This window comes from Rothia nasimurium (genome assembly GCF_004569295.1).
Taxonomy (GTDB): Bacteria; Actinomycetota; Actinomycetes; order Actinomycetales; family Micrococcaceae; genus Rothia; species Rothia nasimurium_B.
Genome location: NZ_SPQC01000002.1, coordinates 1 through 115,034, shown reverse-complemented (window position 1 = coordinate 115,034; position 115,034 = coordinate 1). Strand labels below are relative to the sequence as shown.

106 protein-coding genes, 6 tRNA genes, 1 other RNA gene and 1 pseudogene are annotated in these 115,034 nt (G+C 60.0%); 29 read left to right on the top strand and 85 right to left on the bottom strand.

Annotated features, from left to right (window positions below):
* Positions 1-116: IS3 family transposase (locus E4U03_RS01150; protein ID WP_135011154.1), on the top strand; the 116-nt coding region annotated here is incomplete at its 5' end.
* Between the two features lie 100 nt (positions 117-216).
* Here E4U03_RS01150 and ndk read toward each other — a convergent pair.
* The 5 genes from ndk to E4U03_RS01125 form a co-directional block, all read right to left on the bottom strand.
* The gene (gene ndk, locus E4U03_RS01145) at positions 217-633 is read right to left on the bottom strand and encodes a nucleoside-diphosphate kinase (protein ID WP_135011153.1); all 417 of its coding nucleotides are present in this window, start codon (positions 631-633) and stop codon (positions 217-219) included.
* Positions 634-691: 58 nt separating this feature from the next.
* Complete coding sequence (locus tag E4U03_RS01140; RefSeq protein WP_135011164.1) at positions 692-1,129, bottom strand: DUF4233 domain-containing protein; 438 nt, start codon at positions 1,127-1,129, stop codon at positions 692-694.
* A 10-nt stretch (positions 1,130-1,139) separates the two neighbouring features.
* Entirely contained in the window at positions 1,140-2,564 is a 1,425-nt protein-coding gene (locus tag E4U03_RS01135) for a bifunctional folylpolyglutamate synthase/dihydrofolate synthase (RefSeq protein ID WP_416220602.1), read from the bottom strand.
* The gene (gene ileS / locus E4U03_RS01130; RefSeq protein WP_135011152.1) at positions 2,565-5,867 is read right to left on the bottom strand and encodes an isoleucine--tRNA ligase; all 3,303 of its coding nucleotides are present in this window, start codon (positions 5,865-5,867) and stop codon (positions 2,565-2,567) included.
* Positions 5,868-6,587: 720 nt separating this feature from the next.
* Positions 6,588-6,848 (bottom strand): DUF559 domain-containing protein, encoded by a 261-nt coding sequence (locus tag E4U03_RS01125; protein WP_135011151.1) that lies wholly within the window; start codon positions 6,846-6,848, stop codon positions 6,588-6,590.
* A gap of 900 nt (positions 6,849-7,748) precedes the next feature.
* On the opposite strand from E4U03_RS01125, the gene E4U03_RS01120 reads away from it, so the two are divergent.
* Positions 7,749-8,450, top strand: a complete 702-nt coding sequence (locus E4U03_RS01120; protein ID WP_209304098.1) for a GNAT family N-acetyltransferase — start codon at positions 7,749-7,751, stop codon at positions 8,448-8,450.
* Positions 8,451-8,515: 65 nt separating this feature from the next.
* Here the strand turns inward: E4U03_RS01120 and E4U03_RS01115 are convergent, their stop codons facing one another.
* Both E4U03_RS01115 and E4U03_RS01110 read right to left on the bottom strand, forming a co-directional pair.
* A complete protein-coding gene (locus E4U03_RS01115; RefSeq protein ID WP_228065667.1) occupies positions 8,516-9,865 on the bottom strand; it encodes a YjiH family protein in 1,350 nt (449 codons plus the stop codon).
* An 83-nt stretch (positions 9,866-9,948) separates the two neighbouring features.
* Positions 9,949-10,485, bottom strand: a complete 537-nt coding sequence (locus tag E4U03_RS01110) for a precorrin-2 dehydrogenase/sirohydrochlorin ferrochelatase family protein (RefSeq protein ID WP_135011150.1) — start codon at positions 10,483-10,485, stop codon at positions 9,949-9,951.
* Positions 10,486-10,695: 210 nt separating this feature from the next.
* On the opposite strand from E4U03_RS01110, the gene E4U03_RS01105 reads away from it, so the two are divergent.
* Positions 10,696-11,673 carry a uroporphyrinogen-III C-methyltransferase gene (locus E4U03_RS01105; RefSeq protein WP_135011149.1) on the top strand — a complete coding sequence of 326 codons (978 nt, stop codon included), beginning with the start codon at positions 10,696-10,698 and terminating at the stop codon, positions 11,671-11,673.
* 80 nt (positions 11,674-11,753) lie between these two features.
* Here the strand turns inward: E4U03_RS01105 and E4U03_RS01100 are convergent, their stop codons facing one another.
* The 6 genes and pseudogenes from E4U03_RS01100 to E4U03_RS01080 form a co-directional block, all read right to left on the bottom strand.
* Positions 11,754-13,400, bottom strand: coding sequence for a nitrite/sulfite reductase (locus E4U03_RS01100; protein ID WP_135011148.1), 1,647 nt, complete (start codon positions 13,398-13,400; stop codon positions 11,754-11,756).
* A 4-nt stretch (positions 13,401-13,404) separates the two neighbouring features.
* On the bottom strand, positions 13,405-14,043 hold the full coding sequence (locus E4U03_RS01095; RefSeq protein ID WP_265588542.1) for a TSUP family transporter: 639 nt from the start codon (positions 14,041-14,043) through the stop codon (positions 13,405-13,407).
* 115 nt (positions 14,044-14,158) lie between these two features.
* A pseudogene (locus tag E4U03_RS13665) lies at positions 14,159-14,287 on the bottom strand (sulfite exporter TauE/SafE family protein); the annotation flags it as partial.
* Between the two features lie 91 nt (positions 14,288-14,378).
* On the bottom strand, positions 14,379-15,674 hold the full coding sequence (locus E4U03_RS01090; RefSeq protein ID WP_135011147.1) for a sulfate adenylyltransferase subunit 1: 1,296 nt from the start codon (positions 15,672-15,674) through the stop codon (positions 14,379-14,381).
* Between the two features lies 1 nt (position 15,675).
* Positions 15,676-16,605: a sulfate adenylyltransferase subunit CysD gene (gene cysD / locus E4U03_RS01085; RefSeq protein WP_209304097.1), complete on the bottom strand. Its 930-nt coding sequence runs from the start codon at positions 16,603-16,605 to the stop codon at positions 15,676-15,678.
* On the bottom strand, positions 16,587-17,387 hold the full coding sequence (locus E4U03_RS01080; RefSeq protein ID WP_135011145.1) for a phosphoadenylyl-sulfate reductase: 801 nt from the start codon (positions 17,385-17,387) through the stop codon (positions 16,587-16,589). Before E4U03_RS01080 ends, cysD begins: the two co-directional genes overlap by 19 nt.
* A 260-nt stretch (positions 17,388-17,647) precedes the next feature.
* On the opposite strand from E4U03_RS01080, the gene pdxY reads away from it, so the two are divergent.
* A complete protein-coding gene (gene pdxY / locus E4U03_RS01075) occupies positions 17,648-18,502 on the top strand; it encodes a pyridoxal kinase PdxY (protein WP_135011144.1) in 855 nt (284 codons plus the stop codon).
* Here pdxY and E4U03_RS01070 read toward each other — a convergent pair.
* The 3 genes from E4U03_RS01070 to E4U03_RS01060 form a co-directional block, all read right to left on the bottom strand.
* Positions 18,492-19,214 carry a sirohydrochlorin chelatase gene (locus tag E4U03_RS01070; protein ID WP_135011143.1) on the bottom strand — a complete coding sequence of 241 codons (723 nt, stop codon included), beginning with the start codon at positions 19,212-19,214 and terminating at the stop codon, positions 18,492-18,494. The two genes, pdxY and E4U03_RS01070, sit on opposite strands and share 11 nt — an antisense overlap.
* A gap of 62 nt (positions 19,215-19,276) precedes the next feature.
* A complete protein-coding gene (locus tag E4U03_RS01065) occupies positions 19,277-19,573 on the bottom strand; it encodes a hypothetical protein (RefSeq protein WP_135011142.1) in 297 nt (98 codons plus the stop codon).
* A 124-nt stretch (positions 19,574-19,697) separates the two neighbouring features.
* Positions 19,698-20,504, bottom strand: a complete 807-nt coding sequence (locus E4U03_RS01060) for an SDR family oxidoreductase (protein ID WP_135011141.1) — start codon at positions 20,502-20,504, stop codon at positions 19,698-19,700.
* Between the two features lie 50 nt (positions 20,505-20,554).
* Here E4U03_RS01060 and valS point away from each other — a divergent pair, with 50 nt between their 5' ends.
* Positions 20,555-23,191, top strand: a complete 2,637-nt coding sequence (gene valS / locus E4U03_RS01055) for a valine--tRNA ligase (protein WP_135011140.1) — start codon at positions 20,555-20,557, stop codon at positions 23,189-23,191.
* A 370-nt stretch (positions 23,192-23,561) separates the two neighbouring features.
* Here valS and E4U03_RS01050 read toward each other — a convergent pair whose 3' ends face one another.
* The 11 genes from E4U03_RS01050 to E4U03_RS01005 all read right to left on the bottom strand — a co-directional run bounded on the left by E4U03_RS01050 (position 23,562) and on the right by E4U03_RS01005 (position 32,974).
* Positions 23,562-24,191, bottom strand: a complete 630-nt coding sequence (locus tag E4U03_RS01050; protein WP_135011139.1) for a DsbA family protein — start codon at positions 24,189-24,191, stop codon at positions 23,562-23,564.
* A 77-nt stretch (positions 24,192-24,268) separates the two neighbouring features.
* Positions 24,269-25,552: an ATP-dependent Clp protease ATP-binding subunit ClpX gene (gene clpX, locus E4U03_RS01045; RefSeq protein ID WP_135011138.1), complete on the bottom strand. Its 1,284-nt coding sequence runs from the start codon at positions 25,550-25,552 to the stop codon at positions 24,269-24,271.
* Positions 25,553-25,782: 230 nt separating this feature from the next.
* Positions 25,783-26,460 (bottom strand): ATP-dependent Clp protease proteolytic subunit, encoded by a 678-nt coding sequence (locus E4U03_RS01040; RefSeq protein WP_135011137.1) that lies wholly within the window; start codon positions 26,458-26,460, stop codon positions 25,783-25,785.
* 31 nt (positions 26,461-26,491) lie between these two features.
* Positions 26,492-27,112, bottom strand: a complete 621-nt coding sequence (locus E4U03_RS01035; RefSeq protein ID WP_135011136.1) for an ATP-dependent Clp protease proteolytic subunit — start codon at positions 27,110-27,112, stop codon at positions 26,492-26,494.
* Between the two features lie 168 nt (positions 27,113-27,280).
* Positions 27,281-28,036 (bottom strand): ABC transporter ATP-binding protein, encoded by a 756-nt coding sequence (locus E4U03_RS01030; RefSeq protein WP_135011135.1) that lies wholly within the window; start codon positions 28,034-28,036, stop codon positions 27,281-27,283.
* Positions 28,033-29,136: an iron chelate uptake ABC transporter family permease subunit gene (locus E4U03_RS01025; RefSeq protein WP_245207629.1), complete on the bottom strand. Its 1,104-nt coding sequence runs from the start codon at positions 29,134-29,136 to the stop codon at positions 28,033-28,035. Before E4U03_RS01025 ends, E4U03_RS01030 begins: the two co-directional genes overlap by 4 nt.
* Positions 29,117-30,112 carry an ABC transporter permease gene (locus E4U03_RS01020; RefSeq protein ID WP_135011134.1) on the bottom strand — a complete coding sequence of 332 codons (996 nt, stop codon included), beginning with the start codon at positions 30,110-30,112 and terminating at the stop codon, positions 29,117-29,119. The genes E4U03_RS01025 and E4U03_RS01020 overlap by 20 nt, the downstream gene beginning before the upstream one ends.
* A 78-nt stretch (positions 30,113-30,190) precedes the next feature.
* Positions 30,191-30,952: an ABC transporter substrate-binding protein gene (locus E4U03_RS01015; protein ID WP_322785909.1), complete on the bottom strand. Its 762-nt coding sequence runs from the start codon at positions 30,950-30,952 to the stop codon at positions 30,191-30,193.
* Positions 30,928-31,200 (bottom strand): hypothetical protein, encoded by a 273-nt coding sequence (locus E4U03_RS13615; protein ID WP_322785906.1) that lies wholly within the window; start codon positions 31,198-31,200, stop codon positions 30,928-30,930. The genes E4U03_RS01015 and E4U03_RS13615 overlap by 25 nt, the downstream gene beginning before the upstream one ends.
* A gap of 288 nt (positions 31,201-31,488) precedes the next feature.
* Entirely contained in the window at positions 31,489-32,787 is a 1,299-nt protein-coding gene (gene tig / locus E4U03_RS01010) for a trigger factor (RefSeq protein WP_135011133.1), read from the bottom strand.
* Between the two features lie 112 nt (positions 32,788-32,899).
* Positions 32,900-32,974, bottom strand: a tRNA-Pro gene (locus E4U03_RS01005).
* Between the two features lie 168 nt (positions 32,975-33,142).
* Here E4U03_RS01005 and E4U03_RS01000 point away from each other — a divergent pair.
* Together E4U03_RS01000 and E4U03_RS00995 are read left to right on the top strand one after the other, a co-directional pair.
* A tRNA-Gly gene (locus E4U03_RS01000) sits at positions 33,143-33,213 on the top strand.
* A gap of 5 nt (positions 33,214-33,218) precedes the next feature.
* Positions 33,219-33,289, top strand: a tRNA-Gly gene (locus E4U03_RS00995).
* A gap of 40 nt (positions 33,290-33,329) precedes the next feature.
* Here the strand turns inward: E4U03_RS00995 and E4U03_RS00990 are convergent.
* Entirely contained in the window at positions 33,330-34,079 is a 750-nt protein-coding gene (locus E4U03_RS00990; protein ID WP_135011132.1) for an HAD family hydrolase, read from the bottom strand.
* 460 nt (positions 34,080-34,539) lie between these two features.
* Here E4U03_RS00990 and E4U03_RS00985 point away from each other — a divergent pair, with 460 nt between their 5' ends.
* The gene (locus E4U03_RS00985; protein WP_135011131.1) at positions 34,540-35,244 is read left to right on the top strand and encodes a hypothetical protein; all 705 of its coding nucleotides are present in this window, start codon (positions 34,540-34,542) and stop codon (positions 35,242-35,244) included.
* Positions 35,245-35,323: 79 nt separating this feature from the next.
* On the opposite strand, the gene E4U03_RS00980 is transcribed toward E4U03_RS00985, so the two are convergent.
* Complete coding sequence (locus E4U03_RS00980; protein ID WP_135011130.1) at positions 35,324-36,202, bottom strand: Fpg/Nei family DNA glycosylase; 879 nt, start codon at positions 36,200-36,202, stop codon at positions 35,324-35,326.
* A complete protein-coding gene (locus E4U03_RS00975; RefSeq protein WP_135011129.1) occupies positions 36,202-36,699 on the bottom strand; it encodes a ribose-5-phosphate isomerase in 498 nt (165 codons plus the stop codon). The genes E4U03_RS00980 and E4U03_RS00975 overlap by 1 nt, the downstream gene beginning before the upstream one ends.
* Positions 36,700-36,912: 213 nt before the next feature.
* Between E4U03_RS00975 and pepN the strand changes: the two genes are divergently transcribed.
* Together pepN and E4U03_RS00965 are read left to right on the top strand one after the other, a co-directional pair.
* Positions 36,913-39,450 carry an aminopeptidase N gene (pepN, locus tag E4U03_RS00970; RefSeq protein ID WP_135011128.1) on the top strand — a complete coding sequence of 846 codons (2,538 nt, stop codon included), beginning with the start codon at positions 36,913-36,915 and terminating at the stop codon, positions 39,448-39,450.
* 55 nt (positions 39,451-39,505) lie between these two features.
* Entirely contained in the window at positions 39,506-39,967 is a 462-nt protein-coding gene (locus E4U03_RS00965; RefSeq protein ID WP_135011127.1) for a globin, read from the top strand.
* 7 nt (positions 39,968-39,974) lie between these two features.
* Here the strand turns inward: E4U03_RS00965 and E4U03_RS00960 are convergent, their stop codons facing one another.
* On the bottom strand, positions 39,975-40,667 hold the full coding sequence (locus E4U03_RS00960) for a transcriptional regulator (protein ID WP_228065666.1): 693 nt from the start codon (positions 40,665-40,667) through the stop codon (positions 39,975-39,977).
* 117 nt (positions 40,668-40,784) lie between these two features.
* Between E4U03_RS00960 and E4U03_RS00955 the strand changes: the two genes are divergently transcribed.
* Entirely contained in the window at positions 40,785-41,678 is an 894-nt protein-coding gene (locus E4U03_RS00955) for an acyl-CoA thioesterase (protein WP_135011126.1), read from the top strand.
* 57 nt (positions 41,679-41,735) lie between these two features.
* Here E4U03_RS00955 and ettA read toward each other — a convergent pair whose 3' ends face one another.
* Positions 41,736-43,415 (bottom strand): energy-dependent translational throttle protein EttA, encoded by a 1,680-nt coding sequence (ettA, locus tag E4U03_RS00950; RefSeq protein ID WP_135011125.1) that lies wholly within the window; start codon positions 43,413-43,415, stop codon positions 41,736-41,738.
* 93 nt (positions 43,416-43,508) lie between these two features.
* Complete coding sequence (locus E4U03_RS00945) at positions 43,509-44,078, bottom strand: single-stranded DNA-binding protein (protein ID WP_135011124.1); 570 nt, start codon at positions 44,076-44,078, stop codon at positions 43,509-43,511.
* Positions 44,079-44,356: 278 nt separating this feature from the next.
* Between E4U03_RS00945 and E4U03_RS00940 the strand changes: the two genes are divergently transcribed.
* Positions 44,357-44,929: a DNA-3-methyladenine glycosylase I gene (locus tag E4U03_RS00940; protein ID WP_167752216.1), complete on the top strand. Its 573-nt coding sequence runs from the start codon at positions 44,357-44,359 to the stop codon at positions 44,927-44,929.
* A gap of 134 nt (positions 44,930-45,063) precedes the next feature.
* Here the strand turns inward: E4U03_RS00940 and E4U03_RS12700 are convergent, their stop codons facing one another.
* From E4U03_RS12700 to mptB, 4 genes are all read right to left on the bottom strand, one after another.
* Entirely contained in the window at positions 45,064-45,222 is a 159-nt protein-coding gene (locus tag E4U03_RS12700) for a hypothetical protein (protein WP_167752214.1), read from the bottom strand.
* Positions 45,223-45,372: 150 nt separating this feature from the next.
* Positions 45,373-45,591: a hypothetical protein gene (locus tag E4U03_RS00935; protein ID WP_135011122.1), complete on the bottom strand. Its 219-nt coding sequence runs from the start codon at positions 45,589-45,591 to the stop codon at positions 45,373-45,375.
* Between the two features lie 166 nt (positions 45,592-45,757).
* Positions 45,758-45,830: transfer RNA gene (locus E4U03_RS00930), tRNA-Arg, on the bottom strand.
* A gap of 107 nt (positions 45,831-45,937) precedes the next feature.
* Positions 45,938-47,512 (bottom strand): polyprenol phosphomannose-dependent alpha 1,6 mannosyltransferase MptB, encoded by a 1,575-nt coding sequence (gene mptB, locus E4U03_RS00925; protein ID WP_135011121.1) that lies wholly within the window; start codon positions 47,510-47,512, stop codon positions 45,938-45,940.
* Between the two features lie 129 nt (positions 47,513-47,641).
* On the opposite strand from mptB, the gene orn reads away from it, so the two are divergent.
* The 3 genes from orn (at position 47,642) to def (ending at position 49,178) form a co-directional block, all read left to right on the top strand.
* Positions 47,642-48,268 (top strand): oligoribonuclease, encoded by a 627-nt coding sequence (gene orn, locus E4U03_RS00920; protein ID WP_135011120.1) that lies wholly within the window; start codon positions 47,642-47,644, stop codon positions 48,266-48,268.
* A 186-nt stretch (positions 48,269-48,454) separates the two neighbouring features.
* Positions 48,455-48,527, top strand: a tRNA-His gene (locus E4U03_RS00915).
* Between the two features lie 72 nt (positions 48,528-48,599).
* A complete protein-coding gene (gene def, locus E4U03_RS00910; protein WP_135011119.1) occupies positions 48,600-49,178 on the top strand; it encodes a peptide deformylase in 579 nt (192 codons plus the stop codon).
* 126 nt (positions 49,179-49,304) lie between these two features.
* Here the strand turns inward: def and rnpB are convergent.
* Positions 49,305-49,662: RNase P RNA component class A (rnpB, locus tag E4U03_RS00905), an RNA gene on the bottom strand.
* Between the two features lie 32 nt (positions 49,663-49,694).
* On the opposite strand from rnpB, the gene E4U03_RS00900 reads away from it, so the two are divergent.
* Positions 49,695-50,462, top strand: a complete 768-nt coding sequence (locus E4U03_RS00900; RefSeq protein ID WP_135011118.1) for a YaaA family protein — start codon at positions 49,695-49,697, stop codon at positions 50,460-50,462.
* A gap of 5 nt (positions 50,463-50,467) precedes the next feature.
* Here the strand turns inward: E4U03_RS00900 and E4U03_RS00895 are convergent, their stop codons facing one another.
* Positions 50,468-51,364, bottom strand: a complete 897-nt coding sequence (locus E4U03_RS00895) for a Nif3-like dinuclear metal center hexameric protein (RefSeq protein WP_135011117.1) — start codon at positions 51,362-51,364, stop codon at positions 50,468-50,470.
* A gap of 64 nt (positions 51,365-51,428) precedes the next feature.
* Here E4U03_RS00895 and msrA point away from each other — a divergent pair, with 64 nt between their 5' ends.
* The 3 genes from msrA to epsC all read left to right on the top strand — a co-directional run bounded on the left by msrA (position 51,429) and on the right by epsC (position 53,744).
* The gene (gene msrA / locus E4U03_RS00890) at positions 51,429-51,953 is read left to right on the top strand and encodes a peptide-methionine (S)-S-oxide reductase MsrA (protein ID WP_135011116.1); all 525 of its coding nucleotides are present in this window, start codon (positions 51,429-51,431) and stop codon (positions 51,951-51,953) included.
* Positions 51,954-52,029: 76 nt separating this feature from the next.
* Positions 52,030-52,956 (top strand): cysteine synthase A, encoded by a 927-nt coding sequence (gene cysK, locus E4U03_RS00885; protein ID WP_194210370.1) that lies wholly within the window; start codon positions 52,030-52,032, stop codon positions 52,954-52,956.
* A gap of 203 nt (positions 52,957-53,159) precedes the next feature.
* Positions 53,160-53,744: a serine O-acetyltransferase EpsC gene (epsC, locus tag E4U03_RS00880; RefSeq protein ID WP_135011114.1), complete on the top strand. Its 585-nt coding sequence runs from the start codon at positions 53,160-53,162 to the stop codon at positions 53,742-53,744.
* Positions 53,745-53,776: 32 nt separating this feature from the next.
* Here epsC and E4U03_RS00875 read toward each other — a convergent pair whose 3' ends face one another.
* From E4U03_RS00875 to E4U03_RS00850, 6 genes are all read right to left on the bottom strand, one after another.
* Entirely contained in the window at positions 53,777-54,634 is an 858-nt protein-coding gene (locus E4U03_RS00875; RefSeq protein ID WP_135011113.1) for a glycosyltransferase family 2 protein, read from the bottom strand.
* A gap of 92 nt (positions 54,635-54,726) precedes the next feature.
* Positions 54,727-56,205, bottom strand: a complete 1,479-nt coding sequence (gene gndA, locus E4U03_RS00870; RefSeq protein ID WP_135011112.1) for an NADP-dependent phosphogluconate dehydrogenase — start codon at positions 56,203-56,205, stop codon at positions 54,727-54,729.
* Positions 56,206-56,308: 103 nt separating this feature from the next.
* Positions 56,309-56,494 (bottom strand): hypothetical protein, encoded by a 186-nt coding sequence (locus E4U03_RS00865; protein WP_135011111.1) that lies wholly within the window; start codon positions 56,492-56,494, stop codon positions 56,309-56,311.
* 26 nt (positions 56,495-56,520) lie between these two features.
* The gene (locus E4U03_RS13060) at positions 56,521-56,748 is read right to left on the bottom strand and encodes a hypothetical protein (protein ID WP_194210369.1); all 228 of its coding nucleotides are present in this window, start codon (positions 56,746-56,748) and stop codon (positions 56,521-56,523) included.
* A gap of 192 nt (positions 56,749-56,940) precedes the next feature.
* Positions 56,941-57,013 (bottom strand) — tRNA-Val (locus E4U03_RS00855).
* A 264-nt stretch (positions 57,014-57,277) separates the two neighbouring features.
* Positions 57,278-57,694 carry a DUF3052 domain-containing protein gene (locus tag E4U03_RS00850; protein WP_416220601.1) on the bottom strand — a complete coding sequence of 139 codons (417 nt, stop codon included), beginning with the start codon at positions 57,692-57,694 and terminating at the stop codon, positions 57,278-57,280.
* 380 nt (positions 57,695-58,074) lie between these two features.
* On the opposite strand from E4U03_RS00850, the gene aceE reads away from it, so the two are divergent.
* From aceE to fabF, 5 genes are all read left to right on the top strand, one after another.
* A complete protein-coding gene (aceE, locus tag E4U03_RS00845) occupies positions 58,075-60,816 on the top strand; it encodes a pyruvate dehydrogenase (acetyl-transferring), homodimeric type (protein WP_167752213.1) in 2,742 nt (913 codons plus the stop codon).
* A gap of 297 nt (positions 60,817-61,113) precedes the next feature.
* Positions 61,114-62,025: an ACP S-malonyltransferase gene (locus E4U03_RS00840; RefSeq protein WP_135011110.1), complete on the top strand. Its 912-nt coding sequence runs from the start codon at positions 61,114-61,116 to the stop codon at positions 62,023-62,025.
* Between the two features lie 23 nt (positions 62,026-62,048).
* Entirely contained in the window at positions 62,049-63,074 is a 1,026-nt protein-coding gene (locus E4U03_RS00835) for a beta-ketoacyl-ACP synthase III (RefSeq protein ID WP_135011109.1), read from the top strand.
* A 234-nt stretch (positions 63,075-63,308) separates the two neighbouring features.
* A complete protein-coding gene (locus tag E4U03_RS00830; protein ID WP_135011108.1) occupies positions 63,309-63,548 on the top strand; it encodes an acyl carrier protein in 240 nt (79 codons plus the stop codon).
* 92 nt (positions 63,549-63,640) lie between these two features.
* Positions 63,641-64,912 (top strand): beta-ketoacyl-ACP synthase II, encoded by a 1,272-nt coding sequence (gene fabF / locus E4U03_RS00825; RefSeq protein WP_135011107.1) that lies wholly within the window; start codon positions 63,641-63,643, stop codon positions 64,910-64,912.
* Between the two features lie 97 nt (positions 64,913-65,009).
* Here fabF and E4U03_RS00820 read toward each other — a convergent pair whose 3' ends face one another.
* The 31 genes from E4U03_RS00820 to ftsY all read right to left on the bottom strand — a co-directional run bounded on the left by E4U03_RS00820 (position 65,010) and on the right by ftsY (position 97,804).
* Positions 65,010-65,561 carry a DUF3145 family protein gene (locus E4U03_RS00820; RefSeq protein ID WP_135011106.1) on the bottom strand — a complete coding sequence of 184 codons (552 nt, stop codon included), beginning with the start codon at positions 65,559-65,561 and terminating at the stop codon, positions 65,010-65,012.
* Between the two features lie 32 nt (positions 65,562-65,593).
* Positions 65,594-66,589, bottom strand: a complete 996-nt coding sequence (locus tag E4U03_RS00815; protein WP_194210368.1) for a tyrosine recombinase XerC — start codon at positions 66,587-66,589, stop codon at positions 65,594-65,596.
* A 38-nt stretch (positions 66,590-66,627) separates the two neighbouring features.
* The gene (gene dprA, locus E4U03_RS00810; protein WP_135011105.1) at positions 66,628-67,878 is read right to left on the bottom strand and encodes a DNA-processing protein DprA; all 1,251 of its coding nucleotides are present in this window, start codon (positions 67,876-67,878) and stop codon (positions 66,628-66,630) included.
* Positions 67,875-69,425, bottom strand: a complete 1,551-nt coding sequence (locus E4U03_RS00805; protein WP_135011104.1) for a YifB family Mg chelatase-like AAA ATPase — start codon at positions 69,423-69,425, stop codon at positions 67,875-67,877. Before E4U03_RS00805 ends, dprA begins: the two co-directional genes overlap by 4 nt.
* Before the next feature lie 2 nt (positions 69,426-69,427).
* Positions 69,428-69,844 carry a YraN family protein gene (locus E4U03_RS00800; protein WP_135011103.1) on the bottom strand — a complete coding sequence of 139 codons (417 nt, stop codon included), beginning with the start codon at positions 69,842-69,844 and terminating at the stop codon, positions 69,428-69,430.
* Positions 69,845-70,123: 279 nt separating this feature from the next.
* Positions 70,124-70,459, bottom strand: a complete 336-nt coding sequence (locus E4U03_RS00795; RefSeq protein WP_135011102.1) for a DUF2469 family protein — start codon at positions 70,457-70,459, stop codon at positions 70,124-70,126.
* Positions 70,456-71,238, bottom strand: coding sequence for a ribonuclease HII (locus E4U03_RS00790; RefSeq protein WP_245207628.1), 783 nt, complete (start codon positions 71,236-71,238; stop codon positions 70,456-70,458). The genes E4U03_RS00795 and E4U03_RS00790 overlap by 4 nt, the downstream gene beginning before the upstream one ends.
* 4 nt (positions 71,239-71,242) lie before the next feature.
* On the bottom strand, positions 71,243-71,980 hold the full coding sequence (lepB, locus tag E4U03_RS00785) for a signal peptidase I (protein ID WP_135011100.1): 738 nt from the start codon (positions 71,978-71,980) through the stop codon (positions 71,243-71,245).
* Positions 71,981-72,030: 50 nt separating this feature from the next.
* A complete protein-coding gene (gene lepB, locus E4U03_RS00780; protein WP_135011099.1) occupies positions 72,031-72,687 on the bottom strand; it encodes a signal peptidase I in 657 nt (218 codons plus the stop codon).
* 23 nt (positions 72,688-72,710) lie between these two features.
* On the bottom strand, positions 72,711-73,058 hold the full coding sequence (gene rplS / locus E4U03_RS00775) for a 50S ribosomal protein L19 (RefSeq protein WP_135011098.1): 348 nt from the start codon (positions 73,056-73,058) through the stop codon (positions 72,711-72,713).
* Between the two features lie 293 nt (positions 73,059-73,351).
* The gene (trmD, locus tag E4U03_RS00770) at positions 73,352-74,173 is read right to left on the bottom strand and encodes a tRNA (guanosine(37)-N1)-methyltransferase TrmD (RefSeq protein ID WP_135011097.1); all 822 of its coding nucleotides are present in this window, start codon (positions 74,171-74,173) and stop codon (positions 73,352-73,354) included.
* Between the two features lie 5 nt (positions 74,174-74,178).
* The gene (gene rimM, locus E4U03_RS00765; protein WP_135011096.1) at positions 74,179-74,796 is read right to left on the bottom strand and encodes a ribosome maturation factor RimM; all 618 of its coding nucleotides are present in this window, start codon (positions 74,794-74,796) and stop codon (positions 74,179-74,181) included.
* Positions 74,797-75,004: 208 nt separating this feature from the next.
* A complete protein-coding gene (locus E4U03_RS00760) occupies positions 75,005-75,232 on the bottom strand; it encodes a hypothetical protein (protein ID WP_135011095.1) in 228 nt (75 codons plus the stop codon).
* 478 nt (positions 75,233-75,710) lie between these two features.
* Complete coding sequence (locus tag E4U03_RS00755) at positions 75,711-75,953, bottom strand: RNA-binding protein (RefSeq protein WP_135011094.1); 243 nt, start codon at positions 75,951-75,953, stop codon at positions 75,711-75,713.
* Between the two features lie 2 nt (positions 75,954-75,955).
* Positions 75,956-76,372 carry a 30S ribosomal protein S16 gene (gene rpsP / locus E4U03_RS00750; protein ID WP_135011093.1) on the bottom strand — a complete coding sequence of 139 codons (417 nt, stop codon included), beginning with the start codon at positions 76,370-76,372 and terminating at the stop codon, positions 75,956-75,958.
* Between the two features lie 351 nt (positions 76,373-76,723).
* A complete protein-coding gene (locus tag E4U03_RS00745; protein ID WP_135011092.1) occupies positions 76,724-77,905 on the bottom strand; it encodes an ABC transporter permease in 1,182 nt (393 codons plus the stop codon).
* Positions 77,902-78,819, bottom strand: a complete 918-nt coding sequence (locus tag E4U03_RS00740) for an ABC transporter ATP-binding protein (RefSeq protein WP_135011091.1) — start codon at positions 78,817-78,819, stop codon at positions 77,902-77,904. Before E4U03_RS00740 ends, E4U03_RS00745 begins: the two co-directional genes overlap by 4 nt.
* Positions 78,820-78,943: 124 nt before the next feature.
* Entirely contained in the window at positions 78,944-79,663 is a 720-nt protein-coding gene (locus tag E4U03_RS00735; RefSeq protein WP_135011090.1) for a response regulator transcription factor, read from the bottom strand.
* A gap of 43 nt (positions 79,664-79,706) precedes the next feature.
* Positions 79,707-81,050 carry a sensor histidine kinase gene (locus E4U03_RS00730; RefSeq protein WP_135011089.1) on the bottom strand — a complete coding sequence of 448 codons (1,344 nt, stop codon included), beginning with the start codon at positions 81,048-81,050 and terminating at the stop codon, positions 79,707-79,709.
* 63 nt (positions 81,051-81,113) lie between these two features.
* Positions 81,114-83,045 carry a hypothetical protein gene (locus tag E4U03_RS00725; protein ID WP_135011088.1) on the bottom strand — a complete coding sequence of 644 codons (1,932 nt, stop codon included), beginning with the start codon at positions 83,043-83,045 and terminating at the stop codon, positions 81,114-81,116.
* Between the two features lie 72 nt (positions 83,046-83,117).
* Complete coding sequence (locus E4U03_RS00720) at positions 83,118-83,612, bottom strand: NUDIX domain-containing protein (protein ID WP_135011087.1); 495 nt, start codon at positions 83,610-83,612, stop codon at positions 83,118-83,120.
* 176 nt (positions 83,613-83,788) lie between these two features.
* Positions 83,789-85,363 (bottom strand): signal recognition particle protein, encoded by a 1,575-nt coding sequence (gene ffh / locus E4U03_RS00715; protein WP_135011086.1) that lies wholly within the window; start codon positions 85,361-85,363, stop codon positions 83,789-83,791.
* 215 nt (positions 85,364-85,578) lie between these two features.
* Positions 85,579-87,294, bottom strand: coding sequence for an ABC transporter family substrate-binding protein (locus E4U03_RS00710; protein ID WP_135011085.1), 1,716 nt, complete (start codon positions 87,292-87,294; stop codon positions 85,579-85,581).
* A gap of 339 nt (positions 87,295-87,633) precedes the next feature.
* Positions 87,634-89,349: an ABC transporter family substrate-binding protein gene (locus E4U03_RS00705; protein ID WP_135011084.1), complete on the bottom strand. Its 1,716-nt coding sequence runs from the start codon at positions 89,347-89,349 to the stop codon at positions 87,634-87,636.
* Positions 89,350-89,424: 75 nt separating this feature from the next.
* Entirely contained in the window at positions 89,425-91,500 is a 2,076-nt protein-coding gene (locus E4U03_RS00700) for an ABC transporter ATP-binding protein (RefSeq protein ID WP_135011083.1), read from the bottom strand.
* Complete coding sequence (locus E4U03_RS00695; RefSeq protein WP_135011082.1) at positions 91,501-92,475, bottom strand: ABC transporter permease; 975 nt, start codon at positions 92,473-92,475, stop codon at positions 91,501-91,503.
* On the bottom strand, positions 92,472-93,458 hold the full coding sequence (locus E4U03_RS00690; protein ID WP_135011081.1) for an ABC transporter permease: 987 nt from the start codon (positions 93,456-93,458) through the stop codon (positions 92,472-92,474). Before E4U03_RS00690 ends, E4U03_RS00695 begins: the two co-directional genes overlap by 4 nt.
* 428 nt (positions 93,459-93,886) lie before the next feature.
* The gene (locus E4U03_RS00685) at positions 93,887-94,717 is read right to left on the bottom strand and encodes an exodeoxyribonuclease III (RefSeq protein ID WP_135011080.1); all 831 of its coding nucleotides are present in this window, start codon (positions 94,715-94,717) and stop codon (positions 93,887-93,889) included.
* Between the two features lie 144 nt (positions 94,718-94,861).
* Positions 94,862-95,200 (bottom strand): P-II family nitrogen regulator, encoded by a 339-nt coding sequence (locus E4U03_RS00680; protein WP_135011079.1) that lies wholly within the window; start codon positions 95,198-95,200, stop codon positions 94,862-94,864.
* A 14-nt stretch (positions 95,201-95,214) separates the two neighbouring features.
* Complete coding sequence (locus E4U03_RS00675; RefSeq protein ID WP_135011078.1) at positions 95,215-96,474, bottom strand: ammonium transporter; 1,260 nt, start codon at positions 96,472-96,474, stop codon at positions 95,215-95,217.
* A 286-nt stretch (positions 96,475-96,760) separates the two neighbouring features.
* Positions 96,761-97,804, bottom strand: a complete 1,044-nt coding sequence (ftsY, locus tag E4U03_RS00670) for a signal recognition particle-docking protein FtsY (RefSeq protein ID WP_416220600.1) — start codon at positions 97,802-97,804, stop codon at positions 96,761-96,763.
* A gap of 215 nt (positions 97,805-98,019) precedes the next feature.
* On the opposite strand from ftsY, the gene E4U03_RS00665 reads away from it, so the two are divergent.
* The gene (locus tag E4U03_RS00665) at positions 98,020-99,378 is read left to right on the top strand and encodes an MFS transporter (protein ID WP_135011076.1); all 1,359 of its coding nucleotides are present in this window, start codon (positions 98,020-98,022) and stop codon (positions 99,376-99,378) included.
* Between the two features lie 5 nt (positions 99,379-99,383).
* Here the strand turns inward: E4U03_RS00665 and smc are convergent, their stop codons facing one another.
* Positions 99,384-102,860, bottom strand: coding sequence for a chromosome segregation protein SMC (smc, locus tag E4U03_RS00660; protein ID WP_167752212.1), 3,477 nt, complete (start codon positions 102,858-102,860; stop codon positions 99,384-99,386).
* A gap of 198 nt (positions 102,861-103,058) precedes the next feature.
* Between smc and E4U03_RS00655 the strand changes: the two genes are divergently transcribed.
* From E4U03_RS00655 to E4U03_RS00645, 3 genes are read left to right on the top strand one after another with little or no spacing between them, the layout of a single operon-like run.
* Positions 103,059-104,090, top strand: coding sequence for a 3-oxoacyl-ACP synthase III (locus E4U03_RS00655; protein WP_135011074.1), 1,032 nt, complete (start codon positions 103,059-103,061; stop codon positions 104,088-104,090).
* Between the two features lie 8 nt (positions 104,091-104,098).
* Positions 104,099-106,816 carry an alpha/beta fold hydrolase gene (locus E4U03_RS00650; protein ID WP_135011073.1) on the top strand — a complete coding sequence of 906 codons (2,718 nt, stop codon included), beginning with the start codon at positions 104,099-104,101 and terminating at the stop codon, positions 106,814-106,816.
* The gene (locus E4U03_RS00645; protein ID WP_135011072.1) at positions 106,810-107,871 is read left to right on the top strand and encodes an NAD-dependent epimerase/dehydratase family protein; all 1,062 of its coding nucleotides are present in this window, start codon (positions 106,810-106,812) and stop codon (positions 107,869-107,871) included. Before E4U03_RS00650 ends, E4U03_RS00645 begins: the two co-directional genes overlap by 7 nt.
* On the opposite strand, the gene mutM is transcribed toward E4U03_RS00645, so the two are convergent.
* Entirely contained in the window at positions 107,868-108,821 is a 954-nt protein-coding gene (mutM, locus tag E4U03_RS00640; RefSeq protein ID WP_135011071.1) for a bifunctional DNA-formamidopyrimidine glycosylase/DNA-(apurinic or apyrimidinic site) lyase, read from the bottom strand. The genes E4U03_RS00645 and mutM overlap by 4 nt on opposite strands.
* A 165-nt stretch (positions 108,822-108,986) precedes the next feature.
* Between mutM and E4U03_RS00635 the strand changes: the two genes are divergently transcribed.
* Positions 108,987-110,423 carry an amino acid permease gene (locus E4U03_RS00635; protein WP_416220599.1) on the top strand — a complete coding sequence of 479 codons (1,437 nt, stop codon included), beginning with the start codon at positions 108,987-108,989 and terminating at the stop codon, positions 110,421-110,423.
* 168 nt (positions 110,424-110,591) lie between these two features.
* On the opposite strand, the gene rnc is transcribed toward E4U03_RS00635, so the two are convergent.
* The 7 genes from rnc to E4U03_RS00600 form a co-directional block, all read right to left on the bottom strand.
* Positions 110,592-111,275: a ribonuclease III gene (rnc, locus tag E4U03_RS00630; protein ID WP_135011070.1), complete on the bottom strand. Its 684-nt coding sequence runs from the start codon at positions 111,273-111,275 to the stop codon at positions 110,592-110,594.
* Between the two features lie 10 nt (positions 111,276-111,285).
* Complete coding sequence (gene rpmF, locus E4U03_RS00625) at positions 111,286-111,489, bottom strand: 50S ribosomal protein L32 (RefSeq protein WP_135011069.1); 204 nt, start codon at positions 111,487-111,489, stop codon at positions 111,286-111,288.
* 33 nt (positions 111,490-111,522) lie between these two features.
* Positions 111,523-112,005, bottom strand: coding sequence for a YceD family protein (locus E4U03_RS00620; RefSeq protein WP_194210367.1), 483 nt, complete (start codon positions 112,003-112,005; stop codon positions 111,523-111,525).
* Between the two features lie 169 nt (positions 112,006-112,174).
* The gene (gene coaD / locus E4U03_RS00615) at positions 112,175-112,651 is read right to left on the bottom strand and encodes a pantetheine-phosphate adenylyltransferase (RefSeq protein ID WP_135011067.1); all 477 of its coding nucleotides are present in this window, start codon (positions 112,649-112,651) and stop codon (positions 112,175-112,177) included.
* A 235-nt stretch (positions 112,652-112,886) separates the two neighbouring features.
* A complete protein-coding gene (locus E4U03_RS00610; RefSeq protein WP_135011066.1) occupies positions 112,887-113,504 on the bottom strand; it encodes an LURP-one-related/scramblase family protein in 618 nt (205 codons plus the stop codon).
* A gap of 92 nt (positions 113,505-113,596) precedes the next feature.
* Complete coding sequence (gene rsmD / locus E4U03_RS00605; protein ID WP_135011065.1) at positions 113,597-114,157, bottom strand: 16S rRNA (guanine(966)-N(2))-methyltransferase RsmD; 561 nt, start codon at positions 114,155-114,157, stop codon at positions 113,597-113,599.
* A 206-nt stretch (positions 114,158-114,363) separates the two neighbouring features.
* Positions 114,364-115,034: helicase-related protein (locus E4U03_RS00600; RefSeq protein WP_265588541.1), on the bottom strand; the 671-nt coding region annotated here is incomplete at its 5' end.

Below are 115,034 nucleotides of genomic sequence, written 5' to 3'. Positions count from 1 at the left end.
GTCAGGCGGTTGATGACTATATCTATTGGTATAACAACGGTAGGCTTCAGGAGCGATTAAAGGGCCTGGCTCCGATGGGGTATCGGAGCCAGGCTTTGGCAGCCCTGACGGTCTAGGATTAAACCAGTCCAACTTTCGGGGGCTAGTTCAAGTAAAAGGCCGGGGCTCTCAGTACGAGGGCCCCGGCCTTTTTGTTCTGCTCAGCGGCGGGTCTTTTTAGGCACCGAACCAGAGCGCGATTTCGCGGTCTGCTGACTCTGCTGAATCTGAACCGTGCACCAGGTTCTTCTGTACGCTCTCACCCCAGTCACGACCAAAGTCACCGCGGATGGTTCCAGGGGCAGCGGTGGTGGGGTTAGAAGATCCCATGAGAGTACGGGCGCCCTCAAGCACGCCGTTGCCCTCAAGTACTAGAGCAACCACGGGGCCTGAGCCCATGTAAGAGACCAGGGGCTCGTAGAAGGGCTTGCCCTCGTGTTCCGCATAGTGCTGCTCGAGCAGCTCACGGGAGGGAACCAGCATCTTCAACTCAGCAATGCGGTAGCCCTTACGCTCAAAACGGGCCAGCACCTGGCCGGTGAGGTTACGCTCCACGCCGTCGGGCTTGACCAGAATCAGGGTACGCTCGTTCATGACAATCTCCTTTGATAGGTCAGGGTGAGTTTTCACCCTTACCCTATCAGACACCCCGCTAGACGGGGTTAGCTTTCTCCCATTCCTCCTTCTCTTTGGCGCGGACGGCGTTCTCGGCGTCCAAGCGGGCACCGCGCGTCACCCCGTACCAGTAGGCCACAGCAAAAGCCGCTCCCACAAAGAACATGGAGGGCAGGGCAAAACCTACCAGAATCAGGGCAACCTGCAGACCGTAGCCCAGGTGGTAGCCCCAGGGCTTCTTCAGGAAGGCCGGGGTGACCAGCAGGGCTGCTGCCAGAGCCAGACCCAGTGCCCAAATGACCACCTTGCCCCAGGTGGGGTCGTTGAAGTGGTGGCCAAAGATGGCCAGGGTTGCAAAGAAGGCAACCAGAGCTTCGAGTGAGAGCACCATCGAGGTAAACATGACCTTGATAGAGCGCTGCTTTTTCGGCTGGCCCGGGCGCCATTCGCGCTGGGCGCGCGTCATTCTCGCCATCATCTCTCCTTTACAGTTCGAGCAGGATGCTAGCTTCGCCCACCACGGTGATAGAGCCGGTGACCAGTACCGCGGAGTTCAGGTTGGGCACATCGGCTGCTGCCGTCACCGCCGCGGACAGAGCATCGGGAATGTTCTCGTAGGTCTCGATGGTGTCTTCATCAAAACCAGCGTCGAGGGCCAGCTCAGCTAGCTCTTCCGGGACAATGGCACGCGGGGAGTCTGACTTGGTCAGGTGCAGTACCGTGCGCCATTCTGCCCGATCGACGTACTCGTCAAAGAGCAGGTTCAGCATGGTTGCGGCGTCCTTTTCACCCAGGATACCCACCACCAGGTGCAGTTCTTCAAAGCTGAAGGACTCCTTGAAGGCCGCTGCCGAAGCTGCCACTCCGTGGGGGTTGTGGGCGGCATCGAGCACCACGGGCGGCTCGGTGCGGGCTACCTCTAGGCGGCCCGGCGAGCGCACATCGCCAAAGGCCAGCTTGATGAGGTCGAGGCTCAGCTCCTTCTCTCCACCGCCCAAGAAGGCCTCAACCGCGGCCAGAGCCACGGCGGCGTTCTGGGCCTGGTGGGCACCAAAGAGAGGCAGGGCTATGTCTTCGTAGCGGCCAGCTAGACCCTGGATGGTGAGCAGCTGACCGCCCACACCGGCGGTGCGGTCGACAGCGCCGAACTCTACACCTTCAAAGCGGTAGTCGGCGTTGTGGGCGCGGGCGGCTTCGAGCAGGACCTGGGCGGCGGACGGGTCCTGGGCGGCGGAGATGAGGAAGCCGCCGTCCTTAATAATCCCTGCCTTCTCACCGGCAATCTCGGCGAGGGTCTCCCCCAGCATGTCGGTATGGTCCAGGCCGATGGGGGTAACCACCGATACGGTAGCGTCGGCGACGTTGGTGGCGTCCCAGGAGCCCCCAATACCCACCTCAAGCACCATCACATCCACCGGCTCGTCGGCAAAAATCGCAAAAACCAGGATGGTGAGGGCTTCAAAGTAGGTGATGCGGGGGGAATCGGCTGCCTCAAGTTCAGCGTCCACAATCTGCAGGTAGGACTGAATCTCGCCCCAGATACGCACAAAGGTGGAATCTGCCACGGGCGCCCCGTCAATCGAGATCCGCTCGGTGACCTTGGAAATATGGGGGCTGGTGTAGCGGCCCACACGGATGTCGTGCGCCATGAGCAGGCGCTCGATCATGCGGGCGGTTGAGGTTTTGCCGTTGGTGCCGGTGATGTGGATGACCGGGGCTGCCTTGTTGGGTTCGCCCAGAATTTCCACGGCGCGGGTCATCGCGTCAAGGCGGGGGGCCATCTTGTGCTCGGGGGCACGAGCCAGCAGGTCGGCGTAGACCGAGGCTACGCCGAGGGCGTCGTCAGCACGAGCGCCCTCGGCAGCAATCTCGGCAAACACGGGGTCAAGCTCCATGTTGTCCTTGGTCATTTATGCCTTCTTCACGGTCGCTGAGAATTCAGCGCCCTCGAGGTAGGTCACGGCCACAGCCAGGGTCTCACCGGCCACCAGTTCCTCGTGCTTCTTGATAGCTTCGAGGTCAGCGGCGGGGGCAGTGATGGTCAGCTCGATACGGTCAGCGACGTTGAGGCCGGTGTCCTTACGCTCGGACTGGATGGCGCGGACGGCGTCGCGGGCAGTACCCTCGGCGCGTAGCTCGTCGGTGAGGGTGGTGTCGAGTACCAGGAAGCCGCCGCCGGGCAGAACCGAGACGGCGCGCTCTGCGGCGCCGTCGGTTTCTGCGACCACGGTTTCAAGCTCGTACTCGCCCGGTTCCAGAGTCATGTTGTCGGCACCAACCACAACGGTGCTGTCCTCGGTGACCCTCCAGTCCCCGCTCTTAGAAGCCTTGATGGCAACCTGCACCTGCTTGCCCAGACGGGGGCCTGCGGCACGGGCATTGACCTTGAGCTGCTGGGAGATACCGAAGTCAGCAGGAGCCACCTCGGCAGCGTCCAGAAGCTCAACCGCCTTGATGTTGAGCTCATCAGCGATGATTGATTCGAAGGTACCGGCCAGGTCCTTGCCACCGGCAACCGCCACGGTCAGGGCAGCCAGGGGCTGGCGCACGCGCAGCTTGTGGGCCTTACGCAGGGCAGAACCTGCAGAAGCGACAGCGCGGGTGGTCTCCATCAGGGCCAGCAGCTCAGCCTCGTCCTTGAAATCCGCAGGTGAGGGCAGGTCGGTGAGGTGAACCGAACGCTCCCCGGTCAGGCCGCGGTAGATTTCTTCGGTGGTCAGGGGCAGCAGGGGGGCCGCCATCTTCACGAAAGTCACCAGGGCGGTGTAGAGCACATCGAAGGCCGCAGTGTCTTCGTTGAAGAAGCGCTCGCGGGAGCGGCGCACATACCAGTTGGTCAGGGCGTCGGTGTAGGTGCGCAGGGCCTCGCAGGCGGCAGATACATCGTAGGCGTCCATGGCCTCGGTGACCTCGGCAACCAGCTGACGGGTCTTACCCAGGATGAAGCGGTCCATCACGTGCTCGGCCTCGGTGACCAGCTTGGCCTCGTAGCCTGCACCGCCGTTGGCAGCGTTGGTGTAGAGGGCGAAGAAGTGGTAGACGTTCCACAGGGGCAGCATGACCTGGCGGACACCCTCGCGGATACCCTGCTCGGTCACAATTAGGTTGCCGCCGCGCAGAATCGGGGACGACATCAGGAACCAGCGCATGGCGTCCGAACCGTCTCGATCCAGTACCTCGGAGACGTCCGGGTAGTTGCGCAGGGACTTAGACATCTTCTGACCGTCTGAGCCCAGTACGATACCGTGGGCAATGACGTTCTCAAAGGCGGTGCGGTCGAAGAGGGCGGTGGCCAGAATGTGCATGGTATAGAACCAGCCGCGGGTCTGACCGATGTACTCAACGATGAAGTCTGCCGGGTAGTGGGCCTCGAACCACTCCTTGTTGTCGAAGGGGTAGTGGAACTGGGCGAAGGGCATAGAACCGGAGTCGAACCAAACGTCCAGCACGTCCTCCACACGGCGCATGGTGGACTTGCCGGTGGGGTCATCCGGGTTGGGTCGGGTCAGCTCGTCGATGTAGGGGCGGTGCAGGTCGACTTCGCCGTCCTTGTTCAGTGGTAGGCAGCCGAAGTCGGCTTCCAGCTCAGCCAGGGAGCCGTAGACGTCGGTGCGGGGGTAGTTGGGGTCATCAGAGACCCAGACCGGAATCGGGGAGCCCCAGAAGCGGTTACGCGAGATGGACCAGTCGCGGGCGTTCTCAACCCACTTGCCGAACTGGCCGTGCTTGACGTTCTCGGGGATCCAGTTGATGTCCTCATTCAGCTCGCTCATGCGGCCCTTGAAGTCGGTCACGCGCACATACCAGGAGGTGATGGCGCGGTAGACCAGAGGGGTGCGGCAGCGCCAGCAGTGGGGGTAGGAGTGAACGTAAGACTTCTCGCGAATCAGCACACCGTCTACCTTGAGGGTGTTGATGATGGTGCGGTTAGCCTCGAAAATCTGGACGCCGGCAATCTCAGCCAGGGGGGCACCGTCGGCCAGGGAAGAGTCGGCGAAGAGGTCCAGGAACTTGGCGCCCTCGTCGATGGACAGAATCACGGGGATGCCGTAACCCTCACAGACCTTCTGGTCGTCCTCACCGTAGGCGGGTGCCTGGTGGACCAGGCCGGTACCGTCGGTGGTGGTCACGTAGTCGGCCACCAGAATCTGCCAGGCCTTCTCGGTGCCGAACTTTTCTGCGTCGGTGAAGTAGCCCCATAGGGGTGCGTAGCGCACGCCTTCGAGCTGGGTGCCGGTGTAGGTGGCAAGGACGGCCTCGTGGGCGGCGTCCGCGGGATTTTCAGCCTCCCCGTAGCCCAGGTCCTTGGCGTACTCGCCCAGTAGGTCGGCAGCCAGCAGGAAGCGGCGTCCTTCTAGCTCACCGGCGCCGGGCACAACGACATAGCTGATTTCGGGGCCAGCGGCCAGAGCCTGGTTGGTGGGCAGGGTCCAGGGGGTGGTGGTCCAGGCCAGGGCCTCAACACCGGCCAGGTCGGCAGCAACCTCGGGGTGCTTAGCCAGGCTAGCGTCGTCGGTGATGCGGAAAGCCACGGTGACGGACGGGTCCTGACGCTCCTTGTAGACGTCATCGTCCATACGCAGCTCGTGGTTGGACAGCGGGGTTTCGTCCTTCCAGCAGTAGGGCAGCACGCGGAAGCCCTCGTAGGTCAGGCCCTTATCGTGCAGCTGCTTGAAGGCCCAGATGACGGACTCCATGTACTCCACGTTCAGGGTCTTGTAGTCGTTCTCGAAGTCCACCCAGCGGGCCTGTCGGGTAACGTACTCTTCCCATTCCTTGGTGTACTTGAGCACCGAGGCTCGGGCAGCGTCGTTGAAGTTGTCGATACCCATCTCGATGATCTGCTGCTTATCGGTCATGCCCAGCTGCTTCATGGCTTCAAGCTCTGCGGGCAGGCCGTGGGTATCCCAGCCGAAGCGGCGCTCGACCTTGTGACCGCGCTGGGTCTGGTAGCGGGCAACCAGATCCTTGACGTAGCCGGTCAGCAGGTGGCCGTAGTGGGGCAGACCGTTAGCAAAGGGAGGGCCGTCGTTGAAGACGAACTCGTTGGCGCCATTCTCGCCGGCGTCGCGGTTATCGATGGAGGCCTGGAAGGTGTCGTCCTTCTTCCAGTAGTCCAGCACTGCTTCTTCGAGTGCGGGGAAAGAGGGGGAAGCGGCCACAAAACTGGCTCCGCTTGCGCTTGCCTTGGGGTAAACAGGCTTGTTGGTCATGGTTGCGCCCTTAGGTTCTTGTCTGCCTAGTACTTGGGGTGCAAGGACGCCTGCCCTCCCCCGTCCGCTCGACGGGTAAGGAACCTGCGCGGTACCACCTTGCTTACGTCAACCGGCCCGACCCCACCCCGAGCCGCACCGGAAAAGTGCGGGCGGGTATGGGTCTGCGCCGGGGCAACCTACCGTCTCGTGAGATGAGGTAGATTGCGCCCAGCGCAGGGTCGAACCGTTTATCAGTCGCTTCATGACAGCTGTTTCGGGCTTACCCGTCCGGGTCTACTGGGGCTATATCTATTCCGCGCACTCCCCTCGTCGCAACGAATTACGGGGGTGTGCAGGTACAGCCTGTTCTTCCGGATTGCTCGCCGGTGATAGCCGGGTCATTGCAACTGTTACCTATTTTAGGGGCAGGGGCGGTGGCTGTCTAACGGGTTTTTTGCTTTTCTGGCAGGCGCCTGCCGGGCCGGGGCGTGAATTACAGGCGTGTGAGCACAAGATGTAGTGCAGGTGCGGACGCCCCGCCCCAAGATAGCGGATTACCGCCAGCTGGCAGGGTGAGCAGGGGAACCTAAATTACAATTCTTGCCCCCGCCCCTGTACTCGCCTTCGGGTCGCACCTACCTGCGGGCGGCGTCCGCACACCTCTTCCTTTCACGAGTGCCTACCAGACTCTCAAAGTGCTTATTCCCCTGATGGACGCTCCGAGAGTCTGGTGGACCCTTAGAGGCGGCGGGCACGGCTGAAAGCTCGCTCCATCTTAGTTTTGAGCTCGTGCGGACGCCTGGTGAGCTCGTCCCACGTTACTCGAACCACATCCCACCCCTGCCCCCGTAAGAGAGCCTCACGTTCGTTCTGCCGCCCAAAAACGTCCTCACGCTCACCAAACTGGGTGTATTTGATCTGCCCATCAAACTCAACGATGATTTTGAAATCTGGCCAGGCAAAATTTACCCTGAACTGCTGCCCATATACCCCAATCACGTGCTGCTCAACAGGCCGAGGCAAACCACACCTCATCAAGAAAAGCCGCAGCAGACTCTCCCCCGGTGACTCGCTGAGAGGGCTTACGATGTCTGCAATTATGCGAGCCTGCACAGAACCACGACCAGACAGCCCCCGTAAGGCCTGGGCCAGTTTTTGGTACTCAATCTTCCGCAAAGAACTATCCGCAAGCACAAGTGCCTCTTCGAATTTCATCACCCTCATACAGTGGAGAACCGTATCGAGCGGTGCGGTTACATCTACACCTAAACTTTTCTCGGTTTCGTACCGGCTGTTTCTATGCCGCACAATCCGTGGTGAAGGGGTACCGTGTGCCTGACCCACTGTATGGATAGCAGTCGGTATATGGAGTAGCCACATGCCGTGTAGTGCTGCCGCTGAATGGTGGGATAGCACCGAGGTTTTGAGCCTACTTCTGCCATACCCGATGACACGGGCCAGATACTGCTGACTAGGGTAAAGCTGAGAGTGGAAACCACTTTCCATATAGCTTCCGCAGCCAAGCCGCTGGTACTCGCCGCGAGCGACCGCGCGAGCGAGGGCGTCCTTGTTCATGCCTCGTGCGAATAGCTCCTGTGTGGTCTGCACAGCCATAGCAATTTCTTCTGGAGTTTTCATGGTTAGATTGTGCGCTGAGCCTGGCAAATTTCGCCAGATAGGCACCTCCTGTGGATAGCGCTTTGCGCACCAGTGCACGGTGAGCGCGTTTAAAACGGTGCAGCCGTGACGCAGTATGACGCAGCTGAGCTAAGTGTCCACAAGAATCTTGCACCGCCCATTTGAGACATAAGCACTACGAGAGTCTGGTGGACACTCAAGATGAATATGCCCCCTGATACGCCGCTAGACTTGGGTTCAAGCACTACCCAGGAGAACCCCATGCCCCTCATTAATGTCTCGTACGCATCTACTCGGTCAGATGAGAAGAAGACCGAGCTGATTGCTGAACTCACCCGAACCTATGCCCGGGTGATGGGTGCCAAGGAAAGCTCGGTGTGGGTTGTCCTGAACGAGGTTCCGCACACCGATTGGGGTGTGGGTGGCCAGCCGCTAGCAGAGCTTGACGCGGCAGCAGCTCACCAGCAGGACGCCCGTGTTGAGATTCGCCAGGCACAGCAGGAAGATCTGCCCGCCCTTGCAGCCATTGAGGCCGAGTGCTTCCCGGCAGCTGAAGCAGCGAGCGAGAGCGACCTACGGGCCAGGTTTGAGGTTTTTGGGGAGCATTTCTGGGTACTTGAAGCTGACGACGAAGTTGTTGCCTTTATCGACGGGCTGGTAACCGACTCCCCCGTTATCTTTGATGACCTCTACGAGAGCCCCCAGGCCCATACTCGGCACGGGGCTTACCAGACGGTGTTTGGCATCAACACCCGCCCGGCCTACCGGGGCCGGGGGTACGCGTCCGCCCTGATAGAGAAGCTCATCGACCAGGCACGAAATCAGGGGCGTACAGGGGTGATTCTTACCTGCAAGAAGGAGCTGATTAGCTTCTATGAGAAACTCGGCTTTGAGCTTGACGGGGTTTCAGAATCAACCCACGGCGGCGCTATCTGGCACGACATGACCCTGCACCTGCGCTAAGCACAGACGCCCGCCCCACCTAGCGCAGGTGGGGCGGGCGATTGTGTGTATAGGCTAGCTAAGCATTACAGAAGCAGATGGGCAACCAGTGCGGTGAGCACAATTGACAGCACCACCCGTTCAAACCAAATCACCGTCAGCTGCCAGAAGCTCACAGGAATCTCCGTTGCCAAAATTGATGGAACCATAGCTGAAAGAAAGATAACCGCCGAGACACAGACAACCGCAATGATAAAGCGGGTGGAAAGGTCAGCTTCAGGACCGATTGCAGAGGCAGGAAGGAACATCTCTACATATCCCAGTGCAATTGCTTTACCAGCACCTGCCGGATCAGCCATGCCAGCTACCCAGGTAAAGGGGTAGAGCAACCAGCCCACCCAGTCAAAGAGCGGGGTATGACGGCCCAGCAAAATGCCGATGAGGCCCACCGACATGATTGACGGAAGGATAGAGGAAGCCATCACAAGGCCGTCTTTGAAATTGATCCACATGGTTGCAAATACGCCGGGTGAGGCCTGCAGAGTAGCTCGCGCCTGAGCCCACGCCACCTTGAATTTATCGCGCCCTACCGATTTTTCAGGCTGGGGCGTGACACCTGGGTAGTACTCATCAGGAATTCGAGAGAGCGGCGGAATACGAACCAGCACAGCAGTCACCAGATAGGTAACAACCAGGCTGGTAAAGAAGTAAAGAAGCCAGTAGTCCATCAGGTTGAGGGCGTTCGCAACAACCACCATAAAAGTGACAGATACGGTTGAGAAACCCACGGCGATGATAGCGGCCTCTTTAGCGGTGTACCCTCCAGATTTATAGACACGGTTGGTCAACAGCAGACCCAGCGAGTAGGAGCCAACGAAGCTGGCCACAGCGTCAACCGCTGAACGTCCGGGTGTTTTCCAGACCGGCTTCATGACGGGGCGAACGAAAACGCCGATAAATTCCATGAGGCCAAACCCAATGAGGAACCCAAGGAAGATTGCGCCGATAGGCACAATGAGGCCCACCGACCCTACTAGAGTCCCCCAGAGGAAGGGTCCAACACCGGGCTGGTCTAGCCAGCTGGGCGGGCTGGTCACCATGAGGACGGCGGCGATCAAACCCACGATGTTAAGAAAAGCGAAGATGGTTTTGGTGGTGCTCGCCCTCCACGCACCCTGAAGGAATGGGCGGACGGTGCCGAAAGCAATGAGCCCAAGGAGCAACCAGGGCACCACCGGGCCGAGTAAGGTCCGGACGATGGTAACCAGGTGGTCCAGAGGGATACTGGTTTTGCCCTGGTAAGTAACTGGGATGAAGAACATAAAGATGCCGAGAGCGGAGCAGGCGATGAGTTTAAAGGAGTCTTTACCCGCACCCGGCCTGCTTACGGTATCGATAGCGGCAGTGGGCTCCTGGCTCCACGACTGCATAGACATAGTGACCTCCACACCTAAGTGGTTGTATATACATTGCAGTCAGCCTACCAAGTTGTGTGCCGCGTGTCACTATTTTTATTTGATTATTTCCAGCCTAAAGCCTCAACGACGCGATCCAGCAGGGCAAGCGCTCGCCGCGGGTTACCCCCGCCAGAAACAGCCACCAGTTCATCGCCCCGCCTGCGGTGGGCCAACGACCAGACTGGGGATTCCTGCGACGACCGTCCCACTAGGCACCAGATTCCTCGCTCTTCACAGAGCTCAGCGACCCGTGCGTTGAGGTCCGGCGAGTCCGTGAGCGCGTAGACCAGCCAGGCGCCGGTAAGATCTTGGGGAGTAAAAGGACGCCGGTGGACAACAAGGCTCCCTTCAGCCAGCAGGTTTTCCAGGCGAGAATCAAGAGAAGGAGCCACCGCCTCAATCCGAGCCCCAGCCTCAATGAGGGGGCCCACCTTCCGGGCAGCGACCTGCCCCGCCCCGACAAGGAGGACCCGGCGTCCGCGCAAATCAAGGGCTACCGGCAGCCGCTGCGGCGCCAAACCTATCCCGTCTCGATTACGGAACCTTCTTGCTAGTTGATGCCATTGTGCGCCCACAAAGTCTCCCTGCTCTCGATTCATACCCCGGGCTTTCCTTCCCTACCCTACAGCGCTTCTTCCAAGAACCCCCTGCGATTTCAGTTTGCCGGCACACGCAGGCTAGCTACCGCCGTGTGACCTCGTGTGACGAAGTTTTAATGCTCTGATTCATGCGAGGTCACGCAAGTGGGTGAAGCTGCCCGCCCCGTGTGAGGATGAAGGATAACAAGTTTTCTAGGGAGAGGACACGGCGTGTTCACTGACCATGATGTCACCAGTGCCGCGGTGATGCTCTGCGGAGCATCGGAGCGAGTGGGGCAGGTCGTGCCTAAGTATAAGGCGGCTGCTGAGGTCATGAGTGTCTACTCTGCTGACCTGCTTCCCTCTGTACTAGAAGATATCTCCCCCTCTGTGGTGGTTATCTGTGCCGAGCAGCCTGAAGAGATTGGGAACTGGCGGCAGGCGGTCAAGTCCGCTCTCGGCAGCAGGGGCCTGTACGCACTCCTTCTTGTAGATAGCGAACCGGCGCCCCAGCAGGTCGGCAGGGTCTTTTTGATTGGGGCTGGCCCCGGCGATCCCGGCCTTATGACCCGCCATGCCCTTGAGGCACTGAGTCGGGCGGACGTCGTCCTACTTGACCATCTAGCTCCCCACCAAGACCTGCCCCGCTGGGCACCTAAGGCTGACATCATCGATGTGGGCAAGATTCCTGGCCAGCACCGGGTGCCGCAGCGAAAGATTGACCGGCTCATGGTTGAGCACGCCCTCGCTGGTCGAACCGTGGCCCGTCTGAAGGGCGGTGACCCCTATGTCTTCGGGCGCGGTGCTGAGGAGCTCTATGTCTGTGAGCAGTCCGGTATACCGGTCACGGTGTATTCGGGGGTGACCTCATCGATTGCGTTGCCCGCTCTGGCCGGTGTGCCGATTACCCTGCGCGGTGTGTCCCACATGTTTACCGTGGTGTCTGGGCACGCACCTTTGGGCAGCTCGGAGCTGGACCAGCTAGCGGGTCTACTCAAGGACGAGCGCGGGGTGCCGGCGTCCTTGCCTCTGATTGCGGTGCAGGACGGCTTCCGCCCCAACCAGCGCGAGGTATACGCAACCTTGGGTGACTGCCTCGAAACACTGGCCGACGTGAAGCCACCTGCTGTGATTACCCTGGGCGAGGTGTGTGCGGTGGCCGGTCCCCGCCGCGAAGAGGTCATGGCAAAGGCTTTTGAGACCCACTAGGCAGCAGCTGCCACAGCAACTTTACAAGCCGGAGCCGACATCCTAGTACCAAATTCGACTCCGGGCCCGAGTCCGAGTCCTTAGCGTTCAAGGTAATCTTCTAGCAGGTCAGCCTCTACCTTGAGACCGCGCACGGTGCGGCCGAGGGTACCGGCGGCGTCATTCTGGTAGTCGGCCAGTCCGCCACCAAGGTGAACCTGAAAGCCGGGTACCTGGCGGCCGTCATCGGTGGTAATGAGCTGCCCCTTCAGCCCGATATCTGCGGTCTGAATACGGGCGCAGGAGTTGGGGCAGCCGTTGATATGCAAGGTCAGGCGGGCAGGTAGCTGGTCAGCCACATCGGCCATGCGCTCTTCGAGGTTATCGATGACGCGGGCGGCAGTGAACTTGGTCGCCACGATAGCCAGCTTGCAATACTCGATGCCGGTGCAGGCGATGGTGGAGCGGCGGAAGACGGACGGACGCGCGTAGAAGCCCAGCTTCTCGGCTTCAGTGATGAAGCGTTCAACATCATCTTCTTCGATGTCGAGCACAACCAGCTTCTGGTAAGGGGTGGTGCGCAGATGCGAAGAGCCGTACTTTTCGACCAGGTTGGCTAGGTCAATGAGCTGGCTGCCGCTGATGCGCCCCACGGTGGGGGTCAGGCCGATGTAGAACTTGCCGTCCTTCTGAGCGTGTACTCCCACGTGGTCGCCGGTGACGGCGGGGGTCTCGGGGGCGGGGCCGTCGGGCAGGGCATAGCCCAGGTATTCTTCTTCCAGTACCTGCCGGAATTTCTCTACGCCCCAGTCAGCGACCAGGAACTTGAGGCGGGCCTTGTTGCGCAGGCGGCGGTAGCCGTAGTCGCGGAAGATGGAGATGACGCCCTTCCAGACCTCCACGGCCTGGTCCTGGGTGACGAAGACCCCCAGGCGCTCTGCAAGCTTGGGGTTAGTGGAAAGACCGCCGCCGACCCACAGGTCATAGCCGACGCCCAGTTCCGGGTGGGTAACGCCAACGAATGCTACGTCGTTGATTTCGTGGACGACGTCCTGACTGGGGTGGCCTGTGAAGCAGGTCTTGAACTTACGCGGCAGGTTAGAGAAGGCGGGATCGCCGATGTACTTTTCTTTAATCTCACGAATCACCGGGGTGGGGTCGATGAGTTCGTCAGCGGCAATTCCTGCCAGGGGTGAGCCCAGAATGACGCGGCCTACGTCGCCACAGGCCTCGGTGGTGTCGAGCCCCACCTCTGCCAGGCGGCGCCAGATTTCGGGTACGTCTTCTACCTGTACCCAGTGCAGCTGCACGTTCTGGCGGTCGGTCACGTCGGCGGTATCGCGGGCAAATTCTCGGGAGATTTCACCGATCACGCGGGTCTGCTCGGTGGTGAGCTGGCCGGAGTCGATGCGCACACGTAGCATGAAGTACTTGTCTTCGAGTTCTTCGGGGCTCAGGGTTGCGGTCCGGCCGCCGTCGATACCCTGCTTGCGCTGGGTGTAAAGACCCCACCAGCGGAAACGGCCGTGCAGGTCATCCGAGTCGATGGAATCAAACCCTTCCTTGGAGTAGGTGTCGATGATGCGTTCGAGTACGTGCAGTCCGTCATCTGCCAGCTTGAATTCTTCGTTGGCGTTGAGCGGGGTTTTGCCGTCGATTTTCCACTGGCCGTTGGGCTTCTTAGAGACGGGTTTACGGCGGGCCGGTGCGGCTGCCTGGTCAGGGCGGGCGGTGAGGGTCTTAGCCATAGGTTTAGTCTTTCGTGCGTGTGGTGCTGGTGGCGAGGGGCTGATGCGAAGGTTCGATAGTTTCGCTGTAGCCGGTGGGGCGGCTGAGGGTGAGGTTTCGGCTCCGCAGCACTCCTCGGGTGCTCAGGGCCAGCCCGGTCAGGGCTGCTCCCAGGGTGAGCGGCAGGCTGTAGGGAGCCAGGGCTGGTACGAGGCCGGTGAGGTAGGGCAGATGGGTGACGACAAGGCAGGTGCCCACGAACCCGCCGAGGGCGGTGGGGTTGATGCGGGTGACCAGCCAGGCTGCTACGGGAGCGGCGAGGACGCCACCGGCCAGCAGGGCAAGGACGGCGAGCAGGTGCTCGGTGAGGTCCTGCCACATTCCCAGGATAAAGCCCAGGCTGGCGGCCAGGGTGACCAGGAATTCGGCGGTATTAACCGTGCCCACAATACGGCGGGGTTCGGTTTTGCCGATGGTCATGAGGGTTGAGCTGGTGACCGGGCCCCAGCCTCCCCCACCGGCGGCGTCCACGAATCCACCGAAGAGCCCGAGGAAGCCGAGCGTGCAGGGGTTGGCAGGAGCACCGGTACCGCGAGCGGTACGGCGACCGGTAGAGAAGCGGAGTACCAGGTTGATGCCGATGAGGGTCAAGATAGTTGCCATGACCGGCTTGGCGGTAGCCAGGGAGAGGTTGGAGAGCAGGGTCGCTCCTGCAAAAGGCTCCTACCGCGCCCGGCAGGCCCAGTCGCAGCACGACCTTCCAGTCGATGTTGTTGAACCGCCAGTGGCTGACGCCCGAGGCGAGAGTGGTGCCGAGTTCTGCCACATGAACAACTGCGGACGCGCTGGCTGGGTTCATCGCGGCGAGGGTGAGGAGCAGGGTGGTTGAGGTGACTCCGAAGCCCATGCCGAGGCTGCCGTCAACGAGTTGTGCGAGCAGACCGCCCAGGGCGATGAGTAGTAGTTTGTTCATGGTGGTGTTCGTTCTGTGAGGGCCGCTAGCGGACGAGACCTGCGGCTAAGGTGTTGCCGTCTGCCTGGTTGATGAGTAGCAGGGAGCCCACCAGTCCGCGCCCGGTGTAGGGTTCGATGGGTAGGTCTTCTGCCAGTTGCAGGGTGACGGTGGCGATGTCGTTGAGTTCAACTGCTTCGCCGGGGTGCTCTTGGTTGGTGTCGATATAGAGGATGGAGTCGATGGAGGTGAGGCGGGCCCGCACCAGGGAGGTGCCGTAGCGCAGCTTGACTTTGGAACCCGGGCGCAGCGGGGTATCGGCTAGGCCTACCAGGGTGGCGGTAAGTTCCCGGCTACCTTCGGGGCGGTCGGCACCGGCAATGAGGTCACCGCGGGAGAGGTCGATATCGTCTGCCAGGCGCACCACGATGGAGTCTCCTATGGTGGCAGTGGTTGCCGCCCCGTCTGCGGTATCGATGTGGGTGACGGTGCTGGTTCGGCCCTGCCCCAGGTGCACGGTGTCGCCCACACCCAGGTGACCGGCGGTGATACGCCCGGCATAACCCCGGTAGTCGGTGCCCTGGGGGCGAATCACATACTGGATGGGCAGGCGCAGGCCAAGGCCTGACTCCTGCTCAGCAACGTCGACGGTTTCGAGGTAGCGCAGCACGGTCGGGCCGGTATACCAGGGGGTGTTGGCAGAAGGTTCCACCACGTTATCCCCCTTCAGGGCGCTAATAGGGATCACGGTTACCTCAGCGACCCCCTTAGCCTGCGCCAAAGCCGTGAACTCTTCGCTGATCTGCTCAAAGACGTCCTGAGAATAATCCACCAGGTCAATCTTGTTGACCGCCAGCACCACCTGACGAACACCGAGCAGGGAGGCGACCGTCAGGTGGCGGCGGGTCTGGGTGACCACGCCGTGGCGGGCGTCCACCAGCAGCACTACTACCTGGGAGGTTGAAACACCGGTGACGGTATTGCGGGTGTACTGCACGTGCCCCGGGGTATCAGCCAGAATGAAGGTTCGCTCGGCGGTGGAGAAGTACCGGTAGGCCACATCGATGGTGATGCCCTGTTCGCGTTCGGCACGCAGACCGTCGACTAGCAGGGAGAGGTCAAGGCCCTCGTGTCCGCGCTCGCGGCTGGTGCGTTCTACGGCTAAGAGCTGGTCAGCAAGGACGCTCTTGGTGTCGTGGAGCAGGCGGCCCACGAAGGTTGATTTGCCGTCATCAACGCTGCCTGCGGTGCACAGGCGCAGGGTTTGGCGGGTTGCGAGCTGGGCGGACGCCGGTGAACCGGTTGCCGCCTCGCTGTCGGTGGGATGGGTGAGCAGGGTCATCTTAGAAGTAACCTTCCTTCTTGCGGTCTTCCATGGCGGATTCGCTGAGGCGGTCGTCCGCTCGGGTTGCGCCGCGTTCGGTCAGGGTTGAAGTAGAGATTTCGGTGATGATGTCGTGCACCGTGCTTGCTTCTGAGAGCACAGCGCCGGTACAGCTCATATCGCCGACGGTGCGGTAGCGTACCCGGCGGGTTTCGATGGGTTCGCCCTTGGTGGGGCCGCCCCATTCCCCTGCGGTGAGCCACATGCCGTCGCGGTTGAAGACTTCACGGTCGTGGGCGAAGTAGATGGGGGGCAGTTCGATGTCGCGGGCGCCGATGTATTCCCAGATGTCGGCTTCTGTCCAGTTGGAGATGGGGAAGACGCGAATGTTTTCGCCGGGTAGGTGGCCGCCGTTGTAGAGGTTCCACAGTTCGGGGCGCTGGCGGCGTGGGTCCCAGCCGCCAAAGGAATCGCGGACCGAGAAGATGCGCTCTTTCGCGCGGGCTCGTTCTTCATCACGGCGGGCCCCGCCGAGTACGGCATCGTAGCCCTGCTCTTCGATTGTTTCGACCAGGGGGACGGTCTGGAGCGGGTTACGGGTGCCGTCGGGGCGTTCCTGGAGTTCGCCTCGGTCAATCCAGTCCTGCACCTTCGCTACGCGCAGGCGAGCACCGGTACGCTCAACCAGGCGGTCGCGGAAATCCAGGACTTCGGGGAAGTTATGGCCGGTATCAACGTGAAGCAGCTCGAAAGGAACCGGGGCAGGGGCAAAAGCACGGCGGGCTAGCTCGTAGACAACCACGGAATCCTTGCCGCCTGAGAACAGCAGAGCAACCTTGTCGAACTGGCCGGCGACTTCGCGCAGGATATGAATCGACTCGTTCTCTAGGTCTTTGAGGTGGGGTGAGAGGGTTGCTGATGTAGTGGTGCTCATGTATGTAGTCCGCATTCTGTCTTGGTGAATCCTGCCCAGCGTCCGCTGCGAGGGTCCTGTCCCGCTTCTACTTTGGCGGTACAGGGGGCGCAGCCGATGGAGGGGTAGCCTGCCTTGGTCAGAGGGTGAACAATCAGCTGGTTGTCTTCGATGTGCCGGTCGGTTTCCTCGAGGGTCCAGGTGACCAGGGGCGATATTTTCAGACGGCCGTTGGCGTCAAGGTCAAGGGCCGGGGTGGTAGCGCGCAGCGGTGAATCGGCCCGGCGCAGGCCCGTAATCCAGCCGGTATAGGGAGCCATGGACGCTGCCAGCGGCTCGACCTTACGCATACGGCAGCAGGCGGCGGGGTCGCTGCCGTAAAGGTTGATGCCGTAGCGGGCGTCCTGCTGCCCCACGGTCAGCAGGGGCTCAGCCCTGACCAGGGTCTGCGGGTAGCGGTCCTCAACCTGCTGGGCAACGTCCAGGGTTTCGGGAAAGTGATAGCCGGTATCGAGGAAGAGGAAATCCGAGTCGGGGAGGTAGCGGCTTGCCAGCTCAGCCAGCACGGTGTTTTCCATCGAGAGGGTGACGACCAGCCTGCCACTCACGTGCTCATGGGCCCAGGTCAGGATTTCTTCGGCGCTCGCGTCGTAGAGCTCGGCCGCATACCGGTCAACGAGTTCTCGGTTAGCCTCTTGCTCGGCGGCAGAGAGCTGAGCCGGTTCAGCAGTGCCTTCCGGGCTGATCGCGGGGTCTTGCAGCGGTGCGGCCAGCGAGCCAACACCAAAGTTTTTAAAGCTCACGGGTGAGGGTGCCATGGCGCTCCTTTCACAACAGTTCTTCGGGTGAATTGTTTGAAAGTCTAGGCTTATGGGGGCAGGGTGGTCGAGTTATTTCATGGGTCAGGTCACGGGGAGACATCTTTACGTCACAGGTCTTCACCGGGGGTAATTTTTACGCATTCTAGTTTGCGTGGGTCACAGGTCGCGCACTAGGGTGCGCTATCAGGCCACGCCCCTCTGTCATCTAATGAAACGCGCGTTCCGCGGGGCACCTGGAGCGTGCCACAATGGTATTTATGCGTATTTTGTCTATTCAGTCCGCTGTTGCCTACGGCCACGTAGGTAATTCAGCCGCCGTCTTCCCCCTGCAGCGCCTTGGCCACGAGGTCATGCCCGTCAATACCGTCCTCTTTTCAAACCACACCGGCTACGGTGCCTGGCGCGGCCCGCTGATCTCGGGCGACGACGTCCGCGATATTGTCACCGGAATTGAAGAGCGCGGCGGTCTGACCGACACCGCCCTGGTCATTTCTGGCTACCAGGGTGGCTCTTCCATCGGCGACGCCATCCTCGATGCCGTTGCCAAGGCCCGTGCAGCCAACCCGAATGTCCTCTACTCCTGCGATCCGGTGCTGGGCAATGCCACCAGTGGCTGCTTTGTCTCCCCCGAGGTGCAGGAGCTGATTCGTGACCGCGTCATTCAGCACGCCGACATCATCACCCCTAACCAGTTTGAGCTGGGCTTTGTGACCGGTACCGACCCCAAGACCCTGGATGAGGTTCTCGAGTCTGTGGCTGCAGCCCAGAAAATTGGCCCCCAGACCGTGCTCGTGACCAGCATGAACACCCCAGAAACTCCCGAGGGTTCAATCCAGATGCTGGCTGTTTCGGGCGATGAGGCCTGGCTGATTACTACCCCGCGTCTGCCCATGAAGGCCAACGGCTCAGGCGACGTTACCCAGGCCCTGTTTGCCTCTCACTTCGCATCGGGTAAGAGCCTGAAGGAGGCCCTGGAACTCACCACTGCCAGCGTCTACGAACTGCTGAAGAACACCCTGGCCTCGGGCCAGCGTGAACTACAGCTGATTGAGTCCCAGCAGGCCTACGTTGAACCTGCTGAGACCTTTGAGGCTGTAGCGGTTAAGCGCTAAGAGCGGCTAAGGCTTCGGTGGCCCTCTCTAGGGCAACCGAAGCGACAACCGCAGCAGAGGCGGCGTCACCGGAGAACACCAGCGGCTCGGTGACGGCCGCTTTTTCTGTGCCCTGATAGGCCTTGATGAGCTTGCTGTGGAAATAGCCGCGGGCCAGTAGATAGGTAGAAATATATTCAGCCTGGTTGCTCTCCCAGGTCTCGTCGATGGTGGGCTCAATATCGGCGATAAAGCCGTAGGGCACCTCGCGGCTGAGTAGGGTGCTGAAAACTTCTGCCTGGTAGAGCACGGCTTCGCGGCCGTCAGCCCGGGATGAGCCCGCTGCCGCCAGGGCGATGTCGTCGTGCCCGTCCCAACCCGCTTCTTCAAGGCGCTGGCGCTGGAGCTTAGCCAGGGCTGCTGAGGGTCCTAGGGTTCTAGCGACTGCGGTGGTTAGGTGGCTGGCGTCTGCGGCGGCCTTCCTCATGTCGTGTTCGGTGTGGTAGCCCGGTGAGAGTAGCAGGGGCACCAGGACGGCGGTTGCTCCGGATGGCAGGGCCTGCAGCACCTGCGGAAGGGCGGGTTCTTGCACGTCCACGTAGGCTTCGTGCACGGTATAGGTTCCAAGGGCCTGGGCTTCAACCAGGGCGGTGAGCTGCTCACGGATAAGATTGACGGCTTCGCGGCCCCGGGGGTTATCGGTACCGTGGGAGGTGGCGACCAGGTGAATCATGGGGCTCCAGTCTGCTGCTCATACAGCACAGTGGGTGGGGCTGACCCCACCCACTGTACAACCTAGCGGTCAACAATGAAACCGCAGCGGGGCTCAGTGCTGGCGCAACTGGTGTAAACGGTTGAGCCCTCTTCCTCTAGCGGCCCGGTAATGCTGACCTGCCGTACTTCTCCGCTGTCATCCTTCCCCAGAACAAGGTAGGCTTCCCCGTCCGCATCGAGGTGCAGGCCAGCTGCGGGCTCGCCGGCCTCGTCGAAGAAGGGCTGAATCTCGAATCTGGGTTTCTCTACCGGCGCGGACGGCAGGGTACCCTCCTCTACCGGCCCGAGGGCGGGGCGGGTGCGGGGGTTGCGCTTCACGGTCATCATCTCCTTTGATTGATGACTGGTTACCGTCGTGAGCTCCCTCCTCTCATACTAAGCATGCTGGCAAGCTACTTTCAAGAAGATGACGCGGGCTCACCCCGCCCTCTGCCTGCTCCGGCTAGGAGGCTGCGGGCCGGCGAATCACCTTGTACTGGGCGGCCTGGGCGACCGGGCGCATGGTGATGTGGTCCAGGTTGATGTGCTGGGGAACGTTGACAGCGAAGGTAACAGTCTGGGCGACGTCCTCAGCCAGCAGGGGCTTCTCTACGCCCGCGTAGACCTTAGCGGCAGCCTCGTCCGACCCCAGCCGGTTACGGGAGAACTCTTCAGTGTGCACCATACCGGGGCGCACCTCAATCACACGCACGTTGTGTTCGGCCTCTTCGAGGCGCAGGGTCTCGGTCAGGGCCCGCTCCCCAAACTTGGCGGCGTTGTAGCCCGCTCCCCCTTCATAGCCGGCTTCAGCTGCGGTTGAGGTCAGGTTGAGCACGGTACCCTGGCCGTTCTCGCGCAGGGCTGGCAGGAAGGCCTTGATCATATTAAGGGTGCCAATCACGTTGAGCTCAAACATGGCCGACCAGCCAGCGGGGTCAGCGTTAGCCACAGAGTCAGCCCCAATAGCACCGCCGGAGATATTAACCAGGGCATCGAGGCAGCCGCCGGTTTCCCCCAGAATCTCCTGGGCGCGGGCAGCTACCGCATCGGCGTCCGTAATATCGAGGACGACCGGGCGCACCGAGGTGCGCGAGGCAAGTTCTTCGAGGCGCTCGGCGCGGCGGGCCACGGCGTAGACCGTCCAGCCGGTAGCGGCCATCAGCTCGGCGGTGGCACGGCCGATACCCGAGGAGGCACCGGTCACCACGGCGACCTTACCGGCCTGGGCATCGGGGGCAAAGGGATTAGCGGGAAGTGATGTAGTAGTCATAGCACTAGCCTAACCTGCAACATATTTTTATTCGTGAGAGAATAGGCCACATGGCTGAAATCAACCAGGGCACAGACACGCCCGCAGAAAACACCGTAGAAATTACCGTCCCCACGAAGCCCGGCCTTGAAGGCCTCGAAAAGAAGTTCACCGAGAACTGGGCCGCCAACAAGACCTACGCCTTCGACCCCAACACTACCCGCGAGCAGGTCTACTCCATCGACACCCCGCCGCCCACCGCGTCCGGCTCCCTGCACGTCGGTCACATGTTCTCCTACACCCAGACCGACGTCATCGCCCGCTACCAGCGCATGAAGGGCAAGAACGTCTTCTACCCCCTGGGTTGGGACGACAACGGTCTGCCCACCGAACGCCGCGTGCAGAACTACTACGGCGTACTTTGCGACCCGGCAATCCCCTACGACCCCGATTTCAAGGCTCCCGAAAAGCCCGCTAAGAATCAGCGCGACTGGCCCCGTATCTCCCGCCAGAACTTCATCGAGCTGTGCGAGATCCTGGCAGTAGAAGACGAAAAGGTCTTCGAAGAGCTCTTCACCACCCTGGGTCTGTCCGTCGACTGGTCACATACCTACCGCACCATCGACGCCCACTCCCGCAAGGTCTCCCAGCTTGCCTTCCTGAACGACCTTAAGAGCGGCGATGCCTACATGGCAGAGGCCCCCACCATGTGGGACGTCACCTTCCGCACCGCGGTAGCCCAGGCAGAACTTGAAGACAAGGAACGTCCCGGCGCCTACCACCGGATCTCCTTCCACCGCGAGAACGGCGAGAAGGTCTGGATTGAGACCACCCGCCCCGAACTCCTGCCCTCCTGCGTCGCCCTGGTAGCCCACCCCGATGACGAGCGCTACAAGCCCCTCTTCGGTACCAAGGTCACCTCTCCCCTCTTCGGTGTAGAGGTCGAAATCAAGGCCCACCCTCTGGCCCAGCCCGATAAGGGTGCAGGCATCGCCATGATCTGTACCTTCGGCGACACCACCGACGTCACCTGGTGGCGCGAACTGCAGCTGCCTACCCGCGCCCTCATCGGCCGCGACGGCCGCTTCGCCACCGACACCCCCGAGTGGATTACCTCCACCGAGGGCCGCGAACGCTACGAGCGCATGGCAGGTGCTACCGTCTTCACCGCCCAGAAGACCGTCGTTGAGATGCTGGTCGAAGCCGGCGAAATGGACGGCGATCCCAAGCCCATCACCCACCCGGTCAAGTTCTACGAGAAGGGAGACAAGCCCCTCGAAATCGTGGCCTCCCGCCAGTGGTACATCCGCAACGGTGGCCGTGACGCCGACCGCCGTGACGCCCTGGTTGAGCGCGGACGCGAAATCACCTGGCACCCCGCCTTCATGCGCTCCCGCTACGAAAACTGGGTTGAAGGCCTCAACGGTGACTGGCTCATTTCCCGCCAGCGCTTCTTCGGCGTGCCCTTCCCCATCTGGTACAAGCTCGACGCAGACGGCGAACCCAACTACGACGAGCCCATCATCCCCAGTGAGGGTATGCTCCCGGTCGACCCCGCTTCGGACGCCGCCCCCGGCTACACCGAAGACCAGCGCGGCGTGCCCGGCGGCTTCATCGCCGACCCCGACGTCCTCGACACCTGGGCCACCTCGTCCCTGACCCCGCAGATTGCCACCGGCTGGGCCGTGGACGAGAACCTGCACAAGGTCACCTTCCCCATGGACCTGCGCCCCCAGGGCCACGACATCATCCGCACCTGGCTCTTTTCCACCGTGGTACGCTCCAATTCCCTGGAGAACTCCGTGCCCTGGACCGACACCGCCCTTTCCGGCTGGATCCTGGACCCGGACCGCAAGAAGATGTCCAAGTCCAAGGGCAACGTGGTGGTACCCAACGAGGTCCTCGAAAAGTACGGTTCGGACGCCGTGCGCTACTGGGCAGCCAGCGCCAAGCTGGGTGCCGATACCGCCTACGACGAAGCCCAGATGAAGATTGGTCGCCGCCTGGCCATCAAGCTGCTGAACGCCTCCAAGTTCGTGCTCGGCCTGGGTGCCACCGCCAACTCGGTCATCACCGACCAGGCCGCGGCAGGCGTCCTCACCAACGAGCTTGACCGCTCCCTGCTAGCCCGCCTAGCCGCCCTGGTTGAAGAAGCCACCGCCGCCTTTGAGAACTATGAGTACGCCCGTGCCCTGCAGATCTCAGAGACCTTCTTCTGGCACTTCACCGACGACTTCGTCGAACTCATCAAGGACCGCGCCTACGGCAACGTCGGTGAAGCCGAACAGGCCTCCGTCCTGGCAGCCCTGGCCACCACCCTCGACGCCATGCTACGCCTCTTCGCCCCCTTCCTGCCCTTCGTCACCGACGAAATCTGGTCCTGGTGGCGAGCAAGCTCCGTGCACCGCGCCCCCTGGCCCACCACCGACGGCTTTGCCGCCGCCGTGGCGGACGCCGACCCCGCAGTCCTGCCTACCGTAGCAGCTGCCCTGGGCGGCCTGCGCAAGGCCAAGTCAGAGGCCCAGGTCAAGCAGCGCACCGAGGTAGAAACCGCAACTATCACCGGTTCAGCCGAAGACATCACCCGCATTCGCGGCGGTCTCGGCGACCTCAAGGCAGCAGGTAACGCCCGTGACCTCGCCCTCACCGAAGCAGAGGGCGAGCTGGCCGTCACTGACGTTGTGCTGATTACCGAAGAAGAGAACTAAAAACTAAGGCCCGGTTCCAGAGCTTCTGGAACCGGGCCTTAGCTTTTGGGGCGGTTAGCAACCGCCGCTAGGTGCTGGCGTCAAGCGGTGCCTGCCAGGCCTGTTCAACCAGCTGGCGAAGTACCGCCCGTCGACCTTATCGAGGTTAGTAATGTAGAGGCAGGAGGCTCCCAGTTTGTGGGGCCCGAGTTGAGAGCAGAGCTCCTCGAACTCGAAAGCTCCAGCAGCTCAAGCCCCTGAGTAACCCTACGGGGCCAGGGTAAGCCCTCGATAAAGGTGCGGGGCTGTACCTTGGTGGGGCGGGTTTTCACGTCCTTGGCGGTCTCTTGCCGGTGTGGCCTTCGGTGACGGTGACTGTGCCAGCCATAGGCTACTTCTGCTCGATGTTGAAAATCGGGCCGACGTTGCGGGGGCGCTTAATCTCAAAGAAACCGGGGTAAGAGGCCAGAGCCACAGCGCCGTCGAAGACCTTGGCGGCTTCTTCACCGGTGGGGGCAGGTGACATCACGGGGCCGAAGAAGGTCACACCGTTAATGCTCATCAGGGGCACACCGATGTCATCGCCACCAGCAGAGTCTAGACCTGCACGGGTTGAGGCCCGCATCTGCTCGTCGTATTCCTCGGTAAAGGCAACCTGGGCTAGTTCGGCGGGAAGACCCACCTCAGCCAGGGCAGCTTCGATAGCCTTCTCGAAGTAGGTGCCCTCTTTGTTCTTCTGGTGGTGAATCTGCTCGCCGAGGGCGGTGTAGAACTCATCGAGTTTCTCCTGGCCGTACTGTTCTGCCACGGCGGTAGCCACACGGGCAGGACCCCAGGTGTTGTCGATGTGCTTGCGGTAGCCCGGGTCAAGGTCGCGGCCCTCGTTCAGGACGGCGAGTGAGAAGGGGTGCCAGGTGACGGCAACATCGCGCTGGGTCTCAACCTCTTTAATCCAGCGGGAGGTCATCCAGCACCAGGGGCAGGTAGGGTCAAACCAAAAATCAACGGTATTTTCAGCCACGGGTTGTCCTTTCAATCAGGGGTGGGATACAAGAGCCCGCTGCCAGCGCGCAGAGGCACCGACAGCGGGAAAGACTTTTAGGCAGATTTTTTCTCGGGGGCTTCGAGCACCAGAATGGGGTCCTTCTCCCCCGCCACAACAGCCTCGTCGATAATGACCGAGGTGACGTCTGAGCGGCTGGGTACATCGAACATGACCGGCTGCAGAATCGACTCCATGATGGAGCGCAAACCGCGGGCCCCTGTATCTCGCTCAACAGCCTGGCGGGCAATAGCTGCCACAGCGGCGTCCTCAAAAATCAGCTCGACCCCGTCGAGGGCAAACATGCGCTTGTACTGCTTGACCAGGGCGTTCTTGGGCTCGGTTAGAATCCGTTTGAGGTCAGACTCGGTGAGCTTCCCCAGGGTTGCCAGCACGGGCAGGCGGCCAATAAATTCAGGAATCAGACCGAACTTGAGCAGGTCCTCGGGCATGAGCTTGGTGAGAATATCGCTCTCTTTAGCAGCCTGGTCAATAGATGCGCCAAAGCCGATGCCCTTGCGGCCCACTCGCCCGCCCACAATCTCTTCGATACCGGCAAAAGCACCGGCGACGATGAAGAGGATATTGGCGGTATTAATCTTGAGGAAATCCTGCTGGGGGTGCTTCCGCCCACCCTGCGGGGGAACCGCTGCCTCGGTGCCCTCAAGAATCTTGAGCAGGGCCTGCTGCACGCCCTCACCCGATACGTCCCGGGTGATGGAGGGGTTATCGGCCTTGCGGGAAATCTTATCGATTTCATCGATATAGATAATGCCGCGCTGGGCCTTTTCAATATCACCGTCAGCAGCCTGGATGAGCTTGAGCAGGATATTTTCGACGTCCTCGCCCACGTAGCCGGCCTCGGTCAGGCTGGTGGCGTCGGCAACGGCAAAAGGTACGTTGAGTTTCTTGGCCAGGGTCTGCGCCAGGTAGGTCTTACCCGAGCCGGTGGGGCCAACCAAGAGAATATTAGACTTGGCAATCTCTACGTCTTCGCCCTCGGTAGCCAAAAGCTCCTTGGCCTCAAAGGCAGGGCTCTGCTGGGCCCGAATACGCTTGTAGTGGTTGTAAACAGCAACAGAGAGGGCACGCTTGGCGGCCTCCTGGCCAATCACATACTCCTGCATATGGTCAAAGATTTCACGCGGGGTGGGGAGCTCTTCAACGGCACCCAAATCTTTCACATCGGCGAGCTCTTCTTCGAGAATCTCGTTGCACAGTTCAATGCATTCATCGCAGATGTAAATGTTGGGGCCGGCAATCAGTTTACGAACCTGTCGCTGGTTCTTCCCACAAAATGAGCATTTGGGAAGAGTGGTGCTATCGCCTAGGCGAGCCATAGACCCTACCTTTCCTTGGGTTCCTCTACCTAATCTACCGTGAAAACCTGCCTAGCCCAACATGTGACGGTTCAAGCAAGGTTACGTCTTTATGACTTAACACTTGAACCGGGCGGGCTATTCCCTCTCTACCGTCTGGCAGACAGAAGGATGCCGCCCCTGCCCTTCCCTGCCTTTGGGCAGGTGGGGCGGGAGGCGGCGTCCGCACCGAGTCTGAACGTAAGCAGTGCTTAGTCGTGCTTCTCGGCGGTGTTGAAGGAGGGCTTGACGGCCTTGCGAGATTCAAGCACCTGGTCAACGATGCCGTACTCGAGGGCGCCCTTGGCGGTGAGGATGTTATCGCGCTCGATGGACTTATCGACCTCTTCAAAGGTCTTGCCGGAGTGCAGAGCCAGGGTCTGGGCGGTCCACTCGCGCATGCGCATCACCTCGTTGGCGTGAATCTCGATATCAGAAGCCTGGCCGCCCTGCTGGCCCGAGAGGGCGGGCTGGTGAATCAGCACGCGGGCGTTGGGCAGGGCAAGGCGCTTACCGGGGGTACCTGCTGCCAGAAGGACGGCGGCAGCTGAGGCAGCCTGGCCCAGGCAGACGGTCTGAATTTCGGGGCGGATGTACTGCATGGTGTCGTAGATAGCAGTCATCGCGGTGAAGGAGCCACCGGGTGAGTTGATGTAGAGGGTGATGTCGCGGTCGGGGTCCTGGGATTCAAGCACCAGCAGCTGGGCCATGATGTCGTCGGCTGAGGCGTCGTCGACCTGCACGCCCAGGAAGATGATGCGGTCTTCAAAGAGCTTGGCGTAGGGGTCCTGGCGCTTGTAGCCGTAGGGGGTGCGCTCTTCGAAGTTGGGGAGCACGTAGCGGTCGGTGGGCATACCGGCAGGTGCGGTTGATAAAGGAAGGTGAATCATTCGTTTCTCCTGTAAAAAGTTCTGTGCCGGTTTACTTGTCGGTGGCGCTGGTGGCCGGGCCAATCTTGTCGAGAATCTTGTCGAAGAAGCCGTAGGCCAGGCCTTCTTCGGCGGTGAACCAGTTGTCGCGGTCGTTATCGCGCAGGATGGTTTCAACGGTCTGGCCGGTGCGCTCTGCGGTGATTTCGCTCAGGCGCTTCTTCATGTCGAGAATCAGCTGGGCCTGGGTGCGGATGTCGGAGGCGGTGCCGCCGATGCCACCGGAGGGCTGGTGCATGAGGATGCGGGCGTTGGGGGTGGCGTAGCGCTTACCGGGGGTACCTGCGGTGAGCAGGAACTGGCCCATCGAGGCTGCCATACCGGTTACAACGGTAACAACGTCGTTGGGAATCAGCTGCATGGTGTCGTAGATTGCCATGCCCGCGGTGACGGAGCCGCCGGGTGAGTTGATGTAGAGGTAGATATCTGCCTCGGGGTCTTCAGCTGAGAGCAGCAGGAGCTGGGAGCAGATACGGTTGGCGTTGGAATCGCGCACCTCGGAGCCCAGCCAGATGATGCGTTCCTTGAGCAGGCGGTTGTAGACGTAGTCGTCCTGGCCGCCCATGGGGGTTTCCATGGCGGGGGCCTGGTGTGCTTCAGGGGTGAAGGACATGTGTTCCGCTCCTTGTGTCGGTTGCAGCACCCGCGCGGACGCCGGTGCCAAAGATTTGCTTGACACTTAGGTTATCGCTTTTGAGGCTCCAAAAATTGCCTTTTGCCCCTCAGTTCGCTGTTGGCATGTGCCCGCTACGCTGTGAGCAAGAGCGAGCGGGCACGGGGCCTAGTGGTAGCAGGCGATGGGGCCGTTGGGGCCCTGGATTACCTGGATGGGGGTGTTGAAGATGTCGGTGAGCAGGTCATCTTGCATAATCTCTGCAACGGTTCCGAAGCGGGCTAGTTTGCCGTCCTTGATAGCGCAGATGTAGTCGGCGTAGCGGGCGGCGAAATTAATGTCGTGCAGCACCACGATGATGGTGCGGCCCAGGGTGCGGGCGGCGTTATGCAGGTGCTGCATCATCTGTACGGAGTGGGAGATGTCGAGGTTATTGAGGGGCTCATCAAGAAGTACGTAGTTGGTTTCTTGGCAGAGCACCATGGCTACGTAGGCCCGCTGCCGCTGGCCGCCTGATAGTTCATCGAGGTAGCGGTTTTCGAGGGTGGTGAGGTTAAGAAAGTCGATATAGCGGGAAATGATCTCTTCGTCTTCAGCGGTGAGTCGGCCCCCGGTGTAGGGGAAGCGCCCAAAACCCACCAATTGGCGCACGGTGAGTTTGGTGACGAAGTGGTTTTCCTGCCGCAGAATCGAGACTACTTTGGCCAGGTCTTTGGACTTGGTGGTAGCCACGTTCAGGCCACCGATTTCGATGGTGCCCGAGTCAATATCGAGTAGACGGCCTACCATGGTGAGTAGGGTGGATTTACCGGCGCCGTTAGGGCCGACCAGGGCGGTGATTCCACCTGCGGGCAGCTGAACGTCAACCGGGCCGATGTTGGTTTCACCGGAGTAGCTTTTAGCAACCTGGTGGAGGGTGATCATAATTTGCCCTTTCGAAGAATCACGATCAGGAAGGTGAGGCCACCGATGAGCTCGATAATAATGCCTACCACACCCTGGGCTGAGAAGATGTGGTTCATGATGAAGTAGGAGACCGCCAGAATGGCAAAGGAGAGCACGGTTGCCATGGGGAAGAGGTAGCGGTGGTCGTAGGTGTCGGCGAACTGGTAGGTGAGGGTCGCTACCAAGAAGCCGAGGAAGGTCAGCGGGCCGACCAGGGCGGTGGAGACCGCCATCATGATGGCGACGATGACCAGCACGATAATGGATTCGCGGCGGTGGTTGATTCCCAGGTTGGTAGCCGCGGGTGCGCCCAGGGAGAGGGCGTTGAGGGTACGAGATTTTGCGTAGAGCACCGCAACGCTCAGGACAATCAGGGGCAGGGCTACCGGGTAGTAGGCGGGGTCGGCGTTGTTGACCGAGGCGAAGAGGCGGGCGGTCAGGATATCGAACTCGCTGGGGGTCAGCATGCGCTGCATGAAGGTTGAGACAGACCCCAGTCCCCCACCCAGCACCACACCGACTAGGAGCATGACGTGCATGTTGGCCCGTTTGCCGGTCAGCAGCCAGGAGTAGAGCAAGAGGCTCAGGGCCACCATCATGATCAGCTGGAAAATAAAGGTGTCGAGGGTGCGGGCGGCAATCAGCCCGGCGGCCCCGGCGAAATAGATGGTTGCCGTGTGAATCGCGGCGTAGAGGGCCTGAAAGCCCAGAATACCGGGGGTGATGATGCGGTTGTTGGTCACCGTCTGAAAAGCCACCGTTGCCACAGCCTGGCAGACAGCGGCCACAGCCATCGCAATCAGGGCGTTGGAGCGGCGTTCAGCAATGAGCCACCACTTGGGGGTGCCGTTCTCAAAGGGGTTGGCGTAGGCCAAGAGCCCAAAGGCTGCCAGCGCAGCGGCAACGGTAAGCACTGCCAGGAGCACCCAGTAGGTGCGAGCAGCAACCGGGGTCTTGAAAGCCCCAGCGCTACGGGAGGTGCCTGCCCTGCGGGAGGCAGGGCGGGCGTCCGCACCGGCGCTCATCTCGGGCAGCGCGGACGCACCCACCCGGCTTTCTTTACTTGCCTGCTGATACACGGGGCCGCCCCTTCACAATCAGACCAATAAAAACAAGAGCACCCACGATACCCAGAATCACCGACACCGGGATTTCGAAGGGGGCGATAATAGTGCGCCCAATCAGGTCGCAGACAGTCACGACCCCGATACCGGTCAGGGCAACCCAGGGTAGATTAGAGCGCAGATCATCGCCGCGGAACATACTGACGATGTTAGGAACGATCAACCCCAGGAAGGGCAGGGACCCGACCACCACGGTCACCACACCGGTGGCGATAGCAATCAGGGCGGTGCCTACCAGCATAATCTGGGCGTAGTTGAGCCCTACGTTCGTGGCAAATTCCTGGCCCAGACCGGCAACGGTCAGGCGGTCGGCGTACCAGAAAATCACCGCAACAACCAAGAGTACTAGCCAGAGCACCTCGTACTGCCCCTTAATCACAGACGTAAAACTGCCCGCGAACCACACACCCAGGTTCTGCAGCAGATTGGTCTGGAGGGCAAAAAAGGTGGTGAAGGCCGAAACAACGGCACCCAGCATCATGCCCACAATGGGAACAATCAGGGACGACCTGAGTGAAACCCTGCGTAGGAAGAGAAAGAAGACCATCGACCCGATAAAAGCGAAGACGATTGCCGCCGTCATCTGCTGCAAGAGGTTTGCTGCCGGGAAGAAATAGAGCATAAAGAGCAGGCCCAGACTTGCCCACTCGGTGGTACCGGTGGTGGGTTCCACGAACTTGTTCTGGGTCAGCATCTGCATCACCAGCCCGCACATGGCCATGGCTGCCCCGGCAAGCACCAGAGCAACGGTTCGGGGTATGCGGGTGATGGCGAACATGGCAGCGCCGTCAGCCTTGTTGAAGATGTCGTACTCCCCCGTGAACAAGGAGAGCACGAGCAGGGCAACAATTCCTAGGCTGGCTAGCAGGAATTTGCCGCTGACCAGGGAGTTCCTGGTGTGGCTAACTCGGGTGGTTTCGGTGGTCGTCATAAAAGCCCTCAAGGAGTCACCCCGCCGCGAGGGCAGGATGACTCCTTTTTCATCGGTTATAGGGTCTCAGCCGGTGCCTTACTTGGCGACTTCGAACTTATCGGCAAGATCGTTGAGAATCTCGGTGTAGGTGATGATGGATTCGTTGGTGTAGGTGTCAGCCGGAGCGTAGGCAATCTGGTTCTTGGTGATTGCGGTGACGTTGGCCAGAGCTGAGCTACCGGCGATGACGTCTGCGGCAGCGGGTGAACCTTCATCAGTGCTGGTGCCAGCATCGCGGTCAAGAACCAGCAGCCAGTCGGGGTTGGCTTCTGCGATAGCCTCAACCGAGATATCGTCGCCCTGGTGGTTGTCAGATGAGCCTTCAACTTCGAGGGCGGGCTTGAGGCCCAGCATGTCGAAGACGGGGCCGTAGGTGCGGCCGATGGAGGGGGCAATGTAGCCAATTTCGCCGCCGGAGACGTTGACGGCCATAACGGTGGATTCGCCGTCGTAGGCGGCCTTAGCGCGGGCTAGAGCGGCGTCGAAGTCTGCAATAAGCTGATCAGCTTCAGCCTGCTTGCCGAAGACCTCACCCAGTACGGTGACCTGGCGCTTGAGCTCTTCGTCAAGGGGCTGGCCCTTACGGGGTTCAAGTTCGAGAATGGCGGCCTGGGGGTTCAGTTCCTTGATGGCATCATAGTGCTGGGAGAAGCGCTGGCCGTTGACGATCAGGTCGGGCTCTTCAGCAGCGAGCAGTTCAAGGTTGGGCTCGCGGTGGGTTCCGATGTCGGTGATGGACGAGTCGTTCTTGTAGGTCTCGACGGTTGCAGGAATCAGGGGGATGGGGGCTGCAACCAGGTCGATATCCCAGGACTCGAGAACCTCAAAGGTGCGGTTATCGGTTGCGGCGACCTTCTGAGGGGAACGGTCACGGTAACCTCACCGTAGTTATCGGTGACGGTAACGGTGCCAGCTGACTGACTGGCAGAAGCTGAGGTGGACGCGCTGGATTCAGAGGACGCGTCTGTGGTGCCCGCGCCACAGGCGGTGAGCGCCAGTGCTACAACGGAGGTGGCTACGAGCAGGGAGATACGGTTGGCCTTCACGGATTTTCCTATATCTGTTAGTGGTGTGTACTTGGTAAGCCTCAACATCTTATAAGGCTTAACTTACCTAAGATTAGTTAGCCCCACCTTACTTTTTCAACCTCAAAACCCCTATTACGAAATATTTTTTTAACTTATTTGCCGTATTTGACTTCTAATCACCCAGGTCATCCTCTTTTAGGCAGCGGACGCCGGCACCTGCGGCAGCACAAAGCCCCCGCAAGAACCCAATCAGGGTCTTGCGGGGGCTTGAGCTAGAAAAGTTTTAGAGCCTCAAGAGGCAAAAACTTATTCGGCGTCTGCGGTCTCACCCAGGAAGGATGAGAGGTCAACGGCCTTGCCGTCCGCGTCCTTAACCTCAGCCTGAGCCAGAACAGCTGCCAGAGCCTTTGAACGGCGAACCTCGCCAACAATCATGCCGGACTGGCCTGAGCCGTCGAGCATCTGAGCGAACTGGTTGGGGTCCATGCCGTACTGCTGGCTCATGGTGATGATGTAATCAATGAGCTCAGCCTGCTCGACAGAAACTTCTTCCTTCTCAGCAATAGCGTCGAGGATGATTTCGTTCTTGAAAGCACGCCCGGTGTTCTCGCGAATCTCTGCGCGGTGCTCTTCGGTGTCGTGGTCATCGTCCTGGCCGGGGGTGTTGAAGTGCTGAGCCAGCTGGTCTTCAATAACCTTCTCGGGAACGGGGATTTCAACCAGTTCAACCAGAGCGTCAAGAACCTTGTCGCGTGCTTCTGCACCCTGCTCGGCAACCTTGGAATCAGCAGCCTGCTTCTTCAGGTCTTCCTTCAGTTCAGCGATGGTGTCGAACTCTGAAGCCAGCTGAGCGAAGTCGTCGTCAGCCTCGGGCAGCTCGCGCTCCTTCACAGCGGTGACCTCAACCTTAACGGTTGCTTCTTCACCTGCGTGCTCGCCACCGGCAAGCTTGGTGACGAAGGTGGCATCCTCACCAGCGGAGAGGCCAAGAACAGCCTCATCCAGACCGTCCAGCATGGTGCCGGAGCCAACCTGGTAGGACAGGTCGTTAGCGGCATCAACCTCTTCGCCATCAATCTCAGCGGCGATGTTAATGGTCAGGAAGTCCTCGTCAGCTGCGGGGCGGTCAACAGCCTTTAGGGTGCCGAAGCGGCCGCGCAGGGCATCGAGAGCCTTCTGCTCGTCTTCTTCGGTAACCTCTACGCTTGCAACCTCAACCTTGATACCTGAGTAGTCAGGTAGTTCAATCTCGGGGCGGACGGTGACCTCGATGGTCAGCTTCACGTCAGCTTCGCGGTTGCCCTCTTCAGGCTTAGAAACGATGTCGAGCTCGGGCTGAGCCAGGGGGGTCAGCTCATTCTCAACCAGGGCCTGCTGGTAGAAGTTGTTCAGAGCATCGTTCAGAGCGTTCTCAACAACAAAGTCAAAGCCTGCACGCTGATCGATGAGAGCCTTAGGGGTCTTACCCTTACGGAAACCGGGAACCGAAATCTGGTTAGCCAGTGACTTGTAGGTACGGTCAAGGTAGGTCTTGAACTCAGCGAAGGGAACCTCGACCTCAATCTTTGCGAGGGTCGGGTTGATCTTCTCGACGGCAGTCTTCACGTCCGTTGATCTCCTGATAACTTGATTGGAACCGCCACCCGGAAAAGAGTGGGGCTAGATATAACGTTCTATAGAAAAACCCGCCGTTTCCGGCGGGTCGTTCTATTTCACGTCGGGGTGACAGGATTCGAACCTGCGATCTCCTGCTCCCAAAGCAGGCGCGTTAGCCAAGCTACGCCACACCCCGATTTGCACGGAAGGCACCACCCAGTTTAGCGGTTCAACCGCCCAAAACCTAACTCGCGCCCCGATTACGCCCAGGGCGTGTTGAGAAACGCCAGCGCCACCCTGATTTGACAAGGCCTCGTTCGACCAGGTTTACTGGAAAACGTCCACAACGCTGGGCACCCCATTCGGGGATGTAGCTTAATGGTAAAGCCTCAGTCTTCCAAACTGATTACGCGGGTTCGATTCCCGTCATCCCCTCTCACGCGGCTGTAGCTCAATGGTAGAGCGCACGCTTCCCAAGCCTGATACACGGGTTCGATTCCCGTCAGCCGCTCGCTTCACGGACACTCTTCGGAGTGGCCGTTTTTGCTTCCCTAGAAAAACCGGCGAGCAACAGGGGCAGGTGCATCCAACAGCTCCACCAGGTCGCGCACCTTCACGCTCCCCCTCGCCACCTTCTGACCGCGGCGGTGCCGGTTAACCCAGGCAGCCTGCAGACCCGCCCGAGCCGGGGCGGCAACGTCCGCAATATAGTTATCGCCCACATGCACAGCAAAAGCCGGGTCCACCTCTAACTGGGCACAAACAAACCGGAAAATATAGGGATTGGGCTTGCTCATGCCTACCCTCTCCGAAGAAAACAGGGGCATATCGTGCAAGCCGATAGCATCGAGCTTCTTCTGCTCAGTCAGCTGGGACCCGTTAGAAAGCACCGCCACCTGCAGATGCCCAAACCGGTGGCCGAGCTCCTCAAAAAACCGATCAACCTCAGCAAAAGGAGCCCAAGCCTTACGGGTTTCCTCCTGTAGGGTCGCCAAAAACTTCTGAGCCCGGTCAGCGCTCTGCTGCTCCCCCGTCATCAGGTGCAAGAGACTCGACGTGCGAAACAAGCGATTTTCGTCAAAGACCTGCTCACCGGCCAAATAGCGCTGAAAATCCTCACGCTGAATATCGGCCCAGGCCTGGAAGTAGCTCTGGCTGTCGTCGATTTCTCCCTCAAAACCAAACTCCCGAACAGCCCGGTTAAAACCCACTGCGGTTGCTGTATCGCTATCGAGCAGGGTGCCGTCTAGGTCGAAGAGCACCAGGTTGGCCTGCCCCAGCAAGTATCCGGTATCGCGCATAGCAGCCCTTCGATGTCATAATGGCGTTTAACTCTTCACCAGCATATACGTTGGCCCCTTTCATTAAAGGAACACCCCACCGTCAAAGCGGCCCCAGTACCTTCAAGCTCGCCCGAATCAGTCGCCCGAACCACCGCGGTACCGGTACCTTCAGCCGCTGAGGCACCTACTTCCCAGCCAGTGGCCCCTGCTCCCACCGAAACCCCGGTACAGGCCATCAACCCGCCGGTTAACAGCGGAGCAACCACCCTCATCACAGACCTCGCCCCCTACCAGACTGGCGGCGCATCGGCTTTGGTTTGTGCTGAGCAACTCTATCAAGGACCTCAGTGGCTAAGGCCCCATCTCAGCTCAGTCAGATTTCACCCAGGGTATGCTTACCGGGGTGGGCCAGCGGGTGTCTTTCCCCTAGGATGGGGAGTAGACACCCACACCTTTCAACCACGAGATTGACTCCCCCATGGCTTTAGCACCCACCCCCGCTCGTTTCGCCCCGGCCTACGCCCTGCTTGCTACCGGCATCCTGATACTGACAGGCTGCGGGAGCAGCCAGACCGCCACCTCAACCACCAGTATGCCCGCAGAAACAGAGGTAAGCGTCTCAAGCAGTGCGCCCCCGAGCCCATCGGCCAGCGCTAGCCCCAGCCCCACCGCGGAGCCCACAACAGAAACAGCCAGCGCAGCACCCTCTGCGGTTGAGATCGCGGTACCGTCCCCTAGCGCCACGGCCCTGACTCCCCCGGTCAACGATGGCTTTACCATCGACCCGGTTTCTCTGGTAACCACCGATCTTGTAACGGGCACCCCGGTGGCTGACCTTGCAGCCTACAACTTTGCGGCGGCAGACCAGCCCTCTGTCGTCTTCCAGACTCCTGACCCCCAGGTAGCCTGCCTGATGCAGACCTACGGGGTATTTTGCATGACCGATGACTCAAAGAACTGGGTCCTACAGTCGGTGTCGATGGGCCCTGGCGATACCCAGCCCCGCACGGTTCAGGCCCGCGGCCGAGCTGCCACCCACGACTGGTTCAAGACCAACACGGTGCTGCCCGAGGGGCAGTCCATCAGCTGGATGGGCATGACCTGCACAACCACCGGCCCGGTGAGCGTACAGTGCAACGACGGCACCACAGGCTTTAACCTCTCTGACCTGGCAGACCGCTAAAACCTAGACACAAGTAGGGCCCCGGTGATACAACCGGGGCCCTACTTTTCTCGTCTGAGCCTACAGCTAGGCTAGTTACCTAGTGCTGGCAGCCCGGGCACCAGTAGAGCTTACGGCCGGTCACTTCTTCCAGCGCAATAGTTGCCCCACAGCGGGGGCAGGTCTGGCCCTGGCGGTGGTACACGTAGTTAGCGTGATCAGGCCAGGCCTCGGTTTCCGGGACACCGGGCCTGTCGGCGGGATCAGTGGTGATGATGCGACCTACACGCACGCCAATTTCCAGCAGGTGCTTATTATCGTTCCAGAGGGCTTCAAGCTGCTGGCGGCTGCATTCTTTAGCCGGAGTAAAGGGATCGATGCCGGTGCGGTAAAGGGATTCTGCCCGGAAGATGTTTCCTACCCCCGAGATGGCCTTCTGGTCCATAAGAACTACACCGATAGGCCGACTGGTCTTGGCTGCCGCAGCGTAGAAGGCGGCCGGGTCGGCGTCCTGGTTCAGGGGGTCGGGGCCCAGCTTGGCACGCACTTCCCCCACTTCCTCGGGGGTGAGGGTTCGGCAGATGGTGGGGCCCACCAAGTCTGCCCAGCCGTGCTCTGAGACCAGGCGGACGCGGGTGGTCGGCCGGGGTGCAGGAGGTTCGGCGGAGAGTTCGGCCCGGTGGTCCTCTTGCTCACCAATTTTGCGGGGAGCACCAATCGAGGAGGCCCCTGTAAAGTGCTCGTCACCGCCGAAGGTGAAGGCCCCGTAGATTCCCAGGTGGACGTTGAGGTAGAGCTCGTTGGAGAAGCGGGCGAAGAGGTGCTTGCCGTGGGCGAAAGCCGAGCCGAAGGTATGACCGTCGAGCAGGGCGGCGCCGTCCGCAAATCTTCCCTGGGGGCTGGTGACCGCCAGCTGGGCACCGGCAAAAACGTCGGTGAGCTGGCGGGCCAGGCGGTGGATTGAGTGCCCTTCTGGCATTAGTTCTCGTAGCTGTCGATCTGCTTGCCGGCGATGGCGCCGGCCTGCTCGTATTCGGCCATCTGACCGATGCGGCGGGCGTGGCGCTCTTCATTGGTCCACTCGGTGGTGAGGAAGACCTTGATGATCTCGAGGGCTTCTTCCTTGGTATGCTGGCGTCCGCCCACTGCAACGACCTGGGCGTTGTTGTGTTCGCGGGCCAGGGCTGCGGTGTCGTGGTTCCATGCCAAAGCAGCACGGATGCCTTCAACCTTATTAGCAGCCATCTGCTCGCCGTTGCCGGAGCCACCCAGCACAATACCCAGGGAGTCAAGTCCCGCTGCGCGGTCTGCGCGGACGGCGAGCGCCGCGTTGATGCAGAAGCTGGGGTAGTCGTCGAGGGCATCGTATTCAGCGGGTCCGTGGTCGACCATCTCGTAGCCGGCCTCGGTGAGTGCTTCGATGAGGTAGTGGCTAAGTTCTAGGCCTGCGTGGTCGGTTGCGATGTGTACACGCACGGTGTCTCCTTTGGTCGTGGTGGGTGGGGGCCGGTTGACCGCACTGAAATTTAGTTATGTGAATCACTGGCAAGCACATAGAATTGGGAAGGTATGTGCTGTGTATTGCCCTATATACGATTGTAGGTCACGTGCAGCTCCCCCGTGGCTTGTTTTCTGTGGTTTGCAGATGGGCAGGCCTCTAACTTCAGATTTGATTGACAAGGATTCCTCATGCCTGGAATGAATTTGACCCGTGCCGAAGCTGAGAAGAGAGCATCTGTGGTTCAGCGTGTGCATTCGTACACGGTTGAGCTTGATTTAACGCGCGGTGAGCGGGTCTTTGGTTCTCGTACGGTGGTGCGTTTTGATGCGGTTGCCGGAAGTGAAACCTTTATCGATGCGATTACCGATACGGTGCACAGTATTGAACTCAATGGTGAGTCGGTGCCGGTGACCGCTGCTGACGGTGTGCGTATTGCCCTGCCGGCGTTGGCTGAGAGCAATGAGCTGGTGATTGATGCCGATATGCTCTACACCAATACCGGTGAGGGTTTGCACCGCTTTGTGGACCCGGTGGACGGCGAGGTTTACCTCTACTCGCAGTTTGAGGTTCCTGATTCCCGCCGTGTTTACCCGGTTTTTGAGCAGCCTGATTTGAAGGCTGAATTTGAGTTTATTGTGACTGCCCCTGCCCACTGGGTAGTGGTGTCTAATCAGCCTGAGACTTCTGTTGAAGAGGTGGCGGACGGCAAGAAGAGGACTTTTGCGCCTACCCCGCGTATCTCGTCCTACATCACCGCAATTATTGCCGGCCCCTACGCTAGCGTGCACTCCTCACTCACCAATAGCGAGGGCCGCGAGGTGAAGCTGGGTTGCTACGCTCGTCAGTCCTTGATGGAGTACCTGGATGCCGATGAGGTCTTCCATATCACCCGCCAGGGTTTTGAGTTCTTTGAAGAGCAGTTCTCAACCCCCTACCCCTTTGAGAAGTACGACCAGCTCTTTGTGCCCGAGTTTAACGCCGGTGCTATGGAGAATGCCGGTGCTGTGACCTTCTTGGAGAACTACATTTTCCGGTCTAAGGTGACCGAAGCGATTGTTGAGCGGCGCGCTATCACCATTTTGCACGAGCTGGCCCACATGTGGTTTGGTGACCTGGTGACTATGAAGTGGTGGAACGACCTGTGGCTCAATGAGTCTTTCGCTGAGTTTATGTCGACTCTGGCAGCTGCTGAGAACACCCGCTTTGCGCCTGAGGCCTGGGCTACTTTCTCGGCCTCGGAGAAGACCTGGGCCTACAACCAGGATCAGCTCTCCTCTACCCACCCCATTGTTGCCCCGATCCGTGACCTGCAAGATGTTCAGGTCAACTTCGACGGCATCACCTACGCTAAGGGCGCCTCTGTGCTGCGTCAGCTGGTGGCTTGGGTAGGGCAGGATAACTTTATGGCCGCCCTCAAGGTCTACTTCGAGAAGCATGCCTACGGCAACACCGTGCTCGATGACCTGCTCGATGAGCTGGAGGCGACCAGCGGACGCGACGTGCGCGCCTGGTCAAAGCTCTGGCTGGAGACCGCCGGGGTCAACACCCTGACCACCGAGGTCGAAGAGGCAGAGGACGGCACCATTACCCGCCTGGCCCTGCGCCAGACCTACGCTGAGGGCTTTGAGACCTTGCGCCCCCACCGTCTGGTCATTGGTTTCTACAATCTCGACGGGGAGGTGCTCACCCGCACCGACCGCCTAGAAATCGATGTGGATGGCGAAGTTACCGAGGTTCCCCTGGCCGTTGGTGCCAAGCGCCCCGATTTGATTCTGGTGAACGACGAAGATTTGGCCTACGCCAAGATTCGCCTGGATGAGCGGTCTCGTGCTACCGCCGTTGCCCACCTGGGTGCCATTGACTCGTCCGTTGCCCGCGGCGTGGTCTGGGGTTCACTCTGGGATACCGTGCGCGATGCCGAAATGCCCGCCCGCCAGTTTGTTGAGCTGGTTCTGGGTAATATCGGGGCAGAGACTAATTCCACCGCCGTCCGCACCCAGCTTCTCAACCTCGAGAACACCCTGCGTGCCTACCTGAACCCCGCCCATGCTGAGGCTGTTCGGGCTGAGGCCGCTGACCGTATCTGGCAGCTGGCTCAGGCAGCTGAGGCCGGTTCTGATAACCAGTTCCAGTTGGTCGGTACCTTCGCCCGTCTGGCACACACGTCAGACCAGCTCGATGCTGTAGCTGCTCTGCTCGATGGTACTACCGTTCTAGAAGGTCTGGAGATTGATACCGACCTGCGCTGGAACCTGCTGGGATCTCTGGCTGCGGGCGGACGCGTTACCGCAGCAGAGATTGACGCTGCCCTGGCTGAGGACAACACCTCAAACGGCCAGCAGGCAGCTGCTACCGCCAAGGCTGCTATCCCCACCGCTGAGGCCAAGGCTGAGACCTGGCGGGCTGTGGTGGAGACCGGCGAGCTCTCTAACATCGTGCAGCGCTCCGCTATTCTCGGCTTCTACCGCGGTGCCCCCGAGTTCTCAGAGCCCTACATCGACCGCTACTTCGAGGCTATTGAGGGGGTCTGGCGCGAGCGCTCCCACGAGATTTCAAGCCAGATTATCGGCGGGCTCTTCCCCCGATTCTACACTCAGGAAGTCCTGGACAAGGCCGAGGCCTACCTGGCTGGCCTGACCGAGGACGCCGCGGCCCTCAAGCGTCAGGTAGCAGAAGGACGCGACTCCCTGGCTCGTGCGCTGAAGGTTCAGGCCGCAGACCGCTAGGTCCTGAGCCATAAGGTAACTGCTGACGATAAGGGGCGGGAGTAGACTGGTGGGTATGAATTTACCCAACCCAGCCTTCCGCCCCTTATCTGCACCCGGCGAGGCCAGCGTCCAGACCTCACCCGCGACCGAAACGGTCGATGAGCGCTCTTTCTACTACCAGGTGGGTGGGCGACCGGTTTTTGAGAAGCTCTGCCGCGAGTTCTACTCCCGTGTGGCAGCTAACCCTGAATTTCGCGCCATGTACCCCGAGGAAGACCTGGGGCCAGCTGAGCGTCGGCTCTTTATGTTCTTGGAGCAGTACTGGGGCGGGCCCAAGACCTACCAGGCAGAGCGCGGCCACCCGCGTCTGCGCATGCGCCACAGCCCTTTCTATATCGGCCCCAAAGAACGCGATACCTGGCTCAAGTACATGCGGGAGGCCATGGACACCCTAGAGCTAGCTCCCCTGCACGACGCCGAAATGTGGGTCTACTTTGACCGGGCAGCCCATGCCATGCAGAACCGGGCCCAGTAGCTAAGTTTTAGGCTGAGGCAGCCGAGTAGACCAGTACGTGCCCTGCCCGGGCCGAGATGCGGGCCCAGCGTCCGCTGGTGAAAACGGGCATGGGTTCGGTAGCCCGCGGTGGTAGGAACCCGAGCACCTCAAGGGCAAAAGCAGCGCCGGTGGGTAGGCTCACCGTCGTATCGGGGGCTTGTAGAGGTGAAGACCAGATACGGGAGCGGACGGTTGCCACCACCGCATGCCCCGGGTTAGCGGGCAGGGCCCCGTCTACCGCGGCAATACCTTCCTGGGCCGCTGCCCGGGCATGGTCAGAGAGGTAAAACCCTTTCTTTTCCCAGCCGCTACGCGGAGCGGTACGCCCGGCCCAGGGGGTGGTCACGGTAACCGGCGGGAGGGCCAGGGCCAGCCCGGCCTCTTCAATACGGGCGAGCCGGTCAAGAAGAGCCGATGCTTCAACCGTGAGATCAACCTCGGCAGGCTGGGCCAGTTTGATAGCGCGCAGACCAATCACCGTGGGCGTCGAATCGAGCAGGGTTTCAGGTGCAAGCACGCACACCGACACCCCCAGCACCTCACCGTTAGCCTGTAGGCGGACGGCAGCCTGGGGGTCCACAGAACGGGCCCGGGTCAGGTGGGTCGCCAGATCACGGGCAGTTGTAACATCGGGTAGGTAAATATAGTCGGTGTAGTCAGAGAGTTTTAGCTCGGTCATATCACTAGCTTTCAAACGAGTTTATGCGGTCTGTTCTCCCACCACCCTATCGCAGAAACTCATTTGCGCTTCCAGTGGGATGAGAAAAATGGGGCTACCTGTGAGTAGAGTGTAACTATGAGTCACGAAACCCTAGAAAGTCTCTCCCCTACCCAAAAATTACTGGCCATGCTCAAGCTCACCCCCGGTGGAGCGTCCGCCCACGAGCATGTCTTTAGCGCCCTGACCCTCACCAAGGAATCCCCGCGTATTTTCGGCGGGCAGGTGCTCGCCCAGGCTGTTATGGCTGCTGCCCATACGGTCGACGATAAAACTCTGCACTCCCTTCATGGCTACTTTCTACGCCCCGGTGACGTAGAAGGCGATCTCTCCTACGGGGCCGAGCCCCTCAACGACGCCAGATCATTTTCCACCCGCAGGGTACAGGCCTACCAGGGCGGGCAACCAATCTTTTCCTGTATTGCTTCCTTCCAGGTGCCTGCCCCTGGGCCAGACCACGGCGCCAGCATGCCGCAGAATATCCCCGCGCCCGAGGGTCTGCCCACCGCAGCTGACCTGCTGGAGCATCTACAGGTCCCCATTGCCCAGAAGGTTGCCTTCTCCCGCCCCTTCGACGTCCGGCATGTGACTTCCCCGCTGTACACCACTCCCGGCCAAGAGAAGCAGCCGGTGAATATGGTCTGGTTCAAAACCTTCGAGCCCCTGCCCGATGACCCTGCCCTGCATCAGGCTGCCCTGGCCTACGCATCGGACTATACCCAGCTTGAACCGGTTCTACGGCAGCACGGCAAGACCTGGCTTGAACCCGGCATGAAGGTGGCCTCGCTAGATCACGCCATATGGTTCCACCGCCCGGCCCGCGCCGATGAGTGGTTGCTACTGGTTCAGGAGTCCCCCAGTGCCCAGGACTCCCGAGGTCTCTCTGTGGGTAAGGTCTTCACCCGCGACGGCCAGCACGTAGCCACCGTAACCCAGGAAGCCATGATTAGGTTGCCAGAGTACCGCGATTAGTAAACAGGTAAAGAAAATCCCTCCCACCGGTGAAGGTGGGAGGGATTTTTAGCTCAATTATCTTGTGAGCTTGCGGTGAACGACGCGGTGCGGCTTCGCAGCCTCGGGGCCAAGACGCTCAATCTTGTTCTTCTCGTAGGACTCGAAGTTACCCTCGAACCAGTACCAGCTGTCGGGCTGTTCGTCGGTGCCTTCCCATGCCAGGATGTGGGTGGCTACTCTGTCGAGGAACCAGCGGTCGTGGGAGACCACGACGGCACAGCCGGGGAATTCCAGCAGGGCATTTTCGAGGGAGGTGAGGGTTTCGACGTCCAGGTCGTTGGTGGGTTCGTCGAGCAGCAGCAGGTTGCCGCCCTGCTTGAGGGTCAGGGCCAGGTTGAGGCGGTTGCGCTCACCACCGGAGAGCACACCTGCCTTCTTCTGCTGGTCGGGGCCCTTGAAGCCGAAGGCTGAGACGTAGGCGCGTGAGGGCATTTCTATCTGGCCTACCTGGATGTAATCCAGGCCATCTGAGACAACCTCCCACAGCGACTTTTCGGGGTCGATGTTGGCGCGGTTCTGGTCAACGTACGAAATCTTGACGGTTTCACCGATCTTCAGGTTGCCACCGTCGAGGGGTTCAAGGCCAACGATGGTCTTGAAGAGGGTTGACTTACCTACACCGTTGGGGCCGATAACGCCGACGATGCCGTTACGGGGCAGGGAGAAGGAAAGACCGTTGATGAGGGAGCGGCCGTCGAAGCCCTTCTGCAGGTTTTCTGCTTCGATGACGACGTTACCCAGGCGGGGTCCCGGAGGAATCTGGATTTCTTCGAAGTCTAGCTTGCGGGTCTTCTCAGCCTCTGCTGCCATCTCTTCGTAGCGGGCCAGACGAGCCTTGGACTTAGCCTGACGGCCCTTGGTGTTGGAGCGAACCCACTCGAGTTCTTCTTCCAGGCGCTTAGCGAGCTTGGCGTCTTTCTTACCCTGAACTTCAAGGCGAGCGCGCTTCTTGTCCAGGTAGGTGGAGTAGTTACCCTCGTAGGGGTAGAGGTTACCACGGTCTACTTCTGCGATCCATTCTGCAACGTGATCGAGGAAGTAACGGTCGTGGGTAATGGCGATAACTGCGCCCTCGTAGGACTGCAGGTGCTGTTCCAGCCAGAGGACGGATTCTGCGTCCAGGTGGTTGGTGGGCTCATCGAGCAGGAGCAGGTCGGGCTTCTGGAGCAGGAGCTTGCAGAGCGCTACGCGGCGGCGTTCACCACCGGAGAGGTGGGTAACGGGTGAGTCGCCGGGAGGGCAGCGCAGGGCGTCCATGGCTTGTTCCAGCTGGGAGTCGATGTCCCAGGCGTTGGCAGCGTCGATGGCTTCCTGCAGCTTGCCCATTTCTTCCATGAGCGCGTCGAAGTCGGCATCGGGGTTGGCCATCTCTTCTGAGATTTCGTTGTAGCGAACAATCTTTTCGTAGATTTCGCCGACGCCTTCCTGGACGTTACCCAGGACGGTCTTTTCTTCGTTCAGCGGGGGCTCCTGCATGAGGATGCCCACGGTGTAGCCTTCTGAAAGTCGTGCTTCGCCGTTGGAGGGGGTATCGAGACCCGCCATGATTTTCAGGATGGTTGACTTACCGGCACCGTTGGGGCCGACCATACCGATTTTTGCACCGGGGAAGAACGACATTGATACGTCGTTAAGGATGACTTTGTCGCCTACAGTTTTGCGGGCTTTGGTCATGGTGTAGATAAATTCTGCCATGCGTTTAAGCCTACCGGTTGATGTCAAGCTGTTGGGGGTTTAGGGCAGGGCATCTGCCAAGAATCTTGGTGTGAGTTTGCCCTGCCCCGCCCTTTAGCTGGTCAGACCCTCAACAGCCTCGTCGTCTGTTGCCTTATCGGTGAGTCCCTGGTCAGAAACCTGATGGCCGTTTTCGGGAGAATGGCTACCTTGGGGGTCTTCTTCAACAGCTGGTAGAGAGCTATAGCCGTGGTTGAGTTTCTGTTCCCCGGCTACCTGCTCGTTGAACTTGCGGTCGGTCTCATCGACATCCGGTTTCCTGTCGGTGATACGGGCAAAATTGGCTAGTCCGTAGTTGAGGTCGTGCCCGATACTGGTGGCGTCTACTTCGATGCTGGTGCCGGGTGAGCCGTCCGCCCGTTCAAACTGTTTGACGCGCAGGCGTCCGGTAACCAGCACCGGGTGCCCTACCTGCAGGCTCCGGGCGCTGTTATACGCCAGAGCTCTAAAGGAGTTGACGGTGTACCAGTTGGTTGTGCCTTCTTTCCAGGTGCCGCTGGTGGCATCAAACCAGCGGGGTGTGGAGGCAATACGGAAGTTCGTTACCGGGATATTGCCATTGGGCAGAAATTTTTGGGTGGGTGCCGTTGCGATAAAGCCTCGGATAGTGACGGTGTCGGTCATGACTCCTCCTTGAGTTGTGGGTGGACCGGGTGTCTCAAGGGTTACACCAGCAAAGGTCTAAGAGCCAGAAAAATGTTGCCTGTGGATAACGTATGTGCTGCTACCGCACGGTAAAGGGCAGAAAATTGGTGAAGCTGTGACGCGGGCAAGAGCTTTCATGACAGATTTTGTTCACACCCCTGTTGCACGGCTGCCCTACCCCTCTAGGCTCATACCACCTGCCCCGCTAAGGTACCGGGGCAGGCGTCCGCATCTACCAGCACAAAGGAGACAGCACAGTGACCAATACACGTGTTCCCGATGAGCCTGCCTGGGTACGGGATGACCGCACCCGCACCTACTTTGGACAGGAGTGGCAGAACGTGCCGCGCACAAACGAGGCCCTTTTCGAGCACCTCTGCCTACTGGTGTTTCAAAGCGGCCTGTGGTGGTCTACGGTTCTGGCAAAACGGGAGGAGTTGAACCGGGCCTTACACGATTTTCAACCCGACCGTTTGGCTGCCATGACTGTAGACGATATCAGTGCCTACCTTGAGGGCGATATCGGGATTAGGAACGAATCTAAGCTTCGGGCCTGCATCGCTAACGCGAGAGTGTTGAAAGAGTCTCGGGTAAATCTAGCAGATCTCTTTGCTGAGGCATTTCCAGAGGAATTACTGTGCCCGTGTACCGAAGCACTCCCCCGCACCACCGCTGAAACCGATACCCTGGCTCGCGAGTTACGGGCACTCGGGTTTCAACGCTTAGGGCCGGTGGTGGTATGCGCGGTGGCTCAGGCCGCTGGCTATATCAGGTTAGAAACCCACACGCTTAACCGGCGTGGTCAAAGTAGGCTTGCACTGCCTGGCTAGCCACCTCGTACCCTACCTGCTGGTCCTCGAACCCCTTACTCAACAGGGCAATGGAGTAGGTAGTACTTTCGGTTCTAACAAGACCGACGGAGTTGATATGCCATTCGCCAGTATCTTCCTGGATCCAGCCATTTTTAACCGATACGTCGGTGACAGGTTCCCCCCAGCACGGTCTGCCCGTATTGGGAACCCACACCCCAGGTTTGTGACCAGTCGAGCGGAACCATTTTTTCGAGAAGAAATTGAGCGTCGGTAGCATTGACCCACTCAACAGTATCGACGATGGCACGCATGATGCGTACCTGGTCCTCAGCCCAGGTTTGGTTATCGCCCCAGGTTCCGGCAGATCGGGTCTCTGTGACCCCCAGCAGCTCATAGGTCTTGTTGAGGATTGGGCGCTGGCTGTAGATTCCCCGTCGTCAAACCCAAATCTGCGGTAGATCTCATAGGAAGAGACTGTCTGTGGCGTGGTTATAGACAGCCAGGCTGAGGGTGATGCCGTAGTCTACTTCGATCTGGTCAAGTGCCTGGTTGATGTCTACGTCGTGGGCCTCGTTGGTGTGTTCATCACCGGTGGCGGTGGGCTGGATTTGCTCTTCAGCAGGGCCACAGGCAACAAGTAGGGTGCTCAGAGCTAGGGTGAGCCTGGTCCCTGCCAGCATTGTTCGGCGGGGCAGGACGGGGGTGCGCCGCTGAGCGTTTCAGGCAGGTTGGCTGTAGACATGCCCTCTAGTGTATTCCGAAAGTATTTGATTTTCCTGTGTGTAAGCCATATTTGATAATAAAAAATATCCCCCACTTGTTTTACCAAGTGAGGGATATGTTGAGCGCCCCAGGAGGGAGTCGAACCCCCGACCAAGAGATTAGAAGGCTCCTGCTCTATCCACTGAGCTACTGAGGCTAGCCGCTGTTTATACTATCGACTCCTCGGCTAAAAGTCATCTCAGCATCCAAAAGGGCATCGCCCCCGACCAAGAGATGAGTAAGGCTCCGGCTCTCATCTGGAGGCTAGATACTGACTTCGTAGAGGGAGGATCGTTGGCCACGGCGGAGCACTCGGCGGGTTGCCGGGTCGAAGAAGACCAACCAGAAGGCGTAGGCAAGGCTGAGTACAGCTGCGATAAGGCGGCCCATGTTCTGGTCGAAGTTATCGAGGTAGGGTGAGACAGCAAGCTGGTCTGAGACCCCGTAGATCACAAAGAACATAGTGGTCAGGAAGTAGAAGTCCAGCTGCCAGTCGGTGCGCACACCGGCCACCACAAACAGCGGGATGAACCAGAGCAGATACCAGGACTGCAGCATGGGTGAAAAAACCACAACCATAGCTAGAGCCAGGCCTGTGCGGCGGATGAGGTTTTCGTCCTTGCCAACGAACATGACAACCACGGCCAGCAGCATGCCCGCGAGCTTTCCCAGAGAGAAGAAGGTGCCGCGCACCGAGTTCGCCAGGGCGTTATCGCCGGTGATAGATACCAGAATTTGGTTGATTTGCAGCCCCAGGAAGCCAATGGGAGTGAACCAAATGTACTGGCCACCGGTGGTAGCTAGGGCCCCAATCCAGCCAAAGCCCAGGTCGGTCACGGACCCAAGCACCCAGAGCTCCGCCATGGAGATAGCCAGGGTCATGGCCCAGAAAATAAAGCGGCGGGGCCAGCTGGCTCCCCTACCGGCCCAGAAAAGCCCGATGAAGGGTAGGGCGACCAGGGCAATAGGCTTGACGGCTACAGCTGCGGTCACCAGGGTAATTCCCAGTAGGCCGCCCACGGTATCGCGGCGGGCCGCCGCATGGTAGACACCTGCCAGTACCAGGCCGGTCATCAGGGCGTCGTTATGGGAAGAGGTGATGAAGGCGGCGATAAAGAGGGGGTTGGCCAGCACCAGCCAGTTAGCTCGTATGCCATTGATACCGTGGAGGCTCGCCAGTTTAGGCACGTAGTAGGCGATAAGCCCCACTCCGATGAGGGCAACCAGTCTAAAGAGATAGAGGGCGGTATCTACGGAATCACCGGCGATTTGGGCTACCCATTTTTCGATGAGCAGGAAGACGGGGCCGTAGGGCGGAGCCGATTCGGACCACATCTGGTCGGCACCGTACTGGAAGAAGTTATTGACGGACGAAACCCCGTACTCGTAGGGGTTAAGCCCTGACGCCATGACGCGTCCCTGGGCAAAGTAGGAGAAGACATCACGGCTATAGAGGGGGAAGGCAAACAGCTGGGGTAGCATCCAGCAGATAATGGCTGCGGTTGCCCAGCGTTTTGCACGCTGGTCCCAGACGAGCAGTTTCTGCACCATGCGCAACCATTCGCGGCAGAGCATCATCGATCCCACAACGAGTAGGGCGATGCAGGTCACCAGCCCGGGTGCCGTGTAGCGTAGCGGGATAATCCAGTCCACCCGGCGGAAGGGGGAGGCATCTGCGAGCCAGCCCACACCGAAGGATGCGAACATCACCAGTAGAGAACCAATGGTTCCGAAGATGAGGGTTCGCAGGGGGCTACCCGAGACATAGTGGGCTGTCTTGGGGTTATACCGGTGCACCGGGATGCTGGCGGTATGGGTTTGCGCTGTTCTGGGGCTCATGGTCCTCCTGGCCGAGCGGAAGAGTACACCTGATTTTACCCGGATGCCCCTAGCCCACTGGGCGTGTGCGGCGCTCTGCTCTCTGAAAATCTGCTGTGGGTTAGGGCTCAAAAGGGGTAGATTGGTTCTGTGTCTATTTCAAATGAACGTATCGTATGGATTGATTGTGAGATGACCGGCCTCTCTCTTAAGAAGGACGCCCTAATCGAGGTCGCCGCACTGGTGACTGACGGGGATCTCAACATTTTGGGTGACGGTGTGGATGTCGTCATTAAGCCCGAGCCCGAGGCCCTTGAGCAGATGGATGACTTTGTGCGCAACATGCACACGGTCTCTGGCCTGCTGGACGACCTGGGCCAGGGCATCACCATGTCCGAGGCCCAGCAGCTGGTACTGGATTATGTGAAGCAGTGGGTTCCTGAGCCGCGCAAGGCTGTGCTGGGTGGTAATTCTGTGGGCACCGATAAGACTTTTTTGGTGCGCGATATGCCTGAGCTCGTGGACTACCTGCACTACCGCGTGATTGACGTGTCTACCATCAAGGAGCTTTCCCGCCGCTGGTTTGAGAAGGCCACCTATAACGCCCCGGCAAAGACCGGCAACCACCGGGCACTGGGCGATATCCAGGATTCCATCGACGAGCTGCGTTACTACCGCGGCACGGTTTTTGTACCCTCCCCTGGGCCCGATAGCGCAGCTGCCCAGAAGGTTGCCCAGGAGGTCGCGGCAACCCGCCAGCAGATTAATCCTGCCTAGGGGTTCAGGAGGCGCGGACGCCGCCCGCAGCCTGGCAGCGTCCGCCCGACCCCAGCCCCGAAAGTTCGTGAGCACAGTCACTCTGTATAACCTCATTTTCGATTTGCGGGGAATCAAAACTGTGTGTAAGCTAGTATCCGTTGCCAAAACAAGCCGGTGAAAGAAACGGTAGTTTTTGTAGACATGGTGGTCGTAGCTCAGTTGGCAGAGCGCCTGGTTGTGGTCCAGGAGGTCGCGGGTTCAACCCCCGTCGATCACCCCGAGTAGAAGGGTCGCTACGGTTTTTATCGTAGCGGCCCTTTTTTGTTTACCCTGCGTGAGAGGTTATGTCATGACTGTTTTGCCCATTGTTATTCACGGTAACCCGGCTCTGCACCGCCCGGCTGCTCCGGTAACGTCCTTTGATGATGAGCTGCGCAAGCTTATCGACGATATGTACGAGACTCAGGAGGTCTCGAACGGTGTGGGCCTGGCAGCCCCCCAGGTGGGTGTGGGCCTGCGTCTTTTTACCTATAAGTTTGAGAATGAGGACGGTGTGCCCCCGCTGGGCGTAGTGGTTAACCCCGTGCTGACTCTGGGCAAGATTTCAACAGCTGACCCCGACCCCTACGATGAGGTTGAGGGCTGCCTGTCCTTCCCCGGCTATTCTTTCCCGCTCAAACGCGCTGACTGGGTCACGGTCAACGGGTTCGACGGTGAGGGTAATCCGCTGAAGTTTGAGGCGACCGGCTGGTTTGCCCGCGTCATGCAGCACGAAACTGACCACTTGGACGGCAAGCTCTACGTGAATCGGCTGAACGCCAAGTACAGCAAGAAGTACAAGAAGGTTGTGAAGGCTGAGAGCTGGACTGCCGAAGGTAACACCTGGATGCCGGGTGTCGACCCCGACCCCTTTGGTCACGGGGAGTAAAGAACGGGACGCCCGATAAGCCTGGGATGAAGCGCATTTTTCCGAGCAAGCGAGGAATCAAAAAATGCGCTGAATCGGTAAGCGCCAGCGAACCGCAGAACCCGGCGTGCGCCGCATAAAACTAAAAGAACGGGACGCCCGATAAGCCGGGTTCTGTACCTACCCGAGGGCAGGCGGCAATCATCCATCTAGACCCGTCGTTGCCGGCGGGCTCAAGCAGCCTACCCGGGCGCTTCACCGCACTGGTTACTAGCGCGCCCTGTTTGGCCTTGCTCCGGGTGGGGTTTACCGAGCTACCGCAGTCGCCTGCGGTACTGGTGAGCTTTTACCTCACCTTTTCACCCTTACCCCGTGGTGGGGCGGTTTGTTTTCTGTGGCACTGGCCTGCAGGTTACCCTGAGTCGACGTTATCGACCACCCTGTGCTGTGGAGCCCGGACTTTCCTCGAAGCGTTTGTGCGCTGCGCGATTGCCTGGGCGTCCCGTTCTGGGGTTCTACTTTACTACACTGGTGGGTATGTTGATTTTGTTTCCGCCGTCTGAGGGTAAGACTCCTGCCACATCTGGCTCCGGGGTTGAGTTGGGTGACTTGTTGGCTCCTGAGTTGACGGGGGCTCGTGAGGCTGTGGTGGATGAGTTGGTGCGGGTGAGCGGTTTGCCCGATGCGGGGCAGCTGTTGAAGGTGGGCCCGTCCTTGCTGGCTGAGGTTGAGCGGAATACTCGGTTGTGGTCGGAGCCTGCGGCGCCTGCGGCCGAGGTGTATTCGGGGGTTTTGTTTGAGGCTTTTGGGTACGGCTCTTTGAGGGCGGACGCGCGAAAGCGGGCTGATAGGGCTGTTGTGGTGATATCTGCGGCCTGGGGCGCGGTGGGTCTTACCGATATGATTCCGGCCTACCGGCTGTCGATGGGCACGAAGCTGGGTGAGATTGGGGATCTGGCTAAGTTTTGGAAGGGCGAGCTCAAACGCCCCTTGAATGAGTTGGCCGGGGATCAGCTGGTGGTGGATGGCCGCTCTGCTGCTTACGCGAAGGCGTGGACGCCCGCTCCGCAGCACCATCTGCTGGTTCGGGTGGAGAGAGTGGCAGCTGATGGTAGCCGCAAGGTGATCTCGCATATGGCCAAGCACTACCGGGGCCTTCTGGGCCGCTACCTGGTGCAGGAAAACCTGACCGAGATTGAGGACGCCGGTGAGCTGGCCGAGGCGCTTGCCCCCGGTTTTGAGGTGGAGCTGCTCTCCCCCACCGAGAAGAAGCCGGGTACCCTGACTCTTCTGGTGAGGGAGTAGGGCACCTAGCGGGTAGAGGCTGAGCCCGTTACCTGCCCGGTGGAGACGGTGAAGTCCCAGGGATCGGTGTTGAGAGTCGAGACGTAGGTGTCGATAGTAAAGCCCCGCTCCTCCAGTTTTTTGGTGATAAGGCGGGCGGCTCCGTCCATCCAGAGCCATTCGCTGGCGTAGTGGGAGCAGTCAATGAGGGCCGGAGTTTCGCCGCTGATGAGGGCCTGCTCACGAGCTTCTGAGGCCGGGTGGTGGCGCAGGTCGGCGGTGATGTAGACGTCCGCCCCCGATCCGCGGGCGTCGCCAAAGAGGGAATCGCCTGCCCCGGTGCAGAGGGCAATTTTTTGAACCTTCTGATCGGGCCGGCCTGCGATACGCAGACCGCCGGCGGTTGCCGGCAGGAAGTCAGCAATTTTTTCCGCCAGTTCCTTGAGGCTGACGGGAGCAGGTAGACTGCCAACGCGCCCGATGCCGACGCGAACGTCCGCACCCTCAATCTGTACGGTCTCTTCCGCGGCCAGAATCTCGGTGTCTGTGATGCCCAGCTTGCTCATGAAGACCTCGTTGGTGCCGTGCGGGGCCGAGTCCACGTTGGTGTGGGCACCTAGCAGGCCGCAACCAGCCTCAATGAGGGTGTGCACGATTTCGCCCTTATAGTCGGTATCGGGCAGGAAGGACGCCCCGCGCAGCAGCAGGGGGTGGTGGGTAATGAGCAGGCCCGCACCTTTTTCTGCGGCCTCGCGGGCGGTTGCCACGGTGGCGTCCACAGCAAAACCGACGGTGGTGACGGGGGCATCGGCTCGCCCGATCACCAGACCAGCGGCGTCCCATTTCTCGGCAAGAGAGGGCGGGAAAATGTCGTGGAAGGCCCGGGTTACATCGTTCAGGGTGGGGGTTGAAAGTTCAGTCATGCCCCTATTGTGTCACGAGCCCCGGGCCGGGAATAAGACCGGGGAACCTACGGTTACCCGAAGTATGCAAAGTTTTGTTGTAGGCGGCGGGTGCTTCTGGTGCATCGACGCCGTATATCGTCAGTTTGAAGGAATTACCGCCAGTATCAGCGGCTACACCGGTGGGCACCTTGAGAACCCCACCTACCGCGAGGTGTGTTCGGGTACCACCGGTCATGTCGAGGTAGTCAAAGTGGAGTTTGACGAGACCGTCATTCCCGCCGAAACCGTGCTCGATATCTTCTTCACCTCGCACGACCCCACCAGCTGGGACAGGCAGGGGGCGGACGCCGGCCCCCAGTACCGCTCTGCCCTCTACTATGAGAACGAGGAGCAAAAAGCCCTCTTCGAGGCAGCCATTCAGCGGGCCTCTCAGCTGTGGGACCAGCCCATCGTGACGGTGCTAGAACCCCTGGGCACCTTCTATGAGGCGGAGGAGTACCACCAGAACTACTACGCCCTTAACCCCTACCAGGGGTACTGCATGGCCGTCATCAACCCCAAGCTGGCTAAGGCTAGGCAACATTACGCCAGGTTTCTTAGAAGTTAAGCCCTCCCCCTTTGTTTCGTAAACTAGAGGGCGAACCATTCATCGCTTCCACCTGAAAGGTGCACTCGTGTCAAAGATGTACAACAATATCACCGAAGTTGTCGGCCGCACTCCCATTGTCCGCCTCAACCGTCTGGATGCTGACCTGCCCGGCAACGTCGCAGTCAAGCTGGAATTCTACAACCCCGCCAACTCCGTCAAGGACCGCATCGGTGTGGCTATCATCGCCGCCGCTGAGAAGTCCGGCGCCCTTAAGCCCGGCGGCACCATCGTTGAAGGCACCTCAGGCAACACCGGTATTGCCCTGGCTATGGTGGGTGCTGCCCGCGGCTACAAGGTCATTCTGACCATGCCTGAAACCATGAGCAACGAGCGTCGCGTCATGCTGCGCGCCTACGGTGCTGAGATTGTGCTGACCCCTGGTTCTGAGGGTATGCGCGGTGCCGTTGAGAAGGCCAAGGAAATCGTTGCCTCCACCGAGAACGCTATCCTGGCCTCCCAGTTCTCCAACGAAGCTAACCCCGAGATTCACTACAACACCACCGGCCCCGAGGTCTGGGAAGCAACCGAAGGCAAGATTGATATCTTCGTTGCTGGTGTTGGCACCGGCGGTACCGTCTCTGGTACCGGCAAGTACCTCAAGGAGCAGAACTCTAACATCAAGGTTGTTGCGGTCGAGCCCAAGGACTCCCCCCTGCTGACCGAGGGTAAGGCTGGCCCCCACAAGATTCAGGGCCTGGGCGCTAACTTCGTGCCCGATACCCTCAACCGCGACATCTACGATGCCGTCACCGACGTTGCTATTGACGACGCTGTTGCTACCGCCCGTAAGCTGGGCACCGAAGAGGGCATCCTGGGCGGTATCTCCTCCGGCGCTGCCGTCTGGGCCGCCCTGGAAGAGGCGAAGAAGAGCGAGAACGCCGGCAAGCTGATTGTCGCTGTTGTTCCCGACTTCGGTGAGCGCTACATCTCCACCCTGCTTTACGAAGATATCCGCGGCTAAATATTCAGCCCTGTGATAATCTCTGGCACCCCGCTGGTTGGCAGCGGGGTGCCTGCGCGTCTACGTAATGTAGCCCGCGCGGACGCCTGCCCCGGCTTGACGTAAATATTTTGGGTGAGACGGAATATCGTTCTAGCCGTGACTGTTGTAGAGTTCAGCAAGAGCGCCCGCCGCGCTCCCCTGCCTAGATTTTGAGGAGAAGCATGAGTTTCCGAGCGCGTCTGCGTGAAGACTTAGACACCGTCAAAGCACACGACCCCGCAGCCCGCGGCGATGTGGAAATCATGATCAATTACTCCGGTATGCACGCCATCTGGGCTCATAGGCTAGCCCATAAACTATGGCAGAAGGACTCTACTCGCACGTTGGCCCGTACCCTCAGCCAGTTTGCCCGCTTCATGACGGGGGTTGAGATTCACCCCGGTGCCACCATTGGCCGCCGCTTCTTCATTGACCACGGCATGGGCGTGGTGATCGGTGAAACCACCGAAATCGGTAACGATGTCATGATTTACCACGGGGTGACTCTGGGCGGACGCTCCCTTGAGAAGGGTAAGCGCCACCCCACCATCGGTGACCGCGTGACCATCGGTGCCGGTGCCAAGGTCCTAGGCCCGGTGCTTATCGGTGCTGACTCAGCTATCGGCGGTAACTCGGTGGTCGTACACGATCACCCCGAGGACTCCATCATTACCGGCATTCCCGCCCGCTCGCGTCCGCGCACCCCCGAAAACAAAAAACCCCTGGTCGACGCCGTCGAGTACGTGGATCCGACCATGTGGATCTAATAAAAAATCCCAGCCATGCAGGCTGGGATTTTTTATTCTCCCCATTTTTGGGTGATTAAACTTCGAGATACAACGTTATCGTGACGATACTTCTGGTATTTCTTATTCCAGGGGGTACGCGCGTGGAAAGCAAAGACTTCGGGGTCCTGAACGAATACGAGCTTTCCACTGGCACGAGAGAAAAAATCTCTGTGTTCGTTAAGCCTAAGATTGTCGTCCCAGCCCCCAATAGAACGAATTGACTCAGTGCGCGCTAAGAAGTCATTGGAGGTCATTAGCCGGAAAGGAAGCCCGTGAACCAGCTGCCCGGGTTCGTATACGGGGTCAGCTGATTTAGCGTACAGGGTATCCGCTTTTGAACCGTAGATATGGGTGCGGAAGGTGGGAACCTCAATCAGGGTACAGGCGACTGCATCCACATCAGGGTGGGCTTCTAAATACTCATAGGCTTTCTGCCAATTGCTCGCACGAGTATGGACAGTATCGTCATCGGTAAATAGAACATATTTGGTGTTTACCTGCTCTAGAGCCGCATTTCGGCCTCGTGAAATGCCCACGTTAAAGGGCAGCTTTACGACCTGAACCGCGGAGTCCCTAGTTGACCAGTGCTTTTCAGAATCATCAGCTACAACTACGCGCCCGGTAAACGTTGTCTGTCGAATGCCGGAAAGGCAACGGTTCATGGTTTTAGGGCGTAAGAAAGTCTTTACCGCAAAGGTCACGTTCTCGTTAAAATCCGAGCTGATGGGAGTCTCTTTACGAAGAGCGTAGCGGGCAGTGAGGCTGTAATACTTTACGATAGTGCCTACAACCAGGCCATAACCGAATGTAGTAAGTTTATTCCCCTGATCTCCGATGAGTACTTTCTTCATCTTTGAACGTAACGACATCTCATTCCTTCATCTCTTTGATGCGATATAAATCTGTGCCCTGAGCGACGAAGCGTCAGGGCACAGATTTATATCGATGCTAGGCGTAGGGCCTAGTGGGTGTGGGAGTGTTCAGCGTTGATTTCGCTGCGGTCGCCGCTCCACTCGGTGTGCCACATGCCCTCAGAATCGATTCGGCCGTAGGTGTGAGCGCCGAAGAAGTCACGCTGCCCCTGAATCAGGGCAGCGGGTAGGCGCTTGCGGCGCAGACCGTCGTAGTAGCTCAGGGAGGACGCGAAGACAGGGACGGGCACGCCCTCGGCGGTTGCCTTAGCAACCACGCGACGCCAGGAGGGAACGAGTTCTTCCATGAGCTTCTTGAAGCCGGGGGCCAGCAGCATGTTGGCGGGGGTCTCGTCCTTGTAGGCGTTCATGATTTCACCCAGTAGTTCTGCACGGATGATGCAGCCTGCACGCCAGAGACCGGCAATGACGTCGAGCTTGAGGTCCCAGCCGTACTCATCGCCGGCTTTAGCCAGCATGTCGAGACCCTGGGCGTAGGAAACCAGCTTGGAGGCAAACAGGGCCTTGCGGACATCCTCAATAAACTCTTCGTCGCCGTTAGCAACGGCGGTGGTCGCAATCAGGCCTGCGGGTAGCTCTTCCTGGGCCTGCTTGCGGGCATCAGAGTTGCTAGAAGACAGGGCACGGGCAAATACTGACTCTGCAATACCGGAGACGGGGGCGCCCAGGTCAAGAGCGGCCTGGACGGTCCAGCGGCCGGTGCCCTTCTGGCCGGCCTCATCGACGATAACGTCGACCAGGGGCTTGCCGGTCTTAGCATCGACCTGGGCCAGAATCTCAGCGGTGATTTCGATGAGGTAGGAGTTGAGGTCGGTGGTGTTCCACTGCTTGAAGATTTCTGCCTGGGCAGCGGGTTCTAGACCTGCAACGGTGCGGAGCAGGTCGTAGGCTTCGCCGATAACCTGCATGTCAGCGTACTCGATGCCGTTGTGGACCATCTTGACGAAGTGGCCAGCACCGTCGGTTGAGATCCAGGCACAGCAGGGGTCGCCGTTGGGGGCCTTAGCGGAGATTTTTTCGAGCAGAGGGCCGAGGGATTCGTAGGACTTAGCGGAGCCACCGGGCATGATGGAGGGACCGTTGAGGGCGCCTTCTTCACCACCGGAGACACCGATACCGACGAAGTGCAGGCCCTTTTCGGCCAGGGCACGCTCGCGGCGGATGGTGTCAGGGAAGTGGGAGTTACCGCCGTCGATGATGACGTCACCTTCATCGAGCAGGGGTTCGAGCTGCTCAATGACGGCATCGACGGGGCCACCGGCCTTCACCATAATCAGGATGCGGCGGGGAGCTTCAAGAGAGTCAACCAGTTCCTGCAGGGTCTCGGTGCGGATGAAGTCGCCTTCATCGCCGTGGGCTTCGAGCAGGGCATCGGTTTTTTCAACGGAGCGGTTGTGCAGGGCTACGGTGTAGCCGTTGCGGGCCAGGTTGCGGGCCAGGTTTGCACCCATGACAGCCAGGCCGGTTACACCAATTTGTGCCTTACGAGCAGTATTGTTTTCAGTCATGTCTTAAGACTACGCTGGTCTGCTCTATTTATGCTTCAGGGCTGGGTGAGACGAAGCAAACTCTCACATTCTGGGAGGCTAACTACAGAGGCGCAGGGTTTTGTTAGGAGTCGTAGGTGTCGGTGAAGAGCACCCACAGGGCAGCAACCCCGATGACCAGAGCCACGCATGCGAAAATCGACCAGAGGGTCACCATAGCCCCCTGAGTGATAAAGAAAATCGATATCAGGAGCCAGACAACTGAGAGGAAGACTGCTGTGAAATTGCGGGGCTTAAAATTTCGGTTCATCGGGGTTGCTGTGAGTGTTTTTGTGGTTAGCGGACGCTGATAGCAGCGGGGCTGACGGTGGATGCTGTTGCTGCAGAGCCGCTGACGCTACCGCTTGCACCGGAGACGGTGTTTTCCAGGGTGACTTCGGTGGTGGAGCCGTGGGCTACCACGGAGGGAATTGATACTGCATAAGCAGGGATAGCAGCAGTGGCTAGGACGGCAGGTGCAGCCCCTGCGGTGCTCTGCAGCAGGGTGCGGCGTGAGGTAGTCAAGATAGGTTTCTCCTCTAGAGTTTATGTGTGTGCGTGGTAAAACTGAAGTTTCTAGTTTACCTATCGACACCTTCTGCTGGGGTTCTATTTACCTTGGCAAGACGCCCACACATACACCCACAGCTCTCCCCAACCTGACTACAAGAGTAGTAGAATTCAAAAAGCCCCACACCTTGGTGTGGGGCTTACTTGTGGGTCCTACCGGGATCGAACCGATGACATCCACGGTGTAAACGTGGCGCTCTACCAGCTGAGCTAAAGACCCTTGCGTCTTCCGCGTTATCTCTCGCGGCGACATGTAATACTCTACGCAGGTCAAAACAGTCGCGCAAATCGAAAACCCCCTTCGGAGCGCAAAAGCGGCCTATTTTCTGACTGTTTCAAGCAGACAAGAATCAGAAAATACCTTTTTGACATGGTGTTATATTTTTCTCAAAAAAATTATTAACTTTTTTCCACACCACCTTCTTTCAGGGCCAGAATCTACCAAAAAGGGCCTCCTGTCTAACCAGACAGAAGACCCTCATGCCTATTTCCCCTGCTTCATCACCAGGCGGAAAGCAGCCCAGTCTTGAGCGAGAGACTCAGTTGTAGTCACGTGTAGGCCCGCCAGCGGGGCAGCTTCTTGAATCTCCACCGGTGGAATGTGCCCTTCACGACCATTTTTTGGAGCCAGAAGCCATACAACTCCCCCATCATCGAGAGTTGCTAGTACATCCATGAGCCCGTCGACCAAATCGCCGTCCTCAGCGCGCCACCACAGCAAGATACCATCAACAACTTCCTGGTCGTCTTCATCCAGCAGCTCCGTACCCAGAAAATCCTCTAGGGCATCGCGCAAGTCGAAGTCGACGTCCTCATCGTAGCCAAACTCCTGCATCAGGCTGCCAGCGGGCAGGCCCAGCTTCTGACCAACAGTCTCTTTAGTAGCACCGGTGGCGCTCACGTATGTCCTCCAAAGAATCATAAGAAAGTGACGGGCTGCCATACCACAGACCCCGCATACCTGCCTTCCACCCCTTTGCTGAGCGAACTCAGGCATGCTCATAGTTCCTACTGAACACGCTTCAAGGCCCCAAATCAACAGAACACGACCAAAACAGGTCAGCTAATTTCACCCTCAGAAAAAGAAGGGGCAAGTGACGGCTAATTCACACCCCCAAACCCTTGAAACCACAACCTTAAAACCTGCAATTTGTGACAACATAGAAGAGAAGTTGTCTTAGCGCCTGCCCACCGGCCGCGCGAGGCATACATCCAAGGCTCACCGGGCACACACGTTGCTGCAGGTGAACATGTACCCCTACAACAAAGAGAGGTTGACTAGTGGGACCCTCAGAAACGAACGATCACGTTTTGAGTGCACTGACCAACAGCTTCACCGACATTGATCCCGAAGAGACCAGCGAGTGGATTGAGTCCTTCGACGACCTGGTCGAAGCTCACGGCACCGAACGTGCACAGTTCATCGTGCGCTCACTCATGCAGCGCGCAGGCCAGAAGTCGATCACCGTACCCATGGTGACCACCACTGACTACGTCAACACCATTCCTGTCGACCAGGAACCCGAATACCCCGGCGACGAGCAGATTGAACGTCGCTACCGCGCTATGCTGCGTTGGAACGCTGCCATGATGGTTCAGCGTGCCCAGAAAGCTACCATTGGCGTAGGCGGCCACATCTCCTCCTACGCGGGCGTAGCTACCCTCTACGAAGTAGGTTTCAACCACTTCTTCCGCGGCCGCAACCACCCCGGTGGCGGCGACCAGATTTTCTTCCAGGGCCACTCATCTCCCGGTAACTACGCACGCGCCTTCCTCGAAGGCCGCATTACCGAAGAGCAGCTCGACGGCTTCCGTCAGGAAAAGACCAAGCAGGGCACCCACCTGCCCTCCTACCCCCACCCCCGTAACCTGCCTGACTTCTGGCAGTTCCCCACGGTTTCCATGGGCCTTGGTCCCCTGAACGCCATCCACCAGGCACAGTTCAACAAGTACCTGCACAACCGCGGCATCAAGGACACCTCAGACCAGCACGTCTGGGCCTTCCTGGGTGACGGCGAAATGGACGAACCCGAGTCACGCGGCGCCCTGCAGCTGGCTGCCAACGACAAGCTCGATAACCTGACCTTCGTGGTCAACTGCAACCTGCAGCGCCTGGACGGCCCCGTTCGCGGTAACGGCAAGATCGTTCAGGAACTTGAAGCTTTCTTCCGTGGTGCAGGCTGGAACGTCATCAAGGTCCTCTGGGGCCGTGAATGGGACTCCCTGCTCGAGAAGGACAAGTCCGGCAAGCTCGTCCGCATCATGAACGAGACCCGCGACGGTGACTACCAGACCTACAAGGCTGAGTCCGGCGGCTTCATCCGCGAGCACTTCTTCGGCCAGACCCCTGAGACCAAGGAACTCGTTGCGGACATGACCGACGACGAAATCTGGGCCATGAAGCGCGGTGCTCACGACTACCACAAGGTCTACTCAGCCTTCAAGGCAGCTGTTGAGCACAAGGGTCAGCCCACCGTGGTTCTTGCTCAGTCTGTTAAGGGTTACGGCCTGGGTGCCTCCTTCGAGGCCCGCAACGCCACCCACCAGATGAAGAAGCTGTCAATGGAAGACCTGAAGCAGTTCCGCGATCACCTGCGAATCCCCATTTCTGACGAAGAGCTGGAGAAGGACCTCTACAACCCACCCTACTACCACCCCGGTAAGGACTCCGAAGAGTACAAGTACCTCATGGCCCGCCGTGAGGAACTGGGCGGCTTCGTCCCCTCCCGCAAGAACATCCAGCCCAAGATTACCCTGCCCTCAGATAAGGCCTACAAGGGTGCACTCAAGGGCACCGGTAAGCAGATGGCTGCTACCACCATGACTTTCGTGCGTCTGCTCAAGGACCTCATGCGTGAGAAGGACTTCGGCCACCGCATCGTGCCCATCATCCCCGATGAGGCTCGAACCTTCGGCATGGACTCCTACTTCCCCACCGCCAAGATTTACAACCCCAATGGCCAGAACTACTTGGCTGTTGACCGTGAACTCATGCTGGCCTATAAGGAATCACCCGAGGGCAAGATTATTCACGTAGGCATCAACGAGGCTGGCGGTACCGCTGCCTTCACCGCCGTAGGCTCCTCCTACGACACCCACGGCGAACCCATGATTCCCGTCTACATCTTCTACTCGATGTTCGGTTTCCAGCGCACCGGCGATGCCTTCTGGGCAGCAGCTGACCAGCTGACCCGCGGCTTCATCATGGGCGCAACTGCCGGCCGCACCACCCTTACCGGTGAAGGCCTGCAGCACGCAGACGGCCACTCACCGATTCTGGCTGGCACCCACCCGGCAGTGATCCACTACGACCCTGCCTACGGTTACGAAATCGGCCACATCGTCAAGCGCGGTATCGAGCACATGTACGGTGACAAGAACGAAGACCACAACGTCATGTACTACATCACCGTCTACAACGAGCCCATTCAGCACCCCGCTGAACCCGAGAACCTCGATATTGACGGCCTGCTCGGCGGTATCTACCGTCTGCACGAGGCAAAGGATGACGGCCCCCGCGCCCAGCTTCTGGCCTCAGGCGTTGCAGTTCCCTGGGCTGAAAAGGCACAGCAGATTCTGGCCGAGGACTGGGGCGTCTCAGCAGACGTCTGGTCAGTTACCTCATGGACCAACCTGCGCCGCGACGGCCTCGCTGCCGAGCGCGAGCTGCTGACCAACCCGTCCGCCGCCCCTCGCACCCCCTTCGTTGCCCAGCAGCTTGAGGGTGCAACCGGTCCCATCGTTGCCGTGTCTGACTACCAGACCGACCTGATGGACGGCATCCGCCAGTTCGTTCCCAACGAATTCGCAACCCTGGGTGCAGACGGCTTCGGCTTCTCAGACACCCGCGCCGGTGCCCGCCGCTTCTTCAAGATTGACGCCGAGTCCATCGTCGTCCGTACCCTGCAGATGCTGGCTAAGCGAGGCGAAGTCCCCGCCGACGCACCTGCTAAGGCCTTCGAGAAGTACGACCTGAACAACATCAATGCAGGCACCTCAGGTACCGCCGGTGGCGACGCCTAAGCCCCTGTGCTGACAAGTTCCTAGCTCACAGCGAGTCCTAGATTCGCGCTGAGTGTAAGGGCGGCCCCCACGATTATCGTGGGGGCCGCTTTTGTTCTGGGCAGTCCTTGGCCTAGTCGGTCTTACCCTCTAGCTTTCTTGGGCCGAAGCCCTTAGCTGTGAGTTTTCTTGGGTTTTGAGATTGAACAGCTGTGCCGTCCCAGCTGGCCTGCTAACAGGAGTAGGATAGTTATTTGAACAAAGCGCTAGAAACTTTCAAGTTCTAGGTCTCAAACTCTATTTTCAAGGCGGTTACGCGTGATAGCACTGGTGTGCCCCGGCCAGGGGTCGCAGAAGCCCGGGTTCCTCTCAAACTGGTTAGACGTCGACGAGGTACGCCCCCACCTCGAGCGGCTCTCTGAGGCTGTAGAACTTGACCTGGTTCATTACGGCACCGAGGCCGATGAGGAAACCATCAAGGACACCGCTGTTGCCCAGCCCCTGATTGTGGCAGCTGGTCTTGTCACCGGTCGCCTAGCCCAGAAGACCCTAGAGGGCCAGAAGCTTGTCTTTGCCGGTCACTCGGTAGGTGAAATTACCGCTTCAGCCCTAGCAGGTGTGCTCACAGAAGAGGACGCCATGCGGTTTATCAAGGTGCGTGCCGATAGCATGGCTCAGGCAGCTGCCGCTATCCCCACCGGCATGGCCGCCGTGCTCGGCGGAGTTGAGGACGACGTCCGCGCCGCTATCGCCGAAGCCAACCTCACCGCCGCTAACTCGAACGGCGGCGGACAGATTGTAGCCGCGGGTTCCCTCGACGCTCTTGCAGCTTTCGCCGAGAACCCGCCCGCCAAGACCCGCGTGATTCCGCTGAAGGTAGCCGGTGCCTTCCATACCGACTACATGGCAGCAGCCCAGGGGCCCTTAGCAGACTTTGCGGCAGGCCTCTCCCCCGCAGAACCGACTGCGCAGCTGCTCTCAAACTTCGATGGCCAGCCCGTTGCCACGGGGGCAGCGGCCCTTGAATCGCTGGTTACCCAGGTGACCCGCCCCGTCCGCTGGGACCTGTGCATGGCAACCCTCGCGGAGCGGGAAGTTACCCGCCTGGTTGAGGTTGCTCCCGCCGGTACCCTCGTGGGCCTGGCCAAGCGCGGTATGCGCGGCACACCGGCGTCCGCCATCAACACCCCTAATGACCTTGTAGCCCTAGCCCGGGCTCTCCAGGCCTAAAGTTTTCCCGAAAGGACTTCACGATGCCTACTCTCAAGCAGGTTGAGCCCAACCGCTACTCCCGCATTCTGGGCTACGGAGCTGCCCGCCCCGACCTAATCGTCACCAACGACGATATTGCCGGCCCGATTGACTCCTCAGATGAATGGATCGTTCAGCGCACCGGCATTAAGACCCGCCACCGTGCCTCAGAAAAGATCTCTGTAACAGACCTTGCAGTAGGAGCTGCACAGGACGCTCTGGCCACCTCAGGCGTGCAAGGTGAAGAGCTGGATGCCGTCATCGTCGCCACTATCTCCCACCCCTACGCAACCCCCGCCCTCGCGACCCTGGTAGCTGAAGCTGTGGGTTCCAAGGCGCCCGCTTACGATATTTCGGCAGCCTGTGCAGGCTTCTGCTACGGCATTGCCCAGGCGGACGCCCTGGTGCGCTCCGGCACCGCCCAGAAGGTTCTGGTCATCGGCGTTGAAAAGCTCTCAGACTTCATCGACAACACCGAACGCACCATTTCCTTCCTGCTCGGTGACGGTGCTGGTGCGGCGGTCGTAGGTGCTTCCGATGATCCCGGCATTGGCCCCACTATCTGGGGTTCGGACGGCGAGCGCTGGGGCGCTGTGGGCATGACCCATTCCATGCTTGATATCCGCAACCGTGATTTTGTGGCTAACCCGGTACAGGAGGGCGAGAAGCTTTGGCCGACCCTGCGCCAGGACGGTCAGACGGTCTTCCGTTGGGCTGTCTGGGAGATGGCTAAGGTCGCTCAGAAGGCTCTTGATGCTGCCGGAATTACCGCAGATGACCTGGGAGCGCTGGTGACCCACCAAGCCAACATGCGCATTATCGACCAGATGGTGAAAACCCTGAAGCTACCCGAGAGCGTTGTGGTGGCCCGCGATATCGAGTGTTCAGGTAACACCTCTGCTGCCTCTGTTCCGCTAGCTGCCCACCAGCTGCTCCAGGACAACCCCGACCTCTCTGGCAAGTTTGCCCTGCAGATTGGTTTCGGCGCGGGTCTGGCCTACGCGGCCCAGGTTGTTATGCTCCCCTAACCTGCCCTGTACCGGGTCGGTGGAGCGGGCGTCCGCACCGTATTTTGACAAAATGTTAGATTTATTTCAAAAATTAGGTGGCGTCACAGCTTAGCTTTGTGCGGGCTAGGGGCTACACTCAATTTTGGAAGCTAAAGTGGGCTCTGCCCACTTATCCCTCACCCGCTGTGCACCCCTGCGCGGTGAGTTACATCAGTGGCCCCACGCCACTCATACTAAGACGAAGGAGCCATCATGGCAAATCAGAACGAAATCCTCGCAGGTCTTGCAGAAATCGTGAACGAAGAGACCGGTGTAGAGGTTGAGGACGTCCAGCTCGAGAAGTCCTTCACCGAAGACCTGGACATCGACTCCATCTCAATGATGACCATCGTTGTGAACGCTGAGGAAAAGTTCGGCGTTACCATTCCCGACGAAGAGGTCAAGAATCTGAAGACCGTCGGCGACGCTGTTAACTTCATCGCTAACGCCTAAGTCGCGTTGACCAGGTTGGGCACGGTCTTATCGTGCCCAACCTGCTTTTTATTCTTTACCCCAACCCAAGACTGTATTCGAAGGAATGAAGCATGACTCGTAAAGTTGTGGTCACCGGCCTCGGCGCCACCACCCCCATCGGTGGGGATGTTCCGACGACCTGGGAAAATGCGCTTGCAGGTGTCTCAGGCATCACCACTATTGAAGAGCCCTGGGTTGAGGAATTCGACCTGCCGGTTTCGATTGCTGGCCGTGTGGCTGTAGACGCTGTTGAGTCGGGCCGCCTGACCAAGGTTGAGGCGAAGCGCCTGGACCCCTCGGGTCAGCTGGCTTTGGTTGCTGCGCGCGAGGCCTGGGAGAACGCCGGTTTCAGCGGCCCTGACGCTGAGGCTGCCGAAGAGTGTGATCCACTGCGAACCGCGGTTGCTTTTGGTACCGGTATCGGTGGTGTGTGGACTCTGCTTGATGCCTGGGATACTCTGCGCGAGAAGGGCCCGCGCCGTATGCTGCCTATGACGGTTCCCATGCTGATGCCCAACTCAAATGCAGCTGCCGTCTCGATGAACTTGAAGGCCCGTGGCTCTGCCCAGACAGTGGTGTCCGCTTGCGCTTCATCGACCGAGGCTCTCGAACTAGGCCTGATGCTGATTCGCTCGGGTAAGGCCGATGTGGTGATTGCCGGTGGTTCTGAGGCCGCGATCCACCCCATGACGATTGGCGCTTTTGCGAAGATGCAGGCCCTGTCGACCCGTAACGATGACCCTGCTGGAGCTTCCCGCCCCTACGATACCGGCCGCGACGGTTTTGTGATGGGTGAGGGTGGTGCTGCACTGATTCTCGAATCTGAGGAGCACGCGCTGGCCCGCGGTGCCCGTATCTACGCGGAGCTGGCTGGCACCGGCGTCTCAGCGGACGCCCACCACATCACCGCTCCCGACCCGGCTGCTCTGGGTGCTACCCGTGCCCTGCAGGAGGCACTGGCCGATGGCGGTATTTCTCCCGAACAGGTAGTACACGTCAATGCGCACGCAACTTCTACTCCCGTGGGTGATATTCCCGAGTCCCTGGCTCTGCGTGAGGTCTTCGGTGAGCACACCGGCAAGGTAGCTGTATCTGCAACCAAGTCAATGACAGGTCACCTGCTCGGCGGTGCCGGTGCTCTTGAAGCTGTGCTGACTGTTCTTGCGGTTTACCACCGTAAGGCTCCCTGCACCATTAACCTGGAGAACAAGGACCCCGAGATTGACCTTGATGTTGTTACCGAGGCTCGGGACCTTCCTGCCGGTGAGATTATTGCTGTCTCGAACTCCTTTGGCTTTGGTGGCCACAACGCTGTAGCGGCTTTCCGTAGCGTCAGCAACTAGCACCGTGCTGGTCTAGCGTGTGAAAAGGGCCCTTCTGCGCGAACCCTGGTTCGGGCAGAAGGGCCCTTTTCTGTGCTCTGGGGCGGGTGCTCTTGCCTTAGGCCCGGAGCCTGACGGTAGCGCTGGTCGATGAGGCGTTAGGGCGCAGGGGCTCAAGTTCGTCGTCCCAGAGCTGGCCAACGGCTGCAGAGAACTGCCGGTAGAGTTCATCGAAATTACCGGCTGCCTTTTCGAAGGCATAGCGGATGCGGTCTTCGGTCACGGTGAAGTTGCCCTGTAGGTCTACCGGTAGGGTACAGATGCCAAGTTCGGGGGTGTGCATGATGCGTAATGCGTCAGAGGTTGCGGTGCGGCGCTCGGTGACTTCAAAATAGCTGCCCTTGAAGTGACGGAGGGTGGAGGCGATGAGGGCTGCTCCCCCGCTGTTGCCCTGCCAGCTGATATCTGCACGGTGGTAGCCCGGTTTCTGGGGTTGGGCTTGCCAGGTGGGGGTCAGCCGGTGGGCAGTGAGATTTTCAAGAGCCCAGGTAACGTGGCTTGTGAGGGCTGAGGGGACAGCCAGCAGAAAGATAAAACCACCGGTAGGGTTGCCGGTAGTCTCTGGCGGTAGGGGGACGGGCTGGCCGGTCTTTTCTGCTGGTGAAAACATGGTCTTCCCATCCTATACCTTCTGCCTTATCTTTAGGCCCGGGGGTGAGCCCTGCTATAGGCCTGGGCAAGACGGTCTACCGAGACGTGGGTGTAGACCTGGGTGGTTGCTAAAGAACTGTGCCCAAGAAACTCTTGGACGGCTCTGATGTCGGCTCCCCCATCGACCATGTGGGTTGCTGCTGTATGGCGGAAGACGTGGGCGCCTGTGGCTTCGGTGTCTTCCAAGGTACCCAGGAGGGTGGTGAGGTCTTGGCGAATCTGCCGGGGGTTGGCGCGTTTACCCTGGGGGCCGATGAAGAGGGCGTGTTGAGCTGGGGCGCTTTTAGCTGCCTCTGTCTCGGGAAGCCACTGCGGGCGTCCTGCCACAACCCACCGGTTGAGGGCCTGCATAGCCTGGGCCCCGAAGGGCACAACCCGCTCTTTATTGCCCTTACCCAGCACGCGCAGGGTTCGCTGGTTACGGTCAATGCTTGCTAGGTCGAGACCGGTAAGTTCTGAGATGCGCAACCCGCTGGCGTAGAGTAGCTCCACCACCGCTTGAAGACGCAGGAGTCGGGCGTCCCGCGGGGCCTGCTCCAGAGCTGCTGTCAGGGTTGTGGTGAGCGCCTGCATCTGGGCTTCGCTGAGTACCGAGGGCAGGTGGTTGCTCTTCTTGGGGGTAGTGAGTTTGAGTGCCGGGTTGGCTTGGAGGAGTTCTTCTTCCTCCGCCCAGGTAAAGAAGGTCCGCAAGGACGAGGACCGCCTGGCCATAGAGCTCCGGGCAGCTTGTTTGCGGTGATGGTAGGCTAGCCAGTCTCGAATGACTTCAAGGGTGATGTGGGATAGGTGGGTGGTGCCGTGCCTGCGGGCGTGGGCAAAGAAATCGGTGAGATCGGAAACGTAGGCCCGAATTGTTTGGGGTGAGCGGTGGAGCTCGTAGGTGAGGTAGCGTTCAAAGGCTTCAAGGGCTCGTACGAACTCTCGGTCCTCGTCAACCGTGGAGGCCCCGATTTTGAGGGTGGTGGGTAGCTGGTCAGCAGGGTGCACCGTACCGCTCCTTTCTACCGGTGGCTGAGATCAGGTCTTCATTCTATCCCCCCGGAGCTTTCCGCCGATGGTTTGGTTTTTCGCCAGCCCATGCCTTCCTGCTCTGCGAGGTTGAGTCGGTTGAGCTGGGCTAGGGCAATCATGACGGTTCGGGCAGGTAGCGCAAGGTCAGCACTGAGCTGTTCAACGGTAGCCGGAGTGCGGAGGGGCAGTACATCCCACACCCGTCTTTGAGTTTCGGTGAGCGAATCCAGGAGCTGCTGGTGGGCAGAAGGAGCTGCAAATAGGCTGGTTTGTTCTGCAGCTATCTCCGAGGTTCTGTCGTCAAGAATCTGCCGGGCATCGGTCACAAGCTGGGCTAGACCGTCTCGAATCAGACGGTGGCAGCCTTCTGAGGTCGGTGAAAAGATAGGGCCGGGTACAGCATAGACGGGGCGCCCCAGTTCTAGGGCATGATGAGCGGTGTTGAGCGCGCCACTGCGCCAGCGGGCTTCAACAACTATGCTGGCCCCGGTGAGAGCGGCGATGAGCCGATTACGTTGGAGGAACCTGTAACGGGTGGGGTTCTGCCCCAGGGGAACCTCGCTCAGCAACAGGCCCCGTTCAATAATCTCGTGTAGCAGGCGTTCATTGGGCTTGGGGTAGAGACGGTCAAGGCCTCCCGCCATCAACGCTACGGTGGGCAGGGAAGACGTCGCCGTAGCGAGAGCTGCTCGATGGGCGGTGGCATCTACACCAAAGGCTCCGCCTGAGACCACCGTATAGCCCCGGTTTGCTAGTTCACCGGCCAGGTGGCTGGTTGCTGAGTTACCGTAGGAGCTGACATCGCGGGACCCCACTACCGCATAACTCTTTTCGGTGGTGAGCTGGGCCAGTAGCTGGCGGTCTCCTCTGCCCCAGAGGCCGACCGGAGTTTTTTCTGCGAGGTCATTCAAGGCCTGTGGCCAGTCTGGGTCTTCGGGTATACACAGCCAGCTGCTGCTGGCCCGGGCTAAAGCCATATCCTGTTGAACGCTGATACCTGCCCGCCTGCTCTTCCACCGCTGTGTCCGTTCGCCGATGGCACTAGCGAGGGCAGGTGCCGCAGAGAGATCGTGTGCTCCAGCTTCCTCAAGGTGGCGGGCTAGAAGACGTGGAGTGAGCTCCTGACGGCCGGTGAGGTAGTCGGCGGCACGGACCGGGCCCACTAACCGAAGCAGGGTGTAGGTGGCGACGTCCTCGGGGTCGGTAATGCGCAGGATCTCGGTGCGGGCTCTACGAATATCGTGGTGGGGGTCGTGATGTGTCATGTCTGGTAGCTTTCAGTGGCGTGGTTGCGGAAGTAGAGGGCAAGGTCAAGGTGGTCTCGGCTGGGGCTGGTTGATCCATCTAAATCGGCTAAAGTCCAGGCGGTTCGTAGCACTCGGTCATAGCCGCGGGCTGTGAGGGTGCCGTGGTCCAGGGCAGTGGAGAGGGACGAGGTAAGTTGAGCTGAAAGCTTGAGAGGGCCGCGCAGAATCTTGCCGTTCGTCTCAGCGTTTGTAGTCACGCCCAGCGGGGTCAGTCTTTCCGCCTGGGCTTTGCGGGCTTGGCTGACCCGATAACGGATTTCCTCTGAGCTTTCGTTGGTGCCGCTGGTAGCGAGGCCGGCGGCCGTTACTTTAGGAACACTGATATGAAGATCAATACGGTCGAGCAGGGGCCCCGATAGCCGACTGAAATAGGATCTTCGCTCTCGACTGGTACAGGTGCAGTCTAGGCCGCGCCCCACGTTATAACCGCAGGGGCAGGGGTTGGCAGCTAAAACGAGTTGGAACCTAGCCGGGTACCGGGCTGAAGCAGCTGAGCGACTAATAATGACTTCGCCGCTTTCGAGGGGCTGGCGCAGAGAATCTAGAACGCTGCGCTTAAACTCCGGGGCTTCATCAAGAAAAAGGACGCCCCGGTGCGCCTTTGAGATGCACCCCGGCTTAGGCAGCCCGGCACCGCCTCCCATAATCGCTGGTGCGCTGGCAGTATGGTGGGGCGCTTCGAAGGGCGGTCTGGTCATCAGTTCGGTGAGCGGTTCACCCGAGCGGCAGAGCGAGTGCACCGCGGTGACATCCAGGGCTTCTTGTGGTGTGAGCGGAGGAAGAATACCGGGGAGGCGTTCTGCCAGCATGGTCTTGCCAGAACCGGGTGGGCCGGTCAGCAACAGGTGGTGACCACCTGCAGCTGCTATTTCAAGGGCTAGGCGCCCCTCGGCCTGCCCGGCAACATCTGCCATATCAGCGCTCTGCTGCGGGCTGTTGGGCTCCGCAACGGTCTTCTGGATCCCCACCTGAGCTGGTCTTTTGAGTTTTTCTGGTTCGGGGCAGCCCAGGAGTTCAAACACTTCAGCGAGACAGCTGACCCCGGTCACTTCAACCCCCTCTATGAGGGCTGCTTCTTGGGCATTACCCTCGGGTACAACTACCCGCTCATGCCCGGCATCGCGGGCCGCTTTGACGGCAGGTAGTACTCCGGGAACCTGTCGCACGCTCCCATCGAGACCGACTTCGCCCAGGAAGACCATGCGACCTGATGAACCTAGCTGCCCCGCCGCCTGCTGGGCTGCAACCAACATGGCCACATCAAATGCCGAGCCGCGTTTGGGAAGGGTAGGCGGGGTGAGGTTGATGGTGAGTTTCTGGGGTGGTAGGGGCAGCCCGGAGTTCTTCGAGGCAGACCGTACCCGATCTTTGGCTTCGTTCAAAGAACTATCGGGCAAGCCGAGCAGGACGAAGCCGGGTAGGGCAGATGAGATATCGGCTTCTACTTCGACGAGATAACCGGTGACGCCCACCAGGGCAACCGAATAGGTTCGTGCGAAGGCCACGGCTACACCACCGCCTGCCGATGCTCGAAAGTGAAATCCGTGGGGCTCCCGCACAGGGCAATAGCGTCTACTCTCATGGTGGAATAGGGAGCCCGGTTTTCTGCTAACCAGGCGTAGGCCAGTTGTCGTAGCATCTGGCATTTCCGGGCAGTAATGGATTCAAGCGGGTGCCCGTAGCCCGCACCAGAACGGGTTTTAACCTCGATAAAGACCAGGGTTTGGTCGCTATCGCGCATAATCAAATCAAGTTCACCACTCCACCGCGGCCGCTCTTCAGTTCGTGCAGGCCGCCAGTTACGAGCTAAGAGGGTATAGCCTTGCCGTTCTAAGACCGCCAGGGCGATATCTTCACCCCAGCGCCCCACCTCTTTGGGCCGCAAGGACGCATGGGGCGAGGATGGCTGTAATGCGGGGTTCATGGGGGCCTCCTTCAAGTATCAGGGTTAGCCCCATCATGACCTGCCAGGTCTGATTCTACCTACCTCTGTACTGGCTGTGGATATCCACTCCTCCCTATACCAACAGGTCAGCACCAGATAGACCCCATCTGCACGCTCGTAAACGGTACAGCCATGACGCAACCATGACGCCCCGCACGTCCTTATCCCCAGCCAGCTGCACCGGGCGTCCTCGCATCTCTGTATACGAAAAACCCGCCCCTTCCCTCACAGGAAGGAGGCGGGCTCACACGCTAGCTTTTAGGCCGAACCGGGGTCGAAATCACTCATGGTCGGCACGATCAGGTCTTCGGCGGCAGCGCGTTCTTCAACGTTCACATCGCGCACCGAATACACCTTCACGTTCTTAACAAACCGAGACTGGCGGAAAATATCCCACACCCACACGTCCTGCATCTCAACCTCAAAGTACAGAGACCTGTCAGCAGTTCGCGGGGTCACCTGCACCTGGTTGGCCAGGTAAAAACGGCGATCGGTCTCAACGATATAGGTAAAGAGCTCAGCTACATTCTTGTACTCTTCATACAGAGCTAGCTGGGCACCTGACTCGTAGCTCTCAAGATCCTCTTGGCTCATACTTCTTCCTTCTCTCGTTCCACCATAGCCTGCTGGATTTGTGCCTCGGTAGCCGGCAACGACCAGCTCAGCCGATGCAAGGGGGTTGGCCCCATCGTTTCTATCGCGGTGCGGTGGGCACCCGACCCGTAGCCCTTATTTTTCACCCAGCCGTAATCGGGGTAGCACACGTCCAGCTCGTCCATAAGGGTATCGCGCTCCACCTTAGCCACCACCGAGGCTGCCGCGATAGAGGCGCAACGGTAGTCCCCCTTAGTCTCCATCTGCACCGGCCCGAACCAGCCACCGGACTCCCCCGCCAGACCTGCCCAGGCTTCAGCCACCAGCCCACGGTAGAGGGCAGTTGCCGGATCAAGGTCTGCAAAAAGGTCAGCCTCGGGAGCAGAAAGCCAGTTATGCTTGCCGTCCAAGAGGACGGCGTCAGGGTAGGCCCCAGCCCGGGCCACCTGGGCAAGAGCCCGCTGCCCCGCTAAACGCAGGGACGTGGTGATACCCAGAGCATCGATTTCAGCAGGGCTGGCGTGCCCCACCGCAGTCACGGCCCACTGCTTCACCTGCGGAGCCATGGCCACCCGCTTTTTCTCGGTCAGGGCCTTGGAATCGATGAGCCCCTCGATGCTGAGCTGGGCGCTCGCATCAATCACGGCGACCCCCACGGTGACCGGCCCGGCCAGTGGACCGCGCCCCACCTCGTCCATACCCGCCACCAGGGTCTTGCCCGCTGCAAAGAGCTGGGTTTCGACGCTCAGATCAGCGGACGCGGGTTCTTTAGCTGGCACGGTCTTACTCGGTATCGGGTACATCGGCAAAGACATCGCTGGCCTCACCAATGAAAGTGAAGCTAGACAGGGGCCAGGCAACCACGAAGACTTCGCCCACGACGTCGGCGTCGTTGATGAACTCGGTGCCGGTCTGAATATGGTAGCGGGAGTCAGCAGAATTAGAGCGGTTATCGCCCATGACGAAGTAGGAGTTCTGGGGGACAATCACGTCGAAGGGAAGCTCCGTGGGGCTTACACCGGGCTTGAGGTAGGTCTCGTCAATTTCTACGCCGTTGACGGTGATGCGGCCATCGGCAGTACCCACGATGTGGTCACCGCCCACGCCAATCACACGCTTGACCAGGTAGTTTGATGAGCTATCGGGCATCACTCCCACAAAGGCTAGGGCATCGCGCACGGGGTTAGAGCTGGTAGAGACCGGCATCCAGCCCTGGGTGTCCTTGAAGACCACGATGTCACCGCGCTCGGCTTCGGTGAACAGTCCACCTGCCACGTTCACAAAAACGCGGTCGTTGATCTGCAGGGTATCTTCCATAGAACTAGAAGGAATGTAGAACCCGCGAACCACAAAGGTTTTCAGCAGGAAGGCGATGAGCACCGCGTAGAGGATAATCAGGGCGTACTCTTTGACCGCGCTGTTTTCGCGGCGGCGCTTGCCGCCGCGGGGTTTATCGGTCGAGGCTGTGGTGGCGTCCTGTGCCGCTGCCTCGATGCTGTCTGAGTTTTTCTGCTGCTCCATGAGCCCGCACCCTTCTGCTGTGAACGTGTTTAGAGGATAGTTTAGTGGTTTTAGCTGGGAGCTTGACCAAAGCGGTGGGCCGGCCAGGTGATGAAGACCGGGGTGCCGATGATTTTCTCGGTGCGAATCATACCGCCACCGGGCGCCCCTAGCAGGGCCCGGGAGTCAGCGGACGCCGAGCGGTGGTCGCCCATCACCCACATGCGTCCTTCGGGCACCTGCACGCTAAAGCTCACCTCACTGGCGCTGTCGCCGGGGTAAAGATAGGACTCTTCGGAAGGCTGCTCGTTGATTAGAAGATAGCCCTGGGCGTCGCAGCATTCGACGGTATCGCCAGCTACCCCGATGACGCGCTTGATGTAGACCGTATCTGAGCCCACTAACCCGAGCCACTGCCCCGCGGTTCTGAGCGGGTCACGCACCCAGGGGCTGCCGGGCACATAGGGGGCAAAGGAGCCGGTACCGTCAAAGACGACCACATCGCCGCGCTGGGGCTCGGTAGCTAGTTTTGAGACTAGAATACGGTCACCCGGTTCGTAGGTGGGTTCCATGGAGCTTGAGGGTATGTAGAACACATCAATGAAAAAGGAACGAGCCACCAGGAACACGGTGAAGGCGAGGGCTGCGGCGACAGCAACAAGGCGCCAGCCCTGTAGAAAGGGTTGGCGCCTTGCCTCAGAAGAGTCGGCGTTTACGCCAGTCTCCATAAATCTGGTGAAACCTAAATGGCTTAGGCTTCGCGCTTCTCGCGGATACGAGCAGCCTTACCGTGGCGGTCGCGCATGTAGTAGAGCTTTGCACGGCGGACGTCACCGCGGGTGACAACCTCGATCTTTTCGATGACGGGAGAGTGTACGGGGAAGGTACGCTCTACGCCAACACCGAAGGAAACCTTGCGGACGGTGAAGGTTTCGCGGACGCCAGCACCCTGACGGCCAACAACGAAGCCCTTGAAGACCTGGACACGGCTACGGTTACCTTCAACAATGTTGACGTGTACGTTCAGGGTGTCGCCGGGGCCGAACTCGGGGATGTCGGTGCGAAGTGACTTGTTATCAATGAAGTCAAGAGTCTGCATTGAGTTTCTCCGTGAATATCTCTGCCGCAGGTCAAACATATTCGGTGTATGTCGCAGGCAGTGTCTAGGGGTCACCGGGTGGTGCCAGACTGATGCTGTCTGCGATGAATTCTTTACTCACCGTGCTCTGAACGGTCAGAGCCGGTGGTTCACGCTGTTATAGGTCGCTCTTCCCCCTGCGGCAGGGGCGTGCCCAGCATGAACACAAAGAAAAATTATCCCACAGAAAACCCACCCGCGCCAGGGGTGCCGGGGCAGGCGTCCGCGTGTTGCTTGTGAGCTTACCTACTTTACTAGCCTTCGTTCGCGAGCCCGGCCTCGCGCTCAGCTTTTTTGGCAGCTTTCTGCTCGGTGTGCAGCTCCTGCAGGAGCTTGCGGTCTTTCCTGGCCCAGTTCTCTGCGGGGTAGGCCTTGACCATGTCGGGGCGGCGGGCGAAGGTGCGCTTGATTTGCTCGTCGCGGCGCCAGCGGGCAATGGCACCATGGTTACCAGAGAGCAGGACGGGCGGCACCTGCTGGTTTCGCCAGGTAGCGGGCTTGGTGTAGACCGGGTGCTCCAGCAGCCCGCCGGTATGGGACTCTTCAGCCAGAGACTCGGGATTGCCCATAGCACCGGGAATCAGGCGGGTAATGGCCTCAATCATCACCATCACGGCCACTTCACCCCCGTAGAGCACGTAGTCGCCGATTGATACGGGCAGCACCCTAAATTCCTGTTCAGCCCAGTCCAGCACCCGCTCGTCAATGCCTTCGTAGCGGGCCGGGGCGAATACGATGTGCTCTTCTTCTGCCAGGTCGTAGGCCAGCTGCTGGTTGAAGACGGTGCCAGCTGGTGAGGGCACGATGAGCAGGGGTTTGCCCCCGTCCGCCCGTGCGGACGCCGGTGAGGCGGCAAGCGCCTGATCCAGGGCAAGGCCCCAGGGTTCGGGTTTCATAACCATGCCTGCTCCCCCGCCGTAGGGGGTATCGTCAACAGTTTTATGCCGGTCAAGGGCGAAGTCACGCAGGTTAGTCAGGTGCAGGTCGACCTTGCCCGATTCGCGGGCTTTGCCCATGAGGGAAAGCTCTAGCGGGGCCAGGTATTCGGGGAAGATGGTGATGACGTCAAAGCGCATGAGCGTTAGTTGTGCTCACTCTCGGTCTCGGCTTCTGCTTCTTCATCGTCGCTGTTGAGTTCGAGCAGGCCGGCGGGCGGGTTGATGATGATGTAGCCTTCTTCGGTGTCGATAGCGGGGATGAGTTCTTCGACGAAGGGGATCATAACTTCTTCACCGTCTGCGGTGTTTTCGAGAATCAGCAGGTCCTGGGTGGGCATGGTCTGCAGGCCGGTGACGACGGCGATGGGCTCTTCGGGTAGGTAGCCGTCCTTGACGTCGGCAGCCAGGTAGACGGGCAGATCGAGCAGTTCGTGCTCGTAGTAGCCTTCGTCGTCGCTGTCAGCGTCGGTTTCTGCGGAGGAGTCGAAGGTGAGGCGGGTGTCGCGGAGTTCTTCGGCCTGGTTGCGGTTGGTGACTTCTTCGAAGGCTACGACCAGGATTTTTTTGTTCCAGCGGGATTTTTTGACGGTGAGGGTACCAGCGGGGGCGATGGTGCCTGCGGGGCTTGCAGGGTTGAAGTTTTCGATATCGAGTACGGCCCCGGGAGCGAAGCGTTCTTCGGGGGCGTCGGTGAAGAGCTGGACGGTGACTTCGCCGCGGATGCCGTGGGGTTTGCCGATGCGGGCGACCTGTACCTGCACGCGTATCTCCTTGGGGGTAAAGGTATTGTGGGGTTTGGGTATAACTTTACCGGGTTTTGCGGACGCCGATGGGCGGGTAAAAGCCCCACGCCAGAAAGTGAGGATGATTCATAAGGGGTTCTGCAGGCTCACACCTTCGCTGCAAGCCTGCCACCCCATCTTCTGTTGAATAAGCTTTCAGCAAACCACCCACAATGTTTAAGAAATGCTACCTGGAGATTTCGGCTTCAAACCAGCGTTTGAGTACTTCTTCAAAAACATCAGCCATCTCATTCAAACTGCTTATATGTTGCTTCTCAGATTTAATGCCTAAAGCCCAACCATCTGTATACCCCTTAGCTAACCAAGTTTTACCTGAGAGGTACTTGTCAGCTAGTGCGTTCTTATACTTGCCTAATTCACGTTTACTTTTACCAGGCTTATACTTACTAAGCATAAGCTCTTTCTCTCTGCCTGCAATAACCTCTGCATCAAGGATTTGGAGATGTTCAATCCATCCTGGTTTCTCATCACGTAGCTCAGGGTCAAAATAATTACTGGTATCCTCTGGAACTGAGATTCCAATTAGATAAGTGAAATACCTTTGGAGTTTTGATTGGCTGAAGGTCTTGTTCAGTAATACGAGAATCTCGGAACTGTGCTAAAGCTTTTTTCCATGTAATAATCTTTATCCCCGCGAACTTACCAAAAATTTACCGAAGGCCTTATCCGTTAGATTTTCAAGAAAGGCCACAAACTGATCTGGATTATGACGAATCTCAGCAGCAAGCGCTCTCGTTACCATCGGTTCAGAAGTATAAATTGGAGAAATGGTCATCGAGTCGTAACTTTCCTTGTCATGCATGGTTTACGGAGCGGGCAGTAAAATGCCCCGGGTAATCAATCATACACCAGGGCATTTCATGTATATTCAGTTAGCGTCGTCGGTCAGTGTCGATGACATCTACGCGCACGTGGTCGCCGTCGTTGATGGCGTTGACTACGGTGCGGATGCTTTTGGCGGTGCGGCCGGAGCGGCCAATGACACGGCCAAGGTCATCAGGGTTCACGCGAACCTCCAGGGTTTCGCCCCGGCGGCCGGTTTTGGCGCGTACCTGGACGTCGTCTGGGTTGTCGACGATACCCCGAACGAGGTGTTCGAGAGCGTCAGCCAACATGATTACTCAGCTGCTTCCTCAGAAGCTGCTTCTTCTGCGGGAGCTTCTTCAGCCTTGTCCTCGCCCTTGGAGGTGATTGCCTCGGGAAGGATGACGGAACCCTTTTCGGGAACAACGAACTCGGGCTTGGCGTCAACGGGCTTTACGGTTGACTCAGCCTTTTCGCCCTTGGCCGCAGCCAGGTCGCCGGTCAGCTTCAGCAGAGCAGCTACCTGCTCGGTGGGCTGGGCGCCAACTGACAGCCAGTACTGGGCACGCTCTGAGTTGATCTCGATGCGTGAGGGGTTCTCGGTCGGGTGGTAAATGCCGATTTCCTCGATAGCCTTACCGTCACGCTTGGTGCGTGAGTCAGCTACTACAACACGGTAGCGGGGATCGCGGATTTTACCGAAACGCTTCAGACGAATTTTAACAGCCACTGTAGTGGTTTCTCCTGTTTTCTATAACTGTTCGAGGTCAGGTGTCAGCTCGTGGGGCGGGCTTCGTCAAGACCTCTGCGGACACAATTTCTCCCGGATGAGAGGGGCCGGGAAAAATCGAGTACCCGTCAAGTATGCCAGCTCCGCCCCGCTTAATCTAGAGTTACGCTCTATGGAGTGAGCGTGTTGTGAGCAAGCTGACCCAGACCACTCCAGCGCATAGAGCTCGTAGCGAAGCTGCTGGCTCGGGGCTGGCGTGAATCACCTAGTGAGCGCAAGCGAACCGGATGAGAAGGTCGGCAGCGAGCGCGAGCTCAGGCGCTGGGGCAGCCCGCCACACACACATCAGACCTATTTCCTAAGCGCCTGCTTCCAGCTTACCGAGGTTCCGCCGCGCATGATGTTGGCGCGGTAGATGCGGGCACCGAGCCGGGTGAGAAGGGCGGCTACTGCCAAGGTGAGGGCGAGGGCGAGTAGGGGTTCCCAGAGGGCTACATCTTCGGTGAGCAGGCGGCGGGGCATGGCGATTGAGGATAGGACAGGCACAAAGGAGATGATCTTGAGCCAGGTTTCTGAGACGTAGATACCGGCAAAGAGGGCGGCAATGAGCACCATGGTGATGGGGTTGGAGAGGTTGGTGATGTCTTCGGTGCGGGCTGCCATGGCGCCGACGGCGGCCCAGATGGTGGCGATGGCTGCGAAGCCGACGATATAGAAGAGGGCAAACCAGCCGGCTGAGGGTAGGATCCAGCCGAATTCTGAGGTGCTTCCGGTGATTTGCATGCCGATGAGGCCGGCGACTGCGTAGACGGCTACCTGCAGGATGGCTAGCACGATGTTGCCCACAATTTTTCCGGCGAGGAGTTGGCCGAGCGGTATAGCGGTGGCGATGATTTCGACGATGCGGTTTTGTTTTTCTTCGACCACGGAGTTGGCGATGGCTACGCCGAAGAGCACGGTGGTCATGTAGAAAATCATGGCGAAGACCATGGAGATGAGGAAAGCGAGGGCGGCGTTTTGGTTGCCGGAGAGGACGCTGGTGCTCACCTGGGTTCCTGCTGCCAGGGCTTCGAGGTCGACACCGGCTGAGGCAGCGTTTTCGGCTGTAACGGTGGAGGTGATGACGGCACCTAGTTCAGTGACCAGGCTGTTGTCGGGTGATGAGTCGAAGACGAGTTCCCAGCCCTGGTCTGTGGGGGCGAGGTAGGCGTCCGCGTCCCCGTCGGCAACGAGGGTGCGGGCGGCATCCGCGCTGTCGACCTGGGTGGCGGTGTAGCTGGTGTTCTCGTCGCTGCTGGCTTCAGCGGCAGTGACCAGGGAGGTGGCTCGGTCGTCGCTGGTGGCTACGGTGTAGTGGGTTGACCCTGAACCCATAAAGTAAGGGATGAGGATTGCGGCCAGGATGATGACGAGGGAGAAGATGGTTCCGCCGATAAAGGATTTGTCGCGCAGCTTGACCATGATTTCGCGGGTTGCGACGATTTGCCAGGCGTTTTTGGGGGCGGTGCTGGAGCGGGTGGGTGCGGTGTTCATTGGCCGGTAGCCTTTCGGTAGATGTCGCCGAGGGTGGGGAGCTGGCGGGAGAACTCGTGCATGTCGTGGTGGAGTCCGGTGCTCAGGATCTGGTGGCGGACGCTGGCCAGGTCGGCGCCGGGGACCAGTTCGACGACGGCGTCGGTACCGGAGACGTCGAGGACGTTGATCCCGGCCAGGTCGCGGAGCCAGGCGGCGTCCTCCCCACCCCGGTAGAGGTAGCGGGGGGCACTTGATTCGCGCAGTTCGGTGGCGCTACCGCTGGCGCGGACGGTCCCGCCGTGCAGAATAACGACGCGGTCGCAGAGACGGTCAACCAGGTCGAGCTGGTGGGAAGAGAAAAGGATGGGAACCCCGTTGCGCATGAGCTCGCGCATCATGGAGACCATGGTGTCTACGGCTTTAGGGTCAAGGCCAGAGAAGGGTTCGTCAAGGATCAGGGCCGTGGGCTGGTGCAGGATAGAGGCTACGATTTGCACCCGCTGCTGGTTGCCGAGGGAGAGGGATTCGAGCTTGTCGTTCAGGCGTTCCCCCAGCCCCAGTTCGGTGAGGTGGTCGGTGGCGATGGTGCGGGCGGTGCTGGCGCTCATACCGCGCAGCTGGCCCAGGTAGACGAGCTGGGCAAGGATAGCCTGTTTGGGGTAGAGGCCGCGTTCTTCGGGCATGTAGCCAAAACCCGCGCGGTCTGCGGCGGTGATGGGGCGCCCGCCGTAGAGTACCTGTCCGTCGGTGGGTTCGAGCAGGCCCATGATCATGCGCATGGTGGTGGTTTTACCCGCGCCGTTAGCGCCAAGGAAGCCGGTCATGGATCCGGGTTCAACGGTAAAACTCACTTTTTCTACAGCGGTGGTGGCACCGGGGCTGCTGCCGTAGACCTTGGTAAGGTCACGCACTTCTATGGTTCGGTCAGTCATGGGGCACTTCCTTTGGGTAGCTTGTACCTCAAGTCTAGGAAGGCTGTGAGCATAACGGCTCCCCCGCCGGGTGGAGCCGGGCGGGGGAGATTGTGGGTGGACGCTGAGAAGCTGGGTTAAGAATCTAGGCTAGCCCTACCCGGTGGGCGAAGATGACGGCGCCGACGCGGTCGCGGCTGTGGGTCTTGGCCAGGATGTTAGAGACGTGGGTCTTGACGGTTGCCGCGCCGAGGAAGAGTTTTTCTGCGATTTCTGCGTTGGTGAGGCCCTGGGCGAGAAGCTCTAGGGTTTCTTTCTCTCTGGGGGTGAGTGCGTCTAAGGCGAAGGCGTCTTCGGGGCTCAGCTCCTGGGCGGAGCGTACTCCCCCGCTCTTGACCGTCCCGGAGCTACCTGCCTGCGCGGCGGCGTCCTGCCCCTTGGTCTGTTCCACAAAACGGGCAATGAGCGGCAGGGTCATCTTGGGCGAAAGCAGGGCCAGACCGCCGGCAACCTTCCTGATAGCTTCAACCAGCTCGTCGGCGTCTGAGGTTTTGAGCAGAAAGCCGCTGGCCCCGGCCTGCAGGGATGAGAAGAGGTAGTCCTCTCGGTCGAAGGTAGTGAGGATTAGGACGGACGTGCCGGGCAGCTTCTCGGTGAGGGCGGCTGTGGCGGTGATTCCGTCCATCACGGGCATTTGAACGTCCATGAGAACCACATCGGGGCGGGTAGCTACGGCAAGGTCGAGAGCCTCGGCCCCGTTGCGGGCTTGGCCGACCACCTCGATGTCGTCCTCCATCGAGAGAATGAGGGCGAAACCGGAACGCACCATGTCTTGGTCATCAGCTAACAGTACTTTGAGGGTCATGAGGCGCTCCTAGAGGCGTGGATGTCGTGGGATTCGTCAATATCTATGGGGAAACGTACCTGCACCTTCCAGCCGGGGGCGCCGCGGCGGCGTCCGGTCCAGCAGGTACCGCCCAGGGCAACAGCCCGTTCCCGGATGCCCTGCAGGCCGTAGCCGTGGCGGCTAGGATCGGGTATGTATTCTGGCCCTCTCCCCGCTCTGGGCCGGTGGCAGGGCCGTCATCGGTGACCTCTAATTCAGCCCAGTGGGCGCCGGGGCTGCCGCCGGTACGCAGGGCCAGCACCACATTCTGGGCAGCTGAATGCTTGCGCACGTTGGTCAGGGCTTCTTGAGCCATACGGTAGATGGACAGCTGGGTTCCCTGGTGAAGGTTGGTCAGCCGGGCAAGGTCCTGCTCCCCTACCTGCAGCCGGGTCTGGACGCCGATCGAGCTCATGTGCTCTACCAGGTCAAAAATTTCAGCAACCTGGGGTTCTTTCGCCGAACCGCCGCCATTCTCCGCTTCCCCGGCTGCCCGCATGACTCGAATCAGGTTCTTCATTTCAGAGACCGACGAGCGGGCCAGCTTTTCGATGTTGGCCAGGGGCTCTGCTGCCAGTTCAGGTTTCTTGCTCAGGGCCCGGCGGACAGCTGCTGCCTGAATCCCCATGGATGAGACGTGGTGGCCCACCGAGTCGTGGAGTTCCCGGGCGATGCGCAGGCGGTCGCGGGTCACGGCGTCTTGGGCCATCTGCTCAGCCTGCCGCTCTAGCTGCTGGGCCTGGGCCGCAAGGACGGTCCGCTGGTAGGCCTGGTTCCAGGCCGTGCGCCCCATCAGGGCGGCGCACCCGTAGTAGAAAAGATTCGTTACACAAGCCATCACATAGCCGGCGGTCGCCTGGCTAAAAGGCCCGCCAGAATACTCTTCAACGCCCGCCATACTGTAGGCCGAGTCGGTCACGACCCAAGCAAGCACAATCCAGATGAGGGCGGCAGTGCAGACCAGGGCATAGACAATCCAAGTCATCGTGCGGTTCTTACCCCAGGCGATACCGGCAAAGAGCACCGCAAAGTAGCAGAGCTGGTAGCTCAGGGTAGCGGGCGCTATTTCAGACACATAGCTCAGAGCAAAGAAGAGCGCGGTGGCCAGAAGCATCATGCTCAGCGGGTAGACGTGGCGGAAAATAAGCGGCAGCGTCATCGCCGCAGCGGCCCAGTAGGAGTGATGAATCTGCTGGGCGTCATCCCCCAGAAAACCCGCGGAGTGGTAGGCGGCGTTCAGTAGCAGGGTTGTAGCGAGTACCACGAGCCAGACCAGCATGTCCCGGCGCAAGGACGCCGCCGGCGGGGTGGGGCGCTCCCAGTCAGGGTCTATCTGTGAGAAGGAAAAACGGGTGGCTGTGTTCACCTGCCCACTGTATCAAGACCAGGGCGCTGGCGGCTCCCCCGCGAGGCGGAGGGAGCCGGGCTCTTAGTCACGAGCGCCGAAGAAACGCCCCAGCTGCTGCCGGGCAATCTGCCTTGCCTGGCGGCCCAGCTTCTGGGCGTTGCGGACGACCTTGGGGGTCTGCGGCTCGGAGGTTTCTTCTGCCTGCTGCTGAGCCTGGGCGCGGAGCTCTTCGGTCAGTGAGAGGGGCCGCACCTGGTGGTGTTCGACCGTGGGCAATTTCTCGGCTGCCTGCAGGCGGTGGTAGACCCGCGCGATGACCAGTTCAGCTGCGCCGGTAGCCCCGAGGGTGGCTGCTGCGATGAGGGCCGCGCGGGGTGAACGCCCCTGCGCTACGCGCCGGGCTGCCCACAGGGCCAGGGCGCCGGAGGCACCGAGCTGGGCGGTGGCGTCCGCTGTGAGAAGCCAGGGGCGTTCCCGGATTTCCCGGCTCACGGTGCTGAGTGTATCGGTGCCGTTGGGGTAGGCGGTGACGCTCTCCTTGAAGCGCTCCAGCCCGTTCATATCGGGGGCGAATTTTCGGTAGCCCACGAACTCATCAAGGTGTACAGCCCCGGTGAGCACCTTGAGCAATTCTTCGGGCAGTTCGAGGGCATGGATTGTGGATTCCAGACCGTCGGAGCTTTCGCAGTCCAGCACGTAGTTGGTCAGGCGGTTCGCGGTTTGCTCATCGAGCCCGTAGAGCCAGATGAGCTGTTCGAGCTGGTCACGGGCAGCTAGCTCCCTGAACGGTGCCGGGAGTAGGCCCGGCAGACTCCAGACCAGGTTGCCCACTTCGCTGGAGACCCGTTCAAGGGCAGAGCCGATTTTTGTTAGGGGCGACCAGCTGAAAGTCAGCACGGTACCCACCAGACCCGAGTCGGGGGTGCCCATGACCTGGTTAACCCAGTCGGTGACGCTACCGGTTTCGGGGCCGGTGGAATCAGCCGGGAGCACGAAGGTCAGGTTCTGGCCGAAGAGGGTCTGCTCAGCCACAATCGAGGGCACGTTCATGGCTTCAAGCAGGTTGGCCAGGGTGCGGGGGTCGGCGGTGAGCAGCGACCAGCTCTTATCGGCAGGTGCCGCCTCAACCTCACCGGCCATAAGCTCAGGCTGCATGTAGGTGGCAAGGTCAGCCATCGACAGCTCCACCAGCGCAGCACTCACCCCGTTCGGGTCAAGGCTCAGGGAATCGGTGCCCTGGGAGAAGGACGCCAGGTGGTAGTCCTCCCCCGGCTTTTGGGGCAGCAGGTCAGCGACACCTGGAAAGAGAGCGTCCATCTGGGTCAGGAACTCGTTCAGGGGCACACCGGGCAACAGCACCCCGGTGCTGTCGGTCTCCACGGTGCGCAAGGACGCCTGCCCCGGCACCCGCTCGCACAGCACGAAGAGCTGGGCGCGGCGTCCGTCCGTCTCAAGGGCCGTCACCGTCGCCACCGACTCTAAATAACCCGCTAGCTGAGGGGTAATCTCCCAGTTCAGCTCTTCCATCGCGGCCAGAGCCTCTGGGGTGGGGTCGCCGGTCAGCGCCTGAAGCTCCTCTGCGGTAACCTCAGTAGGCACCTGGTCAAGCTCTGCAAGGAACTCTTCGCTCCCCTGCTCTGCCTGCATAGTCTGCTGAATCAGGTCATCGAACTTATCGGGGTCGGCAGCGAGCTCCTCAACGCTCTTGATGTCTTCATCGGTGTACTCGTAGCTCTGGTCAGCTCCCTGAGCCTGCTCCCGAATCATGCCGATAATGCTCTCTAACTGATCCCGAACCTGCTGCTCAACGTCAGCAGGCAGGGCAAGCTGCTCACCGGCGTCCGCCCCCTGCTGAGTATCAGACGCGCCGCTGTATAGGGCAGGCACTAGCTTCCGCCAGCTCCCCCAGGGCTGGGCACGATCAATGCACAGACGCACCCACAGCACATCAGAACCCACAACCTCCCCCTGGGAGGCACCCTGCTGGGCGGGGTCACGGTGTGATTCAGTCATATGCTTACAATCCTTCTCAACGCTTCATCAAACGGGCAGAGCTCTGCCCCGGGCCACATGACGCAGGGGTAACTAGCTTGCAGGTGAATCGCTAGAGAACTCGTACACGGCCCCGGTCTGCAGGGCACGGAAAGCCTGCTGCAAACGGTAGGCCTGACCCTGATCAAAGTAGTTACCCAAATCTTCGGGCGCTACCCATTTATAAGCGGTCAGCTCTTCTTCCTGCAGAGTAATGACCGCATGGGCAGGAAGTACACCGGCGTCATAGATGTAGTAAGTGGAGTCACCCCAGATATCCATTTGCAGGCCATGGAAGATCACCAGAAGACGACCAGGTTCAAGGGTAAGGCCAACTTCCTCAACCACCTCACGGAAGCAAGCTGGCTGTGGAGCTTCACCCGCCTCAACGGTACCGCCCGGGATAGTCCAGCCGTCCTTATAGTTAGGCTTGACCAGCAACATCTGCCCCGCTTCATTCCGAATCACAGCGCCGGCCGCCAGACGACGGGTGGGCAGACTTTCAATAAAAGCCTTCAGTTCTTCTTCAGGCAGATAAGAATCAACCACGGTACTGCTCCTTCTTGACGGGCGGTTACTACACCCAATGTACAGCGCCAGACCACAGCGTAAAAGGTAGAGAGGCCCTTGCACTCTCTCAGCAGAACTGCCCCTACCCACAAGCGTCCTTATAAGCCACAGGGCGGGAGTAAGCCAACTGCTTACCCCTGCCCTATCGGTAGGTTTTACTTGAGGAACTTCTCGAAGCCCTTAGGCAGGTTCAGATTCTCAGGCTTCACGTCCTGGGTCTGCTGGCCAAAGGCCGAGCCCAGAGCAGCCTGCTGCTTAGCAGCAGCTGCCTGCTCCTGCTGGGCGCGCTTTGCCGGGTTGCCGGAACGAGCCTTCTGCTTGCCCTTACCCTTGCCCTTATTCTTGCGGGCAGCACCACCGGCAGCGGCCATACCGGGCATCTGCATGCCACCGGGCATACCGGCCATATTGCCGCTAGCCAGCTTCTTCATCATCTTCTGGGCCTGGGCAAAACGCTCCATGAGCATGTTGACCTCAGAAACGGTCACACCGGCACCCTTAGCGATACGGGCACGGCGGGAACCGTTGATGATCTTGGGAGCGACGCGCTCGTGCGGGGTCATGGAGCGTACGATCGCTTCGACGCGGTCGATTTCCTTCTCGTCGAAGTTCTCCAGCTGCTGACGAATCTGGGCTGCACCCGGCATCATCATGAGCAGCTTCTTCATGGACCCCATCTTGCGAATCTGCTGCATCTGGGCCAGGAAGTCTTCAAAAGTGAAGTCTTCCTGGTCAACGAACTTCTTGGCCATGCGGTCAGCTTCGGCCTTATCCCAGGTCTGCTCGGCCTGCTCAATCAGGGTGAGCACGTCACCCATGTCGAGAATACGGCTGGCCATGCGGTCGGGATGGAACTGCTCAAAATCAGTGACGTTTTCACCGGTGGAGGCGAACATGATGGGCTTGCCGGTCACCGAAGCAACAGACAGAGCGGCACCACCGCGGGCGTCACCGTCCAGCTTGGAGAGCACAACGCCGGTGAAGTCGACGCCCTCGTTAAAGGCGTTAGCGGTGTTGACGGCGTCCTGACCGATCATGGCATCGATGACGAAGAGAACTTCGTTAGGCTCAATGGCGTCGCGGATGTCGCGGGCCTGCTGCATGAGCTCGGCATCAACACCCAGGCGGCCTGCAGTATCGACAATGACCACATCGTGCAGCTTGGCGCGAGCCTCAGCTACACCGTCGCGGGCAACCTGGACGGGGTCACCGGTGGGAACATCGAACTCACTGGTGACGCCGGGGTGCGGAGCGTAGACGGGCACGCCAGCGCGCTCACCCACCACTTTGAGCTGGTTGACGGCGTTGGGGCGCTGAAGGTCAGAAGCCACCAGCATGGGGGTGTGGCCCTGCTTCTTGAGCCAGTGGGAAAGCTTACCGACCAGGGTGGTCTTACCGGCACCCTGCAGACCGGCCAGCATGATGATGGTGGGGCCGGTCTTGGCCATGTTGATACGGCGGGTCTGACCACCCAGAATGTTGACCAGCTCTTCGTTGACGATCTTGACGATTTGCTGGGAGGGGTTGAGGGCTTCGGAAACCTCGGCGCCCAGGGCGCGTTCCTTGATGTGGGAGGTGAATTCGCGGACGACGGGGACGGCCACGTCGGCATCCAGCAGGGCACGGCGAATCTCGCGTACTGTAGCGTCAATATCTGCTTCAGTCAGCTTGCCTTTGCCGCGCAGGTTTTTGAAGGTTGCTGTCAACCGGTCTGAGAGTGAATTAAACACGGGCTGTGCACTACTTTCGTGGCTGGATGGGCGTCGCGGGCTTATAGGGGCCCGCTAACAAATTTAAGAATCAGCTATTAAGAATAACGTATATAGGCAAGGAGCCGCCGGGTTTGCGCGGTTGAGAGTCAGAATCCCTGTTTCGACACTTTCGCCGGTTTTCAACGGCTAAACCGTCGAAAACCGGCGAAAAAGTGGAAATTTGGGAGTTGAACCTACTCCTTGATCCAGCCTGCGTTGATGTAGGCGGACGGGTTGGCATAGGGGCGGGCGAAGAGGAAAGCACCGTAGTTGGCCAGGTTGGTCTTGCAGAACCAGATTTCGGGGCCGTTGATGATGGGAATCATGGTGGCGACCTCTGCCATGTGCTTCTTCTCGATTTCGTTGGACAGGGCGTTACGCTCTTCCATTGATTCGATGGTGCGCAGGCGCTCACACATCGCATCGATTTCGTCGGTGCCGATGCCGTTGTAGGTGGCTGAGTGGTAGAAGTACTCTGCTGAACCCGATGCATCTTCACCCAGGATGCCGTAGCCGGAGAAGGTCACGTCATATTCCTTGTTACCGATGACGGTGGAGAAGTTTGCGTCGGGCTGGTTATCGATGGTGCATTCGATACCGGCAGCCTTCATCTGCTGCACGATGGTCTGGGCGGTAGCTGATGAAACCGGGTCATCGCCGAAGGTGGTGATGACGAACTTGGCATTGCCTGAAGAGTTGGCCAGGTAGTCACCGTTTTGGCTGTAGCCCGCATCGGCCAGGATCTTCTTGGCTGCCTCTGCACCGGTTTCGGTTGGATAGTTGTCCTGGTAGTCGGTGGCGAAGGGCATGAGCATCATAGAGCCGGGTACTTCTTCGGTCCAGTTCAGACCGTTGAAGCGGACGGCTGCGATGGCCTTACGGTCGATAGCGGCAAAGATTGCGCGGCGTAGGGCGGTGTCGGTGAGTCGCTCAGGGTTGATGACCAGGCCACCGGCGTAGAGGTTCTGGCCGCGGCGGGGTTCAGCGCCGCTGGTGCCGTCAATGTCGTTGTAGGCGGTCAGGCTGTTAGCGGTCACCGCGTCGATTTCGCCGTTGCGGAAGGCTGCGCGGGCTGCAGAGGCTTCCATCTGGCGGAAGGTGATGCGGTCGAGCAGGGGCTTTTCGCCCCACCAGTTCTCGTTGGGCACAACGGTGAGCATCTTCTGGGCAGAGTCCCAGTTATCGACCTTGTAGGGGCCGGAGAGGTAGTCGTTGTTGATGGTATCGAGCAGGCCGTCGTTGAAGATTGCGGGGTCTTCCATGGCGGGGTGCACCAGGCCGGTGCCGAAGAGACCCTCGATGGGATAGTAGGGTTCGGTCATGGTGATCTTAACCGAGAAGGCGTCACCGTCTTCTTCGATGGATGCGATGTGGGCATAGACGCCGGGGTCTACGATGTTGTAGCCCTCTTCGGTGAGGGTCTTGTGGGTCACCTGCAGGGCCTTGACGTCCACGGGGGTGCCGTCGTTGAACTTAGCCTGGGGGTTGAGCTTGATGGAGATGGTCTGCACGCCGTCGGTTTCGCTAGCTTCGTAGGCGGTGCAGTAGTCGGTGTTGATGCTGTACTCGCCCAGGGCGTTGGTTTCCCAGAGGCCGCTGACGGTGGCGGTGTTGACGGCCGCCATGACGTTGAGATTGCTGGTGGTGTAGCCGGTTTGGGTTGCGACGTTGAAGTTGGGGCCCAGGGTGGCTACGGCAAGGTTAAGGACGCCGCCAGTCCGCAGGTCTGCGCGGTCATGTTCGTTGATAGCTACGAGCTTTGAGATGTCGTCTCCGCGGGTGAGGGCTGAGCCGGTTTCGGCGCTTGAGGTATTGCTGTTGCTGCCACAGGCTGCGAGCAGGCCGGTCATACCGGCGACGCCCGAGACAATGAAGAAGGACCTGCGGTTGAGGTTAATACGTGCAGTCATGATGCCATCCTTAGATAAGCAGAACTTAATGTTCGCCACACCTTTTGTGTGATTGAGACTACCCTAGCAGGTAATTCATGCCACTGTAACTCTTTTTCAACCCGTATTTTATATAATGACCCCATAAGCACTGAGTATTTTTATCAGAAATAGATTAGCTTCTCTAAATTTTTCTGATGTTTTCAGCATCTTCAGAGCGCCTCCCCTGGCCACCAACCCACAGGCCTAACAGCACGCTGAGATAACAGCCCAGATTAAACAAACAACTTGCCCCACCACCTGCATCAGGTGATGGGGCAAGTCAGGGGGTACTCTAGGAGACTTTTAGACTCGAGGAGCTTAGTCCTTCATCCAGCCAAGACGGGCCCAGAGGTGGGGGTTGGCAGAGTGGCCACCAAACATAGCGGCACCGTAGTTAGCCAGCTTGGTCTTGCAGTAGAAAATGTTAGGACCATTGAAGACAGTACCGAGGGTTGCGAACTCGGCCATGAATTTCTTTTCGATCTCGTTACACTTTGCGTTACGCTCAGCGTCGTCCTCAATCCTTTCCATCTCGGCAATCATGGCGTCGATTTCCTCAGAGCCTGCGGCACCGTCGAGGTTAGATGAGTGGTAGAACTGACGGGTTGCTGAGGTTGCATCGGAGCCAACAGTGAAGCCTGAGAAGGTCATGTCGTATTCCTTGTTGCCGACTACCGAGGCGAAGTTAGCGTTGGGCTGCTGGTCGATGGAGCACTCAATGCCGATGGTCTTCATCTGTTCAACCATGGTCTGAGCCAGGGCAGCTGAACCGGGGTCTTCACCGAAGTTGGTCACGCGGAAGCTGGCGTTAGTGCCGTCCTTAGCGTAGTAGTCGCCATTCTTGGTGTAACCGGCATCTTCCAGAATCTTCTGGGCTGCCTCAACGCCACGTTCTGCCGGGTAGTTATCCTGGTAGTACTCAGAGATGGGCAGCAGAAGCATGGAGCCCGGAGTCTCTTCGGTCCAGTTCAAGCCCTGGAAACGGATGTCTGAGAGGGCCTTGCGGTCGGTGCCAGCAAAGATTGCGCGGCGCAGAGCGACATCCTGGATACGGGCGGGATTAAGATTCAATCCACCCGAGAAGAGGCGCAGAGAACGACGAGGCTCAGCGTCAGCTGTACCTTCAACGTCCTTATAGGCAGCCAAAGTTCGAGCTTCCACTGCATCAATTTCGCCGTTGCGGAAGGCAGCACGGGCAGCAGTAGCTTCCATCTGGCGGAAGGTGATGCGGTCCAGGATGGGCTTAGTGCCCCACCAGTTTTCGTTGGGAACAACGGAAAGGCGCTTTTCTGCTGAGTTCCATTCTTCCAGCTTGAAGGGGCCTACGCCGTAGTCGGGGTTGGGGTTGTCGGTCCAGCCCTCGTTAAAGACTGCTGGGTCTGCCATAGCAGGGTGTAGCAGGGTGCCAAAGAGGTTATCTGCCGGGTAGTAGGGTTGCTTCATCGTCACAACAGCGGAGAAGGCATCGCCATCTTCTTCAATGGACTCGATGAACTCGTACATGCCCGAGGTAACAATGTTGTAGTCGCCCTCGGTGGACTTGAAGACGTTCCATGAGGTGCGCAGAGACTCAATATCAATGGGAGTGCCATCGTTGAACTTGGCCTTGGAGTTCAGCTTGACGCGGATGGTCTGCACACCATCAACGGTCTCAGACTCGTAGGACTCACAGAAGTCGGGGTTGATGCTGGGGGTACCGTCGAAGTCTGACTGCCAGATACCGCTGGTCATCGAAGTGTGGAAGGTAGAGAGAACGAAGCTGTTATTTGCTGAGTTACCGTTCTGGGAGGAGATGTTGAAATCAGGGCCCAGGGAGCTAACAGGCAGGTTGACGACGCCACCGGTCTGCAGGTTAGCGACGTCCTGCTCGTTGATTTCGACCTTAATTTCATCACCGGCTGCTGCCATGCTGGCGGTTGCAGCGCTGGTGGTGTTAGAGCCTGAGCCACCGCAAGCGGTCAGTAGGCCGGTGGTTCCCAGAATACCGGTACCCCAAAGCAGGGTACGGCGGTTCAGAACTACGTTCTTGTTCATTCTCTCTTCTCCTTCGTAAAGAGGGTGGGCAAAAGTGGGTTTGAAGTGATTTCGATTACATTCTATACATGTAATTTAGCTCATAGCAACTTCGTGTTCAGGATAATGACAGGCGTACTGGTGGTCCTCACTCGCCCGGCTGAGAACAGGCACATTCTCGGTGCAGTTCTTCTGCTTATCTTCAGGAAGAAGCTTGAAGATGGGGCAACGAGTTGCAAAAGCACAGCCCTCCGGCGCGTTCACGGGGGTGGGCAGGTCGCCTTCGAGCACAATGCGCTGGCGGTTGGCTTCCACCTCGGGGTCGGGCACGGGGATGGCAGAGAGTAGAGCCCGGGTGTAGGGGTGCACGGGGTTATCAAAGACCTCGTCCACATTGCCAATCTCAACCACTCGGCCCAGGTACATAACGGCCACACGGTCAGAGGCATGGCGCACGACAGCCAAATCGTGTGCCACCATCAGGTAGCTCAGCCCCAGCTCGACACGCAGCTTCTCTAGCAGGTTAATGACGCCTGCCTGAACAGAGACGTCAAGAGCAGAGACCGGCTCATCGAGAGCCACCAGCTTGGGGTTGACAGCGAGCGCGCGGGCGATACCGATACGCTGGCGCTGGCCGCCGGAGAACTGGTTGGGGAAGCGGTTGACGTGGTCGGGTTGCAGGCCGACGGTCTTCATCAGTTCAAGTACGCGCTTCTTGATGTCTTTGACTGCCCAGCCCTGGTTTTGTAGGGGCTCAGCCAGAATTTCGTAGACGGTGAAGCGGGGATCGAGTGCACCCGTTGGGTCCTGGAAGACCATCTGCTGGTTCTTACGCAGGGCGTTGAGTTCGGAGCCGCGCAGGCCCTGCTTGTTAGAGACACCGGCGATGACGATTTCGCCGTCGATATCCTTGGAGAACTCCATGATTTCGAGCAGGGTGGTAGTTTTGCCGCAGCCTGACTCGCCCACGATGGAGAAGCACTCGCCTTCGCGGATATCGAAGCTGACGCCGTTGACGGCCTTGACGGTGCCCACACGACGCTTGATGAGGGCGCCCTTGGTGAGGGGGAAGAACTTCTTGACGTTCTTCACCTCAAGCACGCTGGCGCGCTCTTCGCGGGGTACGCTATCGAGGGCAGAGACGGGGATGGGGGGCACAGGGAACATCTGCTCAGGACGTTCGTTGACGAACTTCTCTGCGTACAGGCAGGCTGAGCGGTGGTTCTCGCCGGTACCGGCAATCAACTTGAGCTCCGGCTCTTGGGTGAGGCAGGCGTCCGTAGCCACCGGGCAGCGGGCCGCGAAGGAGCAGCCCACCACGGGCTTGAGCAGGTTGGGCGGGGTTCCCTCAATCGGCACCAGGGAGGTCTTTTCCTTGCGATCCACGCGCGGTACAGCACCCAGCAGACCGATGGTGTAGGGCATGGAAGGCTTCTTATAGAGGTCGGTGGCAGCGGCATGCTCTACAGCCTTGCCCGCGTACATGACCATGATTTCATCGGCCATACCGGCCACGATTCCCAGGTCGTGGGTAATCATGATGGTAGCCGCTCCGGTCTCTTCCTGGGCCTTCTGCATCACCTCAAGCACCTGAGCCTGGATGGTGACATCCAGCGCGGTGGTGGGTTCATCGGCAATCAGTACGCGCGGCTCGTTCGCAATGGCCATAGCAATCATGACGCGCTGACGCATACCGCCCGAGAACTCATGGGGGAAGGACTTGAGACGGCTCTCGGGTGAGGGAATGCCGACCAGACGCAAGAGCTCCACGGAGCGAGCCTGAATAGCCTTATCGCTCATACCCTTGTTGTGGGCCTTGAGTACCTCAGCCAGCTGGTGGCCGATGGTGAAGACCGGGGTGAGTGATGACAGCGGATCCTGGAAGACCATGGAAATCTCTTTGCCACGGTAGTCGCACATCTGCTTATCGGTCAGACCCAGCAGTTCGGTGCCATCGTACTTGATGGAACCGGTGATGTCTGCGGTAGTGGGGTGCAGGCCCATGATGGCCATCGAGGCAACCGACTTACCTGAGCCGGATTCACCCACGATGCCCAGCGTCTTGCCCGCATAGAGGTCGAAGTCAATGCCGCGCACCGCGTGCACAATACCGTTCTCGGTATTGAACTTTACGTTGAGGTCTCGGACGCTCAGTACTGGTGTAGTGCTCATTTACTTCTTCTTTTTCTTAACTTTGCCAACGGACAGGGAGGTAGGATCGAAGGCGTCACGCAAGCCGTCATTCATCAGGGCCAGGGGGCCAACCAGCAGGAAGAAGAACAGCAGCGGAATCCAGAACATCCAGGGCAGGGTGTTGATCTGGCTTGAAGCCTGGGCGATGAGTGACCCCAGTGAGAAGTTAGGGTATTTCACGCCAATACCGATGAAGGTGAACGACACCTCAGCCAGAATTGCTGCGGTGATACCGCGGGTAAACTCAAGCACCATCAGGGAGCCGATGTTGGGCACCAGGTGACGCCAGACAATCTTGAGGGGGTGCACACCCATGTAGCGGGCGGCTTTGACGAAGTCACGGGAGATGAGCGACATGGCCATAGCTCGAATCACACGGGCGGTATACATCCAGCTGAAAATCAGGAGCACGATGGTTAGGATGAGCCAGCCAGGTAGGTTATCGCGGATGGCCTGTCCGCCAGCACCGTTGATGACGATAGCTACAACCAGCAGACTAGGCGCCATAATCAAGGTTTCAAGGACGAACAGCAAAGTCTTGTCAATCTTGCCGCCGAAGTAGGCCATGACGCAGCCGTAGATAGCTGCAAAGATGACGGAGACACCGCCCACGATCAGACCGATAAAGACCGAGGTGCGGACAGCTTCAACCATCTGGGCGTAGAGGTCGGTGCCTGCACTGGTGGTGCCGAACCAGTGCTCGGCGCTGGGGCCAGTGGAGATGTAGAAGGGGTCGATAGTGGTGGTATCCCATTTGGAGAGGAAACCGCCAAAGAGACCGAAAGCTATTACCAGCAGCAGGACGACCAAGCCAAAGACTGCGGTCTTGTTACGCATAAAGCGGCGGAAGATAATCTTCTTCTTGCTGATGATGTCGAAGTCAGCGTTAGTCTGATCGACCCTCGTGATAATACCTGTGAGGTTGTTGTGGTCGATGGAAGGTGAATTGCTCATGAGATCCTCACTCGGGGATCGACGATGGTGGTGGCGATATCAGCGATGATGGCGCCAACTGCGAAGATGAAGGAGCCGTAGGCCAGGGTTGCTACCGCCGCGTTGACGTCCTGGGCACCGATTGACTGAATTGTCCAGAGACCGATACCGGGCCAGGCGAAGATAGCCTCGGCGAAGAAGCCGCCGGTGAAGATGGAGGGAACGGTAAAGGCGATGGACTGGGCTACCGGAATGAAGGAGACGCGCAGGGCGTGGCGGCGGATGGCCTGGTTGCGGGTGAGGCCCTTAGCGCGAGCGGTGCGCACAAAGTCGGCGTTGACGCTGTCGAGCAGGTACTGGCGCTGGGAAATCTGGTAGCCGCCCCAGCTCATAATCGTGATACAGAAGGTGGGCACGATGTAGTGGGCTGCCAAGTCCACCCAGTATTCGAAGCTACCCGGGGTGAGGCCTGGCGAGGAAATGCCGGTCACGAAGAAGATGCGCTCCCCCGTTGCACTGTTGATGGCCACAGCTCCCAGCTGGACCAGGAAGTAGGCGATGGGGGCGGGCAGAATGTAGACCAGGTAGGAGTAGCCGGTAATCACACGGTCAGAGAACTTGTACTGACGGGCTGCTGAGTAAACGCCCAGGGCTACACCGATGATGAGGGAGAGAATCACAGCTACCAGGTAGAGGCGGGTTGATACCCACACGCGCTGACCGAATTCAGCGTTGATGTAGGCGCCGTTGGGGCTACGGCCCCAGTCCCAGTGCAGAACAACGTTGGTCAGCCACTGGACGTAGCGGTCCCAGGCGCTCATGGTGGGGTCAAGGTTCAGGGCTGCGAAGTTGCGCTGAACCTGCTCCGGTGAGGGGCGGGGAATGCGTTCCTGTTCGAGCAGGGCGGGGTTCAGTGAGGTAACGGCGAGGAAGTAGCCACCGGTCGTCGTTAAGAAAATCATGACGGCGTAAGTAGCTGCTCGCCTCAGCAGATACTTAATCATGAGGCGAACTCTTTCTGGGTAACGAACATTGTGTGTGAGCCTTTACAGATACTGCCGGGCTTGTGATGCCCAATATATACTGACGTGTTGAGTTGAGTATATTTAGTCGCACCCGTCACATCAAGTTGGGCAACACACCGCTCGTCCGCAGCAAAGAGTCGGCGAAACGTACCCGAAATAATCCACGCATTAAAAAGCCCGAGAATACACGGGCGCAGCCTTCGCCACTCCCCCGCTTAAACCTGATTCTGCAGTTTCTACCGCTCTAAAACTTTAAAAACATTAAACATTTACCCCGGTTTTTCTCACATATCAGTTCACCCTTGTTGAACGACCGCTCTGCCCCCATCACCTGGACACAGCAAAACCCGAGTGTCCCTGGCGTTAGAGGGGCCCTCGGGCTTTTAACAGGCAGGTGAGTCTTTAACCTAGCCCAGGTCGATATCGAGGAGAATCGGGGTGTGGTCCTGGCGAGGGCCTGAATCCATCATCTCTGAGGCTCGCACCTTCTCAGCAACCCGGTCTGATACCAGCCAGTAGTCAATGCGCCAGCCGGTGTTGTTGATCTTGGAAGTGCGGGAGCGCTGGGCCCACCAGGTGTAGGCTCCGGTGACGTCCCCGTGCAGGTGGCGGAAGGTGTCGGTGAAGCCCCGGGAGAGAATCTGGGTGAAACCTTCGCGCTCTTCGTCGGTGAAGCCGGGGGAACGGCGGTTAGCCTTGGGGTTGGCCAGGTCAATTTCGGTGTGGGCAACGTTGAAGTCGCCGGTTGCAAGCACAGGTTTAGTGGCGTCCAGGCCGGCAAGATAATCGGCGTAGAGGCGATCCCAGACCTGGCGGTCAGACAGGCGGCGCAGGCCGTCCGAAGCATTGGGGGTGTAGACCTGGGTGACGTAGAAGTCCTCAAATTCCAGGGTAATCATGCGCCCTTCGGCGTCCATGGTGGTGGGGGCAGAGAGGCGGGGGTAGGTGACGATGGGCTCTAGCTCCTGTTTGTAGAGGAACATGGTGCCCGCGTACCCCTTGCGGGCGGGTTCGTCGGAAGATACCCAGGCAATCTTGTAGTCGGGGAAGTAGGCGTGCAGGGCTTCGAGATGTTTCTTGGTGGGCCCCTTGGCCGAGAGCTTGGTTTCTTGCAGGGCAAGGACGTCGGGGTTCAGCAAGGAGATGGAGGCAAAGACATCGCGGGAGAGCAGGGCACGGGCCGACTCACTGGTGAGTGCAGCATTGAGTGAATCAACATTCCAGGAGACAAGTTTCATGCCCCCTAGTCTACCCGGCGCTCCCCCGCCGCCGTCCTGACCCACGTCTGCCCCCTGCCTGATAGCACTCCTGGCTAGAGCACATAAGATGAGGGCAGACCCACGAAACCGTGGGTCTGCCCTAGATTTGTATGTCGCTTGTGCTTAGATGGCGGAGACGCCGCGTTCTCCGGTGCGGACTCGAACCACCTCGTCCACGCTGCTCACCCAGATTTTGCCGTCCCCGGCGCTACCGGTATTGGCGGTGGCGATAATGAGGTCGATGATGTCCCCGGCCCGGTTAGCGTCCGCCAGGATTTCCAGACGAACCTTAGGAATCAGGCGAATGTCGTATTCCTTGCCGCGGTAGACCTCTACATGCCCGTGCTGGCGTCCGTAGCCCTGGGCTTCTGAGACCGTCATCCCGTCGACCCCAAAGTTTTCGAGGGCCTGGCGGATGTCGTCAAATTTTTCGGGCTGAATCAAAGCGGTAATGAGTTTCATGGCGTGAACTCCCTCTAGTTTTTAGCGAAGGCACCGAAGGTGCCGCTCGACATGGCGTAGGCGGTTTCGGCGTGCTGGGCCAGATCAATACCCTGGATCTCCTGCTTCTCGCTGACCCGGAAGCCCATAGTGCGGTGAATCGGAATCACAATCAGCAGGGTCACAACCGCGCAGTAGGCCATAGAAATCAAGGTTGCAACGGTCTGAGTGACCAGCAGGCCTAGACCGCCACCGTAGAAGAGACCGGCGGTTCCGGTAGCCGGGGTTGCGATAAAACCGAGGGCCAGGGTGCCAATGAGGCCGGAGACCAGGTGTACACCCACTACATCAAGAGAATCGTCGTAGCCCAAGCGGTACTTGAGACCCACAGCCCAGCCTGAGGCGATACCCGAGATAAAGCCCAGGGCCAGGGCACCGACCGGGTCAACGTTGGCGCAGGCCGGGGTGATAGCAACCAGACCAGAAACCAGGCCGGACGCCGCACCCAGGGAGGTCACGTGACCGTCACGAATTCGTTCAAGCAGGGCCCAGCCCAGCATGGCAGCTGCCGGGGCAGCAAGGGTGTTGACCCAGATCAGACCTGCCTGGGCGCCGTCCGCAGCAGCCCCCACGTTGAAGCCGAACCAGCCAAACCAGAGGATAGCTGCACCAAGCATGACCAGGGGCAGGGAGTGGGGGCGCTGGTTGGGGTCTTCCCCAAAGCCCTTGCGAGCGCCCAGTACCAAGGCCAGGATGAGACCGGCGACGCCGGCGTTGATGTGAATTACCAGGCCACCTGCAAAGTCAATGGCTTCGCCGAACATGGACCCGATGAAGCCCTCTTCACCGAAGAGGCCGCCGCCCCACACCATGAAGGCCAGGGGGCAGTAGACCAGGGTGAGCCAAAGGGGCACGAAGATGCACCAGGCCCCGAAGCGGGCGCGGTCGGCAATGGACCCTGAGATGATAGCCACCGCGATGATAGCGAAGGTGGAGCTAAAGGCTACCGAAAGAAGGTTGGTGCCGCCGTCCGCAAGCGTAGCTGATAGGCCAAAATCGTTGAAGGGTGAGCCGACGATATCGTAGATGAGGGCGCCTCCCCCGCTCATGCTGTAGCCCCAGAGCACCCAGCACACGCCGACGAGGCCCATTGAGATGACCGACATCATCATCATCATGTTGAGTGCTGACTTGGCTCGCGTCATACCGCTGTAGAAGAGAGCGAGACCCGGTGTCATAAACAGAACAAGTGCCGCGGCGACCACGGTCCAAACATCACTGGCGGTGAGTTCCATGCCTGTTACCCCTTTCAAAACCCGAAAAAGAAAACCTGTGTGCCGGTAGACCAGCTCTTGGTGTGTTGACAGGTTCTATTGTTCTCTGCGCGTGTTTCGGCTGCTTGCGCCTGGAGTTTCGCCCCGGTTACAGGTGCCCTCCCCATGTTGCGGGTATGAAAACAGGGGTTACGGGGGTGTTTCGGGCAGTAACGGGCAGGTTACCGGCACTCTAGGTAGGCATGAAAAAACCGGGGGAACTGTTTCAAACAGTTCCCCCGGTTCCTCGATGCACTCGGGCTGTGCCTTAGTCGAGGAGGGCGTCGACGAAGGCACCAGGCTCAAAGGGTGCCAGGTCGTCGGGGCCTTCGCCCAGGCCGATGAGCTTGACGGGCACACCCAGCTCTTCCTGGATAGCGACCACGATGCCGCCCTTGGCTGAGCCGTCGAGTTTAGTCAGCACGATACCGGTAATCTGAACGACCTCGGAGAAGACCTTGGCCTGGATCATGCCGTTCTGGCCGGTAGTGGCGTCAATGACCAGAAGAACCTCGGTGACCGGGGCTTCTTTCTCGACCACGCGCTTGATTTTGCCCAGCTGGTCCATCAGACCAGCCTTGTTCTGCAGGCGTCCGGCGGTGTCAATCATGACGGTATCGACGCCGCGAGCCTTGCCCTCGCGGATAGCTTCAAAGGCAACGGAAGCCGGGTCGGCGCCGTCCTTATCGGAGCGGACGGTGTCGACCCCTACGCGGTCGCCCCAGGTCTGGAGCTGGTCGGCAGCCGCCGCACGGAAGGTATCGGCTGCACCCAGCAGGAGGTTCTTCTCTTCAGCGACCATCACGCGGGCCAGCTTACCCACGGTGGTGGTCTTGCCCACGCCGTTTATACCAACGACCAGCACGACGCCGGGGTTGCCATCGGCACCGTCCAGGGCCAGGGAGCGGTCGGTATCTTCACCCACGATTGAAAGAAGCTCCTCACGCAGCATCTGTTTGACGTGGGCGGGATTCTCAGTGCCCTCCACGCGCACACGCTGCTGTAGGGCCTCTACCAGGCGGGCTGAGGGCTCGGCACCCAGGTCTGCCAGAAGCAGGGTCTCTTCGACCTCGTCCCAGACATCCTGGTCAATCTTGTCGCGGGACAGCAGGGCCAGCAGGCCCTTGCCCAGCAGGTTGTTGGAGCGTGAGAGGCGGGCACGCAGGCGCACCAGGCGGCCCTGGGCGGACGCCGGACGCTCGATAGTGGTGACCGGCCCGTCAGCGCTATCTGCGGGGAGGTCATCGGCATCGCGGGTGCCCTCGTAGCCTTCCTTAGGGGCCTTAGGGCCGCGCAGCAGAACAGCGAGCACGCCACCTAGAATTAGCACACCGAGAAGTATGTACACAATGAGAGTTAGAGAATCATTCACCCTTCTAGCTTGCCATATTCTCCCCGCCCCATACAGCCCCAGCGATGGGAGTAGAATGCACTTCTGCGCACTGCCACCCCGCACCGGTGGACATTGTGAGCTAAGATACTTTTCAGACAGATACACGCAGCATAGAAGCAGCAGAACACAAGCGCATGAGCAACCACATTCCCACCCCCTCCATGGACACCGGGGCCATCCCCATCATCCCCGAATCGGTACGGCAGGAAAGCCGCAACCAAAAGCCCCGCACCAAAGAAACCGTCAAGGTACCGACCCAAATCAAGGTCCTGATCGCAGCCTCATTCCTCATTGCACTCGGCTACGGCCTAGTAGCCCCCGTGCTCCCCGGCTTTGCCCGCAGCTTCGATGTGGGTGCCATGGCAGCAACCTTCGTTGTCTCAGCCTTTGCCCTCTCGCGCCTGGCCTTCGCACCGGCGTCCGGACGCCTCATCTCCCGTTTCGGCGAGCGCCGCATCTACTCGGCGGGCCTCATTATTGTGGGGCTGGGTTCCATCGGAGCCGGACTTTCGGTCAACTACCCCATGCTCATTGCCTCCCGCATTGTCGGTGGTACCGGATCGGTCATGTTTACCGTGGCCGCCATGGGTATCTTGGTGCGCAACTCACCCCCGACGATTCGGGGTAAGGTCTCGGGCTACTTTGCTACGTCCTTCCTGCTGGGCAATATCTTGGGGCCCGTGCTGGGGGCAGCGGCGTCATCGCTGGGTATGCGAGTACCCTTCTTTGTCTATGCGGCAATGCTCCTGTGCGCTGCCCTGGTGGTACTCACCCAACTCAAGGACGATCCGCAAGAGGTCAACCTCAACACCCAGGGTATCGCCGTACCCAAGCCCGAACTCAAGCTGGCCGACGCCCTGAAGTTCACCAACTTTAAGGCAGCCCTCGTGACCAACCTGGCGGTGGGGTGGAGCGTCTTCGGCCTACAGTCCACGGTGGTTCCCCTCGCCGCCGTAGCCCTCCTAGCTAATCTGCACGCCGGTGAGGCCAGCTACGACGCCGCCGTTGCCGGAGCCAAGCTGGCAGGTTTCACCCTGGCCACCTACGCAGCCGGTAACGCCCTAGTGCAGATTTACTCGGGCAAGATGGGCGATAAGATAGGCCGCCGCCCCATGGTCTTTTCCGGGCTGATTCTGGCAGGTATCGTCACCATCGTCTTTGGCCTAATCACTAACCCGGTTGTCTTTGTAGGGGCAGCCGTACTTCTGGGCATTGCCTCAGCCCTGCTCGGCCCCTCCCTGCAGGCTGCTGTCTCAGACATTGTGGGCAACAAGCGCTCAGGCGGTCAGCCCCTGGCCTACTACCAGATGGTCTCAGACATCGGCCTGATTGTCGGCCCGCTCGTAGCTGGCTTTATCATCGACGCCTGGGGCTTCTTCCCCGCCTTTATCGTGGCCGGTGCTCTGCTTCTTCTTGCGGCTGTTGGCTGGTTCCCCGGCTACCGCCCCAAGTTCCCGGCACACATAGCCGACGAAGGTTACACCGGAAAGTAGCTACCCTAGTTCGCCAGGCGGTGCGAGAGCACGCTTGAAACCCCCTGCCGCATGGTGATGCCGTAGAGGGTATCAGCCTGGGCCATGGTGCGCTGGTGGTGGGTAATCATCAGCAGCTGGGACTTCTCCCGCAGCTGCCCCAGTGCCTCCAGCAGACGGCCCAGGTTACGGTCATCAAGCGCCGCTTCTACCTCGTCCAGCACATAGAAGGGGGCAGGGCGGGCCATAAAAACCGCCAGAAGCAGGGCCAGGGAGGCCAAGGTGCGCTCGCCGCCAGAGAGAAGGGAAAGACGGGTGACCTTCTTACCGGCCGGTGTCACTCGGATATCAAGCCCGCTGTGCTCAAGGTCGTTGGGGTCGGCCAGCACCAGCTCGGCCTGGCCGCCGGGAAAGAGCAGGGCAAAGATCCGGCTAAACTCCACCTGCACATCGGCTAGTGCCCGGGCGAAAGAGGTTTCAATCTGGCCGGTCACGTCCTTCATCACAGCCCGCAGGTCTGCCCGCGAGGTCTTGATGTCTTTAATCTGCTGGCGCAGGTAGCTATGGCGCTGTTCGAGGGCTTCGTATTCTTCGAGGGCTAGGGGGTTGATGACCCCCAACCGGGCCAGCTCTGCCTCGGCTGCCGCCAGGTCAGTCTCGATATCATCCCGGGGCAGGCCACTGGCCTTGTGGCTCTCTAGCAGAGCCTCAAGGCTGAGCCCCAATTCGCTATCTACCCGCTGAGTCAGGGCTTCCCAGCGGGCTTCAACGCGGGCGCCCTGGGCCGACGATTCAGCCTGCAGGGTCAGGGCGGCAGCCAGCGAGGTCTGGGCACCGGCCAGTTCTTCGCGGGTAGCGGTGAGCACCTGCTGGGCCTGCTCAGCCCGGGCCAGGGCCTTGCAGTGTTCCTCGTTCTCCTGACTCTCCACCTGCTCAAGGGCCAGCGCCAGGGCCCGGGCGCAGGCAGCTACCCTGCGGGCACGACGACCGGTATCAGCGGCCTCTTGTTGGCGCAGCTGACGAGCCTCCTCAACCTTTTCGAGGGCAGCAAGGGCTTCTTGGGCCTGGGTGAGGCGGGCCTGGGCGGCTTCCTCTTTTTCGCGGGCGTAGGTTGCTGTGGCCTCGGCGAGGGTTTTAGCCTCCTGGGTCTCGACCAGGGTTTTTTCTGCGGTGCGGACAGCCTCGCGCAGGGTAGCGTTGTCTGCTTGGGGTTCCGTGCTGCGTATCCGAGCCAGGGCCTCTTGGGCGGACTCCACGTACCTTTGGGTCCCTTTCTGGGCTTCTTCGGCACGGGTGGCGGCTTCTTGCAGACGGTCGAGGGCCGCCTGTGAGCTTTCTGCCCGGCCGGTGAGGGTGGCAAGGTCTGCCCGGGCGGCAGCTAGCTGGGCCGTGAGTGAACCGGTGGTGCGGGCCTGGGCTTTTTCAGCCCCCTGAGCAGTCTTTAGTGCTTCTTCGGCCTGCTGGTGGGTTCTCTCTGCCTGCTCCTGTTGCTGGGCAAGCTCCCGCTGGGTCTGCTGAGCTCGGGTGAGTTCCGCGTAGCGTTCGGTCAGGGGCCGCTCTTGGGAGGGGTAGAGGGTTGATCCTGCGGTCAGCACGGTACCGTCGGGGGTCACAGCGCGGACGCCCGGGTGGGCAGCTACCAGGGCGCGGGCGGCTTCTTGATCGGGAGTCAGGTAGGTATCAGCGGTAAGCACGGCGAGCGCGCGACTGAGGGCCTGAGGTGCGGTCAGGACGTCCGCCATCGGGCGGGCTTGATAAACCTTAGCTTGAGATACAGATAGTTCGCGCAGGTCAATCTGCTGAATGTCACCCTCAAAGGAATAAAGCTGGGTTACTCCAGCAGGCAGGGACTCACCGCTTGTCAGGGTTAGGGCCCTCAGATAGGGACCTAGGGCAGTAGCCACAGCAGCCTGCCAGGCATCTTCAATCTCAAGTAGAGAAATAAGTTCTTGCGCTCCCTGCTCCAGGGCCTGCTGACAGAGACCTTCACTGCCCCCGTTTTCCGCGCCATCATACCGCCAGGCCGCCTCAAGGGCCTCGCAGCGGGCCTGAGCAGCATGAAGCTTTACCTGAGCTTGATGCAGCTCCTGACGGCTGGATTCCACCGTTTCACTCGCCTGCTGCCGCGCCCGACGCAGGTTTTCTTCTTCAGTTTCAGCCCGCTCCAGCTGCTCCCGATAGCCGTTCACGGCTGCCTGGGCCCGCTCGATATCAGCACCGGCGGAAGCCCCCTGCTCTTTAGCCTCAGCATACTCAGCTACTCGACGGGCGGCCTCTTCACCGGCTCGCTCAAAAGCTACGCGGACGGTAGCCAGCTGGGCGGTGAGCTGCGACAGGTTCTCCTTATAGTCCCGCACCTGCTGGTCGGCCGCAGCCAGCGCCTGCTGGGCTGCGTTCTGCTCCGCATGGGCCTTTTCTAAGGCAGAATGGGCAGCGGTAAGTTCTTCTTCAGCTCCTTTCCCCGCCTCCCGGGCCCGTTCAAGATTTCCTTCCTCCCGGGCACAAGCCTGCTGGGCCGCATCCAGGCGGGTGGCGGCGTCCTGATCTTCTTCCTGGTGGTGGGAGGCAGACAAACGTTCAGCAGCCACCAGCTGAACCGTCTCCACCAGGTGGGCCACCTCTTTCAGGGAGGTACGGCGTTGAGTGACTTCACCCAGCGCCTGCTGGGCTACCTGCCGGGCCTTAGCCAACTCCCCCAGCTGCCCCTCTAGGGCATGGCTGCGCTCCTGCGCCCGTAGGCGGGCAGCCTCAACCTGTTGGCCAGCGACCTGCTCGGCCTCCCGCTCCTGCAACATGGCACGCGCATCGTGAGCCAGAAGATCAGCGGTCAGGCTACGAACACAGCCCGCCACCTCGCTAGCTTCCCGGGCCGCGTCAGCCTGCTCCCGGCGTCCTTCCAGCTGCTCAGCCAGCTCGCCGGCTAAATCCTCCAGCCGGTCAAGATTGATCTTCAAATCATCAAGCTTGCTCGCGGTCTTCGCCTGGCGCTTACGGTGCTTGAGCAAGCCGGCAGCCTGCTCAATCAGCTCACGGCGGTCGTCAGCGGTACCGTGCAAAATCTTATCGACCTGCCCCTGCCCCACCAGGGTGTAGAGCTCCCGGCCCACGCCGGCGTCCGCCAGTAGGTCCTGCACATCAGCCAGGCGGACAAGCTCCCCGTTGATTTCGTACTCCGAACCGCCTGCAGAAAACATAGTGCGCGAAAGCCGAATCTCAGCATGAGGCAGCGGCAGAGCACCGTCCTCGTTATCAATCACCAGCTCAACCTTGGCGCGCCCCAGCGCACCGCGGGAACCACCGCCAGCAAAAATGACGTCCTTCATGGCGCCACCGCGCAGCTGCTTAGCCCCCTGGGCGCCCATCACCCAGGCAAGGGCATCCACCACATTCGACTTACCCGACCCGTTCGGCCCCACCAGCACATTCAAGCCCGGCTCAAACTCAAACACAGTAGCCGACGCAAAAGATTTAAAGCCGCGCACGGTCAAAGATTTTAGGTACATAATGGTGAGCCCCATCGGTTGGGTAAAAACGGGTTTGGGTCGGCTTACCACTTTACCGCAGGCCCGCTGACCTGTTCGGTGTGAGATGAACCCGCACCATCAATCACCGCACCTGCCCCGCCGAGGCATATTATTGAAAAGCGCCCTGTTTTTCAAATAAGGGCTTGCCCCAGTCCGCACTAAGGCTAGAAGAGTAGATTGACCGCTAATTCAGATATTCGCCACAAGAACGCCTCCCTGCTATCGGTAACCAGGGTGCTACCGCCGGAGGTCGTCACCAGCTCCTACTTTGACGAGCAACTAGCGGCCACCTACAAGCGGCTGAAGATGCCCAAGGGCCTACTCGAGCGCCTCGCCGGTATTAACGAGCGCCGCTCCTGGGGCTCCTCCATGCATTTTGAGGACGGCGCGGTGCAGGCTACTGAGCAGGCTATCGCCCAGGCCGGTATCAGCAAGGAACAAATCGGACTGATTATTAACACCTCGGTCACCCGCGATAATTTTGAACCGGCCGTAGCCGTGGGTATTCACGACCGCCTGGGTCTGCCCCGCCACGCTCTGAACTTCGATATCACCAATGCTTGCCTGGGCTTCGTCAACGGTATTACAGTTGCCGCTACCATGATTGACGCCGGGGCTATCGACTACGCCCTCATCGTCGACGGTGAAGACCCCTCCCCCTGGCACGCCACCGCCCTGCGCCAGCTGAACCGCCCCGATTCAACCCGAGACGACGTGCTGGCCCAGTTCGCTACCCTGACCCTGGGCTCGGGAGCTGCGGCCGCCGTCATCGGCCGCTCCGATCTGCACCCCGCAGGCCACAAGATTATCGGTTCGGTCTCCCGCGCGGGAACCGAGCACCGCAATCTCTGCATTGGTGGTGAAGCCGACCAAGGGATGAATACGGACGCCGCCGGTCTGCTCAAGCACGGCCTGCAGCTGGTCGCCGAGGCCTGGGAAGAAGCCCACCAGAACGGCTGGGACTGGGGCAATATGCGCTCCTATGTAACCCACCAAATTTCTAACGCCCACACCAACGCCATTATTGAGGCCGTGGGTATCGACCGCGAGCGCATCCCCATGACCTTCCCAGTCTGGGGTAACGTGGCGGCAGCAGCCCTTCCCATGACCCTGGCTGAGGAAAGCGCCCACTTCGTAGCCGGTGACCGTATTCTCTGCATGGGTGTGGGCTCCGGTCTGAATACCGCTCTCATGGAAATCACCTGGTAGGAGCCACTATGACGTTTTCTCAGCTCACTCCTGTTCCTGCCCTCTGGCCCGGTGTTGACCCTGCCTGGTCCCAGCAGGTGCAGGTGCCCGCGTCCGCTCCGGTAGAAGAAGCCGGGGCCAGCCGCCGCTGGCACTACCTCGATAATGGCCCGGCTCTCGAGGCCACCGGGCGCACCCCGGTCGGTACCGTACTGGCGGTGCACGGTAACCCCACCTGGTCCTATCTCTGGCGGTCGGTAATCGCTACCGCAACTGAAGCCGAGCAGCCCTGGCGCGTGGTAGCGGTAGACCAGCTCGATATGGGCTATTCGGAGCGCACCGGCCTGACCCGCTCGTTCTCAGACCGTATCGCTGACCTCGGTGATTTTACGGCCGCGCTTGGGCTTGATACTACCGAGCTTCCCCTGGTTACGCTGGCCCATGACTGGGGCGGGCTGATCTCGCTGGGGTGGGCCCTGTGCCACCGTGAGATTGTCTCGGGTATCATGCTGACCAACACCGCTGTTTTTCATGACGCCGGTGAGAAGATCCCGGTAGCCCTGCAGGCGGCCCTCAACCCCGCACTGCATTCCTGGGCGACCGAAAAATCAACCGCCTTTATCGATGTAACTCTGGGCCTGGCTCAGGGCGGGCTTGATGCTGCGGTCAAGAAGGCCTACAAGCTTCCCTACACCACCGCCGAGCACCGGGTGGGCGTGCGGAATTTCGTGGCCGACATACCGGCAACCGAAACGGCTGCCAGCTACCGCCCTATGGTCTCTGTTGCCGAAGGTATTACAGAACTTGACTTGCCTGCCCTGATGCTCTGGGGCACTAAAGACCCGGTCTTCCAGCGCCGCTACATGGCCGACCTAGCCACCCGTCTGCCGCAGGCCGACATCCACCGTTTTGAAACCGCCAGCCACCTGGTCGCCGAAGACGAAGACATTGCTACCCCCATTCTGACCTGGCTGACCGAGCACTTCGTCACCGGCACCACCCAGCGGGAACTCCACCTCACCGCGCGCGCTGCCCGGGTGCCGGCGTCCGCTCATTACCGCCCCATGGGAGCCGAGCTGGCAGACCGGGCGGACGACACCACCTTAGCTATCGTTGATATGAGCAGCAAGGGGGACGGCACCGAGGTAGCCGCCCAGCTCTCGTGGGCTGAACTGGCTGCCGAGGTAGACCGGGTTGCCTCTGGCCTGCACCGGCTCGGGGTGAAGCCCGGCGACCGGGTCAATCTGCTGGTGCCGCCCGGCATTAAGCTCACCATCCTCATCTACGCCTGCCTCAAGATTGGGGCCGTAATTGTTGTGGCCGATACCGGCCTGGGCACTGCGGGGCTAACGCGCGCTCTCAAGGGGGCCCGCCCGTCCTGGCTCATCGGTATTTCGGCTGCCCTCACCCTGGCCCGTACCCTGGGCTGGCCCGGCCAGCGCATTGCAGCCAGCTCCCTCCCCGCTGCCGCCGCCCGGGCACTGGGTGTAGTGGGTGCGGTCGATGATTTTGCGGCCCCTGAGATTTTTGCGGTGGCTGACCCTGACCCCGATGCGGACGCTGCCATCCTCTACACGTCTGGCTCCACCGGCCCGGCTAAGGGCGTGGTTTACACCCACCGCCAGCTGGCGGCTATGCGGGATACTATCGCAGCCACCTACGACCTCGCCGCAGGAAGCGGTCTGGTTGCGGGTTTTGCCCCCTTCGCCCTGCTGGGCCCGGCCCTGGGAGCTACCTCTGTCACCCCGGCCATGGACGTCACTAAACCTAAGACTCTCACCGCCACCGCCCTGGCGTCCGCAGCTTCTGCGATTGGAGCAACCACGGTCTTTGCTTCCCCGGCAGCCCTGATGAACGTGCTCGAGACCGTCGATGGTCTCAGCAGCCAGCAGCGCTCTGCCATGAGGCAGGTCACCACCCTGCTCTCCGCCGGGGCTCCCATTACCTCTCCCCTGCTGGCCCGCCTGCAGACCCTGCTACCAGCGGCCTCCCTGCACACCCCCTACGGCATGACCGAGGCCCTGCCCACCACCGACGTCTCCTACGCCCAGATTCAGCAGGCCGAGCAGGACGCGGCAACCGGGCTCCTCGGTGCTGGCGGCGGTGTCTGCGTTGGCACCCCCGTCCACGGGGCAGCCCTGCAGATCGCTCCCCTGCTGCCGGATGGAACCGCCTCAACCGAGGTCACCACCAAGCCCGGTATCACCGGTGAGATTCTGGTGGCAGCCCCGCACATCAAGGATCGCTACGACACCCTCTGGGTCACCGAACACGCGTCCAGCGCCACCCCCGGCTGGCACCGCACCGGCGATGTGGGGCATTTCGATGCCAGCGGACGCCTCTGGGTTGAGGGCCGTCTTGCCCACGTGCTGGTAACCGCCCAGGGCGTACTCACCCCGGTTGCCCTGGAACAGGCTGCCGAACTCGATGCCGAGGTGCGCCGGGCAGCCGCTGTTGCTACAGGCCCGGCCGGCGCGGCGTCCGTCCTGATCGTGGCCGAGGTTGGCCCCACCTTCCGGGGAAAGAAGACCCGCAACGGTCTGGCTCCGGCTGACCTGGCTCAGCGGGTGCGGGAGCGGGTACTGGCTGAGACCGGCGTAGAGGTATCGGCTGTGCTGGTGGTTGCTGAGCATCCCACCGATGTGCGGCACAACTCGAAGATTGACCGCCCGGTTCTTGCAGCCTGGGCCCAGCAGCTCCTGCAGGGGAAAAAGGCCCGTCTGGGCAAGGGGGTTATCGCGTGGTAGTTTCACTGCGTCCGCTCACCCCCGAGGTTTGCCAGCCTGCCCGTTCTGAGCGGGTGCTGGTCACCGGCGCCTCTGGGCTTCTGGGCCGTGAGGTTGTCTTTGCCCTGCTGAGGGCAGGGTATACTGTGCGGGCCTTCCAGCGCGGGGACTCCGGTATAGCCCAGATGCTTCCCACCCACCTGGCCGACCGCTTCGACCAGGTGCAGGGTTCCCTCACCGACCAGCTGGCGGTGCGCCGGGCTGTTACCGGTGTTCAGGGGATTATCCATCTGGCCGCTAAGGTGTCTGTGGTCGGGGATTGGGAGGATTACCGGCAGGTCAACGTCGAGGGCACCCGTGCCCTGCTTGAGGCTGCCCGCGCATTTGGAATCAAGAAGTTCCTGCACACCTCATCGCCCTCTGTAGCCCACACCGGAGCCTCTATCGTGGGCGAAGGTAACCCGCCCGCCAGCCCCGACCAGGCCCGCGGTAACTATGCCCGGTCTAAGGCTGAGTCTGAGCTGCTGGCCCTGAGCTACGATGCGGACGACTTCTGGGTGGGTGTGCTGCGCCCCCACATTGTCTGGGGCCCCGGCGATACCCAGCTGGTGGAGCGCGTCCTAGAACGCGCCGCCGCAGGCCGCCTGCCCCTGCTCAACCAGGGCACCGCCATGATTGACACCCTCTACATCGACAACGGGGCGGACGCCTTCGTACGCGGCTACCAGCGCCTCGAGGCGATTCGCGGGGTGCCCCTGGTGATCACCAATGGTCAGCCCCGCCCGGTCGGCGAAATTATCGCCGGCATGTGTACCGCCTGCGGCGTGGAGCCCCCGGCCTACTCGCTGCCGGCCTCCGTGGCCTATGGGCTGGGTCTGGTGATGGAAAAGGCCTGGGCCCGTTTTGCCCCCGGGCAGATTCCCCCGCTGACCTCTTTCTTAGCCGAGCAGCTGTCCACCGCCCACTGGTTCGACCAGCGCACCACCCGGGAGCTTCTGGACTGGGCCCCAGCTGTTTCCCTAGAGGAAGGGTACGGGCGGCTGGGCGACTACTACGGGCATAGATTCAGTAGCTAAAGCCCACGAGGCTTTCTCTGGCAATGAGGGCACCGGTAGGAGCTCCTTCCTCCGAAGGGCTCCCGCACCATCAGCGAAGTGCGCCCCGCCTCTAGGCAGCGGGAGCAGGGTTGCCCTGCCTGCCCGTAGGCATTGAGGGACCGGTCGAAGTAGCCCGATTCCCCGTTGACGTTGACGTAGAGGGCATCGAAGCTGGTGCCGCCCTGGGCTAGGGCATCCCGCATGACGGTGCGCGCGGCGTCCACCAGTTCACGGGCGGTTGAGGCGGGGATGCTCTTGGCGGGTTTGGCGTAGTGCAGTCTGGCTCGCCATAGGGCTTCGTCGGCGTAGATGTTGCCCACCCCGGAAATGGCGCTTTGGTCGAGCAGGAGCTTCTTGATGCCGGTGGAGGTGCCCAGCATGATGCGTCTGAACTGCCCGAAGTCGAAGTAGGGGTCGAGCGGGTCGCGGGCGATGTGGGCAACGGCCTGCGGGATGAGGGGCAGGCCCAGGGCGGACGCGGACGCCCCCGGCACCGGCTCTCCAGCGGCGTTGTGCACGGGCAGCAGGGGGCTTACAAACATGCCGCCGAAGATGCGCTGGTCCACAAAGCGCAGGGTGAGCGGGGCTTCGCGCCCGCTCTCGTCGGTGGCGCCCGCTAAGTCTATGAGCACCTTAAGGTGTTTTTCTGCCGGTAGAGCAGGGTCTTTGAGGAGTACCTGCCCGCTCATGCCCAGGTGGATGACCAGGGCGAACTCTTCATTGCCTTCAAAGAGCAGCCAGAGGTACTTGCCACGTCTAGCCACATCCGCCACGCGCAGTCCCGTCAGCAGCCGCTCGAAGTCCACCGGCCCGGCCTCGTGGCGCCGCACCGAGCGTCCGTCCACTACCTGCACGCGCTCCAGCACCGCACCGAGGATGTGCCCAGCTAGGCCCCGGCGAACCACTTCGACCTCGGGTAACTCCGGCATATTCACTCCGCCTTTCCAAAAATGAAAAAATATGCACCGCGTGGTGCCCACATCTTGAACATATCAGGTGCAGAATAGAGCCTGTGCATTCTCACCTGTCACCAGCCTACTAATATATGGCGGGCGGCAGGAGCAGAACCAACCCTTCTGTATAAGGAGAGACTTTTGTCGACACCCCCAACCCCCACGGGGCAGCACGCTGATGTGCCGTCCTTCGCCCACGAGCAAGAGGGCTTCCAGCAGGGCCTCAAGCCCCGGCAGATTCAGATGATTGCCATGGGCGGGTCCATCGGAACCGGCCTCTTTCTCGGCGCGGGCGGACGCCTGCACGACGCCGGTCCCTCCCTCATCTTCCTCTATGCGATCGCAGGTTTCTTCGGCTACCTGATTCTGCGGCAGCTGGGTGAACTGGTCAGCTACCGCCCCTCGTCCGGCTCCTTCGTGAGCTACACCCGCGAATTCTACGGCGAAAAATGGGCCTTCTTCGTGGGCTGGATGTACTGGTTCTCCTGGGCCGCCACCGCCATCGTCGATGCCACCGCTATCGCTATCTACTTCAACTGGTTCGGCCAGTACATCCCGGCTATTGAGCAGATAGACCAGTGGGTTGTGGCGTTGGTCGTCATCGTCGTGGTGGTCTCGATGAACCTGATTTCGGTCAAGATCTTTGGTGAACTCGAGTTCTGGTTTGCCCTCATCAAGGTGGGCTCCCTGCTGCTTTTCATGGTGATTGGCATCTTCTTCGTTATCTTCGGTACCCCCACCGGCTCCCCCGTGGGCTTTACCCATATCGCCGAGTCCGGCTTCCTCCCCAACGGCCTACTGGCTGCCCTGGTGGTCTCCCAGGGCGTTATCTTCGCCTACTCCGGTATTGAGCTGGTCGGTACAGCCTCGGGTGAAATCAAGGACCCCCGCAAGGCTATCCCCAAGGCCATCAATACCGTGGTCTGGCGTATCGCCCTCTTCTACGTAGGCTCCGTGCTGCTGCTCTCCCTGCTGCTGCCCTACGACGCCTACTCGGCTGACGAATCCCCCTTCGTCACCTTCTTTGGTTCCATCGGGGTCGACTACGCTGCCCCCATCATGCAGCTGGTGGTCATTACCGCAGCGGCCTCATCGCTGAACGCGGGTCTCTACTCGACCGGCCGTATCACCCACTCCATGGCTATGAACGGCTCCGCTCCCCGCTTCACCGGGGCTATGAGCAAGTCGGGCGTACCCATCGGCGGTATCCTGCTCACCGGTGCCGTGGCCCTGCTCGGTGTGGCCATCAACTACTGGAAACCCTCAGAGGCCTTCGAGATCGTCCTAAACATCTCAGCCGTCTGTATCGTGATTGGCTGGATCTCCATCACCCTACCCCACCAGCGCTTTGTGGCCATGGCCCGCCGTGGTGAGCGCGTCCGCCCCGAGTACCAGGCTCCCCTAGCGCCCGTCACCAACTGGCTCACCATGGCCTTCCTGGTGGGTGTGCTGGTACTCATCGCCTTCGACTATCCCATCGGCACCTACGCCCTGGCAGCCATGCTTCTGGTAGTGCCTGTGCTGGTGGTTGGCTGGCTGTCCGCAAGCGGGTACGGGCTCTGGCAGCCGAACGTTTAGAGCAGGTTCCCGCCCAGACCACCTCTATCAACATTGTGGGTAGGGACGACGAAATCGGCCTGCCCTAGCCGCAGCTAGGCATCAGCCTGGTAGCACGACAAGAGGGGCGGTCCCACCGATGTGTTTCGGTGGGACCGCCCTCTTTGTGTAGATAAAGTCTTGCCTGCCCTAGCCGTAGACCCTGTAGTAGGCCTGTTCGGCAGCCATACGCTCGGCTTCCTTCTTGCTGGTGCCCTTGCCCTGCCCCATGACCTTACCGGCAAGGAGGACCTTGGCGGTGTAGCGGCGGGCGTGGTCGGGGCCGGTGCCCTCAACCTCGTAGACGGGCTCGCCGGTGCCCTGGGCGGCAGCGTATTCCTGGATTTCGGTCTTCCAGTCGCGCCCGATGTTCAGGGTCTTGTTGTCATCCAGTAGGTGGGAAGTGTGGGCCAGCACGAGCTGGTGGGCGGCCTCAGGGCCGTGCTTCATATACACGGCGCCGAAGACGGCCTCCATGGTGTCAGCCAGGATAGAGTCCTTATCGGCACCACCGGTTTTCTTCTCCCCCTTACCCAGGCGGATGCAGGGCCCCAGCTTGAGGCTACGGGCCAGGTTGGCCAGGGTTCGGGTAGAAACAATCACGTGGTGGCGCTTGACAAGCTCGCCCTCGGGCAGGTCAGGGAACTTCTTGTAGAGCTCTGAGGCGACGGCCAGAGACAGCACAGAGTCACCCAGGAATTCTAGGCGCTCGTTGTGGGGTATGCCGCCGTTTTCAAAGGAGTAGGAGCGGTGAGTCATTGCAAGCTGAAACGTCTCGGTATCGAGGTCGATACCGAGACGTTTCAGAAACTCTTGTGATGCAGAGTTAGTCATAAGGCGCGAATTAGGCGTCAGCTACCTTGCGGCCTTTGTACTCGTAGAAGAGTTCGTTGCCAGCTGAGTCAGTCACAAGCTTTGCCTGGTGGGGCAGGGAGTAGGTGACGCGACCGTTTTCTACGGTCTTGACCAGCTGAGGAACGGAAGCCTTCCACTGGGAACGGCGGGCGCGGGTGTTAGCACGGGACATTTTCCGCTTGGGAACAGCCACAGCTATCTCTTTTCTCTTGTTGCTTTATAAGTTTTATTTGTCGTTCGCATCGAGCAGCGCTGATAGCGCGTTCCACCGGGGGTCGATGACCTCATGGTGGTGCTCAGGGTCGTCCTCTAGGCGTGCGCCGCATTCGGAGCACAGGCCCTGGCAGGAGTCACTGCAAACAGGTTGGAACGGCAGTTGAAGAATCACTGCGTCCCGCAGCGCCGGTTCGAGATCAATTTCATCGTTCTCTACGGCGTACTGCTCATCTACTTCATCTTCGGGGCCGCCTTCGGGGGCCTTCTCGAAAACAAAAAGCTCTTGAACATCGGCTGTAACATCAAAGTTAACCGGGTCTAGGCAGAGGCTGCATTCACCGGAAACGGTGACAGTTGCAGTACCAGTTACCAAGATACCATCTGAAACGGATTCCAGGCGAACATTGAGGTCAATGTTGCTGCCTTCTTCCGCCTCAATCAGAGCGTTGCCAAAGTCGCTTGGCGCTGGCAGAACTTCATCAAGGGTCTCCATTGCGCCCGGGCTATGAGCTAAATCTCGAACCGAGATCTTAAGGGGCGATGAATCTTTTCGTGAAATGACGAACTCCCTATCGAATGTTTTAAACCAAGTACCTATTTTAGGGGCTTAAGACCGGCCGAATCAAGCGCTCTAGGTTCAACCTCTTGTTTGGCTGACCACATTAATGCTCAGGGTAGAGCGCCCGCTGCACCGCGCGCGGGACGAAAGCCCGCACGTCCCCGCCGAAGCCGGCCACCTCTTTAACGATGGTCGATGAGATGTGGTTGTACTTGGGGTCCCCGGCGATAAAGCTGGTTTCAACCCCGGCGATGTGCCGGTTCATCGAGGCCATGGGAGCCTCGTATTCATAGTCGGCTGTATTGCGCAGCCCCTTCACGATGAGCACGGACCCCTGGTCGCGCACGAAGTTAGCCAGCAGCTCCCCCTCGGGTAGCACCTTGGCGCTCACCCCGTCGAAGAGGGCGAAGGTTTCCTCAACCATGGCGACGCGCTCTTCGAGGGTGAAACGGTACTTTTTCTTGGAGTTATGGGAGACCGCGACGATGACGTTACCGTAGATTTTTGCGGCGCGGGTGATGATTTCGACGTGACCGTTGTGGATGGGGTCAAAGGATCCGGGGCAGACAACCAATTGCATGTCTCTAGGCTACAGCAGGTTGGTTAGGTATGACACACTAAGTCATGCTCTCTTGGGCAACAGGGGTAGGCCGGTAATCTTGGGTTCAGATAAAGATACGGACGCCTGCCCTGCGCTTACGGCGGCGGGCTAGACGAGAGCGGGTGCAGACCTATGTGCGTTTTGCCTTCTGCAAACGCCCGGAGGTACTACAGGACGCCGCCACCCGCCTGCGCGCCTATAGCAGCTAAGAGCCCTAGTTGCGGGCGTCCTTTGCCCGGATTAGGTCAAGGGCAACCAGGCCGCCCAGCATGGCCAGGCGCACGGGTTCGGGGGCACCGGGATCGAAGTTCACCCCGTAGCGGCTCTTACCGCGCAGCCCCGCCACCAGGCCGCCCCACTCGCGGGCAACACGGGCAGCTACATGGCCGTTAACCGTGATATTGAAGTCGTACTCAAAGAGGCTACCTTCGAGCTCCAGGGTGAGGCCCGACAACTCGATTGTGAGGCGCTTGCGCATGAAAGAGAACTGCTTTTGCACGTGGGCGAAGAGGGAACCATCGGGGTTCAGCAGTTCGTAGCGGTCCAGGCCAAAATCAAAGGGGTCAACAATCTTGAGAAGAAGGTTCCCGTTACCGTCGACCAGGTCGAAGGTGCGGTTGCCCTTGAGCAGGCGGCCTGCGGGTGAGCCGGTGGTGAGAACCCGGCCGAGCACGCGCCCGTCCTGGCTCTGCATCTCAAAGTCATTGCTCATGAAGCTGCGGGTTTGCTGCACCACCAGGGTGTTTTCGGTCAGCAGGGGCGCGGACGCTCCCTGGCTCGTTTCTGGGGTCGGCTGGGGCTGATGACCGGGGTCGTTTGTGTTCTCACTCATAGTTCCACCCTAACATCGACCAACCCTGCGTTGGGCACTGAGCCGCACGGTGCGTCCACGGGGTTCACGACTGGCCCCTGAGATTTTGCTCTCTAGGCGGCGGGCTCCACATAGTAGAGCACGGTCTCACCGTATTTTTTCTCGGCAAACTTTTCAAGGCCTTCAGGCCAGGCCGGTTCGTCAGCACGGGAGGCCCGTTCAACCACCACCACCGCTCCCTCAGTCAGGTGAGGCGCCAGCAGGGCCAGCAGCTCTTCGAGCTCGCTATTGGTCACGGCGTAGGGCGGGTCAATAAAAACCAGATCCCAGGCGGACGCCCCCGCCGAAAGGTAGGTGCGAGCCATCATCTTATGCACGCGGGCAGTACCCCCGGCGGTCTTGCCCACAGCGGCGATGTTTTTTTCGATGACGGTAACGGCCTTGGGGTAGTGGTCCACGAAGTCCACGTGGGCGGCCCCGCGTGAGAGGGCCTCGCAGCCCAGGGCGCCCGAACCGCCGAAGAGGTCGAGGGCGCGTACGCCGTCCAGTATGTTGTAGGTATCCAGGCGGGAGAAGAGAGCTTCTTTGACCCGGTCGGTGGTGGGGCGGGTGTTATCACCGGGGACATTGGCTAGGCGCAGGCCGCCTGCGGCTCCTGCAATGATGCGGCTCATTTGGCTGCGCTCCGCTCGTAGTGGTAGAGGGTGGGACTGTTATAAGGGTACCGGTAGGGCTGGTGAGAACAAAGAGAGGGTTAGGTGTTGGTGACTGGTGGCGGAGGGCCCACCGGGCACTTGAGTTGACCGCATTTATTCTGGTTTACCTGCAACTAGTTGCAGGTAAACCAGAATAAATGCGGGGCCTACGTCTTTGGCCGAGCCTACCCGCGCCCCAGGAAGGCCTCGCGGTCGGCGTCGAGGGCCCGGTCAATGGTGCGGGCAAGGTCAGGGTGTTTGGCCAGGGTGGGGTCAGCCTCAATAATTCCGAAGGCATCCTGCCGGGCCCGCTCAATGAGTTTGGCATCGGTCAGGGCACGCAGCAGCTTGAGAGTCGATTTCTTCCCCGACTGGGCGGCCCCGAGAATATCGCCTTCACGCCGCTGTTCCAGGTCAACCCGCGAAAGCTCGAAGCCGTCGGTGGTAGCTGCTACCGCTGCCAGTCGCTCCCGGCTGACGCCGTCCGCCGGCTGCTTGGTGACCAGCAGGCAGGTGCCGGGCAGGGAGCCGCGGCCGATGCGTCCGCGTAGCTGGTGGAGGCCAGAAATACCGAAGCGGTCGGCGTCCATGATGATCATGAGGGTTGCGTTGGGCACGTTCACACCCACCTCAATCACGGTGGTAGACACCAGCAGATTAATGCGACCGGCGGAGAATTCGGTCATGACCCGGTTCTTCTCGGCGGTATCCATACGCCCGTGCAGACCCTTGATGTGCACCCCGGCTAGGGCGGGAACGTCCTCTAGCTCTTCCAGGGTGCTCTCGACCGAGGCCAGCGAACCGCGGGCGCTCTCCCCCGCCGCAGCTTGGGAGCCCAGCCCCTTACCTGTGAGCC

Bases quoted from the DNA above. Each gene is read 5' to 3' on its own strand.
- ndk (WP_135011153.1), bottom strand. From the start codon at position 633: ATGAACGAGCGTACCCTGATTCTGGTCAAGCCCGACGGCGTGGAGCGT.
- E4U03_RS01140 (WP_135011164.1), bottom strand. From the start codon at position 1,129: ATGGCGAGAATGACGCGCGCCCAGCGCGAATGGCGCCCGGGCCAGCCG.
- E4U03_RS01135 (WP_416220602.1), bottom strand. From the start codon at position 2,564: ATGACCAAGGACAACATGGAGCTTGACCCCGTGTTTGCCGAGATTGCT.
- ileS (WP_135011152.1), bottom strand. From the start codon at position 5,867: ATGACCAACAAGCCTGTTTACCCCAAGGCAAGCGCAAGCGGAGCCAGT.
- E4U03_RS01120 (WP_209304098.1), top strand. From the start codon at position 7,749: ATGCCCCTCATTAATGTCTCGTACGCATCTACTCGGTCAGATGAGAAG.
- E4U03_RS01115 (WP_228065667.1), bottom strand. From the start codon at position 9,865: ATGTCTATGCAGTCGTGGAGCCAGGAGCCCACTGCCGCTATCGATACC.
- E4U03_RS01110 (WP_135011150.1), bottom strand. From the start codon at position 10,485: ATGAATCGAGAGCAGGGAGACTTTGTGGGCGCACAATGGCATCAACTA.
- E4U03_RS01100 (WP_135011148.1), bottom strand. From the start codon at position 13,400: ATGGCTAAGACCCTCACCGCCCGCCCTGACCAGGCAGCCGCACCGGCC.
- E4U03_RS01095 (WP_265588542.1), bottom strand. From the start codon at position 14,043: ATGGCAACTATCTTGACCCTCATCGGCATCAACCTGGTACTCCGCTTC.
- E4U03_RS01090 (WP_135011147.1), bottom strand. From the start codon at position 15,674: ATGACCCTGCTCACCCATCCCACCGACAGCGAGGCGGCAACCGGTTCA.
- cysD (WP_209304097.1), bottom strand. From the start codon at position 16,605: ATGCGGACTACATACATGAGCACCACTACATCAGCAACCCTCTCACCC.
- E4U03_RS01080 (WP_135011145.1), bottom strand. From the start codon at position 17,387: ATGGCACCCTCACCCGTGAGCTTTAAAAACTTTGGTGTTGGCTCGCTG.
- pdxY (WP_135011144.1), top strand. From the start codon at position 17,648: ATGCGTATTTTGTCTATTCAGTCCGCTGTTGCCTACGGCCACGTAGGT.
- E4U03_RS01070 (WP_135011143.1), bottom strand. From the start codon at position 19,214: ATGATTCACCTGGTCGCCACCTCCCACGGTACCGATAACCCCCGGGGC.
- E4U03_RS01060 (WP_135011141.1), bottom strand. From the start codon at position 20,504: ATGACTACTACATCACTTCCCGCTAATCCCTTTGCCCCCGATGCCCAG.
- valS (WP_135011140.1), top strand. From the start codon at position 20,555: ATGGCTGAAATCAACCAGGGCACAGACACGCCCGCAGAAAACACCGTA.
- clpX (WP_135011138.1), bottom strand. From the start codon at position 25,552: ATGGCTCGCCTAGGCGATAGCACCACTCTTCCCAAATGCTCATTTTGT.
- E4U03_RS01040 (WP_135011137.1), bottom strand. From the start codon at position 26,460: ATGATTCACCTTCCTTTATCAACCGCACCTGCCGGTATGCCCACCGAC.
- E4U03_RS01035 (WP_135011136.1), bottom strand. From the start codon at position 27,112: ATGTCCTTCACCCCTGAAGCACACCAGGCCCCCGCCATGGAAACCCCC.
- E4U03_RS01030 (WP_135011135.1), bottom strand. From the start codon at position 28,036: ATGATCACCCTCCACCAGGTTGCTAAAAGCTACTCCGGTGAAACCAAC.
- E4U03_RS01020 (WP_135011134.1), bottom strand. From the start codon at position 30,112: ATGACGACCACCGAAACCACCCGAGTTAGCCACACCAGGAACTCCCTG.
- E4U03_RS00990 (WP_135011132.1), bottom strand. From the start codon at position 34,079: ATGCGCGATACCGGATACTTGCTGGGGCAGGCCAACCTGGTGCTCTTC.
- E4U03_RS00985 (WP_135011131.1), top strand. From the start codon at position 34,540: ATGGCTTTAGCACCCACCCCCGCTCGTTTCGCCCCGGCCTACGCCCTG.
- E4U03_RS00980 (WP_135011130.1), bottom strand. From the start codon at position 36,202: ATGCCAGAAGGGCACTCAATCCACCGCCTGGCCCGCCAGCTCACCGAC.
- pepN (WP_135011128.1), top strand. From the start codon at position 36,913: ATGCCTGGAATGAATTTGACCCGTGCCGAAGCTGAGAAGAGAGCATCT.
- E4U03_RS00965 (WP_135011127.1), top strand. From the start codon at position 39,506: ATGAATTTACCCAACCCAGCCTTCCGCCCCTTATCTGCACCCGGCGAG.
- E4U03_RS00960 (WP_228065666.1), bottom strand. From the start codon at position 40,667: ATGACCGAGCTAAAACTCTCTGACTACACCGACTATATTTACCTACCC.
- E4U03_RS00955 (WP_135011126.1), top strand. From the start codon at position 40,785: ATGAGTCACGAAACCCTAGAAAGTCTCTCCCCTACCCAAAAATTACTG.
- ettA (WP_135011125.1), bottom strand. From the start codon at position 43,415: ATGGCAGAATTTATCTACACCATGACCAAAGCCCGCAAAACTGTAGGC.
- E4U03_RS00945 (WP_135011124.1), bottom strand. From the start codon at position 44,078: ATGACCGACACCGTCACTATCCGAGGCTTTATCGCAACGGCACCCACC.
- E4U03_RS12700 (WP_167752214.1), bottom strand. From the start codon at position 45,222: ATGCGTGCCATCGTCGATACTGTTGAGTGGGTCAATGCTACCGACGCT.
- E4U03_RS00935 (WP_135011122.1), bottom strand. From the start codon at position 45,591: ATGCTGGCAGGGACCAGGCTCACCCTAGCTCTGAGCACCCTACTTGTT.
- mptB (WP_135011121.1), bottom strand. From the start codon at position 47,512: ATGAGCCCCAGAACAGCGCAAACCCATACCGCCAGCATCCCGGTGCAC.
- def (WP_135011119.1), top strand. From the start codon at position 48,600: ATGACTGTTTTGCCCATTGTTATTCACGGTAACCCGGCTCTGCACCGC.
- E4U03_RS00900 (WP_135011118.1), top strand. From the start codon at position 49,695: ATGTTGATTTTGTTTCCGCCGTCTGAGGGTAAGACTCCTGCCACATCT.
- E4U03_RS00895 (WP_135011117.1), bottom strand. From the start codon at position 51,364: ATGACTGAACTTTCAACCCCCACCCTGAACGATGTAACCCGGGCCTTC.
- msrA (WP_135011116.1), top strand. From the start codon at position 51,429: ATGCAAAGTTTTGTTGTAGGCGGCGGGTGCTTCTGGTGCATCGACGCC.
- cysK (WP_194210370.1), top strand. From the start codon at position 52,030: ATGTACAACAATATCACCGAAGTTGTCGGCCGCACTCCCATTGTCCGC.
- epsC (WP_135011114.1), top strand. From the start codon at position 53,160: ATGAGTTTCCGAGCGCGTCTGCGTGAAGACTTAGACACCGTCAAAGCA.
- E4U03_RS00875 (WP_135011113.1), bottom strand. From the start codon at position 54,634: ATGTCGTTACGTTCAAAGATGAAGAAAGTACTCATCGGAGATCAGGGG.
- gndA (WP_135011112.1), bottom strand. From the start codon at position 56,205: ATGACTGAAAACAATACTGCTCGTAAGGCACAAATTGGTGTAACCGGC.
- E4U03_RS00865 (WP_135011111.1), bottom strand. From the start codon at position 56,494: ATGAACCGAAATTTTAAGCCCCGCAATTTCACAGCAGTCTTCCTCTCA.
- E4U03_RS00835 (WP_135011109.1), top strand. From the start codon at position 62,049: ATGCCTACTCTCAAGCAGGTTGAGCCCAACCGCTACTCCCGCATTCTG.
- E4U03_RS00830 (WP_135011108.1), top strand. From the start codon at position 63,309: ATGGCAAATCAGAACGAAATCCTCGCAGGTCTTGCAGAAATCGTGAAC.
- fabF (WP_135011107.1), top strand. From the start codon at position 63,641: ATGACTCGTAAAGTTGTGGTCACCGGCCTCGGCGCCACCACCCCCATC.
- E4U03_RS00820 (WP_135011106.1), bottom strand. From the start codon at position 65,561: ATGTTTTCACCAGCAGAAAAGACCGGCCAGCCCGTCCCCCTACCGCCA.
- dprA (WP_135011105.1), bottom strand. From the start codon at position 67,878: ATGACACATCACGACCCCCACCACGATATTCGTAGAGCCCGCACCGAG.
- E4U03_RS00800 (WP_135011103.1), bottom strand. From the start codon at position 69,844: ATGAACCCCGCATTACAGCCATCCTCGCCCCATGCGTCCTTGCGGCCC.
- E4U03_RS00795 (WP_135011102.1), bottom strand. From the start codon at position 70,459: ATGAGCCAAGAGGATCTTGAGAGCTACGAGTCAGGTGCCCAGCTAGCT.
- lepB (WP_135011100.1), bottom strand. From the start codon at position 71,980: ATGGAGCAGCAGAAAAACTCAGACAGCATCGAGGCAGCGGCACAGGAC.
- lepB (WP_135011099.1), bottom strand. From the start codon at position 72,687: ATGGAGACTGGCGTAAACGCCGACTCTTCTGAGGCAAGGCGCCAACCC.
- rplS (WP_135011098.1), bottom strand. From the start codon at position 73,058: ATGCAGACTCTTGACTTCATTGATAACAAGTCACTTCGCACCGACATC.
- trmD (WP_135011097.1), bottom strand. From the start codon at position 74,173: ATGCGCTTTGACGTCATCACCATCTTCCCCGAATACCTGGCCCCGCTA.
- E4U03_RS00760 (WP_135011095.1), bottom strand. From the start codon at position 75,232: ATGCTTAGTAAGTATAAGCCTGGTAAAAGTAAACGTGAATTAGGCAAG.
- E4U03_RS00755 (WP_135011094.1), bottom strand. From the start codon at position 75,953: ATGTTGGCTGACGCTCTCGAACACCTCGTTCGGGGTATCGTCGACAAC.
- E4U03_RS00745 (WP_135011092.1), bottom strand. From the start codon at position 77,905: ATGAACACCGCACCCACCCGCTCCAGCACCGCCCCCAAAAACGCCTGG.
- E4U03_RS00740 (WP_135011091.1), bottom strand. From the start codon at position 78,819: ATGACTGACCGAACCATAGAAGTGCGTGACCTTACCAAGGTCTACGGC.
- E4U03_RS00735 (WP_135011090.1), bottom strand. From the start codon at position 79,663: ATGACCCTCAAAGTACTGTTAGCTGATGACCAAGACATGGTGCGTTCC.
- E4U03_RS00725 (WP_135011088.1), bottom strand. From the start codon at position 83,045: ATGACTGAATCACACCGTGACCCCGCCCAGCAGGGTGCCTCCCAGGGG.
- E4U03_RS00710 (WP_135011085.1), bottom strand. From the start codon at position 87,294: ATGACTGCACGTATTAACCTCAACCGCAGGTCCTTCTTCATTGTCTCG.
- E4U03_RS00705 (WP_135011084.1), bottom strand. From the start codon at position 89,349: ATGAACAAGAACGTAGTTCTGAACCGCCGTACCCTGCTTTGGGGTACC.
- E4U03_RS00700 (WP_135011083.1), bottom strand. From the start codon at position 91,500: ATGAGCACTACACCAGTACTGAGCGTCCGAGACCTCAACGTAAAGTTC.
- E4U03_RS00695 (WP_135011082.1), bottom strand. From the start codon at position 92,475: ATGAGCAATTCACCTTCCATCGACCACAACAACCTCACAGGTATTATC.
- E4U03_RS00690 (WP_135011081.1), bottom strand. From the start codon at position 93,458: ATGATTAAGTATCTGCTGAGGCGAGCAGCTACTTACGCCGTCATGATT.
- E4U03_RS00685 (WP_135011080.1), bottom strand. From the start codon at position 94,717: ATGAAACTTGTCTCCTGGAATGTTGATTCACTCAATGCTGCACTCACC.
- E4U03_RS00680 (WP_135011079.1), bottom strand. From the start codon at position 95,200: ATGAAACTCATTACCGCTTTGATTCAGCCCGAAAAATTTGACGACATC.
- E4U03_RS00675 (WP_135011078.1), bottom strand. From the start codon at position 96,474: ATGGAACTCACCGCCAGTGATGTTTGGACCGTGGTCGCCGCGGCACTT.
- E4U03_RS00665 (WP_135011076.1), top strand. From the start codon at position 98,020: ATGAGCAACCACATTCCCACCCCCTCCATGGACACCGGGGCCATCCCC.
- smc (WP_167752212.1), bottom strand. From the start codon at position 102,860: ATGTACCTAAAATCTTTGACCGTGCGCGGCTTTAAATCTTTTGCGTCG.
- E4U03_RS00650 (WP_135011073.1), top strand. From the start codon at position 104,099: ATGACGTTTTCTCAGCTCACTCCTGTTCCTGCCCTCTGGCCCGGTGTT.
- mutM (WP_135011071.1), bottom strand. From the start codon at position 108,821: ATGCCGGAGTTACCCGAGGTCGAAGTGGTTCGCCGGGGCCTAGCTGGG.
- rnc (WP_135011070.1), bottom strand. From the start codon at position 111,275: ATGACTAACTCTGCATCACAAGAGTTTCTGAAACGTCTCGGTATCGAC.
- E4U03_RS00620 (WP_194210367.1), bottom strand. From the start codon at position 112,005: ATGGAGACCCTTGATGAAGTTCTGCCAGCGCCAAGCGACTTTGGCAAC.
- coaD (WP_135011067.1), bottom strand. From the start codon at position 112,651: ATGCAATTGGTTGTCTGCCCCGGATCCTTTGACCCCATCCACAACGGT.
- E4U03_RS00610 (WP_135011066.1), bottom strand. From the start codon at position 113,504: ATGAGTGAGAACACAAACGACCCCGGTCATCAGCCCCAGCCGACCCCA.
- rsmD (WP_135011065.1), bottom strand. From the start codon at position 114,157: ATGAGCCGCATCATTGCAGGAGCCGCAGGCGGCCTGCGCCTAGCCAAT.